Source organism: Calothrix sp. NIES-2100 (genome assembly GCF_963875285.1).
GTDB lineage: Bacteria > Cyanobacteriota > Cyanobacteriia > Cyanobacteriales > Nostocaceae > Aulosira.
In genome coordinates this window covers 6,212,645-6,327,987 of the sequence record NZ_CAWNLA010000001.1, presented here as the reverse complement: position 1 = coordinate 6,327,987, position 115,343 = coordinate 6,212,645, and the positions used below count along the sequence as shown (strand labels likewise).

Here is a 115,343-nt window from a genome sequence, read left to right as displayed (position 1 = left end):
AATTTGGGTAAGCAAAAGGCGATAGTTGTACATGGTCGAGAAAAACTTGATGAAGCGGGGTTAGGAGATGTAACCGATTTAGCCGTGCTATCTGATGGCGAAGTGCAGTTAACTACTGTTAATCCTGAAGAGGTGGGTTTAACGCCTGCAACAATAGGCACGCTCAGAGGTGGAAATGTCCAAGAAAATGCGGAGATTCTGAAAGCCGTACTACAAGGCAAAGGAACTAAGGCGCAACAGGATGCTGTGGCGTTAAATGCTTCATTGGCGCTACAAGTAGCAGGTGCGATCCCGTTGTTAGACCATGCCCAAGGTATTAAGCTGGCTAAGGATATCCTAGATAGTGGCGCTCCTTGGGTAAAGTTGGAGGAGTTAGTCCAGTTTCTACAGAATTGATTTCCGCGTGCGATTGCGGGCGAAATTCCACGACATTGCGTTTGATGGTGACATCGTAATTGCCGAAAAAGTCGTGGCCAAGCAGTCCTGTTTCTAGGTCTGATCCGGCGATCGCTACTGGTAGTTTATTCACCATTACCCCAGCTGCTGCCATTGAATCAACATAGCCAATGGTAAATTCTACAGATCTAGAACTGGCTGTGTTGGCTTTAGTTTTACCTACAGGTACTATACCCAAAGCATCGGCCATGTTTTGGGTAATTACAGTTCCACTAGCTCCTGTATCCACAATCATCTCAAATTTGCGATCGCCGTTGAAGGTAACATCAATAATCGGTGTTCCCCCAATCCGGCGTTTGATTGGGGCGATAAAGACATCTTCTTGCTCTTGGGCGACTGCTTCTGTGGGAGGTAATATGGATTTTGCTAATGGCTGTGGTTTTGGTAAAACTACAGCTAGAGGTTGGCTGGAAGTGGGTGTGGTTTTTTGCGCCGGAACAACCACTACTACCTTTTGGGGTTTAGCCGCTACTGGTGGTAGTGGTTTGGGGCTAGCTTTGTTTAAGGCATACTTAATCTGGCGCTCGTATTCGGAAATTTTGATTTGAGCGACCGTGAAATTGGGACTTTCTTGCTGCACATTTTTCATCAGCGCGATCGCATCCTGGAACTGACTCGCCACCAACTTCCAATCATCGGGTGATTGGGCAGATTGGCTGATTGTCATTGCACCTGCGGCTTTGTCTAGCGCTAATTCAAAAGAATTCAGTTCAATTACCGACGAGGACTGTGGCTGTGGTTCTGGGCTGGATAATGGGGAAGCTTCGATAACAGGCGATCCTGCTAAATTGTCCACGGGCGTTGGCTGCTCATGGACGCGAGTCGCAGTAGTCTGTTTCTCTTCACTACAGGCAACACCCAAAACCGCAAGCGCACTTGTTAGAGCAACCAGGGTTGCACGAGATAAAAAAGACTGGAGCATAATTAACTTTGATTTTACCTGCCCTTTAGGGTGGAAATCTACCTCTTTGGCTGGAAAGTTAGGAAATGGGCAAAGGGGCTGCCGACAGAGGAAGCTCCAGGAGAAATAACTGTTGACTGTTGACTGTTCCCTCTGACTATTGACCATTATTTAGTTTTTTATTTTTAATTAACGTAGCTTCAGAACCTTAATTCTCTAAACTCATGGGATAATTGACATTCGCAGCTTATAGCGAGACTAGAAACTAAGGAATAGGGCTTGAGACTACAATAAATTTTCCTAGCCCTGGTTCCCCTAGCCCCTAAACCCTAATCATGATTGCCTATGTCCCTGTCTGACACAATCCCTGCTCTACTTGTCCTAGCGGATGGAACTGCTTATCGTGGTTGGTCTTTTGGTGCCACAGGAACCACAATTGGGGAAGTGGTGTTTAACACTGGCATGACTGGGTATCAGGAAGTGTTAACAGATCCCAGCTACTGCGGTCAAATAGTTGTTTTTACCTATCCTGAACTGGGTAACACTGGGGTCAATCCTGAAGATGAAGAATCGGCTAGACCACAGGTGCGAGGTGCGATCGCCCGCAATATTTGTCAGCGACCAAGTAACTGGCGCTCAACACAATCCTTACCTGACTACCTGAAACAGCACCAAGTCCCAGGTATTTACGGCATTGATACCCGCGCCCTCACCCGCAAAATTCGGATGTTTGGAGCCATGAATGGCGCTATTTCCACATCTATTTTGGATGAGGCTGATCTGCTAGAGCAGGTACAGTCAGCTCCGAGTATGCAGGGGCTAAATCTTGTGCGTGAAGTCACTACCCCAACGGTTTATCAATGGTCAGATCCCACAATCCCCGCTTGGGAATTTAACCTGGATACAGCGAGCAATACGGGGGAATCCTTCACCGTTGTTGCCTTAGACTTTGGAGTGAAACGTAATATCTTGCGTCGCCTAGCCAGTTACGGTTGCCAAGTAATTGTTGTTCCTGCCAATACACCACCAGAGGAAATTCTCAAATATAATCCTGATGGCATCTTTCTTTCCAACGGGCCTGGTGACCCAGCCGCAGTTACTGAAGGTATTGAAACTGCCAAAGCACTGCTAGGCGCTGAAAAACCCATCTTTGGCATTTGTATGGGGCATCAAATTTTGGGTCATGCCTTGGGAGCAGAAACCTTTAAGCTCAAGTTTGGTCATCGGGGATTGAATCAGCCTGCGGGTTTACAACAACGGATAGAAATTACTAGCCAAAACCACAGTTTTGCTATTGACCCAGATTCTTTACCTGAAGCAGTTGTGGAAATTAGCCACCTAAACTTGAACGATCGCACTGTTGCTGGGGTACGTCACAAATCTCTGCCTGTATTTTCAGTACAATATCACCCAGAAGCTAGTCCTGGCCCTCACGATGCTGATTACTTGTTTGCGGAATTTGTCAAAGCAATGCGACAAGCACGTCAATTGGCCGCAACTGGGGTTAAATAAAATAGGGACTAGGGACTAGGGTCTAGGGTCTAGGGTCTAGGGTCTAGGGTCTAGGGAACAAGGATAAAGGCAAATAACCAATGCCCCATGCCCAATGCCTGGTGGCTGAGCGAAGCCGAAGCCCCATACCCAATGCCCCATGCCCCATTTCCTAAACCAGCAGGTTCTAGACAACTTGCACCAAAACCATTTATACTGGAGCGTTCACTTTCACCATGAGGAGGGAGTTATTGCTGAGCCACTGAATCTAACTGTGAGCCTGAGGGGTACTCGAGAAGCCCGGGATAACTATCAGCTATTCCGCCTCACAGGTTTATTAGATGCTTTTTCTGAGCCGACATTTCGCAAGGTACTCGATAGCAAGATTGATGAGGGTCCAAAGAACATTATTTTGGATCTATCGCAAATTGACTTTGTTGATAGCTCTGGCTTAGGTGCTTTGGTACAGGTAGCCAAGCACGCTCAAAGCGCCAACGGCACCTTGCAAATTGTCACCAATGCCCGTGTAACTCAAACGGTCAAGCTTGTTCGCTTAGAGAAGTTTCTCTCGCTGCAACCAAATGTTGAAGCGGCTCTAGAAAACATCAAGTCATCTTAATTGCTTGACCAAAAAGCAATCTAGCTATCCGATGCTTTATCTGGATAGCTTAATTTTTAGCCAAGCTGGCGCGTCTAAATTCTACATTTCGTGGTGCAGACCCTGGGGATTCTTAGTTCCTTGCCATCAAAGAAACCGCCAAAAGGACTGCTCACTGTTGTTTGTCTTGTGTGATTTGTCAACACAAAAGACAAAGCGCAAAGTCTGAGCGTTGCAAGTCGGCGCTCAGACGGCAGTTCCTTTAAATGAGGGAACCCCGCCAACGGACTACCTCAACTTTGTCACAGATAACAAATAACAAACCTGACAAGTTAATCTGCAACTGAAAATTTCAATTTTTTCCAAAAAGATCAGATTTATTCAGTAATTTCTGTTAGTGTAGATTATGCTAAGTATCTAAACACAAGAGCAATAATGCCTGCCAAATATAGCACAATAAGGAATAATTAACTTGTGAAGCCCAAGGAGGAAGAGCAATTAGATGAACAAGATGAAGCTGCTAAACAGAATTCATTTTGGACTGAATCACTCTTGGCCAGCACATTTCAATTACCCGAACAAATCTCTGTTTCACAAGTGCAACAAATTTCTCCTGCTGCATTAGCATATGTAGGGGATGCAATTTATGAGCTATATGTTAGAATGTTTTATCTAATGCCATTGCAGCGACCAGACACTTACCATCGTCTGGTAGTGGCACAGGTAAGAGCAGAAAAACAGGCGCTACATTTGCGATCGCTAAGACCTCATCTGAGGGATAGTGAATTAGATATTGTCCGACGGGGTCGTAATGCTGCCGCCGGACGCTCTAAACGGGTTGATCCAGAAATTTACCAGCAAGCAACGAGTCTAGAAACTTTAATTGGCTACCTTTATCTCACAGACTTCCCCCGCTTAACCGAACTCTTGCAAAAACTCCATCTAGAAAAATAGTGGGCAATAAATCTCACGAAAGCAAAATCAACTGGAGTGAGCTTCGGTAAGCTCAGTAAACAGTATGCCCACCTAATAAGTAATAGCAAATACTCCTATGTCATCTGATAAACCCAGAAAAATCAAGACTGCTGGCGAACCAAATCGCGGCCTACCTGTGAAAGTCAAGGGTAAGCGTGTTCTTGCTAATCCTATTCGTAATCCCAGACCCGCAGAAGGTAAGCCTACTCGCAATCCCAGACCCGTAGAAGTTAAGCCTGTTCGCAACTCCAGAACTGTAGATGCTAGACCCGGAACAGTTGGGACAAGCCAGCATCATCACTTTCCCTCTCCAGCCTCAGAGATCCACCAAGCATCAGAAGAAAGTGATGTTATCTATGGACGTCATCCAGTCTTAAGTGCTTTAGAAAATCAGCGTGGTCTCAACCGCATTTGGATTACTACTCGTTTACGTTACGATCCCCGCTTTCATCATTTGATCCTACAAGCAAAGGATAATGGTGCAGTCATTGATGAAGTAGAACCAAAGCGCTTAGACCAAATCACTCATGGGGCTAATCATCAAGGTATAGCCGCGCAAATCGCTCCCTACTCTTATATTGAATTACCAGATTTAATTGCACAGGCAAAATCTGTCAGCGATCCAGTCATTATCGTTGCTGATGGAATTACTGATCCCCATAACTTAGGTGCAATTATTCGCACAGCAGAAGCTATCGGCGCACAAGGTTTAGTGATCCCGCAAAGAAGGGCTTCCGGGATCACTTCGACTGTGGTAAAAGTAGCAGCAGGTGCTTTAGAAAACTTCTCCGTTGCTCGTGTAGTTAATCTGGGCCGTTCTTTAGAAGAACTCAAGGAAGCTGGCTTTTGGATTTATGGCACAGCAGCAACCGGCAGTGAACCCTTGCATACGGTGAGTTTTAGCGGTCCGATTGTTTTAGTGATTGGCTCTGAAGGTGAAGGACTCAGCATGTTAACACAACGCTCTTGCGATGTCTTAGTATCTATCCCTCTACAGGGTAAAACCCCTAGTCTCAATGCTTCAGTCGCAGCAGGTATGGGGCTTTATGAAATTTACCGCCAGCGCTTGGTAAACACACATTATCTCGATAGATTGCACAAAACCTCTTTGAAAAATCAAAATAACAGAGTATAAAGAAATGTAAAGCAAAAACACAAAGCAAAATATCGTTTAATATCCAGTACTTCATTCATCAATTGGCAACTACCATGACAACCATTTGGGATGATCTCAAGGAAAAGTTGATTAACACAGCCAACAATCTAGGCCTGGCTTGGTGGGTAGAGATTGTGACGCAGAATCCCCGTTGTACATACTACTTTGGCCCATTTCTGAACTCTGTGGATGCTAATCTAGCAATTAAAGGTTACATAGAAGATTTGGAGACTGAAGGCGCACAAGGAATCATCGTGAATGTGAAGCGTTGCAAACCAGATTCTTTAACAATTGCCGAAGACTTGGGGGAAAGGATTGACCGTAAAGTAACGCCTGCCTTTAGCGGTCAAATGTAAATTAGGCAATAGTTCAGTACTAAGTGCTGATTCCAGGTAGAACCAATAGGAAAAATTCATTTATCCTTTTTGTGTCCTTTGTCCCTTTTTGATGCATAGTGATGAAAATTTTTTAATAAATTTCTGGAGAATGTTCTTCTAACCAGTGGTCAATATCTCTCAATACTTGCTCAGGAATTTCCCAAGGGAAAAGATGGGCAGTATTGGGGTAAGATTGCCACTGACAGTTATTCAGGTGACGAGCCGTTTCTAAACTAGCATCAACTGTGATGTGGCGGTCTTGGGCACCAGCAAGTACCAGACTGGGAGATTCGATTTGCCATAAATCTGTCAGTCTGTTGTAGCCTGCTTGTATAGCAGTATAAAGGGCACGAGTAGCAGCAGGGGACGTTTGTAAATAAGCTGGCACAGCGTCCTTAGCAAGATAACCGTAAGCTGTAGGTGTATGTTGTTGGATCAGGTAACGAAACAGCGATCGCTTCCCAAAAGTTTCAATATTCCACTGCCAACTTGGTTTGATACAGTTCAATATTCCCGCCACACCAGTGTACACATTATCCTGCCAACTAATTGGGGGATGGTTACCACGAGGTCTGGCGGCTGTAGCCACCAAAATCAGCCCTGTAACCCGTTGTGGTAAGCGTAATGCCAGTTCCATCGCCAAAATGCCACCCAATGACCACCCCAATACTAGACATTTTTCAATTTCAAAGCGGTCTAGAAGAGCTTCTAAGTCATTTAAATGGTCTTGCATAGCAAAATTTCCCTGAAAGCGACTTTTGCCATATCCACGCAAATCTGGGGCGAAAGTTTGGTAGCGCTTTGATAGGTGATTTGTAAACACAGAAAGACTCCGACCGGAACCAGGATGGCCATGTAAAGCCAAGATGGGGAATCCTTGACCTTGAACATAGACATTTAACTTTACAGCATCAGCCGTATGGCGATCGCCCATCACTCCCCGTTCTCCTAATGTCATAGCAATTATTGATATCTCGCTTCTAATTGTGACATAGTGCTAGGAGCAAGGATTTCAGGGCATTATCTGAACCATCAAACAGATTTTTCTTGATAACCACCAGCGTAGGTAATCACGCACATGTGTTTATATGTAGGGTGGCTACCGAAAGCAACCCCCGTGACTTTAAAAGCAGAGTTAAAGATATTTGTGCGATGACCGCGATCGCGCACGCCATCATCAATAATTAATTGCATAATGATGTCTGGGGCTAGATTAACACCATAGCTAATGTTTTCCGCTGCGGTAATTTGCCATTTACCATAACGGTTGATGCGAGTAAAGGGATCGCTACCATCGCTACCATAGTGACCCATCGCGCCTGTAATTCCTTGGTCTTGCGCATGATCTTTAGCCGCCAAAGACATACCTGAGGATGTACTCAAAGCTGCTACAGGACTAGCCGAAGACAGAAATGAAATTGCTTCATCAACAGCTTTGACTCCTTCTTGAGTTTGTAAATAAACCCGATCAGAGATTTTGACTTGCGTACCTTGGAAGCGCTGTTTCCAGTTAGCTAAAACTGGGAGATATGCGGTTGGATTTGTGCGCACCTTGTTCATTTCTGCGATTACTTGGCTTTCTAAACTAGATAGCATTTTTTAATTTATTCCCAAAATATTGTGGAAAAATCTCTGACAAATGACAAAATCATGATTTTTCTTGATAACCACCAGCGTAATCAATTACGCAGATTGTTCTATATTTTTTGTGAGTTCCATAAGCTACACCAGCAACTTTGAAAGAAGCATTAAAAATGTTGGTGCGATGTCCGCGATTGGGTACACCATCATCAATAATTAACTGCATGACGATATCTTGGGCGGTGTTTGGGCCATAGCTAATATTTTCACCTGCGGTAGTTTGCCATTGACCATAGCGATTAATCCGAGTAACTGGGCTGCTACCATCACTACCATCATGACCTGTTGCACCTTTGGGGCCTTGGTCTTTGACATGATCTCTAGCACCTAAAGACATTCCTTTAGATGTAGTCAATGCTCCCACAGGACGAGCTGACTTGAGAAATGCGATCGCCTCATCAACCGCTTTCACCCCTTCTTGAGTCACCAAATAAGTATTCTCAGCAATTTTGACTTTGTTGCCTTGAAAGCGCTTTCTATAGTTTTGTAAGATAGTCAGGTAACCTTTAGGATTTGTCCGCACCTTGTTAGTTTCATCAATTACTTGTTGTTCTAATGGAGAAAGATAACTGGCCTTAGCTAACAGAGTTGGACTAGCTTTTTGAACTATAGATTGGGGCGATTTTGCTACAGACTGCTTATTCGGTAGCAGTTGTTGATAACAGCTAGCTATCAGAGTAAGAGGTAAAAATAGCCAAATTCCAGCGCGACTCATAAATTATCTCACTAGGTTATTTATACGGTGAAAATTTATAAATTTTAAATACAACACCAGATAGTAAAATTTCGGGAATTTTACTTTAAATTCTCTGAAAGAAAAGCGCAGAGTTACGCCCAAGAGTACAGACAACTCTCCAATACTCGGCGTTAAGCCTCTGCGTTATACAATTCTCACTCAACATAATGTTGTAACCTTTCTTACAATAAACGTAAAGAGTGAGTAGAGCTTCTCAGGGACACGGGGACACGGAGACACGGGGAAAATTAATTCAAAATATCCCCTAGCCCCTAGTCCCTAACCCCTACGGTCTGCCATCATCTACTTAGCATCCGCTAATATCTTTTCGATATTTGATAACTGCACTACACCAGAGAAATTTTTACTATTCATCACAAAAAAAGGTGTGCCATCAATGCCCAATTTTTCTGCTAGTCGAATATCGTTTTCTATTGCTTTTTCGGCAAGATTATTCACACCAAAAGCATCGCTTTTAAATTTTTCTAAATCCAGATTCAAAGATTTGGCAGTATCTAAATATAACGCTTCGCCAAGTTGTTTTTGGTTAGCAAACAAAGCATCATGATATTCCCAAAATTTACCCTGTTGATTTGCAGCCCAAGCTGCTTTAGCCGCCGGTAATGCTTGGTCATGAATTGCAATTAAAGGCAAATGTTTGTAAACTAATGTAACTTCATTTGGGTGCTTTGCTAATAACTGCTTCAGGGTTTTATGAGCTTCAGCACAGTAAGGACATTGAAAGTCAGAAAATTCTATCAGCACAATCTTTGATTGAGCCACTGCCGTAGAGGGAGATTCACCAATTACTGACGGAAGATTTATATTTAAATCCTGTAAAAATGCTTGGCGTACTTGTTTTAGCTGTTGTTGTTGTTGCAGTTGGTATGTTTGGACAGATTCGATAATTACCTCCGGGTGTTCGCGGAGGACTTGTAATATTTGCTGTTCTAGTTTGGGACTGACGGAACTAGCAGCTTGTGCAGGGAGTGACCAGCCTAAAACCAAACATAGTAAGCTGATGAATACCCAAGTACGCATATACCGAAAGAATTGACGCATATCAAAACACTCACTCAATAAACATCCTCATAGTATTCCCTCAGATGAGTGGGTGCGATCGCATTTTTGGGCAAAATCAAATTTAATCACTCATGAGGGCGCGTCAAGAGGGCGCAAAGACCGCAATCAAGAGGGCGCGGAGACCGCGCCCCTACGGGGGTTTTCTGGATCTTTGTCCCAACGAATGGGGTTGGCGATAATGTATCGTTGGATCAGGTGTAATGTATTTTGATGGCGAATTATGCGATCGTAATAATTACGTTGCCACACGCGATTTTTCGGTGTGCAATCAATTTGATTGATAATTTTAGTTGTTTGGTATTTGTAATAGGCGACAATTTGTCCCAACGTCGTTTTTCGCCGCCGTAGGGGCGGGGTCTCCCCGCCCTTTATATCGGCACCCAAATCTTCATACAATCCATCTGTAAAATTATCAGTAATCACAATAATTCCGTGAAGATGATTGGGCATGATGATAAATTCATCTAATTCAACATTGGGAAAATGATCGGGAATTTCCAACCACAACCGAAAGGCGATCGCACCTCTAATTGTAAGTTTCATCTCCCCATTGATGATTTCGCCTAAACAACATTCATGGTGTTGGGTGCAAATGGTGATAAAGTATGCGCCTGGTTGTGAATAGTCGTATCCCCCCAAGCGAATTGATTGGCGATGGTGAATCTTGGGGTTATATTTCACGGTGCATTGGGTGTATGTTATGGGGATGTGGATGATGAATGGGTAGGGAGAGGGCGCACAAACCGTGGGCGAAAAGAGGGCGGGGAGACCCCGCCCCTACGGGAATCAATAATTTGTAATAATTTCAGCCACCCCAATTTTCAGGACACGTTGGAACTTCATTAGAACGATCGGGATCTATTTGTCTAGAATTACATGATGATTTGGTTGGTGGCATTCCATAATTACCCCATATATCACATACTCCACAAGCAGTATTACCATCTACAAAACCGTCTTTAGTCATAACAGGACTTTTAATTACACATATATAGTCATCTAGTCTTATACCTCTAACAACTCTTTTATCTTTAAAGAACTCCTTAGGAACTTTACAATTTTTAGCTGGTAAAGTGTTTGATAAAGATAGTTGGGTTTGAGGAGTTTGATTTGCAGTGGATGAACAATCTGTCTTTTTATCATACTTACCAGAGTCAAAGTTTAATAAAGCAGTAAGATTTACTCTTGCCATTTCTAAAGAGCGTTGAGCAACAACTGCGTAATCAGAGTTTGTTGGTTCACCTAAGTAATTTTTTAAGCTATGAGAATCAAAGGCTTGACCAAGCTTGACATTTAATCCGTTAGTACCAGTAAATGATGGATGATTTTGATAACTTATCAAAGTTGGTAATGAGGGTAAATTAGGAGTACCAGCAGGAGTATTTACCAAATTTAATACACCATTACTCAATGCCGGAAAATCATCTGGACGTAGTAACGGGTAAAAAGTTCTTATTCGTTCGGATATCCTACCAAAATGGGTAAATGATGCAAAACTTAATAAAACAGTTCTATCTGCAAACTCTTGTGGTAATTTTTGAGCTATATCTTGCAGAAAAAAATTACCTTGAGAATGACCAATTATTACAAATTTTGCATGTTTTTTATCTTCACAAGATTTTTTTGCTTCGTCACTTTTCTCTTTATCCCTTTTTTTTATGGCTTCAATAATTTTATTTGTAATAACTTCACTATCAGGACGTGGGGCATCTAGAATTTGTCTAAGAGATTCAAAGAAGTCACCAAATCCACTTTTCCAAATTCTGGTAATCAGACTATCTGTCAGTAAAATTGTACCAGTTGGATTATGTGTAGGTACATCAATTCGAGGTGGATCTACAATTTCATTAAGTAAGCGAGATGATATTAGATTAACATCGTCTGCATAGCCTGTATTATCTGTTCTGATACCATTAACATAATAAACATATATAGGTGATTTATATTCATTACGAATGGATTGAACTGATGGATTCAATGATGGTAAAGTTTGATTTCGTTGATTATTATCGGTTTCAGGAGATTTTATAGGCTGAGGATTACTAAAAATATCATTTTGCGTCGGTACCGAATTCCCCCCACCATCATTACTAAAAATATCAACACCTTGCGCCACCAACGTTGTCCCGTAGGGGCGGGGTCTCCCCGCCCAAGGTTCCCCCGCAGCAACCCGACCATCACTCACCAAATAACAAGCCGGAGAATTAGCACCTAAAACACCGCATAAAGAAACAGCGATCGCTCTTTTCCAAAACGTACTACTAATAACCGCAAAAAAAGTAACTAACCCAATGAAAAATAATCTCATCTGACGCATGATGCACCTCACGAAAAATCATGAAAAATTGCGCGATCGCTCATCCCAAAAACAAGCGATCGCATCCCTAAAAAATCTAGAACCCAAACAACCCACGAACGCCGTTAATCACGTTTGTCGCTTTACCAACTGTATTTAAAACATCATTAATGTTGTCAATGGTGTCGCGTTTATCTGGTTGGGCGCTGGCTACATAAGGCGCACCTAATTCACCAGCAGGGGAATTTTCGACTTGCAAACCTAAATAAATCCCCGCTTGTGGTGCAGTACTTAAAAAGGTATTGATGGGGATAGCATAGTTAAATCCAGGCTTAATTAATCCTGCGATACTATTAGCCGCTTCCTCACTTAATCCCTCTTGTTGTAATCTTGCGGGATCTTCTGTATCACCCAAGCCATGAATCCCAATCACCCGTCCACCCGCATCTAAAACAGGCCCCCCACTCATCCCCGCCAGGGTGGTATTGGTATAAATCATTTTGTAGCCTTGTAACGATTGAGGCAAAAATCCTGATACCCGCCCATCAGTAAATTGACGGATAAGTTGCCCACCAGCTTCTTTTCCGACCGTTGCTAAACGCGGCCATCCAGAAACGAATACGGCTTTACCTTCACTCACTGTTTCCGAATTGGCTAGTTTCGCAGTTCTGTAATCTTTGTCGCTGCTAAACTCCACAACTGCCAAATCTACTCCTGGTAAAGGTTTCACCTTACTGTAATCAAGTTGGTAGCCTTGTTTGTCATGGGTGACAATGTTGTAATTAGCCTGATTTTTAACTACATGGTATGCAGTCAATACATAGTAAGTCTTGCTATCTTTAGCGACAATGACCCCAGAACCATGCCCATTATCGCTTTTAATTAAAACCGTAACTTCACGGGCAATATTGTTAACTTCTTCACCAGTAAGCGCCTTAGCAGCTAAAGGTTGAGTAATAACAATCGCACTGGCGATCGCAGTCCCCGCAAGTAAACCGGGTAATCCTTCGTAAAATCTCATAATTCCACCTCTAAATAATAATTTCCCCTTTGTAGGGGCGGGGTCTCCCCCATTGATGTCAACTTAAGCTCAAACACTTATCCCACAGACGTTTACCCCACCCCTCAATCCCCTCCCCTTGCCAAGGGGAGGGGAGGTTTTGCGTCAGCAAAGCCGGGGTGGGGTAACGTGGATCGTGATGGTACTTGAGAGATCTCTCAATAGCTTGGGTTTCACGTTAAGTTGACACGTATGGGTCTCCCCGCCCTCCCGAACCCTCCCGAACCCTCCCGAAGCCTCCCGAACCCTCCCGAACCCAACCCGTTTCCCTACCAAAGCCAATTTGCAGGTGACGGAGCAGGCGGTAGCTGAGGCTGAAAAATCACAGGCTCAGTTGTCGGCTGGTTGCGTCTACAATCTGCTGTAATCTGCTTGCTAATCAACCCTTTGGTGTGCTGTACAAAAATCTCCACAGGAACAGCCCAACTCAGTTGGATCATTTGCTGGTATTGCACCTCATTAGGTACAGAACCATCCTCAAAGACATAAGGATTTCCCCACAGAGGATAGGCGTGTTGTCCATTAATACCGACTAATTGGCCTTGAGAATTGAGGACTGGCCCGCCACTCATACCCTTGCGAATATCGTTGGTGTAGCCAATTTGATAGCCTCCCGCGAAGGCTTGGGGGAGGATGAGAGAAACTTGTCCCGTTGTGAAGACAAATCCCGGTGAACCAAAGGGAAACCCACTCGCAAAGGCTGCATCTCCTGGACATAACTGTGAGGAACTATTGAAAGAGGCGATCGCATAAATTTCCCCGCGACTAGTGAACTGCAACAAGCCCAAATCATTGCTGTCAAACTCACCTACTCTTGACAAAGCCGCTGGATAAATTTGACCATCAGGAGTTTGAATTCGATATTGCTTACCGTCACCTGGTGTAAGTACGTGTTCGTTAGTGAGAACGGTGTAAACTCGCCCTTGGCGATGAATCAAAATTCCTGAACCAGATGTTTCGCCAGCAAAGACTTTGACTGTAATTGATTTGGCAATTTCGTTAAGTTGTGTTGTTGATAATTCCGGTATTTGGGGAATTGATGCAAAAAGATTCACACCCAGCGCCTCTACAGGCCGATCAATTAACCAACAGCTAATACAGACAATCACAAACAGCGATCGCCAATTTATCCCCACACTTACCAAGCCAAACCACCACTACTAGCCGGGGAATTTGGCTGACTTGCAGGTGTATCCGTTGGTACAGCCCCATTATTGACAACTTGAGCTTCTTGCAAGAACTTATTTATATCAACTACAGAGTCGGCTTCGGATGCATTTGTGCTTTCGTAAAGTGGCCCAGCTGCACCAGAACGAAGGTTAAATAGTTGTTGAATAGTACGGGCTGCATTCTGTCCGGGTTTGAGGGTGAATAGCAATTTTTCTGAAGTGCAAGGAGCACCTCCATTTCCAGCGCAAATTGCAGGTTGATTATTTAAATAAGCAGCGGTAATGAAGTTGAGATTACCTTGTTCATAATGCTTTTGAAATCTTGCAGAAACTTCCTCACAGCGTTTTTGCGGATTATATCCCGCACCTGAGAAGTGCTTAGAAACCCAGCGAACTATCACCACCGTACCCCGTGGAGTATTGGCTAAGGTTGATGGAACACCTTCGCTAGCACCACAGTAAAAACTTGTGCTTTGAGCTTGACTTGGTTGATCGAGGGTGATGATTGCACCACAAGCGAGAAAACTTACAAGAACACACTTGGTTAACTCGGATTTACTCAGAATAGTTGTTAGTAATTGCAATTTCATGGTGATGCTCAAATCCTAATAATTGGAAACAGATACATCGGTTGATTATCCTAATCAGATTCTTCCCTTATGCCAGCTAGCTATAACGTTTCCAATCAAGCTATCGGGAATCTTCATCTTAAATTTAAATGTTGTATAATAAGTAATTATTTACGCTAGTTTTGTAAAATTCTTCAGTATATCCACTAAAAAAGCGATCGCACTGGTAGGCGATCGCTAATTAAGCGTAATTATGCATGTTTTAGCTGGAACTTTAATTCAAAGAAATGTCCGCATTCATCTATAAATTGGCAATCAATAGTCAACCGTAAAAATACAGCATTTACAAACATAACTAAAGCTGATTGTATGCTTCAATAGTCAATTGTCAAAAATTCTCAACTATAGACTCTTGACAACCCTAGCCTTGAGTTAGTAAGCAAGTTGTGTAAGTGCTAAAAAATATTGTTGACTTGCATAGCAATTTTTTATGAGAGTAAACCAGAAAAAATTATAAAAAAATAACTTATGAGTCTCATAAATTATTGCAAATTTCTGCATATAGCATAAAAATGCTAGAACTTAGTTACTTATTGTAGAGCATCTTTGCAATACTTAACTATCGTTCTAATGAATAAAAGTTAACATAGATTAAAAATAATAAATAGCATCTTATTTTAGTAAATATATCAGGCTAAATTGAGAGTAAGCTTAATAATTGGAGCCTAGTTAAGAACTTACGTAACTGAAGCGCAAACAAACATCACAATCCCAAGTGTAAAGTCCATATTCGCATTCCAGAGGAATAATAGTGTGGATGATTGGCTGTGATCTGATGAGTGCGGAAAACTTACTAGGTTATTCAGCAAGCTGCTAAAAAGCCTAGCTGAGCCAAATCACCAAGAGCAGAAACCAAAGCAATCTTAACAACAAGACGTATGATGATAGAGAAAATTTTGCTGGCTGTATCTGGATTGGGACATGCGGAAGAGATGCTCAAAGCATTGAAAGAAGTGCCATCAATTCAAAGTGCAAAAGTTACAGTATTGCATGTAGTTAATGCTAAATCTAGCGCTTCTGCTATGACTGACAAGTGGGAAGAAGGTGGTAAGATTCTGGCTAATGCAATTCAGATTTTGAACTTAGATCCTAGCCAAGTATCTTCAATCTTGCGCCAAGGCGATCCCAAAGATGTGGTTTGTCAGGTAGCTGATGAAATTGATGCTGACTTGATTATCATGGGTTCACGGGGACTCAAGCGACTGCAATCGATTTTATCGAACTCAGTTAGCCAGTATGTATTTCAACTGTCATCTCGTCCGATGTTGCTGGTAAAAGATGACATTTATGTGAAAAGAATTAACCGCGTTATGGTGGCGATGGATAATTCTGATTCGGCAAAACATTGCTTGCGTTTGGCTTTGTTCTTGCTACGAGATATCCCTGGCGGTCAATTGATTTTAACTAATGTTAATACAGATTTGCGTGGCAAATCATCGGAAGTAAACGAAATTACCCCAGAGAAAAATTCAGTTTTAGCAGCAGCAGTTGCAGAAGCCGAAAGACAAGGGGTGAAAGCGCGTTGTTTCACCAGCACTGGTAAACCAGGGGAAGAAATCTGTCGTTTAGCAGACGAGTTAAGCGTAGATTTATTGTTGCTAGGTTCTCCAGATCGCCGTCCATCGGTAGCTAAGAGTTTTGTCGATATAGATCGGTTGATTGGCGCTTCTTTGTCTGACTATGTTCGAGTCAATGCTACTTGTCCTGTGCTGTTGGCACGAACTACTAGTTAAGGTCACAATAAATTTAGCGGTTGATAAACAAAAACCCCTGCACCACAGGTGTAGGGGTTCTTTATTCGATAAAAAACGTATTAACTATCTTTTTTACCTTCGCGGCTGGCAGTTTGGATGTACAGAACTATCAAAAATACAGAGGGAACAAGTACGAACAGAATGCTCGCTACGAACCCCAGGTCATTAACTTGCATGGCAAGAAAGCCTCTCTTAAATTTCCAGTCAACAACATTTAGAATAGCATCTTGAGGTACTCACCCAGATGAATGAGGGGGATTCTTAAAGGATGTTCCTGCGGGGACTAAAACCCCCTTCGTCACCCTTTTTCCTGTCTCTTAGGCTCTTTTCTAGACGTTTAACCCATGTCTTACGTCCCCGCCAGATCGCCTCCACAGGCAATTTATTTACCCTCCAGGAAGCGTCCCTCCCCAGAGCCTTTCGCAAGGCGAACCTGACAGGCTACGTTTCTGCCCTTGGAGTCCAGTTATGGATATCCTGCATGGGTCGTCACCCCTACCTTGCGCTCAGTTAAATTGTACCGCAGAACAGTAATCAACAATACTTATCAAACATCCTCTAAGGCTTAGTGACAACGCTGACAGGCCCATTCACTAGGGTTTGACAAGCAAGGCGGTAGTTTTCCGGTTTTTTCTTCAATTTTCGGTTTTCTACATCTGTGCGGGGGGAAAGATTCTCTATGCCTTCCACAATCTCGACTATGCAAGTACCACACTGGCCATAGCCGCCGCAATTTGTCATTTTACCAATCAATGTATATATATCAATGCCATTTTGCATTGCCTTGAGCCGGAGATTAGCATTATCTGCCGCGATTACTTCTTTATTTTCTTTAACGAATTTGATATTACCCATAGCTGATACCTTAGGAACTAAAAGCTTGGCTTTTGTACTGTTGTTAACCAGGCTTGATATACTAATTTAAGTCTATATGAAAAAATTACATATTATTAATAATTGTCAATTTTTGTAAAGTAAATATGGCAAAAAATAGGACAGGTACTTGAACCTGTCCCAGAAATTTAAATTCAATTAACTTACCTAAATCCAACTGCTGCTTGCCAAACAAAAGCAAGTAACAAGAAGAAAACGGGAATTACTGGCAGAACATCTACCAAAGGATCAAAAATTTGGTAAGCTTCCGGCAATTTTGCTAATAACAGTGCTGCTTCCATACTCGTTTAAATCCACCTATCCAACACAGCGTTTCATAATTGATAGGTATCTTAACATGGTTTGGGCATTGGTCATTTGTCATTTGTCATTGGTCATTTGTCATTGGTCATTGGTCATTTGTCATTTGTCATTCTCTTTCTCCCCACACTCCCCACACTCCCTCATCCCCTCATCTCAATCCAGCCAGTGAGCAAATTCTGTGGCGAAGCGATCGCTTAATATGGCTTCGCGGATACTTTGGGTAAAGCGAATCAGTTCTGTGATGTTGTGAATGCTCAATAAGGTGTAAGCTAAAATCTCTTGCGATCGCACTAAATGCGATATATATGCACGAGTAAAATTTTGGCAGGCATAGCAAGCACAAGTTTCATCTAAAGGCGCAAAATCTTCACGAAATTTAGCATTCTTTAAATTCCAGCGATCGCCTTGTACGATTGCTGTACCATGTCTAGCCCAACGGGTGGGAATGACGCAATCAAATAAATCGATACCAGAAGCGATCGCGATCGCCATCTCTTTATAAGTACCTACACCCATCAAATAACGCGGCTTTTCGGGTGGTAACAATGGTGCGGTTGTTTGCACAATCTGCGCCATCAGTTCTGGTGGTTCTCCTACACTCACGCCACCAATTGCATATCCAGGTAAATCTAACTCAGCTAAAGCCAAAGCAGCCTGCGATCGCATATCTAAATACACTCCCCCTTGCACAATCCCAAATAGTGCCTGATCGCCGCGTTTATGAGCCACAATACAGCGTTCTAGCCAGCGGTAGGTACGCCCAGTTGCAGCTTCTACTTCTTGGCGAGTCGCTGGGTAGGGTGGACATTCATCAAACGCCATAATTACATCCGCCCCTAGAGTATTTTGAATCTCTATCGAGCGTTCTGGCGTTAATTTAATAATTTGCCCATCATGGGGAGAGCGGAAAGTTACTCCTTCTTCAGTAATTTTTCGCATCTCACTCAAACTAAATACCTGAAACCCACCGGAATCTGTGAGCATCGGGCCATTCCAACCCATAAATTTGTGCAATCCCCCACCTCCAGCCACAATTGCTTCCCCTGGTTGGAGGTGGAGATGGTAAGTATTAGACAATACCATCTGTGCCCCAGTATCCTTAAGTTGGGCTGGAGTCACAGTTTTGACATTTGCTAGTGTCCCCACTGGCATAAATCTTGGGGTTTCCACAGGGCCATGAGGGGTGAAAAATACCCCAGCCCTAGCTTTTGTCTTACTACAGCAAGCAAGACATTGAAAAGAAAAATTGGCGCTCAAGGCAAAAGTAATTTTATTTGGCTAATTTATCGATTGTATGTCTTTGTGTCTTTATGGTAAAAAGGTGATCCTGAATCACAAAGCGACATAGACGCTCATCGTCTTCCCGTACTGCGTTGGGCGTAGCCCTTACAGCAGGGTAGACACAAAGAAAAATTCATCTATAACACTGTTATTTAAAATGAGTCGGAAGAGTCATCATCAATTTCCGCATCCCATCTAGCTGAAAGTACTTGCTCCATCATGGCTTCGATGGCGCTGATATTCAAATTCCGCTCTTTTCGCTCTTGTAGGGGAGTTGTCAGGGGAATCAGCCGCAAACACATACCTTCTTGCATCAAATCAAAGTAGGTTTCCTGTTGCGCGGACTGTTTGAGTTCTAAGTAATCAAAACTATGAACATTCAGGTAAAGCGCATGGTTAGCAACTAAAGTAGACCGTTGCGGGTTAGAAAATACTTCCATCACATCCCCATCACCCTCACTTTGTAACTGACCTTCTTGGGTGTAGATGTAGTGGACTCGACCTAAGTCAGCCAGCAATCGCCGGATGTCGAGCTTATTCACAATAATGCCCGTGTTAATAATGCACGGAGCTGGTATCTTGGTGTCGGGTAGATAGTGACTCATAAGGAAATGGGGTATGAGCTAAAGTGAGGTGCAACAGCACAAAATATTGAAGTCAACACTGTGTACTCCCTACATTTCAAAAATATCAATTTAAGAGCGCGATCGTCCAACGACCTGATTTAGTCAATAGTCAATAGTCATTGGTCATTGGTCATTTGTCATTGGTCAATAGTCATTGGTCATTGGTCATTTGTCATTGGTCATTTGTCATTGGTCATTTGTCATTGGTCATTTGTCATTTGTCATTTGTCATTTGTCATTTGTCATTTGTGATTCTCCCCACACCCCCCACACTCCCTTGTCCCCTCATCCCCTAGCCCCTAATATGACTAAACTGCCTTCTTTGGGAAAAAAGCTGTTGCTTAATTTAGCAGCAAGCGTAATATTTTATACTGTAATTCCTTTGCCGAAACTGAACGGATTGGAATTTGGGGGAGTGGCGCGGTTAGCTCCACTAGTAGGGTTGTTGATTGGGGGAATTTTAGGGTTATTTGATATCGGCATGAGTTATTTGGGTATACCAATATTAACTCGTAGCGCGTTAGTAGTCAGCCTGGGGATTGGCATTACTGGAGGGCTGCATTTGGATGGAGCAATGGATACTGCTGACGGTTTGGCGGTAGGTGACCCTGAGCGCAGGCTAGAGGTGATGGCAGATAGTGCTACAGGTGCATTTGGCGCAATGGCGGCGATCGCTCTAGTATTGCTCAAAACAACAGCCTTGACGGAAATAGAAGCAAACCGTTGGCTGATCTTGATAGCGGCTTGTGGCTGGGGACGCTGGGGACAACAGCTAGCGATCGCTTGTTATCCTTACCTCAAACCTACAGGAAAAGGAGCGTTTCATAAACAAGCCATACAGTCTTATAAAGATTTGTTACCGGGATTGTTATTGCTCCTAGGTGTCAGTGGGTTACTATTTTTGCTACATCGCCAACAGATAATTTTGGCACTAGCAATGGTAATCGCTGGGAGTGCGATCGCCACTGTGACTGGTGCATGGTTTAACTATAAATTAGGCGGACACACAGGTGATACTTACGGCGCTGTCGTTGAGTGGACAGAAGCCTTGTTTCTTTGTGTGTTGACTGCTTTTTGAAAGGGAATAGGGATGAGGGACTGGGGTTGGGGGGACTGTTGACTGTTGACTGTTGACCCTTAACAAATGTTACTTAATAGCTTGCAACTTTGTCACCTTCAGTTTAAAGTTGCCAACGCCAGTTTCCCCAAAAGAACGGACGCGAATTATATAAGTGCCTGTTTCTGCAATGCGGGTAAACAATAGGGAATTACTGCTACCATCGGGGCCGTCATCATTTTCTGCTAAAGTTGCGCCATTGGGTGCAAGCAGTGTAATAATGCTGTCAAAATTTTCCGAAGTCAAATCAACTGCTAAATTATCGCCTTTATTTAATTTCACCGTATAATCACGGGCAAATCCACCTTGACCTGTCGGAATATCTTTCTCTGAGAGGGTATCTGAAAACTCAGCACTACTAGTAGTTAAAGGAATTGGACTATATAACTTATTTTGAGCAAAAGCTGCACTTGTACTTAAACTAATTGCCAGTAATGTGGCAGGAAAGATAATTACCCGTTTCAAACCTGTTGCAATACCTTTACCGATCATTTCAATCAATGTTCCCACAAAAACAGGGTTATCTGGTCAATTATAGAGTTCTCGGAAATAGCTGCCTATGAATTATTTGGCTATCAGTTTTTGACAGTAGTAGCCAGTGCTACTAACCCTGAAACAGCAATTCCCCTATTATTAAGTGTTTTTACCGCCGAAACGGCAGTAGCACCTGTAGTATATATATCATCCACTAACAAAACTGGGAATTCCGGATGGCGATCGCGAAATTCTGACCCGACCACAAAAGCTGTGTCCAAGTTTTTTTCTCGCTCTGATACTGATAACCCAAACTGAGGCTTGGTTTCTCTAACTCTTTCTAGACCATTTAGTTTGAATTTTAACCCAGTTGTTTGGCAAAAGCTTCGGGCTAAAAGTGCAGCTTGGTTATAGCCACGTTGTTTTTGCTTACTGGCGTGAAGTGGTATGGGAACGACAATTAGGTTTTGATTGCGTTTTGGCGAATTTAATAACCAAGCCTCTCCTATCCATTCGCCCAAAGGACGAGCGATTTGCGGTTGATTTTCGTATTTTAGTGCCGCGATCGCTCTTTTTAGGGAACCACCATAAACTCCCCAGCTAAACACTGGTAACGGCTCTTTCCATAAAATATTTGGGTCTTGGAGGTGACATTTTTGTAACTGTCTTTCACAGTATTCACACAGTTCACGAGATGTACTTCGTTGACACAGAGGACAATGGGATTGGAGAAAAAGATTAAGTAAGCCTTTTAGGGCGCTTTTTGCAAAAATCACGGTATTTGTCAATGGTCAGTTGTCAGTTGTCATTTGTCATTTGTCTCCTCAGCCCCCCTTCCTTTTCCTCCTTGTCCCCCTTGTTCCCCTCATCCCCTCATCCCCTCATCCCCTTTCCCTACACCTCAGAGCCGGTTGAGGTATTTGACATAAACGCGATCGCACCTTGGGGTTTCTACTCCCGTTGCTGATTTATAGCCGTTACTCTCATAAAGTTTGACTGCTTCTACTAAAACACTGGCGGTTTCAATCCAAATTTCTTGAAAACCACGGGCGGCGATCGCTGCTTCTAGCTGAAGTAACAAATATTTCCCTAGTCCTATACCTCTAATGCTGGGCAATAAATACATTTTCCTTATTTCTACGGCTTTTTCACCGCGATTTACTGGGTAGTATGCCCCAGTTCCTACTAACTGCCCTTGGTGTTCAATTACCCAAAACTCACCGCCTGTGGCTAAGTAGCATTCTTCGACTTGTACCACATCTCGGTCAGCACCGTTTGGTTCCCAGCCCAAACCGTATTCTGATAATACATAACTGATAACTGCGGCAGCGCTAGTGCGATCGCTCTGCTCCCAGTTACGAATCAAAAAGTCTCGATAATAATCTCTCATCGGAAAATTTTCAATAATTTTTAATTTTGAACGGGAGCAAAAAGAGAGTCAAGTTTGCACAGAAAATTTTTCTGGATCTATATCCCAATTTACCCAACGAATCGCAACTCTGGCAGAGTTGATCGAAGGCGGTACTCTTAATGTATGAATTTTTGCCGTGCTAGGGCAAGTCATTTTTAAAAGATGTATTGGCTCAACATCAACATCAGCATCAATCCGAAGTAGGGTGTATTCTTGCCAAGAATCGATGACTTGCGCTTTTAATTGCTGACAAATGCGATCGTAGCCTATACCTTGGATTAAAACGCGTCTGAGTTCAGCATTGTCTTCTTCTAAAAGCCATTGTGCTTCCCATTGCTGGGGGTGCAGTTTGCCGTATTTCTCAGGTAGTTTGACACCATGATAGTAGTATCCGGTATGCCAGCGATCGCTAAACACAATTGCTGGTTCTGCGATTATTACCTTACAACATTGACCTCATACAGGTAGATACTGAAAAGCTATAGTAGAAATCAAAACTAAGTTTCTATGTGATAATGAGTCTACCTCAGCCAATTGGACGTCAAAAAGAGGTGCTATATCTGCCGACGCGCGGGCACTTTGCTATATTAGGAACTGCGGGAAGTGGTAAGACTACACTTGCTATTTTGCGATCAGCTTTTCTGAGCAACACAAAGACTGAACATTGTGGTAAGACATTGTTAGTTACATTTAATAAGGCGCTTGTAACTTACTTAAAACACCTTCAGGATAGCAAATTAGTCAACGTAACTATCGAGAACTACCATACATTCGCCAGGGGATATCTCGCTTATCGAAATAAAATGTCTCGGAACACGATTCTTGATCCAGATCGTCGCGAAGCTTTAGTGAAGCAAGCAATTGAAAATGTTTTACAGCATTATAGTTTGCACCCTTTTTGTAACTATCCTGTAGAGCTTTTATCAGAGGAACTCCGCTGGATTGCACAGTATGGCATTACCACTTACAATGAATATCAAGATTTTGACGTATTTCGTAGTGCAGAAATGCGTTTTGACAGTAAAGAACGGAAGTTAGTCTTTGAAATTTATCAGACTTATCTGAATCTACGTCAGCAAAGTGGTAAGAAATACGACTGGGACGACATAGCGACTAGTGTTTGTGAAGAATTAGATGCTGATAAATCAGAACGTCTATATCAACACATCGTCATTGATGAAGGTCAGGACTTTTCGCCACAAATGATTCGGTCTCTTGCAAAAGCTATTCCTTCGTATGGTTCGCTGACATTCTTTGGAGATGTTGCACAGCAAATATATGGACATCGGATATCTTGGCGAGATGCAGGACTTGACATTAAACAAGTTTGGGAATTTAAAGAAAATTACCGTAATACTAAGCAAATCGCCAAACTTGGACTGGCTATTTCCAAGATGCGGTATTTTAAAAGTATCTCCGATTTAGTAGAACCAGTTTCACCACCGGCTGATGGTCCGTTACCAACAATAGTTGAATTTTCTTCTCCTGATGAGGAAAAACTGTTTGTTGTTAACCAAGCTATAACATTAGCTAGGACGCAGAGTGTGGCTATTCTTTTTCGCGATCGCCAAGATGAACAGATTATCCAACGGCTTTTACAAAAAGAGTCAAGATTAACAACTATTCGTCTACATAGAGATATGACAACTTGGCAAGCTGGCGCAGGTATTAGATATGGAACTTATTATTCAGCAAAAGGTCTTGAATTCGACGCAGTTATCTTGCCATTTTGTAATAATAAGAAACTACCAGACCCCGCAGCGGCGGAAGCTTTCGGTGAAGAGGATGCAAGTGCCCAAGATGGAAGAGTATTATATGTTGGTGTCACACGGGCAAAAATACGCCTTATCATAACTTATTGCGGTGAAATTACAAATCTTTTACCAAGCGATACAAGCCTTTACGAGAAGATAATAAGATGATTGATTCGATTAAGCGTGAGGCTGAAAGTCGTGGAATAAAGAGGCTTTGTCACTTTACTCCATCGCGTAACCTGGTTCATATTTTGACAGGGGGAGTAGGAATACTGGCAACAAAAAATTTACAAGAAACCGAGCGCGGTGTTTTTACACAAACTGATTTAGAGCGACTAGATAGGCATGAAGGATACATATGTTGTTCAATTCAATATCCTAATGCTTGGTATTTTGATAAGGCTAAATCAAAGGATATTTTATTCCAAGATTGGGTTGTACTGTTGATTAACCCTAAGTATCTTTGGATGTCTGGTACTCTTTTCTGTCCACGTAACGCTGCATCGGGTTATGGTAGAGGCATTATTGAGGGTGAGCAGGGATTTAAAGCTATTTTTGCCGATGCTATTACTGGAGCCTATGGGAAAACCAGACAGCGATCAATGAATCACTTACCCTGCTCCCCAACAGATGATCAAGCAGAAGTACTAATACCTGACACAATTGGAATATCTGACATTTTAGCGATTGCAGTACTAAGTGAAACACAGGCAAGAAATGAAGCAGTACGTCTCAATTATGTGGGTATTCCAGAAGATAAATATAAATTTGTATTAGCACCAGATTTATTCGATAAGCATAAATTAAGCAACTTGATTCGCTCAGGTAAGCAGCCAGATGAAATACCTTGGACAGTAAGGGAGGAATAATGAACAGCAATGAACAGCACATACATAAAATCTCCCTGATCACAAAAGGACAAGGTGCATTTCTTGGCGCAGCTGTTGGGGATGCATTGGGATGGCCTCAAGAACCAGAGGCTAAGAGAATTGATAAAAAGACTGTTTCTCCAACAGAATTTCTAGATAATGGATTCCAACAATGGGTGCGAAAGACAGGGGGGCAATATTTCCCTCATCAGGAAGTCATTCTTGCTGGGGAGTATAGTGACGATACGCAGCTGATTCTCTGTACTGCCAGAAGCTTATTTTATGGCGCACGGTGGTGGCATCATTTAACTAAGCGAGAATTACCAACTTGGACTTCTTATGAACGAGGAGGAGGAGGAGCAACAAAACGAGCAGCGCAACAGTGGCTTGCCGGAATAGAGCCTTGGTCTTCTCAAGAGAAGGATAAAAAGCGATATTTTAACGCAGGTGGAAATGGTGTGGCGATGCGAATACTGCCTCACTGTTTGCTAAAGGCGACAGAAACTAATTTTGAAAAAATTGCGAAAAATATTGTTGCTAATGGTGTCACCACTCACGGTCATCCCAGAGCTTTGGTGGGTGCGCTTGCTTATGGTTTTGCTATCTGGGTAGCATTACGAGAGCAGAATACCCTACAATACGGTGCAATTATTGAGAAAGTTTTATCTAAAGTTAATTGTTGGTCTGCTCTACCAGATTTAAACGATATATGTCCGACTTGGAAAAATTCAGCTTTAGAAATTAGTAATGGGCAATATGATAAGTCGTGGCATGATAGTACTGATGAAATGTTGCGACTTCTTGAGCTATGTCAAGAAGGAATGAAGCAAGGAGCGCTTTCGATTGAGCGAGAAGTTATAACTAAACTTGGATGCTTTGATAAAAATATTAAAGGAGCAGGAACAGTAAGCGCTGCCGCTGCTATATTTATAGCATCACGTTTTGCTGCGAATCCTTTTCATGGTCTTTTAGAAGCAGGATTCGCCTATGGTGCTGATACTGATACGCTTGCTTCAATGACTGGCGGAATTTTAGGCGCTATAGCAGGAATTGAATGGCTAGGAAATTATGCAGCAATAGTTCAAGATGCAAAGTATATCCAAGATACTGCTGAACGTTTAGCCAGAAATCAAGATGAAGATTCACAAACTAAACCAATAGATAATCCCAGAACTAAAAAAACTCAGATTGATTCTTTAATTAAACAACTCGAATTATCAAAATCAGCTAATACAATACTGATTCCAGACGGCAGAAAAGCCAAAATTTCAGATACCGTAAATCATCCATCTTTATCTAATTCAACAGTAGTAATATCATGGAAGCTGATTACGACTGGTGGTCAGTCTCTATACATTAAAAAGATTTCACGTACCAAAAATAAAACTGAGATTCATACTGGTTCCAAATATTTAAATATATCTGACTCTAATGTTGATTTAGAACCAGTTAAAGTGCAAAATTTAGGTATTAGAATTCCAGTTAAAAATATGGATAAATCTCGGTTTTTTTATGAAAAAGTATTAGGAATTAAAGTTGAATCAGAATCTAGTTTTTTAGTAAAATGCGGAAGCATTATATTAACTGATTTAGAAGAGTATAAAAAAATATACGGTTTCTCTTCTGAGATGAATAAACCGTCCATTATTAACACTATTGACCTGGTAGTTGAGTCATTTGATGAAGCTTATAATAATGTGAGCAAGGTAGGAGCAAAAATCATGAAAGATGATTCAAAAAGCCATCAAAGGCGCTTCTTTTACTGTCTTGATCCTGATGGCAATCTGATCAGAATTTATGAAGTAAAGTTCTAATTAAAAAATATTGGCTTGCATGAAGTTTTGTTGAGTTCCACTAGATAATGGACTGATATTGGAAATGTGATTGTTACCGAGTTCTAAGTAAGCCAGATTGATTAATGTAGAAAGTGGACTTAAGTCGCAAATCTCCTGATAATTAAGGTTAAGTCCGGTCAAGCTTGTAAGTCTTTGCTCTGCTTTATAGCAATTACAAGTTTCAGCTTCCGTTAATAGCACCTCAACTGTATGTTTGGGTTCAGTTGAGAGGCTATCTTTATGCAAACACCAGTCAGCAAAGCGGTGAAAGTTCGGAGTCTGGTTTGGCTGTACTTCAGACATTGGGTATTAGCTGGTGGGGAAATTCTAATTTAGAATACCCAAGTTGGTGTATATCTCAATTAAATTACCATCGGGATCGCGAAAATGAGCCGTGCGGATTCCCCAGTCTGGACGGTCTGTGGGTGGAGTCATCAAGATGCCATTATGGTCTTTAAGCCGTTGATAAACTTCATCCACGTTATCGACAGCAAAAATCAAGGATGTTTTATCCTGGCTGGCGAAGGACGAATACTGATTGATGCTGGGAACGACTTGAACCATGAACTCTTTCTTTAACAAAGCTAGTGGAAGAGATCCGGTACTAAACTCAGCGTATCCAGTTTCCTCATCACCCCAATCTACATTCAAACCCAATAAATCACGGTAGAACAAAAAAGTTTCTTTGTAATTGGAAACGAGCAGTCTGAGGTGTGTTAACTGAAGTTTCATAATTAATGTACGTTAGTTTACTAACTATGAATTCTAGGCTCTGAGTGTAATGTTTCTAGCAACTGACTTTCAACAAATGCTAGTTCATCAAGCCGTTGCATGACAATTTCTCGGTCAAAATAAGTATCAGCCAAAACCCAATAAGTACCGAAATGTCGCGCTTCTGATGCCATCAAACCGCGATAAAATTTGGCTAATTCTGGCTCAGGACAGTGTGTAGCTAATAATCCTAAGCGTTCATGACTGCGAGCTTCAATTAATCCGGTAACGAGTAATGAATCTAAAAATCTATCTGGTTCTTGGGGACGAACTTGAGCTTTTAAACCCGCACCGTAGGGAGGTGGTGGTAAAGGTGCAAGGGGGATGTGACGGCGTTCTAGCCACTGATTGACTAGTTCAAAGTGTTCTAGTTCTTCACGAGCGATCGCAGTTAATTCTCTGACCATTTTCGCATTAGAAGGGTAGCGAAACATAAAATTTAACGCCACACCCGCTGCTTTGCGTTCGCAGTGGGAATGGTCGAGCAAAATTATATCTAAGTTAGCGATCGCTTGTTCTATCCAAGCCGAACTGGTGGGTTGTTTAAGGGCGTTGATTGTGGGTAATGCTGTAAGCACAGGATGAAAAACTCCAGATATCTCAATTTCGCTGACATAGCCCAGCACATTGATTTTAATCTGGTCTGGGGCGATCGCAACTGAGCAGGCGATCGCACCTTGAATTTTAGATTACCAGTCTATTGGTTGGCGATCGCGGAAGAATCCACCAGTAGCATCGCTATCATCAAGAGTTGCTAACCAGACAATTGTATCTACTCCTTGTTCTAGAGTTCTGGGTGCATTTGCTCCACCCATATCGGTTTTTACCCAACCGGGACACACCGAATTAACTAAAATATTTGTCCCTTGTAATTCGCTAGCAAAAATTCGGGTGACAGCATTCAACGCAGTTTTAGAAATGCGATATGCTGGGGAACCTCCCCCCATGTCATGTAGTTGTCCCATCCCTGAAGAAACATTGACGATTCTGCCGTAATTCTGTTTTTTCATCAGCGGAACTAAGGCTTGCGTCACTCGCATAACACCGTAAACATTGGTTTCTAGTGTTTGTTTTAAGGTGTCGATTTTGGCATCGAAAATACTATTGCCACCGACTTGAGCATCAATGTATATGCCAGCGTTATTTACTAATACATCAAGTTTACCAAACTCTTTGTTAATAAATTCGGCTAATTTCTGGCTACTTTCATCACTGGTTACATCAAGCGGCTGAGAAATTACATCTAATCCTTCATTTTGTAACTTAATCGCCGCCGAATTACCTTTAGTTTCATCTCGACTGGTGAGAATTAATTGATATCCTTGTTTAGCCAATTGGCGGGATGCTTCCAGTCCTAAACCGCGATTTCCACCTGTGACTACTGCCACTTTTTTATTTGTACTCATGGTTTTTTCTCAGGTTATTAGAGATTCATTCAGATCCCCGACTTCTTCAAGAAGTCGGGGAGCTAGACAGCAAGCTTGATGCTAATTACGCAAGAGCATAATCAGGGTTATATTCTACTAATTCGATTTCGTTGCCATCTGGATCATTGACATAAATTCTATGCTTGGTTTCTGCGGCTGTCATTGTATAATAATCAATGCCTTTCGCTGACAGCAATTCTTTCATAGCTTCGCCATCATTAATCACGAAGCCAACATGATTAATCCCAATGCTTTCGTAAGGCTTATGTACTCGTTCTTGTTTTGAATCGTCATTCAAAGCTAGATAAAATTGGTTGTTACCAAAATGCATCCAGCGATCGCCATTAAATACCCCTTCGGCTCGGACATACCAATCTGGGAATAGAGTTTGGTAAAAGTTTTTCGTCGCGTCGATATCTTTACAAGAAAGGTTGATGTGTTCAAAGCGAATCATGTTCATACTTTGCTCCTGTGAATTGGAAAGTAATATTTTTATTTATTAGTTATGAGAATCTTTGAATTTTACAGAAATGTATCTGTAACATCGAAAAATCAGGAATTATCCTCAAGCTTTATCTAAGAACATCATGATGACAAAGCCCAACATCACACCGATGGTTCCTTGTTTTTTTAAGCTGGCGTAGACGCCTAGCGTCTTGTCGTTAGACATCACACCAATGACTAGGCTTTCCATAGCTGGGGTTATTGATTTCGTCTAAATAAATCATAGTCGAAATGACTATGAGTTGCAACAACTGAAGATAAAAAAATCGCAGATGTTTTTGATCTGCGATCGCGTAATAGTCATTTGTCATTTGTCAGTTGTCAGTTGTCATTTCTCCCCACACTCCCCACACTCCCCCACACTCCCCCCTCACCTGCTTCCTCATGTGCGCCGATTAACCAGGGTGGCGCTAGCTTGATCGACCGGCATCAGGACTACTTCATTGATATTGACATGAGGCGATCGCGTCACGCAGAAAAATATCACATCTGCTACATCATCAGGAGTCAGGGGAGTAACTCCTTGGTAAACTTTTTTGGCACGTTCAGTATCGCCATGAAAGCGCACCTCGCTAAATTCCGTTTCTACCATCCCCGGATCGACAGAAGTCACCCGGATGGGAGTGCCTAACAAATCTTGTTTTAAGCCTTCAGAAATGGCTCTAACAGCGGCTTTCGTACCACAATAGACATTGCCATTAGGGTAAGTTTGATGTCCAGCGATCGAACCAATATTTACCACATGACCGCGATCGCGTTTTACCATCCCCGGAACCACATAGCGGGTAAGGTAAAGTAAACCCTTAATATTGGTATCAATCATTTCTTCCCAATCCTCAAAGCTGCCTTCATGCAACTTGTCTAAACCGCGACTCAGTCCAGCATTGTTGATCAGAATGTCTATATCAGACCAGGAGGGGGGTAGGCTAGAAATAGCAGCTTCCACAGCAGCGCGATCGCGCACATCTAGCTGTAATAAATGAATTTCAGTATGAATATCTTTACTAAGTAAATCAGCTAACTGCTGTAAGCGTTCCCACCGTCGCGCCGCTAAAATCAATTTTGCACCCGCAGCAGCAAAAACTCTGGCACAAGCAGTGCCGATACCACTACTTGCGCCAGTGATGAGAACGATTTGATTTTGCAGGGAAATCATTTTTAGTCAAGAGTCAAGAGTCCATTGTCCATTGTCCAATAATTCGGAACTAATGACTCATTGAAGAGGGCAGGGGGGATGAGGGAGATGAGGGAGATGAGGGAGACAATCTGCATTGTGAATTGATGATGCCTTTTGAGGCTTTTAGCTTGGTTAACGAGGCTTTTATCTTGGTTAACGAGGTTTTTAGCTCGGTTAATCAGGCTTTTAGCTCGGTTAATCAGGCTTTTAACTCCGTCAACGAGGCTTTTAGCTCGGTTAATCAGGCTTTTAACTCCGTCAATCAGGCTTTTAACTCCGTCAACGAGGCTTTTAGCTCGGTTAATCAGGCTTTTAACTCCGTCAATCAGGCTTTTAACTCCGTCAACGAGGCTTTTAGCTCGGTTAATCAGGCTTTTATCTCCGTCAACGAGGTTTTTAGCTCGGTTAATCAGGCTTTTATCTCCGCTAACTAGCCTTAATGCCCCATGCCCCATGCCCAATGCCCTGGTGGCTGAGCGAAGCCGAAGCCAATGCCCAATTTATTTTTTCACCACTTGTAGACGCTGCGTCACCATTGTCATACCATCTCCCCGCAGGATTACCGCCGAAAGCCATTGGCTACCGGGGGTAGATGGTGCGCGGCCAATTTTAAACAGCCCGCCGGAATTGAGTAATTCCAAATCCACAGATGAGGGGCTGAGATATTTATCTGCTTGTACAGGTTCTTCTATTGCTGTTCCTAAAATAAACTCATCGCCTAACGGTTCTTGAACGATCGCATCAAAATTATATTGCTGTCCAACTTTGACTTGTTGTGGTAACTTAACATCAACTTGTGGTGGTTTACTACCAGAAGTGAGTAGGGTACGTTCCGATAAAATATCTTGACGAACGATTTTTCCAGCTGTAATCTGCTGACGTGACTTAATTGTGGCATTGAGAGCCAGATTATTACTGTTGGCAGAAGGTAAGCCAGTTATATTAGTTACCGTTTCCGCGACAATACCATTGCCTTCAGATTGCCAAGATTGCAACTGAGTGGTGTATCTTAATTTGGGGTATCGCTTCCAGAGGTCAATTAAGGCTTTTTCTAGGGTTTGGCGGTTTAAACCATCACCATGAACAAAATTAGGGCTGTAAAATTCGATTACCTTTTTCACATCGCCTTGGCTAGCAGCTGCATCAATTTGTGCTAACAAATTGGTCAATTCAGGTGGTGCGTTTTGGGCGATTTTGCCAGCCGCTAGACTCTCAGATGGGGTTTTTCCGAAGTTTAGTAATTGTCTTGGTGTACTAGCTTGAGAGCATTGCCAAGTACTTGCTATACCAAATGTCAGTATCGATAAAATTAGCCAGATGCTGGCTCTTAATTTGCGGTGGCGTTTCAGTAATAAAGTAATAATGTTAGTCATTGGCAAGAGTTTACTGATTTCACTAGATAAGGTAGGAAATTGTTTTATCTTAGTTAAGCTAAGCGCTAAATGGTAGAGGTTTAATGGTAGAAGAAGCACCGATTAGGTTATTGATAGCCGCCAGTGGTACTGGTGGACACTTGTTTCCGGCGATCGCACTGGCACAAAAACTGCCAGAATATGACATTGAATGGTTGGGTGTTCCCAATCGTTTAGAAACTCAGCTCCTTCCCAAGCAGTATCAATTGCATACTATTGCAGTTGAGGGGTTTCAGCAAGGTTTTGGAATTTCTTCTGTTCCCATTTTGGGTAAGCTGATCAGTTCGATTTTAAAGGTAAGACGAATTCTCAAACAGGGAAAATTTCAAGGCGTATTTACTACCGGCGGTTATATTGCTGGCCCGGCGGTGATTGCGGCGCGGTCTTTAGGAATACCCGTAGTTTTTCACGAATCCAACGCTTTACCTGGTAAAGTCACGCGCTTTTTTGGCCCTTGGTGTAGTGCTGTAGGCTTAGGATTTGAAGTTGCTGCCCAGTATTTACCCCGTGCTAAAAATATCTATGTGGGTACTCCTGTGCGATCGCAATTCTTAGATGAAGGTAATAATCCAGCGCTAGATTTACCTGTTCCTGATGGAGTTCCCTTAATTATTGTCTTTGGTGGTAGCCAAGGCGCAGTCGGTATTAATAAATTAGTTCGCTCATCTGCACAAGCTTGGTTTGATGCTGGAGCTTATGTAGTGCATTTAACTGGAGATAACGATTCAGAGGCTGATAGTCTCAAGCACCCGCAGTATATAGCTTTATCATTTTATAACAATATGGCGGCATTATTGCGCCGTGCAAATTTAGTGATTAGTCGTTCTGGTGCGGGTAGCTTAACAGAATTAGCGGTGTGTGGTACACCAGCGATTTTGATTCCTTACCCCTACGCAGCGGAAGACCATCAAACCTATAATGCCAAAGTATTTACAAAAGTAGGTGCAGCCTTAGCTTTTCAACAATCAGAGTTAACGCCTGAGATATTGCAAACTCAGGTTTTGAACTTGTTGAACTCACCCACAGAATTAGCCAAAATGGGAGAGAAAGCAAAAGCGATCGCTATTCCCGACAGTGCTGATAAATTGGCACAATTAGTGCGTGAAGTCGTCGAGAGATAAAAAGAAGTTGCTCAACGAAGGTATATTTTCCATTAACAGAGGTTTATGCGTTTACCTCAGCCAAAATATCATCATTCATAGATACTTCTTTTGACTTTTTGTATAGCGACAATTTGCTTTGTTTAACCTGGTTGAATTTTTCCAGCTACCCAAGTTGAATTTCTCTCCTCTGGTTCATCAATGTAGAAATTAAATTCAGACTTGAAATCCTGTAAAAAAACAATCAGTTCTGTCGCTTCTAAATGAGTTTTAGCTGGATAAAATTCGTAACTTAAACCATTCTCATCAGTGACATAAATAGATTTTTCTGGATTGCGATCGCCATTTATCCAAGATATCCGGCTTAATATCGAACTTGGCAAATCGACCAGCTTCTCTAGAAAAGACCAATGGTACTTTTCTCGATATTTTGGAGATATAGAAGTAATTAGAGTGTATTTATTACTTTCTGTATGATAATAGGTAATCCAAAATATTAGCTCATTAATCTGACCGTACCATCTTTCACATGGCCCCGGTTCACTCATATCAGTAGGATTAGAAACCGGAGTAACCGGAATAATTTTTTGGAGTTCAGCTAGGCTAATATCGACAGTAAACTCTTGCTCAAAAAAGTGAATTTGATTTGCACGCTTATCAACAGCATAATAATCATCGTAGTACGCACACCATTCTTCGGCTTGTATCCAGTTGATCATACCTATCTCACAATCTTCTTTTGATAAATATAGGTAAGTAAAGGACTCACTCCTTTGCAATCTGCTGTAAAATCTTTATTCGCCTTGATCTCAACTTGAGCAATAATCAGAGAATTATGCCAAATGAAGATGACATTTTGATTCGTCTGCCGATATGCTGAATTTATAACGAGTTCTCATTTAGAGCGAATCAGAATGTTGACAGATAGGGTTATGCAGCAATTGTCCTATAGTCCTTTAATTATTACATTGTTCCTAGCACTAGCAGGGCAGTCAGCTATGGCTAAGAGTTCGATAAATCATGCTCAAATGGGGATTAACTATGTACAAATATCTCCGGATTTTGCTGATAACAATGCTATAAAAGTTACTCAAAATCCTAGTGTAATTGATGAAAAAGCAGCTTTAAACTTAGTTGAGAAACTACCACAAGTAAAACGCAAAGACAAGGAAATTGAACGTCTTTCTCGGGGAACTATCCGTGTAGCGACGATTGTTGATAGTTCACCAACGCCAGAGACACCTTACTACACAATTCGAGTTGTAGAGAATCATGTAGACCATGTTGACACAATTTATATATTTCGGGTTTTGAATCCTAGTGGTGAGATCCAAGTTTACGATATTCTCAAAGATGAATATATACCACTACGAGATTGGAAACCTAACTAGTTGGAAAATGGGGCATTGGGGAGGCAGTGCGTTGGACGGGTTTCCCGGCTTGAAGCAACTGCCGTCATTGGGCTAGAGAAGAGGGATTTTCATCCTTGATTTTGGGTGCGATCGCTCTGTTATTGGAATCAGCAATGCCCACCCAAACTATGATATAGTCGGCAATGCCCAACCTACAACTAATTGTGCCAGGATAATTCTCAGTTTTACGCAATCAAAACAATGACTGAAAACAAGCCTTTAAGTCCTTGGAATTACAAGCCTTGGTGGTGTCAGCCTTGGTCTATACTCCTCACAGGTGTAACCATAATTAGTGGTAGCTGGTTACTATTTAAAACTATTTGGTTAACAGTTCTGATTTCTATTCCTATATTGACTTGGATGGGCTTTTTTGTGTTAATTTGGCCGCAGCTAATTATGCGCAGTGGGATTTTAGATTCCTATCAAAATAACAATCTAGAAAATTGAGGAAACAGTCCCTCAAGCAAACGTGAATTATTAAGAACTCACCCACCCTCAATTCCTGTCCTTTAGAGGTTGTTTGAAAAGTTGCAAAGTTTACTCAAAACCTCACTTCCATTCCTCTCTCCTTGCAGGAGAGATACTTTGAAACCCCCCTTCCCTTGTAGGGAAAGGGGGTTGGGGGGTTAGGTTGATAAGCTAATTCTGACTATTTTACTTCTTGCATATTTTTCACAATTTTTGTCACCAGATTTCTCGGTGTAAATCTGACAATTTCAGCAAGTAATCTATTTTTTAACCCAGGAATTGCCACAGTTTTACCTGACATTAAAGCCCGATAACCGATTTTGGCGACTGTTTGTGCATCCATCATATTATTACTTTCTGCTTGTCTAGCACCTGCAATTCCAGTTCTTTCATGAAAAGCTGATTCTGTTGGCCCTGGACAGAGGGCTGTGACAGTTACACCTGTACCTTCTAATTCACTCGCTAGTGCTTGTGAAAATGATAAGATATAGGCTTTAGTCGCAAAATAAACAGCCATTAAAGGGCCTGGTTGAAAAGCAGCGGCAGAGGAAAGATTTAATACTTTACCTTCGCCTTTCTTTACCATGTCTTTCAGGAATAACTTAGTTAAATGGGTGAGACATACTAAATTTACTTGTAACATCTCTAATTCAGTTGTTAAGTTTGTCTCATGAAATAACCCATGAATACCAAATCCTGCATTATTTACCAGGACATCAATCTGAATTACTTCTTGTTGTAATTCAGTAAAAATCTCTTCAGGTGATGTTTGTAGAGATAAATCTTTGACAATAGGTTTAACAAAAATTCCAAATTGTTTTCGGATTTTTTCAGCTACTTCAGCTAATTTTTGCGCCATTCTATCTACTAATACCAAATTGTAGCCATTCTCAGCAAAAATACATGCTAATTCGTAGCCTATACCATTAGCTGCTCCAGTAATCAAAGCAGTTTGTTTACGCTTAATTTGGTGTGTTCTGTTCATCTGGGAAAATATATGAATTTTACTAGATAGAGCTTTTGTGAATTTTGAGAGATTCAACCTCGGAACAAACCAGATAGGTTTGAGGTCGTTACTCTTTTAAATAACTTGTTTGACATTTTCCGGATAAATTACTGTAGTCAAATTTCTACCTTGTAGATAAGAGTATCTACGGAAGTACTAAAAAATTTATTTTTAGATTGTTAATCAGACCAGCCAGTAATTAAGCCAGTCTATTTTGAATATACTTCGCTGAATCTAAAGCAATTGTAGTTATGAGAACAAACTGGAAAAGTTATAAAGTTATGATTTGCCAACAAAAATTTTATCTAATACCAAAGTCGGATTCTCAAAATCCGTAGGATGATTTTTTCTATTCTAGATTTTAACAGCAATGAAATGCGCTAGAATAGTATAATTACTAAGATTTTGAGGTTTTTAGACTGGGTTTTTATATCTACATATTTTTGAAAAAAGTCAGACAACATTATTGTTGTATTATTAATAAGTATATATCAGGATATCTAAGCAATATCAAAACAAGGTAGTAATTTAAATTACAATAATTTACCCGGACACAGGTGATATTTTTTTGATATTTATTGCTTGCGTAGGAGGGTCAAATATACAAATTTTCAGGTGAAAGCTTCCATAGCGATCCTAAATCATTCTCTTCAACAAGATCCCCGACTTCTGGAAGAAGTCGGGGATCTGAGCATATCGATTTTCACAAATCAAATAGGACTGCTATATAAATAATTGCGGTGCTAATTGACCACCTGGGAACCGTGACTACGAGGGTCATCTTGACTAGCTGTGGGTGCTACTGGGGCTGAAAATTTGGAAACCTTGCCGCTAGTTTGGGCATAAGGTAGGGGAGAATCAGTTAGTAAAGCGTCTAAGTTGCTAGCCATGACGGTACGTGGTTGATCGCCGATCGCCTGGGCGATCGCTTCCCCAGCCTTACCCAAAAATACAAAATGGGGAATTCCATCCACCCGATATTTCAACATTTCTGGTAGCCATTTGGTATTATCCACATTCAGCATGACAAAATTTAGTTTGTCAGCATATTGCTGTTCTAACTCAGCCATATCTGGTGCCATTTTTTGACAGACAGTACACCAATCAGCGTAAAACTCCACCAGTGAGGGCTTACCGTTGCTCATCGCGACTTCTAGAGGTGTAGAAGACTCACCTAACTTCGCGAGAGATGCAGAAGTCGTCTCGGTTCGCAGTCCTAAAACTAAGGCGACGCTGAGGGCGATCGCTACTATGGCTATTAAGAAATTTCTCACACGCCCCCCTACAATGGATTCAGGCTTGGCTGGAGAATTAACAGGTGAATCTGGTGTCATAACAGAATTATTAAAACTTATTAAGCAGGATCATTTTCAGTGTAACGGAAGGGGATAGGGACTAGAGGCTAGGGATGAGGGAGATGAGGGGGACAAGGGAGATAATTAATAACTGTTGACTGTTGACTGTTGACTGTTGACTGTTGACTGTTGACTGTTGACTGTTGACCAATGACAAATGACAACTGACAACTGACAACTGACAAATTTGTGAAAAAACGAGTTACTCTGACATTTCCTAAACGCGCTGTGCAAATGCCGGTTACCTATAGACTGGCAAAAGAGTTCAACGTTGCTGCTAATATTATCCGTGCCCAAGTGGCGCCTAATCAAATAGGCAAACTGGTGGTGGAACTATCGGGAGATATCGATCAGTTAGATGCGGCGATTGAATGGATGCGATCGCAAAATATCAATGTTGCTCATACCTTGGGCGAAATTATCATTGATGAAGATACTTGTGTCCACTGTGGTTTGTGTACTGGGGTGTGTCCCACTGAAGCCCTTACCCTCAATCCACCAGACTACAAGCTGACATTCACGCGATCGCGCTGCATTGTCTGTGAACAGTGTATTCCTACCTGTCCTGTACAAGCAATCTCTACTAATCTTTGAAAAGTCAATATTGGGCATGGGGCATGGGGCATAGGGCATGGGAAGATATAGGGGAGAGGGAAGAAAACTCCCCACACTCCCTTATCCCCCTAGCCCTTCCCTAATCCCAAGGCGAACACATCTGCTATAACTGTGCTATCTCCTAAGAGTCTATTCTTGGCTGGAGAGTCATAAACTACCAACAACGAAGGTTTGCCGGCTACATCATTAAATATTGTCATCCCCTCTGCATGATCTTCTCTATTCCCATAGGGAATGTCTTGCACAAGTTCTGGGTAACTCAGAGTATTTTCTGCTAAATTCACACCAGCTTGCCAACGATATACTTCCACTGGGCCGTCTAAATCCATCGTCGGCCCAGCTAAAATCAACAAGTCTTCTCCATTCAAACACAAATCCCGAATTCCTAAACCATTCAACCACAGAAAATGCTTTTTATATCCCTTGTTTTCTTCACCAATTGGCTTTAGTGTCATCAGTCCCAGGTGAGAACTTTCTAATTCTATTTCCAAAATTACAGCCCAACCTCGCAATACTGGCCCTCTTAAACCCAGGAAAATGCGGTTTTGATCAATGCTGATTCCTTCGATATCAAACCCATTATCTTTTCCGGGGATTGCTGCTTGAATATAGAATCCTAAATGAGGATCATTTGCTAAGGCTGTCATCAGCAAATTACCCTGGTTAGTCAACTCTAGTTTAGCGGCACTCAATTGCTCATTGGGATTTTGTGGGTGTGGGCAAGATGAGCATAATTTTCCATCTACAAGGGGAATTCTACCTAAGATGTATCGGTTGGATTCTGATCTAACTGTCGCTAATCTTTGAATATTTTTTATATCACTATATTTGCTTTTAGGTTTTTGCCGCTTGTAGCTGTGAGAACCAACAAACCATAAGTAATAATCTGCATAAGCCAGCCCTTCAATATCAATTTCTTCGCCTTCTGGTGCTGGTAAATCAATAAATTCTGCTACTCGGAATTGTTGGTGGTCTGCAAACTTGTTATTCTCAATCAATGAGAGTCTTTCAATAGATGAGCTTTCATCTGAGCCTAACCATATATGCTGATGTGGGGTTAGGATGATCGCCGACAGGTCTTTTCTGTGTTTGGCAAAACTCTCGACAAAAGTTAAATATACTTGATTTAACAAAATGCTGTTATTCATTTTACATGACTCTCGGCAGGTTTGATTGAAGATTATTTTATTTTGGTTTTAAATCATACTAGGTCTACCTCTGGAGATAGAAATTGTATTGCTCCTATTTATGTCATATATAGTGAATCTATAATTAGCGATCGCCACAAAAATCAATGTGAACTTTGCAGGCGATCGCAGATAATAACTGATGCATTATCTCAAAGAAAAATTAGCTGAAGATTTGAATTTAAAAATTATCAAAAGTTATATATGAAAATCTTTTAAGAATGTTATGATAAATAATTCAGATTGCGTATGAGATTGGTGTCAATATGAAAATAACTACAAATACTCCGGTACAAACGCTTGGAGACTACGCATACCAGGCAGTGCAAAAACATTATAAGAAAATTCTCAAGTACGAAAAGTCAGTTAAGAAAGATGAAGATCCAGAAGCGTTGCACCAAATGCGAGTAGGGATGCGTCGCCTACGTACCTCTGTCAGTAGATTTGCAGTCGCCTTAGATTTATCGAAGCCGATAAGTGATAAAAATATCGGTAAAATTGCTCGCCGTCTTGGTAACCTCCGAGATTTAGACGTACTCAAAGAACACTTAGAAAAAGGTTATAAACCGCGTTTATCTCATAAAGAACAGACATATTTGCATACAGCATTTGATGCGATCGCCAAACAACGTGAACAGGCATTATCTATAGTAGAGACAACATTAAAAGACGAAGCTTACAAGTCTTTTAAACAAGCAATGGAAGAGTGGTTAGAAAAACCAAAATATAAAGATTTAGCTGATATTACAATTTGGCAAGTATTACCAGATTTACTTTTACCAGAAGTGAGCCAATTCTTCTTGCATCCTGGTTGGTTGGTGGGAACTGAATTTGTGAAATCGGAATTAAAAATCCATCACGGCTGGGAAGCAGAAAAGGTAGAACAACAATTAACTAGTCAAGGTGAAATACTGCATAGTTTGCGCAAACAAGCCAAACGTGTACGCTACCAAATGGAGTTGTTTTCTGATTTATATAGCGAGTCTTACGCCGCTTATATTGGAGATGTGAAAAACATCCAAGACATTTTGGGAGAGATGCAAGATAGTGTAGTTTTAACTGAGTGGCTGGAGGATGTATTTAAGTCAGACATGCACAGTCATTTGCATGGGCTGACTAAATTATTAGCAGAAAATCGTTATCAATTATGGCAGCAATGGCAACCATTGCAAGAGCGGTATCTGAAAACCAAAAATAGACATGGCTTTCATTTAACAATACTACATCCTAAGGAATCTGGTTTTGATCGTGAAAATCAGACTCATAAGGCTGAAGTATGAAGGCTGAAGTATGAAATGAAGAAAACCCTATAGTCAGCCTACTAGCGAGTAGATAATTGGATAGGAGCTTCTAGTGACAAAACATAAACACTACTTTGGGGAATCTGCACAATCCGGGTATTTTCTGCGGAACGCAAGCCAGAGACTAATCCAATAGCACTTCCCAGCATTGCACCTCTGTCAAACTGTTCAGGATCGCCATTGCTTAAAAAGCCCAAGGTACTTCCTGTCAGTCTACCCCAAACAGAACCGTTTTCTACAGCTTTGTCATTAGCTCGCTTTTGGGTAATAGTAGTACCAGGAATCATTTGACTCGATGCTTTAATCGAGACAATTCGACCATTAATTACTAACGACTGTGCCACAATTTTAGCGCCGCCATCAGTCGGTTTCAGAACAATAGTTACCGGAGTATTTTCTGGTGCTACAATATTACCTTGAGCATCTTTAATTGCACTAGCTAAAGGCAGCGTTAAAGGATAATCTTTCTTTTGCCCGACATCGACGGTAACAGGTGCGGGAAATGAGACAATAATTGCTGTATCTTGAGGAATAGTAAGTTCTTGACTAATTGCTGGCGGTTGAGATGGTACGCTAGTAGCTGGTTGAGCATTAGCTGGAACTGCGTAGGCGTAGCCCGTCGAAGACATCGCACCCAACAAAGACACAGAACAAGCAAGACTTAACAGCATTGGAGTTTTCATAATCGTTTTCCCGTTGATATGAGTAGTGTTTGCAAGGTTTCAACCCCTTCACTCCATCAATAGGTTGGCGATCGCAACTTTATGCAGTCTTATTTAACTGTATCAGCTATTAAGTTTTGTAAATCTTCAATTGTGTCAGATGCGATCGCACTGCGGAAAATCGCTGTTAAGCTGTCTAAATCGGCAATTTGGGCGATTTGTCCCATCAATTGTAATCCCTCATTGCCAAACTTCGTCTCTAGCGTCATTTGAATATTCGCTAGTGTTTGTTCTCTTCTTCCACGTTGTTCGCCTTCACGCAAAATTTCTTGATACCAAGGTGACTCGCGCAATACTGTCATATCCCACCTCATGATTTGTTGAACAAGTGCGCTATCTATTACAAAAGTAGCAAAAAATGCTAAGACCGTTTCTAATTGGTTTAATTGTTCGTCAGCTTGCAATAAACGCAATGCTTCTCGAATTGTAGACTCGTTTTCACCACCTCTAAGAATTGGTACAAAGGGAAGTAACGATGGTACAGGTTGTTCAAAGACGATGTTAACATCTACTTCCCACAAGTTAATCACGCGGTAATCTTGGTAGGCTTCTATCCCCGCAATATTAGATTGGTAGCGTGTAGGAATTTCTGCATTACTCGTTTTCAGGATATTAATTAATACAGGATAGGTTGGTAAATTATATTTTTCTTCTGCTAATCCAGCATAAGCACGCATTCTTCTTGGCATTTCTGGTTTGTAGCGCAATTGTAATTCATTGAGAACCAGAAATTCTCCATGTTGGGGACTTTCGACGCGGATGAGTACATCGCTTTCTCGACTGATCCATTGAAATTCCGAATTGAGGATTTCGCCTGCGATCGCATCGGGTATTTGGGTTACCCATTTTACCCAATTGTCTGGAGCAAGACTAATTAAGCGTTTAGTGCTGACATCGGCAGGTTTAGACATAAGAGAATATAGATGTACTCAAGGCACAAAATTTATCATACTTGATTTGCTCTGAGATATGTTTTTGATAAACAAGCATTATTAAGTTTTATTTCCGTTATCTGGTTGCACAATAGATTGACAGAAATTATAAAATTCTGTTTGCGTTTTATGATAAGTAGGAAGATAAGATTGATTCAACCAAGTACATCCATCACGCATTAGTTCGTCTAAATCTTTAACATTCCAAACTATTGCCGTTTTATCATCCCCTGCTGTAACGAGATGTTTGCCATCCTTGCTAAAATTTACACTTCTGACAATATCAGAATGTCCTTTAAAGTCTGCCAATAATTGTCCAGACAGAGTCCATAGTTTCACCGTCCCATTGCGCCCAACTGTGGCAACAATTTTATTTTTATCATCTTTAGGGTCGCTAAAACTGATATTTTTTACGCTGCCCTGATAAGTTTTAATTTCTTGTAAGCATTTTCCTGATAAATCCCACCGTCGAATTGTACCATCGTCTCCAGCTGTAACCAATTCTTGATCGTGATTAATAAAACTGACTCCGTAAACAGTTCCTTTATGTCCTTTTAATTCTCTTGGTTTTCGTTCTTTAATTTGCCATTCTTTTAGTTCTTCAATATTCCATATTTTTGCCTTGCCTTGTTCTCCAACTGCTGCTAAAAACTTACCATTTTGACTGAATCTGACAGCTTCAACTTTTGCTTCTAGAGGAAATGTACCATCCGGAAACTGCTTACCAAATTTCCACAATTTGACTATACCATCGCTTCCACCTGTCGCAAGGCGAGGAGAATTTGCTGGAGCAGTTGGATCGAAGTTCACGCTCCAAATAGTCTCGCCCTTATTGGTTGAAAAAGATTTTTCGTTTTCCCACTTATCACCTTTACGATGCCAAAGTCTGATCACTCCATCACTTCCAGATGTAGCGATTCGTTGTCCGTCAGGGCTAAAGCGAACACTTTTAATTTTAATATCAGCGTTAGGATGAGTTTCTATTACTGTTGATTGGATAACTAAAGGTTTTGGATAAATTTTCCATAATCTAACTGTGCCATCATCAGAAGCTGTAGCAATTTCTGTATCATCTTTTGGGTTAAAACGAACACTGTATATTGCTTGTTTATGAGCGTCTAATTTTATTGGCTCTTCCTTGACGAGTTTATCAACTTTCCAAATTCTCACAACACCATCATTTTTTCCTGCTGTAGCCAGTTGTTCGCCATCTTTGGTAAAACGAAAACTCACAATACTGCCTTGATGACCTTTAAATTCTGCAAATGTTTTAGCCGTCAAATTTTCTTGTAGATCCCATAGTTTAATTATGCCGTCTTTACTGGCAGTTGCTAGAATATTCGCATCTTTAGTGCTAAAACGCACTACTTCAACACCTTCTTGATGGGCTAAAAACTCTGTTAATTGGTTGTATGGTGGCAAAGAGTTCCAAATTTTTACTGTCCCATCGGCTGAAGCTGTAGCAATTTTACATTTAGAGTTGGTTGGATCTTTACATTCCAGGCTAAAATTAACGCTATTAATTCTGGCTTTGTGTCCTGCAAATATTGCTATCTCTTTTTCTTGAATACCATTTACATTTATTTTCCATAGCTTTGCCAATCCATCATCACCACCAGAAACAAATCGTTCTTGATCGCCGCTAGTATTCAAACTTTTGATGCTTGGCTGATGCTCGTCACAATCAATGTGATTTACCTTATTATTACAATTTTTGTGAGCTGTAATTATTTGCGGTTCTAATAATTTATTTACTGATAAATTCCAAAGTTTAATAGTGCCATCTTGCCCAGATGTAACTATTTGGTTATTGTTAATAAATCGTACATGGTTGATTCCGCCTTGTTTAGTGTTAACAGACAATAATGGTTGCGGCTCTTCCACATTAATAGATTTTTTATCCCATATCTTTAATTTACCATCCTTACCACCTGTTGCAAACTTAGCTTGATTTTGTGCCGGTGCAAAATCAATAACTCTAATCTTATTTTGATGAGCAGTAAATTTTATATTTTTATTATTTGGTTGGGGGTTAATAGGAGTCAGCTGGACTGTTCCATCTTCACCAGCAGTAGCGATTTGGGTATCTTGTTCAAACCAAGATAAGCTATTGATTCCTTCCTGACCAGGATTAAATTCGTTGATTTGACGGAGACGGGTATCATCGAGAATTGTCTGTAATGCTAATAATGGAGTAACAGTTGGATATTTTTCTAAATCACTGTTTTCCCCTACCAAATTTTTGAGATCTTTTCCTGCTTGCATTGCCAAAAATAAAGATTCAATTTGTGCGCCCTCAAATTCTCTCAATGCAGTAAGACCAGCTTGCTCTAATTTTGTAGTTTGTTGAAAATCTCTCAATTTGTTGCTTACACAATAGACTGAAACCGTAGCTAACAATAAGAATATAAGCGTTATTATAATGCCTGTAATAATCAATTTTTTGGCTCTTCGTCTTGCTACATCTATAGTACGTTTTGCCTCTATTTGAGCTTTTTCTTGCTCTAATTTTTGACTAGCAGCCAAAAATTGATAGTCCTCAACGCTTAAACTTTTATCTGCTGACCATTCCAGAGCTGCTTGCAATTGTTTTCCAAGTAATAACTTGGATTCGTCTTGACGAGAAGACCTTAACCAAGCTGATAGCTTATCTGCATATGAACGTAGTTTATTTTGTTCCTTTTTAACCCAATTTAGATTAAAAATTTGCTCGTAAATTGGATTGTATACCCTTAATTTACCTTGCTTTTTAGCTACTAAACCAGATAATCGCAATTCAATTTTTTCTGGGTGACCATCAGCAATAATTTCGTTACCCTGCAAAACTTCTTTGTATAATTCCAGCAGTTTTAGTGTACGCGGGTTATTTTTTAAGATGCGATCGCGTATGCTTCTCAAATGTTCTGGTTCATCTTGTGCTTGCCAGTTGTCTATAATGTGCGATTGGACAAAATCTTTAACTCCCACAACATCAATACCATCAGGAAGGTGTTTACAAACTTTCTGGGTAAGAAAGGGTTGTCCACCCGTCCATTTTAAAATTTCCTCCATCACTGCTTGCGGATTGCTGACTCTGTCAATTAATCCCTGAATTAAAGGTTGTGCATTATCTAACTGAATGCCATTAAGTTCAATAGCTCGACCAATATTAAAAGGTGTAATATTTTCATAAGAAATTAAATTTGATGGAGTTGCTACTCCTAAAAGTGTAAAAGTTAGACGTTGATATTCAATTTTATCGGCACGTTGATTATAGCAAGAACGAATCCACGCAAAAAAATCGTCGGTTTCAAAACTAAGTTTGCGAACGTAATCTATCTCATCAATAAAAATGACAAAATTTCCAGTAATCTCTTTGAAGAGAACCTCTTCAATAAACTTACTTAACCGTCGCAAAGCAGGTAATGACTCATGACTTAACCACCAATCTTCACAATCAATAGTTTCGTATAAATCTAAACTGCTAATAAGACTATCAAAAATTCCTGCATACCATTTTTCTGGTGTAACATCAATAGCACCAATTTGACTGATATCAATTTCTGCACAAGCAATTCCCTCTGTTTGCAACCGTCGCATAGTTTGTACCCGCAAGCTGGATTTACCCATCTGTCGGGAATTGAACACATAACATACATCCCCTAATTTCAATGCTTGGTATAAATCTTCATCTGCTTGTCGTAGAACATAAGTAGGAGAATCAGCACGTAAACTTCCTCCTGCCTGATATTGATATTTTGGATTGGGATTTAGGTTCATCCATTAACCCCCAGATGTTTCCGAAAATACAGTCTATACATATCAGATACTGGCAAGACACAATTGTCTGTAAATTTCACTAATCCCATACTGCGTAACTGATCGGCGATATCAGCACCTATCATTACTGAATTATTAGCATTTACCACATTTCTCATCGCTGTATGTAATTCGGGATTTTGTCTCAGCTTCGATAAATGCTTACGTAGATGATTTCCATATAAACCTTCGTCTGTAGGTGCTTTCTCTAACAGTTCTTGTAATGTCAGTTCTTGGCGTGCAATTCTATGCAGTCCCAAGCGCAACAAATAAGGATGGCCACCAACCATTGCCATTAGTGACTCAATTTCTTTCTCAGTCCAATTAAGTCTGTGACGTTGTACCAAATCCCTTATTTGTGGCTTAGTAAAATCTTTTAATTCAATTATTAATCCGGCATTAGATAAAGGTGACTGATGCAAAGAACTATCAACTCTATGAGAATGTGAAATTACCAACCTGAGTTTTTCCCATATTGGTTTTGTTCTAGATTTATCATACCAGCTACGTAGCAAACCAAAAAATTCGCTAGCAATCTCTGGATATTCAAAAATTAAGTCCACGTTATCTAAAGCCAGAAGTAGAGGATTATTAATTTCTGCCAAAAGATATCTTTGAAAGTAATTCGTACAATTAATTTTTGCAGGGTTTGAAGCCCGCCAATAATCAGACAGCTTATCCTCTAGATCTAAGCCATTAGTAATACTCAAACAGAACCACTGCAAGAATTTATCTAAATTTGTAAATGAGTTATTTTCTGTCTCAAAAAAGTTGATGTAAGTAGTTTGATAACTTTGCTGTTCAGCTAAATAAATAATTCTTAATATTAAGGAAGTTTTTCCCCATTGTTGGGGAGCTTTGACTCTAATTAATGCTCCAGGGTATAAGATTTCGTTGGCACAATCAGATTCAATAGCAGGAGTTTTGATATAAAAAGCGGAGTTCAGTGGTACAGAACCTTCTGGTTTTTCTAAGAACGGGCGATCGCCTTCTTTTGATGTTGAATTAACGCCAGTACCATTTCTGCTTTTTAATACAGGAGTTGAAAACTCAGGAATCCCTTCTAAATCAATTGCATTACAGCCAAATTTGTAGGCTTCCTCATAGCTGCGGTTGGCACCCAAGGCATCATAAAACCCAACAGCAAACTCTATTGCTGCCTCTTCACCTATTTTTTGATTCATGCCGATCACGCAATCAACATGTTCGTAAATCGCTTGCGCTTGCACTTCGCTGTAGCAAGCATTTAACAAAACACACTCTATCTTGTCGTTAAATAATCCAAATAGTCCTGCCAGAGAGTTTGTACTAACCAGCTGCATTTGTCCTGTATCATTTTCTAAGACTAAACCATCTTCGCCGGAACCATTCCCAGAAAAGTGAACTATTTGGGGTTCATTGTCTAACAGGGCACGACGAATATCCTTTGAACGCACTGCCCATTCCGTGATGATTTCAAACTTATCTCTATTTTTAGAGCGTTCTAAACCTGCCTTGATTTTTCGCACTTGCTCAGCAAGGCGAAGTCTTGACTTATTTATCGGATTGGCTGACAAAATCAGGATTTTCTTCACATTCTAGCCAACTTTCTTAATATAAATTTTTATAGAGTAAATATCAAATACACTGACTTCTAAGTAAATTCCGAATAATAATCAGAAAAATTAGTGAGGAATTAATAACAATTGCTTAATATATATGTATATTTACTGGAATTTTAAATTGATTATACTACAGCACAGTTGAGTTCAGGCTGAAAGTGTTATGTCATGCCCAGTGAATCACCGATCAAACGTAATTACGAGCGCAAAGAAGTGAAGCGTTTAGGGAAAGAGGCTTAAGGCAGGGAAGCGAAGCTATGCCCATAGGTGTCAACTTAACGTGAAATCCCTGCCAACACTTAATTTTATTGTATTTCTTCCTTCTGCCTTCTGCCTCCTGCCCTCTGCCTTTCTTCGAGCAGCCAGATTCAAGAATTTTGTGATACTCTTCAACCTGCGATGGGACATCTCAAGATTTTAAGAACTAATACTCTAGCTAGTAATTTTTCACAAATAGTTTAAGTTTGCTGTATCGTTTATTGTCTCAATGACTTTCGGATTAATCCCATAATATTTAGCAGCTTCCGACATCTTTAAATGTAATAAATTTTCATCACCAAGTTCTTTGATTCCCTCAGGTTTAGATGGGAATTTATCCAGCGCCTTCATAACTTCTAATGCTATTGACTTAGCTAAAAGCGGAGGTACAGAATTACCAACTTGGCGAAATCCATGCCATTTAGTCACATGAAATCTAAACCAATCGGGATAGGAATGCAGCCGCGCTGCTTCTCTCACTGTGATACATCTAGGTGTAAAAGGATGAATTGGTCGAGGCGAAGTAAAAGAACCCCGATACATATCTGTACCTGCTCTTAATGTGTTACAAACACCCGATGGATGCAATTTATGAAACCGACTAATTGGTTCTCTTTCTCCTTGAACTGTAGCTGCAAAGCGTTCCCTAGTTGCATCTGAGTGTTTGGTGCGGAGGCTAGAAGAAAGAATTGGAAAATCAAATTTACGTGGGTATGAATAATCATTTTTTAAAGTCTTGATACCGCGTAGTGTCAGAGCATAATTGCTAGGCTTACCGAACTCTGCTACTACCCAATCTTGTGTCAGTAACTCAGAATAATTTTCGACTTCCGGTATATCGCCAATTGCATCCCAAACTGTAGGACTTTTTCCCAATACCGATGACTTTTTCTTTGGCGATTGATTTGGCTTGGCTATTTGAGTCAGGCGCTGGGGATATTTTGGTAATACTACATCTTCTCTTGCTCCTAGGAGAAATAATCTTTCCCTTGCTTGTGGAACTCCGTAATGAGCAGCATTAAGAACTTGGTAATTTTCTTCTACTTGATAACCTTTACTTTGAAACTCGCTAATCAAATTTTTGAGGATTTGTTTATGTTCGCCGATGGTGATACCTCGGACATTTTCCATCACAAAAAATTTTGGTTTTAATTCCAAAACTAGGCGATGAAAATGAAATACTAAAGAATTACGTGGGTCGTCAACAACCCGTTTACCAATAATAGAAAATCCTTGACAGGGGGAACCACAAAGTACCACATCAATTTCCCGATCGCCAATTTGCGATCGCTTTCTAATTTCTGAGCCTGTAGTATCCACTACACTTTGGCATAACACCGTCCAAAAGGGAAAATTAAATTCGTGGATTGCACAATGAATCGGGTCAATTTCCACCGCCGCAAGTACATCAAAGCCAGCTTGTTCAAACCCAAGAGTCATCCCACCTGCGCCGGCGAACAAGTCAACTGCGATTGGTCGTTGTTTTCTCAACTCATCAGCCATGACCCAAAAAGTTTAAAGATGCTATTTTATACTTCATCCTTCATACTTCATACTTCATCCTTCATCCTTTATCTAGCATTTGCAAAATTTCTTGAGCTGCGCGATCGCATACTCCCACTTCCCCTAAGCACTGCTGCATTTCTTGATAATCTGTTAAAGTTTGCTGTTTTTTAGCATTATTGAGCAATAATTCCATTGCAGCAGAGATAATGTTCTCTGCTGTCGCTTGCTCTTGTAAAAACTCTGGGACAATCTCCCGCATCACTAGCAAATTGGCTGGCGATGCAAAGGGGATAGAACCTTTAAGTATTTTACGCGCAATCCAAGCTGTAATCGGATTCAGGCGATAGACAACCACTTGGGGTACATTTAACAATGCTAGTTCTAGGTTGACAGTGCCTGATTTGGTAATGGCAAAATCAGCCGCCGCAAAAACTTCTTTTTGTTGACCAGATAAAATAGTAGCCCGCAAACCGTAACGCTCAATAGCTGTTGCAATTGGCTGTCTGAATTCTTCTAAAGATAAAGGAATCCAGAAATGTACTTCTGGTAATTTGGCTTGAATAGTTTGGGCGGCGGAAAAAATTATCGGTAAAAGATATTTTAATTCTTGATGACGAGAAGCAGGTAAAAGAGCAACTGCGATCGCATCTGGGGAAATTCCCAATTTAGCCCGGGCTGCTTGGCGGCTGGGAGCGGTTTGCATCCGATCAACTAGGGGATGCCCTACCCAAGTCACATCGGCTCCTTGCTGGCTAAAATAACGGGCTTCTTCGGGGAAGATAGCTAAGAGTTTCTTCGTAAAGCCGACAATGCGGTGAGTATTCCGCAAACTCACAGACCATACCCACTCTTGGGGAGCTATGTAATAAACTACTGGCACTTTTGGCAAATTTAGTTGCATATAAGTGCCAATACCGAGATTAGGCCCCATGTAGTCAATTAGCAGCACCAAGTCTGGGGGATTTTGCTTGAGGTAGGCGATCGCTTTTCGTTGTACTAGGAGCGTTGGTACAACATAAGGCAGGGATTCCAAAAGCCCCATTGAGCCAATATGACTAGTATCGCCCAGGATGGTGGCTCCGGCTGCTGCCATTTTTTCACCACCCAGCGCGACAATCTCCAGTTCTAAGCCAGCCGCCACAGCTTGACGCTTTAGCGCCGCAATTAGTAGAGAACCTTGCAAATCGCCAGACACTTCGCCAGTGCTGATAAATATCCGCATTTGGTAATTGGGGAAAATAAGGAAATATATTTTTATCTCACGCAAAGGCGCAAAGGCGCAAAGAAGAACGCACAATATCTCTTCCTTCGCGTCCTTGGCGTTCTTGGCGGTTCGTTTTTCTTAGTTTGAGTTGAGTTCTCAATCCCCAACTCAAACTTCTAACTAACTTACGACTCATCACTGCTGCTTGGTTTACCCTTGCCAGGAATTAAACCACGTCTTCCTGGCATTTTAGAAAGTAGTAAGAAGCGCCGCAGGTGTTGTAGCTGTTCAGTTTCACCTAGGAGTTCTAGCTGTTCTAAAGCTTCTTTAAAAGTTAACTTAGAGCGATAGAGAATCCGAAAGGCTTTTTTGAGAGTTTGTAACTCATTTGCATCCATCCCAGAACGTTTTAACCCTACTAAGTTGAGGGTGCGCACTCTGGCTGGATTTCCTTCCACAAGCATATATGGCGGCACATCGCGGTCAATACGTGCCATACCTCCCACCATTGAGTGTCTACCAATATGCACAAATTGATGAACTCCCAAAACCCCGCCCAATCTAGCCTTTGATTCGATGTGGACATGACCCGCCAGCGCCACTGAGTTGGGGATAATCACATGGTCTTCGATCACGCAGTTATGAGCCACATGGACATAAGCCATCAGTAGGTTACCGTTGCCAATAACTGTCGCTTCCCCAGCACCAGTGGCGCGGTTGATGGTAACATATTCACGAATTTGGTTATTGTCACCAATTTTGACCCAGGTAGGTTCTCCCACATATTTGAGATCCTGGGGTTCCATGCCGATAGCTGCACCAGGGAAAATTTGATTTCGCGCCCCAATTTCACAAGGCCCTTCTAGCACTACATGAGCGCCAATAACAGTTTCCGGGCCGACTTTAACATGCGCTCCAATCACAGCATAGGCACCGACTTGCACTGATGGGTGGAGTTCCGAGTTAGGATGAATTACAGCAGTTGGGTGAATTAGCGTCTTCAAGGGTGAATCTCCAGAACTGTCTTGATAGCCTGCGCCTTCAGGGAATTTGACAGGCAGCGCGATGCAGGGGTTGACCCCGTTGTCGTTACTGCCGTCTCCATTACGGCGACTGGCGTTGCGGAACGTTTAAGTAATCAGGTACTGAAAAATTAAGTCTTCAGTGACCGAAGTGTCGGGCGAAGCAAGTTAGGTGTGAGGGCGCAGAAATTTAAGAAATTATAAATTGCTATTGTGGCATGTTGGTTTTACTGGTATCCTTTTTCAGGATTCAGTAAAGGCACTTCACGGCTGTGCCCTTACCACAAGAGTAGGTTTTTAGTTTACTAAAGAAAACATCAATTCGCCTTCAGCAGCTATCTGACCGTCCACTTCAGCACGACCTTGCATTTTACCGAAACGACGCTGTTTTACCCACAACAGTTCCACGGTCATGATCAGCTGATCTCCGGGGACTACTTGGCGACGAAAGCGGACTTTATCGATACCAGCAAAGACAAACAGTCCACCTGCTTCGTAATCTGGGAGTTGGGTCAAGACTATGCCGCCTACTTGTGCCATTGCTTCCACAATTAGCACACCGGGCATCAGGGGTCTACCTGGGAAATGACCTTGAAATTGGGGTTCGTTGATGGTGACGTTTTTCACGCCTACTGCTGATTTGCCGGGAACATAGTCAATAATTTTGTCTACCAGTAAAAACGGATAGCGGTGAGGTAAGAGGTTTTGAATTTCTTCAGTAGTGAAGGTTTTTTTCACCTCTGGTGTGCTTTCGGCTTCAATGGTAGAAGCAGTGGCGATCGCATCGGTGGTATTGGCTTCGGTGAGGGTTGTCATTGGCTGTGTGCTTGTTTTTCAATCTGGAATCAAGTCAGCGAAGGAATTTTAGATTTTAGATTTTAGATTTTGGATTGATTGAGCAATCTAAAGTCCCAAATCCAAAATTCTCTGTGCCAGTTGAATATGTAAATTGTGGCTGGCCTTATACGCTAAGAAGTGAGCCGAGGGGATATTTCCCACTAAACTCAAATCTCCTACTAAATCCAAGATTTTATGACGTACTGGCTCATTTGCAAATCTTAATGGTGGATTTAACCAGCCATCAGGGCCACAGACAAGGGCATTTTCTAAGCTACCGCCCTTAATCAAGCCAGTCTTTTGCAAATGTTCGATTTGATGCAGCAAACCAAAAGTACGTGCGGGAGCGATTTCTGAAGCAAAGCTAGCAGAGGCTTTTTCCACATCGGCAGGCAGTGACCAACTGTGCCATTGGTTACCAATAGCAGACAGATCAAAGTCAATTCCGTAGGTAAAACGGGTTTCTGGTGCGGGGATAGCAGCAACAAAAGTATCGCCTTCGTAAATCCAAATTGGCTCTTTAATCACCGGGGATAATTCGCCATCATTCACTCTTTGCGATCGCCAGCCAACTTCAGCGATACTTTCAGCCCATACCCGCGCCGAACCGTCTAGAAGGGGTAATTCCGGGCCATCAATTTCAATCCGGGCATTATCCACACCCATACCCACCAGAGCTGCCAACAAATGCTCTACAGTACGAATGCTAGCCTCACCTTTACCCAACTGGGTAGAGAGAACAGTTTGACTAACTGCTGCAACTTGCGCGGGAATAATTGGCGAATTGAGTAAATCTACTCGCACAAAGTAGCGTCCGCTACCCACCTCAGCTGGTAGTATCCGCACCTGGGTACTCACACCGCTATGCAGCCCCACTCCGGTTTGAGTGATTGACGCAGCTATTGTGTGTTGTTGCATAAGCAAAAAGTCAATTTTTTGCGGTTGGTAATGTTCATGTTCAGATTTGTGAACCTGCGAACTGCACCTGAAAATATTCATCTTTCCTGGTTAGGGGGCAAGAGTCAAGAGTCAATGGTCAATGATCATTGGTCATTGGTTTTTCACAACTAACAACTGACAACTGACAACTTACCAACTTAAAACCTTTCCCCAATCCCAAAGTTAATTCGGCTATCACCATCGTCGTTTATACCATAGTCAATCCGTATTGGACCTAATGGTGATTGCACGCGCACGCCCAGACCATAGCCGTAGCCTGTACCATTTTTATTTAGCAATTCTGCTGATCTGGTACTAGTGCCTAAATCAGTACCAAAATCGAAAAATAATGCGCCACTAACTACGGAAAATACGGGGAAGCGATATTCAACAGAGGCTTGTACGTAACTGCGGGCGCTGGTTAATGTGCCTTCTTCATAACCACGTACGGAGTTACTTCCACCTAAGGTAAAGGCTTCATAGGGGGGTAGGTCACCGAAAATAGTACCTCCTTGCAAGTTAAAAGCCAGAGTTTGTGGCCCTTTACTGATGCTAATTAAGCTGACGGGAAGATATTGGCTGTAGCTACCCCGTAAGCGTGTCAGGAAGATATTACCTTGTCCTATGGGAATTGACTGATCTACCCCGAAACGGAGATAGGAACCACTAGTGGGTTGCAAGGGGTTATTGCGGCGATCGCGTTGTGCGCCTAATTGGAATAGCAGCAAATCGTCGTCACCTGAGCCTGATTCAGTTAGGGGAATTAGTTCTGTCGGCTGTCCATCCCGGTAGATTGTACCTTGGGTTCTGCTATTACCATCGGCATCTTTGGTGGAAACCCGTTGATATTGCAAGCCAGCAGAAGCCGTCCATTCCGGAATAGCGTAGGGATTCCCAGAAAGTGGACGGGTAAAGGTGATACCACCACCTAAGCGGACAACACGGGGGCGATCGCCTTCGGTGTCACCTGGTGCAAAGGTCTCAATATTGTTATCTTTGCCATCAAAAATTAAGGAAATTGAGCGGCGACGGAAAATATTCGCTGTGTAGGATGTCCGGCTTGGATCGCCTGCAATCCAAGGATCTGTGAAGCGCAGGTCAAACAGCAGTTCTCGTTCACCTACTTGTAATTCTGCTCCCAGCCTTTGGTTTCTGCCATTGAGGTTTTGCTGCTGGTAACTAATAGTACCAAATAGTCCACTGGCAGAACTTATCCCCGCACCAGCTGCGATCGAACCGCTATTGCGTTCCGCCACATTCACCACTACATCTACCTTGCTGGGGTCACTACCAGGGTCAAGGGAGACGTTGACATCTTCAAAGATTCCCAGCCCATATACCCGTTGTAAATCTTTTTGTACGGTGTTGCGGTTGAATACCTGTCCTGGCTTTAATTCCAATTCTCGTGTGACGATATATGGCTGTGTCCGACCCCGGATTGGTTCTCCTTTCTCGTCTACATCCTGTCCTTCTTTATTGCGGAACCGGACTTTAATGTCTTCTACTACCCCTTCTGCTATTTGCAAGTTGACAACTCCATTTTCCGAGACTTGGGGCGCTCCAATGACATTGGCTAGGACGTAACCTTGGTCTTGATACCGCTTGGTTAACTGCTTGATACCTTCCTGCAAGTCGCGTAAATTGAGGATTTTGCCATACTGTGCGCGAAATACTTCATCAGCAGTATTTTGCGGTAGTACAGATGTAACATTTGTACCTGGATTTGCTTGAATTTGTACCTTGGTGAGGACTGGGTTTGGCTGAACTACAAAACTTACCCGCACACCCAATGGTGTATCTTCTGGCACAGCTTGGACATTGGAGAAGAATCCTGTCCCAAAGATGGCATTAATATCTTCTTGGAGTTGGGAACGGGTGGTTGTCCTTCCAGGTTGGGTACGAATTACTGAGTAGACTTGATTTTCCAGTTCCGGTGCTAATTGCCCAGTTTGCGATCTCACCGATACTTCCCCTACTAACACCCTAGGTTCACTCGATTCTGGAGTTGATTCTTGGTTGTTGGGAAATACAGGTGTACCTAAAGGTGGGTTGTTATTTTGCGGGGATGGGGTGTTATTGGGAACCGCCGAAGGTGTTGGTTGTGGCGTATTTGGCGGTGGAATGTTAGGAACTGGTGCTGGTTGAGGAGTAGGCTGTGGAGTTGTTTGCTGTAGGGTGGGTTGCGGAATTTGGGCAACTCTTGAGGAATTGGGCGATACTGCGATCGCCCGAGATTGAAGTCCCTCTAGTGCCTTTACCCCTGCACTAGCAGATGTTTGCGGAATTTGGATAATTGTTGGTGTTGTAGTTTTAGCTGGCTGCTTGGGGAATGCAGCTGCGATCGTCCGAGGCTGGAGTCCCTTTAGTGCCCTCACCCCTGCACTAGGAGATGTTTGCGGAATTTGTGTAGTTTTTGGCTCTGTTGTGGTTGGGACTATGATTTCTGGTGTTGCAGTCCCCGCTGAAGAATGGGGAAATGCTGCGACGACAGTAGGAGAATTTATACCTTCCGCCGAAACCGTTGGGAATTGGGGGTAAGATTTGCTATTCTCACTAGAATGTTTTTGTTCTTGATTGATCTGATCTTCAGACAGCAGATTTGTCGTCGGTGTCAACAAATCTGCTGTCTGTTTAACATTGTCAGTGGTTTGTGCATTTGCACTGAGCGAAGTACCTAAAGGGGCTGCAATTGCTACTGCCGCCACCAATACGGGAGATAAACGCATTTTATTTTAATTCCTCTTCTCGTCCACACACCATCACAAGGCAATCATGCTCGCATGTAAAAGGTAAAAAACAAAAATAATATTTTTACCGTTTTGATTTAATTTTGGCTTTCTACTGCTTGTAAAACTCTTTGTAAAACCTCCTGGTAGGCATTTTCTATATTTCCTAAGTCTTTACGAAAGCGGTCTTTGTCCATAACCCGAAGGTTAGTGTCCTCTTGGGCTGCGTCCCACAAACGGCAAGTATCAGGGCTAATTTCATCTGCCAAGAGTACTTGATTTTGTGAGTCCAAGCCAAACTCTAGTTTGAAGTCTACTAGAGTAATGCCACAACGCTGCCAAAAGCTCCGGAGGAACTCATTGATTTGCAATGCTAGATGGGTAATTGTCTCAACTTGTTCCGGAGTAGCTAGTTCTAGCAGGTAGAGGCGATCGCTTGTTAATAACGGATCGCCTAATTGATCATTTTTGTAATAAAACTCTACTAAAGGCTGTTTGAGTATTGTGCCCAATGCTAGCCCTGTTTGCACACACAGACTACCCGCTGCAATATTTCGCACAACTACTTCTAAGGGCACAATCTTTACTGCCTTCACCCGCATTTGATGTGGGGCAGGGTTGTCAATAAAATGAGTTTTTATGCCTTGTGCTTCTAACTGCCCAAACAGCTTACTAGATATAATACAGTTAATGCTTCCCTTACCTTGGATACTACCGCGTTTTTGGGCATTAAAGGCAGTGGCATCGTCTTTAAAATCAGCCAACAAGACTTCAGGATCGTCCGTGGTATAGAGAATTTTTGCTTTGCCTTCGTATAACTTGGAATGAACAGACATGGTGAGCAGTAAATTTACAGGATATGGGCAGATCTTGGCGCTTAAAGCTAAACCATTTTATCTTTAGTTATTAGTAATTAGCCATTGCTGATCGTTGAGCAGTCAATCACAACTAGCAAATAGCACTCTGAATTTGTTGTGGGAACTAACTGACAAAGTAGATGCAGGTGGTTCTCAGCAATAGTAAACAAGGGAGATAAAGAGAGAACGAAGTTTGGGGAGCAGGGGGGACAAGGAGGACAAGGGGGACAAGGGGGACAAGGGGGACAAATAACTATTGCCTATTGCAAGAGACTTTGTTCACCAATGCCCCAGTCCCCATGCCCCATGCCCAATGACAACTGACTCTTGAGAGTCACAATCATTTTGAAAATTGCTATAATTTTTTGATAAACTGCATTTTTTGACGATCTAGTTAAATTTTCGTCCTCAAGGAAAAATATTAAAATTGGAATATATAGTATATATTAATACATTGGTAATAAGGCTTTGCTCATATCTAATAGCCTTCCTGATTTTGAGCAATCATGCACTCAGATGTAATGCTTTGGTAAAGAGCAAGAGTAATTTATCTGACGTTTGGTATCTTAATTAAAAATCTACTTAGTAAATATTACTATTGAAGGATACTTAGCTTTGACAATCTCTGTTTAAGATTAGAATTGACAAATTTTCCTAAAACGTATAAACAAAAGGAGTTTAATTTATTAATGACTCCCGACTGGACAAAACAGAGATGTAGAACGGCTAATGATTCAGCTTCAGATATAACTACAGGGGGGAGTTGAACAAGTGGAGAAAAAAACAGTGAATAAAGATGATTTTCTCTATCCTCGTGGTCGTTACTACGGTCATGTGAAGCCAGAAAATTTGGTTTTCAATGCAAATCTACAGGAATTTGCCCAGCGAATAAGTTACATTTGTAACTTAGAAACTGGGGGTAAATTACCACCTGAGGAAGCTTACAAACAAATCAAAGAGCTTTGGAAACAGTTAAAACGGACAAAAAAACAACTAAAAATTGGTGAAAGTCCTTTTGAGGATGACCAGGGTAACCAGGATGAACCGGAAGGCTAAAGTTGTTAAAAATCAAGAGTCAAGAGTCCATAGTCAAGAATTTTTTTGACCATTGACCATTGACCATTGACCAATTACTTAGCAACCATTGTCCAGACACCATCCCAAGACTCTGGGGGTGGTGTTTGCTGGTAATTGTGAGCGCGTTCTAGGTGGATATTAACGGCCTGGTCTTGCGGTCGAATGTTCTTAGCAGCTTCAAAACAGGCGATCGCACGTTGAAAGTTACGTGCTAAATAAGCCATTCTTCCTGACTGATAATAGAATAAAAAATCTTGGGTGGCATCATCAAGAGGAGTAGTGCGATCGCTAATTAACTCATAGATATTCACCGCTTGATACTTCCCTTTGACGCGAATTTTATCTAACTGACGCGTCCAAATGCGATCGCTGCACAAATTGTAAGTAAATTCACTTAATACTATATCACATCCATATTCTTTTGTTACACCTTCCAAGCGGGAACTTAAATTCACGCCATCGCCAATGACGGTGTAATCCATACGTTTGTGGGAACCAATGTTACCAGAAACCACTTCTCCGGAGCTAATCCCAATGCCAATATGGATTTGTGGCTGTGCTTGAATAATCCGCCGCTGATTAAATTCTGCTAACCGTTGGCGCATATCTAATGCTGCTTGTACGGCTCTCCAAGCATGATTTTCTGTCAGGGGTAAAGGCGCACCAAACACCGCCATTAAAGCATCGCCAATAAACTTATCTAAAGTGCCTTCATGGTTAAAAACTGCCTCTACCATTGTTTCAAAATACTGGTTGAGCAATGATACTACCTCAGCCGCACCGAGATTTTCTGTCAGGGTAGTATATCCACGGATATCAGAAAATAAAATTGTTACATCTTTCCGTTCTCCCACCATTAAAGCATCGTCCCCCAAAGCCATAACTTGTTCAGCAACATGGGGTGTAAGGTAGCGGTACATGGTAGTTTTTAGGCGTTTTTCCTGGCTGATGTCTTCTAGAACCACCAAACCACCCCGCACTCCACCTTCAGGATTAGTTAAAGGATTCACAGTTAGATTGGTGCTGCGTTCAACTTTTTGTACCTCACTCGCACTCAAAAACTTAGATTGGGGAGTCAGGGGTAGATTCCAGGGAATAAAAACATCTGGATTTTGGCGATCGCACAATGCCAAAATTAAGGAACCAGGAGTGTAAAGAGGTTCTCCTGAGGGAGAAGTGTTATTTTGGTTCTGAAGTTGCTGATTGCTTGGTGTCGCCCCATCACTCTTTACTTGGCTCTCAGCAATAGGGACATGGTACAATCCCACCGTCAAATTTTGTTCTGGAACATAATGTTTGGCTCCAGTTTTTAAACTATCTTCCAGCCGCATTTGTAAATTTTCAATGGGGACAACTTCCCAAACAAAGCGACCAAGTAAATTTTTTTCCCACAAATGTTTATGATTTTTGTGAGGATTATCTCTGATTGGACAACCTAGTAATTCTAAAGCCGCATCATTAATTGTGACAATCCGACCTACCATATCTGTAGAAATTACCGCATCAGATAAACTTTGTAAAATATCTTTCTGATATTGTTTTTCTAACAGCACATTTTCAAAAAGTCGAGCATTTTCCAAAGCAATTCCAGCTTGGATATTAAAAGCTCGCATAAATTCTTCATCAGATGCAGTAAAACTACCTTGTTGCTTATTAATTAATTGAGTTACGCCGATTAATTCATTGGCGGAATTAAATACTGGTAAACATAAAATATTGCGAGTTAGATATCCCGTTTTTCTATCTGTAGATGGATCAAAGCGGGGATCTCGATAAGCATCTGGAATATTCACAGCTTGCCCAGTAGCAGCCACATAGCCAACAATTCCCCGGTTGCAAGGCATCCGGATTTCGATGGCGTTTGTGCCATCTGCCGCCGCCGCTACCTTTGTCCAGAGTTCCCCCATTTCTTTACGATATAAAAATAAGGTGCTGCGGTCTGCTTGCATTAAAATCCGAGCTTGCTCCATCACTATTTGCAAAGTTGCTTCTAAATCTAAACTTTGCCCTAGGGTTTGAGTTGCTCGTAAAAGTGCTGTGGCTCCTCGTTGATTGCGAGCTGCTACATAGAAAGTTTGGCAACTTTCCAAAATAATCCCAATCGAAGCTGCAAAATCTCGAAATCTTTCCTCATCATCATGATCAAAGGGAATATTTCCAGCTTTATTAGCCAGTTGAACCACTGCAACAGTTTGGTTTTTACTACTCAAAACTGGCATACATAAAAGATTGTGAATTTTGTAGCCCATTTGTTTTTCTAATTCTGGGCTAAATAGAGGATGAGTAGCAGTTTCAGCTATATTTAAATATTTGCCAGTGCTGGCAACTTGACCGGGAATACCAACTGAAATAGGAGTGCGAATTTCTAAAAATTTTTGACTATTATCTTGGGGAACTTTTGACCACAACTGGCCTTTATCATAATCTACTAAAAAAATGGCAGTGTGTTCTGCTTGGAGGATTTGACCAATTTTCAGTGTGATGGCTTCTAGCACTTTCTCCAGCATAGTTTCTAGAGCTTCATTATTGATTAGCTCAATCGCTCTGAGAAATTGCTGAAACTCAGCAGTAATAAAATCTAGTAAACAAACAAATTCGTTAACAGAAAGATCTTTAACACGACGCAGCAAGGCGTGGGTACGATTAACCTGAGTGAGTTCAGTTAATGTAGCCAAGACGCTACCAGGATTAGGGAGTGTCATGGGGATTAGGGATTAGGGACTAGGGACTAGGGGGGGAGGGGGAGACAAGGGAAGGGGGACAAGGGGGACAAGGAGGACAAGGACGACAAATGACAAATGCCCCATACCCCATGCCCTTTTTTATACTTCCTGCTGTACGCAGTTTATGATGGCTACTTAGAGTACTTTTGTCAACTTTTGCGAAAAAATTATTTTTTGATAATAATCTTGTAGCTGACGTGTAGCATTTGCCCATCCCCACCTTTCGGCTTCTCTACGGGCATTTTGACGGATCAAGTCACATTCTTGTTTCTCCTGTAACAAGCGAACAGTAGCGGTAATTGCACCTTGAATATCTGCTGTTGGCTCAAAAAGATAGCCATTGACCCCGTCTGTAACAATATCAGGAATTCCACCTGAACGAGCTGCGACTACAGGACAACCTGCGGCCATTGCTTCTAGTAGGACTAATCCTAGTGTCTCTGTCCGGGAAGGAAAAATAAAGGCATCAGCACTCGCAAAAGCCGAACCTAATTCCCGTCCCATGAGATAACCGACAAAGTTGGTATTAGTCCCAGCAAAATGTTTTTCCAGTGCTTGGCGGTGGGGGCCATCTCCTACCAATGCTAACCGCGCTTGGGGAATTGCCTCTAAAATTGGTTTGATCCGCTCAATTTCTTTCTCGGCAGATAGACGACCAACGTAGAGTAATAGAGGATTTTGGGGATGATTTTGTGATAGACGCGATCGCATCTCGATACTAGCTAAATCAGGATGGAATAATTCTGTATCCACGCCTCTTTGCCACAAATCTACCCGTTCAATCCCATGTGCTGTTAATTCCTCCATCATCGCCGTGGAAGTACAAAGATTTAACTCAGCTTGATTGTGTGCGCCTTTGAGTAATTCCCAAAGTAAGCCTTCCAACATTCCTAAACCGTAATGCTGAAGATATTGAGGTAAATGGGTATGGTAAGACGCTACTAAAGGAATTTTCAGGACTTTACTATAAAATATCCCAGATAATCCCAAAACTGCTGGATTGACGACATGAATAATATCTGGTTTAAAGTCTTCTAAAGCGTAACCAATTGCTGGTCGGGGTAGCGCCATTTTTAACTCTGGATATAATGGCAGGGGAAAGCCACTAACGCCGTAAACTTTAGCTCCTTTATGTTCGGTGATCCCGCCTTCTGGGGCAATCACTAAGACTTGATTTCCATGACGCTGTAGATGGTCAACGGTGTGACGCAAGCGCGTTACAATACCGTCCACCTTGGGCAAAAAGGTTTCGGTGAATAGGGCTATTTTCATAAAAAACTATTCAATCCAGGCAGATAATCCCAGCTTGTTTTGCGTTTGTTGATCAATCACAGGGTAAACCGTCTCGCGTGGTGTAATCAATTCTGCACAGTCAGAATTAATGTTTTGCCGCTGTTGTTGAACAAAATCGGAAATGTCTTCAATCTGCAAAATCCAATCTTTGGCATAATTAGCCAGCACTTTTCCCCGTAACCCTAACTGAATAGCCCGTCGTTGCAATTTGGCCCCTGATGGATCATGATCCGGGTCCCATTGCAACCGCACCTGTGACTCTTTTAGCTCTAAGTGCCAAGCATTTTTACTGAGATAGACTTCGGGATTAAATGTGGAATGTACTGCTTGTGCCAACATTTCTTCAAAAGCCCAACGTTGAATCCAAATAGCTAATATTACTTCTTGCCCAGTTTTTATACCCCATCCGGAACGATACATCATCCACAAAAAATTCGGCTTGATCCAACTCATCCGATCAAGACTAAATTCGCCGCCAAAATACCCGTGGGTGGCAGCGAAGTGACCAATAGCTGGACGATATGCTTGATACACAACAATTGACTGGTCGTCATATTGGGCTAGGATATGACGACCAGTTTCAGGCCAGCGACTTACTTGACTTAAATAGGGTTCTGTTATCAACCGCACACAGAATTTACCTTACTTTCTATGCCAAGAGACTTTAGGCAGGATTTGCTTGTTGTCAACTCGTTTTTGATACTTGATAGCAAAATTTAGCAGAGAATCAAGCAGAGAATCAGAGAGATAGTGAGGTTCTAAACCTAAATCGAGTAGTTTTGTATTTTTAGCGTTGAAATAATGTTCTTCTTTCTCGACTCTGGGGTTATCCAGGTGATCGACTTCCACATTCAATCCCATTGCGTTCCCGGCTTTTTTCACCATAATTGCCAAATCACCAACACTGAATTGTTCGGTAAATTGGTTAAAGACACGGAATTCACCAGGTTGGGCTGGATTAGCGATCGCTATTTCAATACACCGCACTGTATCCCGAATATCTAAAAAGCCCCGCGTTTGTCCGCCTTTACCGTAAACAGTCAAGGGATGGCCAATAGCGGCTTGAATACAAAAGCGGTTAAGTGCTGTACCAAATACCCCATCGTAATCGAGGCGATTGATCAACAATTCGTCCATTCCCGTTTCTTCGGTTAAAACCCCATAAACTACACCTTGATTTAAGTCTGTAGCCCGCAATCCCCAAATCCGACAAGCAAAATGGATGTTATGACTGTCGTGGACTTTGCTGAGGTGATACATTGAACCTGGTTGTTTAGGATAAGGCAATGTATCCTTGCGCCCGTTGTGTTCAATGGTGATATAGCCTTCTTCGATGTCGATATTGGGTGTACCGTATTCACCCATTGTCCCCAGCTTGACTAAATGACAATCGGGGAAATCTTCTCGCATCGCATACAGCAAATTCAGAGTCCCGACTACATTGTTTGTCTGAGTCAGAACTGCGTGTTCACGGTCAATCATCGAAAATGGCGCCGATCGCTGTTCCCCAAAATGCACGATCGCACCAGGTTGGAATTGGTGCAGTGCTTTATGGAGGAACTCGTAATTAGTGATATCGCCAACAAAAAGGTCTATGGATTTACCGGTTAAGTCGTACCAGCGCTGAATACGTTGCTGAATTGGCGCGATCGGAGTGAGAGTTTCGACACCTAACTCGTTATCCCAGTGCCGCCGCACTAAACTATCTAATATCCCAACCTCATAACCTTGATTTGAAAGGTAAAGAGCAGTTGCCCATCCACAATAGCCATCGCCACCAATAACCAGGACTTTCATTTTTACCTGTTTCACTCGCTGTAAGCTAAATCTATCAGGTTTGTGTCACCTCTCAACCACCCAAAGGGAGAAAATCGAGATTGGGGGGGACATATCAAGTCAAAAGTCAAAAGTCAAAAGTCAAAAGTGCGAAGAGGGGGACAAGAAGGACAAGAGACCTCTTGCAAAAGTCCTTTTAGCAAGAGGGGGGAAAAGGGTAAAGGTTAAAGGGAAAGGGGATAATACAAAACCTTTTCCCCTTCCCCCCGCCCCTTATCCCCAAAGGGGGCCCCACCTTCCCTTTTTCCCGACTTATGCAAGAAGTCTAAGGGAGATAAATAAGAAATGAATGCCCAATGCCCAATGCCCCATGCCCCATTCATTGCGGAACTTTATATTGCTGGGCTATGTAGTAGAAGAAACGGTAGTAATCAGTAAAATCTTGGCTTTGGCTACGCCCTTGCCAGTAGTATTTAACTTGACCCTGAGTGATGGTGAGGGTCATGGAACTTACTTGTTGACCCACTTCTACAACCATTACCCCAGGTATTCCTTGGGCAGTCTTAAAATTAGGATTCACAGTAATTTTAGCATCAGGGCTGGCTGATTCTGGTAGCCGATTCCCAGCCCAAGCCCGAATTACTACTGAGCTTTTTTGCGGTGAAACAAAGGCAATGCCGTCGTCATTGTCTGGAGGTGGCAAAGCATTCCAGTTACTTGGATAGGGAAACTCAAAGCCGTAGCGGTTATTAATATAAGTCTTCCAAGCTACATTAGAGGCGTTGAATCCAGGTGCTGTACACCCCCACAGCATGATTACGAAAGCGATCGCTCTGCTAAATCTGTGAGCATTGAGATAAATTTTTCGCCCCAAACTACAGGCTTTAACCGTAGCAGTAGACATTATTGCACCCAGTTACCAATTCTCGAAAGTTGGTTTTAGTTTATACTCAAAATTGATTTTTAGCACGTTGAATTTTTATTTTTGTTTCAGAGGAATAGTAATCACAAATTCAGTACCTTCTCCTGGTGATGAAATGCATTCCAAAAAACCACCATGTTGTTTGGTGATAATTTGGTAGCTAATGGCAAGTCCCATACCTGTACCTTTGCCAACTGCCTTGGTAGTGAAAAAAGGATCAAATATACGCTGTTTAATATTTTCTGCGATTCCTGGGCCGTTATCAGCAATCCGAATTTTTACTAGATTTGATTCTATTAGTTGGGTGTAAATGTTAATCTGCGGTTTTTCTCTGTGCAATAATTTTTCTCTTGAGCATTGTTTAATCATCAGTGAATCTTCTAAGGCATCAATCGCATTTGCCAAAATATTGATCAATACTTGGTTTAGCTGTCCAGAGTAACATTCGACTAGGGGTAAGTTGCCATATTCTTTGATCACTTCAATTTCGGGAAGTTTATTTTTACCCTTGATCCGGCTATGTAAAATCATCAGGGCGCTATCGATTCCCTCATGGATATTAACCGCTTTCATTTCAGCTTCGTCCAAACGTGAGAAATTTCGCAGTGAAAGCACTATTTCCCGAATGCGAATTGCCCCAAATTGCATAGATTTCACTATTTTTGGCAAATCTGACCGCAAGAAATCTAGTTCTATCATTTCTGTAAAATCCTCAATTTCTGGCACTGGTTGGGGATAGTGTTTTTGGTAGAGTTCTAATAGTTGGAGCAAATCTTGGGTATATGTATTGGCGTAGTTGAGATTGCCATAAATAAAATTCACAGGGTTGTTAATTTCATGGGCTACGCCAGCGACTAATTGTCCCAAACTTGACATTTTTTCACTTTGAATTAGCTGAGTTTGGGTGTGTTGAAGTTCCTGTAATGTGGCTTGAAGTTTGTGTGTTTGTTGGCGTAATTGTGCTTCCGAGTTCAGCAGGGCGGCTTCGGCTTGTTTCCGGGCGGTAATATCACGAAAATACCAAATTCTGCCGTAAAATTCACCTGCGGGTGATCGCACTGGTGCTGAATAACGGTCAAAAGTCTGTCCAGATTTGAGTAAAATTTCATCACGGCTTTCTTCTTGGGGATGTTGATACAAATACTCAACTTTAGCCAAAAATTCTTGAGGATTCTCTAGTTGATCTAATACCCATCCCAAGAGTTGGCGATCATCATTAGTTGCCAGTATTGTTGCCGGAATTTGCCATAATTCAGCAAAATTTCGATTATAAGATGCTACTAATCGATTTTCATCAATAATCAGAATTCCATCGATAGAAGCTTCTTGTTGCGCTTGCAATATAGCATTACCACGTAACAGGGCTGTTTCTGCTTGTTTGAGTTGAGTAATATTAGTCGCTGTACCAGTTGTTCCCAAAATATTCCCAGTTTCATCTTGTAATAAGCAGGCATTACATAACAAATGCAAGCTCTTACCATCTTTGGATAGAACAACAGCTTCATAATGATAGACTGACTCGGCTGTTAGTTTTTGTGGCAAAATATTTAAGCTTTTTTGCAGTTTTTCTGAAGGCTCAAACTCGCTACAGTGACGACCAATCATTTCTTCGGGTTCATAGCCATAGATATTTTTCACTGCTTGATTTACAAAGATAAAATATCCTTGGGTATCTAATGACCAAATCATATCTTGGCAGGTTTCAACTAATTGACGATACTTGCTTTCACTCTCCTGCAAAGCTTCTTCAGCTTGTAAGCGCTTGATACCTAAAGCAATCTCATTAGCAGCTAATCTCAACGCATCTAAGGTTAATTCTGTGAGGGGATGACGGGCAAACATTGCAATCACACCAACCAGATTTCCATCTAAAATTAAAGGATATCCAGCGAAAGCAACCATACCTTCACGCTTAGCCCACTCTTTATCCCCCACACGCGGATCTTCTAAGACTGAATTAGTTAAGTGAGGTTGACGTTCTTGGGCGATTAATCCAATTTTGAACATCCCTACAGGAACGCGCCTGTGAGGCCCGTCAATGTGGGTATACATTCCCGAACTAGCTTGTAGTTCCAATACATTTTCCTGGGAATTTAATGTCCAGATGCGAGCAAAGGCAGCATTTAAGTGCTTGACTATAGCATCTGTACAATGTTTAAGACTAGCTTTTAATGTAGAACTTTGAGTAATAGCAGTATTAATTTCTACGTGCAATGCTGCTAAAGCTACTTTTTCTGCAAGTGCTAATTCTGCTTGTTTGCGAGCAGTAATATCTTGACAAGTTACCAAAATTCCCAAAAAATTTTTTTGATTATCTTTTAAAGGAATTTTATGAGTTTCTAACCACAGTTGTTTACCATCTGCTTGGATATATCGGTTGATAATACCATACTCTGGTTTTTGAGATTGTATGACTTGTAAATCTGACTCCCAAAACCAGTCAGGCTGGTTTTGATTTTTAATTAAATCATAATCAGTTTTACCAATAATCTTATTTGGCTCATCTAGTCCTATGATTTCAGCAAATTTTTGATTGCTTCCCGAATACACAGAATTAAAGTCTTTCCAATAAGTTGCTAGAGGTATATTATTGATTACCTGTTCCAGTACTTGTTGTGAAGTTTTGAGTTTCGCCTCCTGCAACTTTTCTTGTGTAATATCACGAATAATACCAATTAAAAACTGGTTACCTAAACCATCTGCAAAACAAGATTTTTTAATTAATAGCCAGGATTTGACACCATCTAGATTAGTCCAAGATTCTTCTGTTTGATGAGCAATGCCGGTATTAAATACAAATTCATCTTGCTCGCGCAGTTTATCTGCTTGATTTTTAGAAAAAATATCATATTCTGATTTCCCAATTAATTCTGTTTGCTCAAAGCCGATAAAACGACAATAAGCCGCATTCAGAAATACCCAATTATGTTGGCGGTCTTTGACAAAAACTGGGTCAGGTATACTATGGAGTATCTGAAGCAGAAACTCTGGATAATATTGTATATATTGCATATTGTAAATTTATTAAAAAATGTTTAATAATGTTAATTTATTATTCACATTGTCATCTCAAGCAAAACTATTGTTTAACAATACATAGAAATTCTATTTTATTTGATTAGCTATTTCTTGCTTTTAGTATTTTTTATTGATGATTTTTTGAATAAAATTACAGATGATATAGCTCCTGGCTTCGTGCTGTCTAAGTAGTTTTTTATACAAGATTGTATTTATTATAAATAGTAATTCTAAGGAAAATATGAAGAATTGCCTAGGAGAAAAATTTATTTCTCTAGTTGGAGGTATTGATTAAATTGATTAACTTCTAAATTGTTACTAGTGGCACGAGTTTTGTTAATTTTGAAAGTAAAGTTCATATGCACACAATTAATAAAAAGTCAATAAAAAAAGCCTGGAGTCAGGCGATCGCACAACCTGGGGTAGAATTTCCCCGTAGCGAATTACCGATTCTGTTTGGCAAGATACCTGAAGGTTTACGCGGCACACTGTACCGCAATGGCCCTGCAAGGCTAGAACGAGGTAACACCCATGTAGGACACTGGTTTGATGGCGATGGGGCGATTCTAGCTGTGAATTTTACCGATGCAGGGGCTAGCGGAGTTTACCGCTATGTGCAAACGCCTGGTTATCAAGAAGAAGCAAAAGCAGGTAAACTGCTTTACGGTAACTATGGCATGACTGCACCAGGGCCAATTTGGAATCAATGGCGTAAACCAATTAAAAATGTCGCCAATACCTCAGTGTTGGCATTACCTGATAAACTTTTAGCATTGTGGGAAGGCGATCGCCCTTATGCCCTTGACCTTGAAAATATTGAAACTCTAGGCTTAGATGATTTAGGTGGTTTGGATCGGGGTTTAGCCTATTCTGCCCATCCCAAAGTTGATTACCAAACGAGAGAGATTTTTAACTTTGGTTTGAGTCCAGGACTAAACGCCACACTCAACATTTATAAAAGCGATTTTACTGGCAAAATTCGCCAAAAAGCCCAGGTTTCCCTAGAGGGTGTACCCTTAATTCATGATTTTGTCTTGGCGGGACAGTACCTGGTATTTTTTGCGCCAGCAGTGCGCTTAAATATTTTACCTGTGCTGTTTGGGGCTAGCACATACGGTGATTCGCTAAAATGGCATCCTGAAGTAGGAACACAGATTTTAGTATTTGATCGGGAAAACTTATCTTTGGTAAGTCGGGGACAAACCGAACCTTGGTTTCAATGGCATTTTGCCAACGGTTATGTTGATGCTAGCGGTACAGTAATTGTTGATATCGCCCGTTATCAAGATTTCCAGACAAACCAATATCTGAGGGAAGTGGCCACAGGAGAAACTCATACTGCGGCTAAAAGCACCCTCACACGAGTTCATCTGCGTCCCGACACAGGTAAAGTTACAGCAATTCAAGAACTAGTAGACAGACATTGTGAATTTCCGGGTGTACCTCAGCAAAATGTGGGAAAAGCTTCACGTTACACCTATATGTCCACATTCCGCCCAGAATCAGATATATCCCAAGAAATATTAAATGCGATCGCGCGTTTCGATCACCAAACAGAAACCTTTACGTCCGCAGATTTAGGCGCAAACCGCTATTGTTCCGAACCTATCCACATTCAAGATGGGCAAAATCAAGCACAAAGCTGGCTAGTAACCGTTGTTTATGATGGTAATTCTGATAGTAGCGAAGTTTGGGTATTTGATAGCGATCGCTTAGATGACACACCCGTTTGTAAACTCGGATTACCTAGCGTCATTCCCCCAGGTTTTCACGGTACATGGAAACCTGATTAATTCTCCTAAATTCGTAGTCAGGACTTCAGTCTTTATAATCATCAACTAACTTTTGGGATGCTTGATTTAACTGCTCAAGCATCCTTTGCTGTTCAGTATATTCTAAAGCACTGAAAATACTTGCGTACTCTTCTTGGAAACTTTCTAATACATCGCTAATTAATAATTCCACCAATTGCTGACGCTGATTTCGATTATTCTCAGAAAACCTCCCGACTTTAGAAATAACATTGTTCAAGCGATTAGGTGTTACCAAAGTCAGCATTTCCTGGGTTAACTCTTCTTCTAGAGTTAACTCTTGAGTGATTATTGGTTGTGGTTTCACAGCCCATTTTTGTGCTTGGTGAAATCGGCTATTCTCAGCAAAATCCGGAATTTTCTGCTTAATAATGGGACGGATTTTCTCTTTACCCTTCTCTATATAAATAGAATGCAGCGGTTTAATTACAACTCCTTCAGCCTTATTCATGAAAGGCAACTTCGGCAAACCTAAAATTGCCCCAATTGTAGATTCAAACTCAATATTATATGCCAAAGCATCATTATATTTGCCGATGAATAACGGCGCTGCTGCCATGATGCCCACTTGCAGTAATAGTTTGAGCGCTATTTCATAATCCAAATAATATCTTTGTGCTGCATTATCACTTTTCAGCACAACAATATCAAAAGCACAATATTCTATTTTTGGTGAATAATAAACACCAGTTTGCACAGCCTGAACATAACTAACAGCAGGTACATCAGGATGGGGATATTCTCCGCCAAACAATTCTCCGTAAATATATATTTTTTGCAAATTAGTTTCCGATTGCAAAATTCGGAAAATCTCTGTTACTTGGTGCGCTAATTTAGTTTTTAAAGATTGATAATCAAAAAAATCTTCTCCTGGCTGTAAAAATTCCTTTCTTTTGGCAAAGCGGACATCTACACCATCGGTAGTTACGCCAAAATTAGCGCCATGAATTTTTTCTGTTACCACCCAATCTGTTTTATTAAACAAGCGATAATCAGACTCTGTTAAACCCCATTTATTAAAATTTTCCGGGATTTTTTCATAGCTAATATACGTCCAGTCTGTGACGTTGCTATCTATTGTGTCCATAAACAGTCAGAAATACAGTGATCGTATTTTTGTAGTATATAAGTAACATAAAAGTAATCATGGCTGCAACCCTGATTTTGAGGAATACAGTAGGAAACTGAGTAAAATTACTCTATACACTGAAAGACTTGAGGTAACGTGCGCCTGGTTTTTAACCAGGAGTTCTTATCCTTCCGTATTGTTTTTGATAGATTAGAAAGAAAGCTTATATAACAACTTACGCTGATTAAGCATAATCCCCAATGACCACTTCTAAACGCCGCTATCACATCACTACTTTTGGTTGCCAAATGAATAAAGCCGACTCAGAGCGCATGGCTGGCATATTAGAAGACATGGGCTTAGAGTTTGCTGAAGATCCCAATCATGCAGATGTGATTCTCTACAATACCTGTACGATTCGGGATAATGCCGAGCAAAAAGTATATTCTTACCTGGGTAGACAAGCGAAGCGCAAACACGAGCAGCCTGATTTAACATTAATTGTTGCTGGATGCGTTGCCCAACAGGAAGGGGAAAGTTTATTACGCCGTGTCCCCGAATTAGATTTGGTGATGGGGCCACAACACGCCAACCGTCTGAAAGATTTGCTGGAATCGGTATTTGCAGGTAATCAAGTTGTGGCTACCGAGCCAGTTCACATTATGGAAGATATCACCCAGCCGCGACGGGATAGCAAAGTGACGGCTTGGGTGAATGTAATTTATGGCTGTAACGAACGCTGTACCTATTGCGTAGTTCCTAATGTGCGTGGTGTAGAACAATCCCGCACACCAGAAGCTATACGCGCCGAAATGCTAGAATTAGGCAAGCAAGGTTACAAGGAAATTACCCTACTCGGTCAAAATATTGACGCTTATGGACGGGATTTACCAGGGGTGACACCAGAAGGGCGACACCTGCACACCTTCACAGATTTACTGTATTACGTTCATGATGTGCCAGGGGTGGAAAGACTACGTTTTGCTACTAGTCATCCCCGTTATTTTACTGAGCGATTAATTAAAGCCTGTGCAGAATTACCCAAGATTTGCAAACACTTCCATATTCCCTTTCAGTCTGGGGATAACGAACTGTTGAAAGCAATGGCAAGGGGTTATACCCATGAGAAATACCGCCGGATAATTGATACAATTCGCCGTTATATGCCAGATGCGTCGATTAGTGCCGATGCAATCGTCGGTTTTCCAGGAGAGACAGAAGCACAGTTTGAGAATACCTTGAAATTGGTAGAAGATATTGGCTTTGACCTGTTGAATACAGCTGCCTATTCTCCGCGTCCAGGAACACCCGCCGCTTTATGGGAAAATCAGCTAAGCGAAGAAGTAAAAAGCGATCGCCTACAAAGATTAAATCATCTAGTGGGCATCAAAGCAGCCGAGCGATCGCAACGTTATTTTGGACGCATTGAGGAAGTTTTAGTAGAAGAGCAAAATTCCAAAGATCCCACCCAGGTAATGGGGCGCATAGGCGGTAATCGTCTGACTTTCTTCACTGGCGATATCAAGGAACTTAAAGGGCAATTGGTGAAAGTTAAAATTACCGAAGTCCGCGCTTTTAGCTTGACTGGGGAACCAATAGAGGTGCGCCAAGCTATGACGGTTTAATCAAAGATTAGATAGTATTTGGGCATGGAGTTCGAGTGGAATGAGTCCAAAGCAACTACAAACTTAAACAAACACGGAGTCAGTTTTGAAGAAGCTAAAACTGTGTTTGCTAATCCGTTAGCAGTTATCTTTAATGATCAAACGCACTCTTCTATGAATGAGCAGCGAGAAATCATTATTGGTCACTCCAGACAAAATAGGTTGCTGTTGGTTTCATTCACCGAACATCCTAATACTATTCGGATCATTAGCGCCCGTTTAGCGACTCGAAGGGAACGTGAAGATTATGAGCGAAACACCTTTTGAAGATACAAAAAATTCTGATGACGAACTTTTGGCTGAGTATCAATTCGATTACCAGAAAGCGAAACCGAACCGCTTTGCTAAGCATAGTGGAACACAAGATCTAACAGTTGTGGTTTTGGATGAAGATGTGGCAAAAGTTTTCAAAACTCCCGAATCAGTTAATAAAGTGCTAAGAGCATTAATTGAGTCTATGCCCCAAACACCAAACAGCGAGACAGCTTAACAATTGGTTGTCGCAGAATGCGCGTTGAAGCGATCGCCTGTAAACATTAAATCATCTCGTAGGTATGAAAGCAGGCGATCGCTTACCAAATACTCTCGAATGCTACGATTAAAAAATATTATTTGATATTTTTTATGACACTGGTGATTATCGCTGAACCTGCACCACTAGAAATGAATCCTGATGGTGTGGTTCGGGTTGGTAAAACTCGCGTCACACTTGACACCATAGTTGCTGTGTTTAAACAAGGGACAACAGCAGAAGAGATTGTTCATCGCTTTCCATCTCTTCAGCTAGCTGATGTATATGCCACGATAGCCTTTTACCTCAAACATCAGCAAGAAGTTGAAGCATACCTACAGCAACGACAACAACAAGCGCAAGAAATTCGCCAGATGAATCAGTCCAGATTTGATCCGCAAGGTTTGCGCGATCGCCTACTGGCTCGCAAGGCTGAACAGGAACAATGTTAAAATTGCTGGCGGATGAAAACTTTGATAATAACATCGTCAGAGGTTTGCTGCGACGTAACCCAAATATTGATATTGTCCGAGTCCAAGAAGTTGGTTTATCGGGTAAGGATGACCCAACAATATTGTCATGGGCAGCACAGGAAAATCGAGTGTTACTCACCCACGATGTTGCTACAATTACACGCTACGCCTATGAACGGTTAGCCCAAGGTCAGCCAATGCCAGGGGTGATTGAAGTTGGCCTTGATATGCCAATTGGAAGAGTTATAGAAGATATGATGATAATCTTAGAATGCAGCCTAGATGGAGAATTGGAGGGGCAAATTCAGTATCTTCCACTGTAAGTAAAAGCGGAGATGTTATGAAAGCGATCGCCTACATAGATTAAATCATTTATGACAAAAACAAAAAACGGCAGGTTCCGGTTTAAGCAGGTAATCGCCTTCTACATTCCTAAGTATTTCTGCGAAAAATTAACACCTGTAACTTTTCTAACTATAGTAATTACAAAACAGCATAAAGCTATCACTCCACAAGAATTAATCAATAATTGTGCTATCCAAAAATTTTGAAAGCCAAACTTGTTAGTTATTCTACTCATCAAATCAAGTACTGGCATATGAAATAAGTAGATACCAAAAGAAAATTCACCAATAATAATTAAAACTCTAGGCCAATTATTAATTTTTTCTCGTACTGCTAAGAATAGTAGTATTAATAAAAACGAAGATAAAAAGGATGATGCCTTAACTTGGGAATTGGCAAAACTAGTTAGATTGAAAATTTTCCAAAGTAAAAGCGCTTCAATTATAGCTAAAACTATAGAACCTATATACAGTAAAATAATCTTTCTAATATTTCTATTTTTAATATTTAAATTACTTTTATTTGCTAGAAGTCCCAAATAGTAAAAACCAACCCACACAGTAAAAGGGAGTGCGTACCAAGGAAAGTGAATATCATAATTAAGGTGCAAGCTAGAAAAGTACAAACCAAGCAACGACAAAGGAGACAGTGATAACCATAAAAAGTTTTTAACTGTGCTTTTTGTTGACGCAGCCATTAAAGGTGTCAACAAAATTAACTGAACAAGAAGGATGATGAAGTAATAAGGTCCTGAAATCTTCCCTGTTATCATATCTATAACAATTTTGCTCCAATGCCATTGATAATTATGCTTGTAAAACAAAATTATTAAAGCGCACCATACTACATAAGGGATAAGTATCCTGCTAAGTCTTTTCTGATAAAAATCTAAATAATCTGATAGTTTCGTAAACTCATAAATGGGTGTAAAATAACCAGAAATAAAGATAAACACGGGAACTACAAAGTTAACAAATTGCCTGAAAATCATGGAGAATCCGTAATTCCATTCAGTCTCATCATTAATACCAGATGCGTGAATTGCAACTACTGCTATAATCGCTAGTCCACGGAAAGCTTGAAATGATAAATCTTTATTCTTCATTTCTAATTAAATCTGAATAGGTTAAGTGGGCAGAGGGGATCAGGAATCAAGGGGATGACGAGATGGGAAGACACGGTGACGCACATAAATAATAAATGATAAATGCCCCATGCCCAATACTTCTCTTCTCCCAAGGTGAGACGCGCAAGGGACGAGACACTGCGCGAACGACTTCGCGGTAGTTGAGCGAAGTCGAAACTCAGTACAAGTGCCCAATGCCCCATGCCCAATTTAAGTTGGCAAATGCAAGACGTTTAAAGCTAGAGAAATTAGGGAGAGGAAAGTTAAAAACCCAATTGTATCTAGCATTGTTGTGACTAATGGCCCGCTAACTAAGGCAGGATCTAGTTTCAACTGCTTCAAACCCATTGGTAGTAAAGTCCCAAGTGTGACTGCCACAATAGTATTTGTTGCCATTACTAACCCAGCAATAAAAGCTACCCATCGTTCTTGAGGGTGTGCCCAAATCAAGGACAGCATAATCATTGTCAGGGCTAAAGCTAAGGCTGTGCCTAAACCAGCCAGAAGTTCTTTGCGGAGAATTTTCAGCGTATCTTTGGCGGTGACTTCACCTACACCCAAGCCTCGGATTGTGACTGTCAATGCTTGAATGCCGACAGTACCACCTGTATTAGAAAAAATTGGCATGATTACAGCGAGGACTGGGACGGCGGAAATTACAGATTGAAAGGGTGCGATCGCACTCGCTGCACCAATATAAAGCGCCATAATTCCTAATAGCCAAGGTAGCCGGTTGCGAATGGTAAGCAGAGGTGAAGACAAAGCTGCTTCATCACCACTTACACCCGCCAGTTTTTGTATATCTTCTGTAGCTTCTTCTTCTAAAATATCTACTACATCATCAATCGTGATAATCCCGACTAATCGGTCTTCCCGATCGACAACTGGAATAGCGATTAAGTCATAGCGCTTCATGATTTGGGCAACTTCTTCTTGGGGAGTTTCTGTTCTCACCTTGATGACGCGATCGCTGGCAATATCTCGAATTAAAACCTCAGGAAAAGTAAATAATAGCTGACGCAGTGAAACTACCCTTACCAAAGTGCGGTTATCATCTGTGACATAGGCATAGTAAATTGTTTCTTTATCTTGATCCTGACGGCGGATTTTACTAAGAGCTTCACCTACAGTTAATCCTTCCCGCAACCGCACGTATTCTGTGGTCATCACACGCCCAGCTGTTCCTTCGGGATAGCCAAGAATTGTGGCTGTTGCTTGTCTTTGTTCGGGACTTAATTCTTGTAATAACCGTTTGATTACTCCTGCTGGTAATTCATCAAACAATTCTGCCCTTTCATCAGGACTCATTGCCTCTACAATTTGTACTACTTGCACATCATGAAGAGAATTGATCAGTTCTTCCTGTACTTCTGTGGGTAGATATTCAAAAACATCAATTGCTTGGGCTTTATTGAGTAACCTAAATGCGATCGCTCGCTCATTTATTGGCAATTTTGTAATGTATTCACCAACATCAACGGGTTGGAGATGATTCAAATCCCATTTAAGTTGGTTTAAGTCAGCAACCCCAACAATAGAATTGTGCACATCTTGCATGAGCATAATACCTCCCTCCTAATGGTCTCCCCCGCGCCGGGAGACTTTCTCGCCAGCTCAGAGGAGGTTGATACTACCGTCTTGTGGACTGTGGTCCATAACATTCAAAAATTCAATATCGATATCCAATCAGGCATCGTTAAGTCATAATACTATCCCGGAAAGGTGTTATCCGAATAGATGCAAAATCTCAGTGTGCAGAATTTGTGGTATTCCACACAAGTAGCCAACTCATCGCCCTGATTTTTCGTTTATTTAGAGTAGATTTTACTACTGTCAGTAGCTATGTCAAGCTAATAATTCAATTTACCAGTAAACTTCACATAGTCAAAATATTTACCTCTATGGTAGTAGTCTTGTGGTTAGAGACAAAATCAAGTATTGTGCTGTTATACATAAAATCAAGAGGCTAATTTTGGCGTTAATGGTATTGTCAGTTCCACCATAAAGCACTTATCAGGCTATTAATCTAATTAAAGCTTAGCTAGGAGAATCAATCTGCTAATTTTATAGCAGACGATCGATACACTAGGCTTGAGTATAGTTGTGGTAAAATTCAGGCTATTTACTAAATTTTTTAAGCAAAAAATATTCAGTCATGATAGTACTAAGTAATTGCACAGAATTATCTCTCAAATTTAGACGAAAATCCGCAACAATTTTCTCTATCTTGAGTGTATATATTGAGGTTTTGTCAATAGTCAATAGTCATTTGTCAATAGTCATTCTTACAAAGTTCTGATCGGAGGAAACCTCCGCTCAGACTTTGCGCTTTGTCATTGGGCTTGTGGCGAAGGGCATTGGTAAGAAAACTCCCCACATTCCCCTGCGCCCTCATCCCCCTCAATTTGCTTCCCCAATCAAGGTAAATGCAGCCCAATTAACTGGATGAGAGTGTTTTTTCATGGTGTTCAACATGGCGTTGCGCAATGCAACAGCTTTATCAGGATTTTGCTGCCATTGTTGATAAAATTCAGTCATTAATTCTGATGTGGGTGAATCAGGAACAGACCACAAGGAGACAATTACACTGGTAGCACCAGCGGTAATTAAAGAACGGGATAAACCAATTACGCCATCACCAGTAATTGCGCCTCTACCAGTGTCGCAAGCACTCAAAACTACCAGTTCAGCATTGATGGGTAAATTAACGATTTCCGCCGGGGTAAGCAGACCGTCATCATTCGCAGCAGGTGCAAGTGCGATCGCAGTTTTGATACCTTTACTAGGATCGTCGAGTAATCCATGCGTTGCTAAATGAATAATTCTCGCAGAGGATAACTTTTGTTTGAAAGCCGTTTTTGTCGCTTCTTCACCAGTAATCGCTTTAGTTTTCAGCAAATTGGCAATTGTTACAGCTTCTGTTTCTGCACCCGATAATTGTTGTAATTGCACAGGTGGAGAACCGACTTTTGGCATGGTAGGATTACCAATCACTAACACATCTTTACCTTTGACTTTTTGTCTTTGTTGACGTGTCAGTTCTAAAACTTGAATTGCTGGCGCAGTTAGAATAGTATGTTTTTCAATTAAATATTTATCATTTTTGGCTTGCAAGGCGGGAAAAGGTACTAAAAAAAGCGATTGGTGCGGAATGAAAATCACGCGCTCATTGGGGTTATTTGGCAGCAATGAAGCAATCGGATTAATGAGTATTTGATATAGTTCTTGTAAGTATTGTTGTTGCAGAGGTTCATCAGTAGGTTCTACTATAATTCCCCTTCCGCCTGCACCAAGAGAAACACGGCTTTTGTTAATGATATCTGCTAAAGGTTTATTTAGAGATTTGAGGCTGACTTGCTTAAAAGTGATTTCACCCTGAGGCTTGATTACCCAAATATATATTTCTGAGATTTCCCTCTGATTGGGAGAATTAATCAGAGAATATTCTACAATTGTAGCATTTTGCTCAAGAGCAATTTTTTTAATTTTCTCAATTCTGGGTAAATCAGCAGTTAATTGACGACTCTTTTGTTCTGAGAGGCGTGAAGTTAATAAATTCACAAATGCTCTAGCGCGACTGCGTTCAGCAATTTCTAAAGCTTCGTTATATTTGTTTTGTGCAATGAGAATTTTCTGTAATAAACTATAGGTTTGAGATTGGGTTTCAAAAATTGAAATTTGACTTTTATCTGTGAGGTCTATGCGGAGACTTTCATAAACTTTAATCGCCTCATATAAAGCCTCAGTTGCTTCTGGTAGCTTACCTGCTGTATAGCTAGTAATTCCCAGCTGATTAAACATCAGGGCTTCATCAAATTTTTGCTGAGATTTCCTGGCAGATAATGCAGCTTTTTTGTAAAAATCGATGGCTAAATCATATTTTTGCTGCTTTTCGTAAAATCCCCCTACTTTAAAATATATATATTGCTGAAATTGGGGATATTCTTGAGCTAATTCAATAGCTTTTTGATAGTATTCCCAAGCGCGATCGCTTTCTTGTAAATTAGCATAAGCATCAGCAATCTCAGCGTAAGCATAGGCTATCATTTCCGGTTTACCTAATGATTGCGCCTCTTTTAATTTCTGGAAAGCTGCTTGTAATTCTGGAGAACTTTTACTAGGACGAGAAGATTTATTTGCAGAAGTGAGACTTTTAAGATTGTAGGTGCTTTCCTGTGCCTTCTGTCTTTTTATAGCTTTAGGAGTAGTTTGCGCACAAGCCTGTTTTGCTTCTTCCGATTGACCCAAGGCTTTATAAGCAACACACATTCTGACATAACTAATTTTAATTGCCTGGTTTAGTTGTGGCTTGGCTAAATCAACCAAAAACTTGTTACCAGAATCATTAATTTGTTCAGCTAGTTTGAGGGTTGATTGTAAAATTACTAAGGCATCTTGATAAAATTGTATTGCTTTTTCATATTTACCTGTATCAGAATAAATGTTAGCAATATTTACTATTAGTAATGCTTGCTCTTTATCTTTTTCCAGATTATCCATAAGAGAGCTAGCCTTGATTGTTTTGGCAATGCTGAGAGCTTGTTGATAATATGTCAATGCTTGCTCTGGTTGACGCAAACTTTTATAAACTTCACCCAACACAGATAAAGTGTTGCGAAGTTTAATCGGTGATTTTTTATCGGTTTGGAAAATCTGCAAAGCTTGCTGGAGGTTTTCCACAGCTTCGGTGTACTTACTTTTGACATTGTACATATTACCAAGTCCCAAGAGTGCTTCTGCAAGTTGAGGGCGTTCGCCTGTTTGTTTCGCAATAGTTACTGCTTGTTGATAAATCCCAATGGCTTTATCGAAAGCTCCACCGGGTACTTGACTCTCAACTACACCTTTGTAAACACCTAGGAGATAATAATCCCTAGCTAAGGCGATGAGAATGTCGGTTTCCTGTTTGCGTAAACGTAGCTGAATATCTGGAGAACCACCAGACTGTTTGCGTAGCACTACCAAAGCTTGTTCTAAAAAATCAATCGCCTGGGGAAGGTCAACAGTAAAGTAGACATAACCGAGATTTTCCAGGGTGTTGGCTTCTCTTTCAAGATTCTGGATTTGGCGCGCGAGCGCTAATGCTTGTTTATAATATGCGATCGCTTGCGGAAAATTACCTAAAGCTCTATGATTACTACCGAGATTATTCAACGCTCTGGCTGCTAAATCGCGATCGTTGATAGCTTGCGCAATGTCTAAAGCTTGTTGTTGGTAGGTAATTGCTTTTTTGTAATCACCCAAATCATAGTAAACATTCCCAATACCCTTGAGCGTTCTTCCTTCTCCCAGTCGATTTTTGATTTGACGATAAATTGTCAATGCTTGCTCGAAAGCTTGTAACGCTGCTTGCGATTGATTGCGATCGAGTAAGTCTTCACCCTGTTTGAGTAGCGTATCTGCTTCGGCTTGGCGATCGCTTGAACTTTGCGCCAATACCTGCGATATTCTCAATGGTGCGATGAATGTTCCCAAGGGAAATGTCAGGTAAAGTGCCAAAGAAGCAACAGTCAGGCTTTGGAGACTAGAGGCGATTGGGCGATGACGACGACGCATAGCTACAGTGCAGATTGTCTGCTTTAGGTTTACTGAGATATATATCTCATGATTGAGAGCTTATGCAAAATGTCGCGATTTGCGCCGTTGGGAATAATTCTGCTGTTAAATATCAAAATCATCAGGGACAGAAAATTCTCCTGCACATAAACCAAATGGTCGCTGTTGCTTGTTACGATTTTGAATAGGTTTTAGTTCCGCAATTGCTTTACCTTCTTGCATAATGATAAAGCTTTTACCAGCCTCAACTTGATTGAGGTACTTGAATAGGTCTTGCTGGATTTCATCAACTGTGACTTTTTGCATTGAAATTTTTCGCTGTATTAATAGATAGATACAGTCTCTAATGCAATTAAGACCTAATTAGCAAAAAAAAATGCTGTAAGGGCAGTGATTAAAGAAACACTAGCCCCTAGCCCCTGTTTTCAAGCTAGATTAGACTGTAACCATCTTTCCAAATCCGCTACAGTGGAAAAATCCAACAAATCCTCACCCAAAGCCTCAATTTGTGATAAAGACAACTCTTGAATCTGTGACAAATACTGCTCAGGAATTCCACCCAAACGTCGATTTAACAGTCTAATAACTAGGGATATACCTTCTTGTTTTCGACCTTCCTCTCTCCCTTCTTCTCTCCCTTCTTCTTTCGCTTCTCGCAAAGCCCTTGGTTCTTCCAAATCCAGTCCCAGCATAGCTATAATCTCCTCTCGACTTAGGTTGGTAAATTTGTAAACAATAATAGTTGTGATTAAATCTATTATCGCTATTTCTGATTGTTCCTGTGCTTGTTCCAGTAGAAACCTAGCTGTGTCTATGGCTTCTGTTCCTTCTTTAATCGTCAGCAACATCAACCCTAATCCTAATGGTTGCTGCTGTACATCCCCCAATTCATCTAGATAAACTCGACGAATTTGATCACCCGCTAATAAAGACCGATGAATCCTTAAATTTGACGGTTCTAGGTTGCGAGAGCCAAAAATTATCACTCCCAACCAGTCATCATAACGGATGGGGTGGCGGTGCAGAAATAAGGATAATTCTGAAAAGAAGCGAAAATATAAATCTTCGTCTTTTTGAAACTGCACTTCGGCAAAAAATACTACTTGAGAAGCTGCATTAGCTGGAGGTAAAAACACTCCATCAATTCGGAATGCTGTTTCTTTTACTTCCACAGATTCAAACTGATAACTGTCTGCTTCTAGCGGTGGTTGCTCTACTAATTCAAACAACAAGCCAGGAAATTGCTTAAATAATTTGTAAAAAATAGTATCTCGTCGCATGATGAGTTTATGTAATTCTTCATGTTCCTGGTTAAGCCAAGAGAAGATGAATATCTTCAGCCTTTCGTAATCCAGGTGGATGTCTCAATATTTTTCAAAAGCGATTGAGAGTATTATCCCTTTTTTTATGCATGATGCGATCGCAGTTGGCTGGAAATTAAAACTCTAAGATTTCTTTGATAATACTCTTCAAGTCTTTTTCCGCTGGACGTTTCGCAAACTGCTCATGATTATAAATCCATACTAGTTTGATTACACAATCAATCGTATTCACCAAGTACATCAATCTGACTTGTCCAGAAGCACCTTTACCAGCTTTTAACTCTAGTTTGTTAAATGTCCATCCTTCAGGTAACTGAATCTTTGCTGGTAAAGGTTCATTCCGGGAATTTATCGGATATGGATCATCAATTAAACTTTCTAAAACTTCCGCCAGAAGCTCAACAAAATCGCTTCCCAAAGCTTTTGCAAGTTTCTTAAAAGAACGCCTAAAATTATCAGATTCCTCAATCGAGAAGGGATTTGAGCCAGTCACGCACTTCTCCTTTACAAACACGAGTTGAGGATTCCGAATTAATAGCTTCCTCTACAGCTTTAGACATTACAGATTCATAAGCTGGGTTTTCTCTCTCGATGATGTCAAGCTTTTGATAACCCAAAGCTTTCATATCCTCAAGGCGAATTGGCTCAGTTGAACTGGCTTGAGGTGCTAAACCCTTGCGAGCCTTTTTCCAGGGAAATTCTCCATGAGTCATATCGCTCAATCGATATGCATGATAGCCTCCAAAATATTCCCAAATCTCTTCTAAAAGTTTTTTCTGTTCATCAGAAATTTGTAATAAAAAATCTTTACTAGGAACAGGTAACTGATTGGCTTCAAATTCACTATAAAATCTGTACGCAGGTGGACAAACCGGGCCATATCGCCAAGCTTGGATTTCTTCATCAAATAATGGCTCATCATACAGTGCCAAATGCAAGCTTTGTGAATAATATAGTAGCTTTTGCACCTTCATATTGGTCATTTCAGCTTCTATACCATCCTCATAAGCTTTGACGATAAAGTAGCGAGCTACATTGAGGCAATCAATCATAACTCATCTGTGCAATTAGCAAGCTTTTATGGGAACTTATATATATTATTATAACTGAAGTTGAGTTTTTTAGTACATAAATACTATGAAGATAGTGATCGCGCTTCGCAAACATCACAAAACTGAATGTGAATTTAAAATAAAATATATACAGCTTGCATATTTACATTTGCAAAGCCAAACGAATCGCACATTGAGTAAGGAGGCGATGTTAAACCAATTGGTAGCAATGGCTAGCAAACTCAGACAATACCGCAGCTAGTCTAAGGGACTTGGTAATTCTTGAAGAATTTCTGATAAGTCAGCATTTTTAAGGAAAAAATAAAAAGTAGAATCTACTATTTCCAAGTACTTTGTATTCCGATCATAATCAATAATTGGTGGTGATATATTTTTACTATTTTGTAGTTTTGCAAGGCTATAAAGTAAATTACTCATATCAGAAGCTCGAACATCATTTGGTCTATGATGTATATCTTGAATTTTAGTTTGTAAAACGGATCTTTTCATTCCATTAGCCAAACCATCATATCCTGACTCTAAAATCACTTTAATTAGGTAATAAGGAAGAAAAAGAGGAAGTAATCCTCCTTGAGATACTGTAGAAGAATTAGAATTACCTGATGCAATTGCCTCAAGTGCTCTCTGATGTCGCACTAGGTAATCTTCTGCTTTTTTACTGACAGCATTTTGAAGATGAGGATTACGAGATACATGAGTTAAAGATTTTTGTTTTTCTAAAATTTTTGCACTAATACAGATTTATTTTAAAATCTCTTGAAGTACTCCTATACTTTTAAATGAAAGCTCATGACATTCATTTAATATTTTTTTAGAAAAACTAATTTCGAGTTTATCTGCTCCTTTTTTAGCTACCCTGATAAAGTCTTCTTCAAGCCAAGGCTCAACCGGAATTTCTTCAATTCTATCTAGTAAATCTCCATTAAATTGAACCATCTTATTTTTTTCTCTCCATACACCTAAGATTATAAAGCGAATACCCATTTCTTGAAAGGATCTCAGATCATACGCAAATTCTTTTTGAATATCATCGTCAAGATAATGAAAATTTTCAAGAATAATAAGCTGATTAAATCTTATTTTTTTCAAAATCTCAGAGATATCTTGAGGAAGAGAAAGATTGAAAGGGATTTCTTCATATTCATAATCTTTGTTTACATTAGATTTTAACTCGTTTTTTCCTTCCAATTCACTACTTCCAAAAACAGGGAAGATAGCTTTAACCTTTCCGACTAATCCTAAAGTTGCTTCTCTAGTTGTAGATTCACTATAGTTATTTTGTATAGCTACACCTGCTTGCCTCAGAATACTTGAGTAAATATCTAATATTTTAGTTTTAGGACTAAGGCTAACAACTAAATTCTTGTCATAACTAACATATTTAGAAACTAATGCTGTCTTGCCTTGCTTTGAAGATCCATAAACAATAATTTGTTTTTGAGACTTCAGTGCTTCAACGAACCTATTATCAACTTCATCTCTCTCTACATAAGAAAGAACAAGTTTACTGCTTACTCCAAAAACCTCTTCTAATTTATTTGTCATTTAATTAGTTAACTCTCTTTTGTATATCTAGATTTATTTATCCCACATTCCGCACTTCAATCAGTAGTATAAATGAACTACATTAACTAAAATCCCGAATTAGTTAATCCATAACTCTTGCATCCCTTTCCGGATGGTGCGTCTATTCCATCCCAACTCCCTTTCTACTAAAGTTTGTCCACCTATTCCCAAACCTTTGATCACTTCTGCCATGAATTGTCTTCGATCGCTTCCCTTGAGTTTTTTCACTGTTTTGATGTAAAGAGATTTTAGGTTCTCAGTAAGTTCAATGATAGATTTTGGAGATATGAGGTAGGCTGCACACTGAAATTATCTTTCTTTTATCATAGGATCAATTATTCTGTGGAGTTCTCTTAGCAATTTATAGTAGGGCAGACAAGATGCCTGCCCCACAACAAGATACAATTAACCCAACGCGGATTTTAAATCACTCAGCGCCTGTTCTAAAGCTTCTGGTAACTTACTCGCATCGCGTCCGCCGGCTTGGGCTAAATTCGGTCTTCCACCACCGCCACCGCCGCAAATTTTGGCAACAGCACCGACAAATTTACCTGCTTGCAAACCTTTCTTGTTCACCTCTGCACTAAAGGCTGCTACTAAGCTGACTTTATCAGCTTCGGGAACTGAACCCAGCACCACCGCACCGTTACCGATTTTTTGTAATAAGCGTTCGGCTGCGGTTTTCAAGGATTCGGGATCGACATCATCTAATTGGGCGACGATGATTTTATAATCACCTACAGATTCCGCTGTTTGCAGCAAGCTGTCAGATTTAGCGATCGCTAATTGTCCTTTCAATACATCCAGTTGTTTTTGGCTGGTTCTCAGTTCATTTTGCAGAGTTGTGATTCTCTCTGGTAGTTCTTCTGGTTTGACTTTAAAGCGATCGCTCAAATCTTTGACTACTTTATCCCGGACATTGAGATAATCTAGTATTGCTGGGCCGGAAACAGCTTCAATCCGCCGCACCCCAGAAGCCACGCCAGCCTCGGAAATAATCTTAAATACGCCAATCTCCGCAGTATTACTGACATGAGTCCCACCGCAAAGTTCCATTGATACGCTAGGAAAGTCAATCACGCGGACTTCTTCACCATATTTTTCGCCAAACATGGCAACAGCACCTCTGGCTTTGGCTTCTGCTAAAGGTAATATTTCGACTTTGGCTGAGTGTGCCTCTGCAATCCAAGTATTTACCTGTTCCTCAATTTGCTGGACTTCTTCTGCTGTTAAAGCACGGGGACAGTTGAAGTCAAAGCGCAATCTGTCAAAGGAAACTAAAGAACCTGCTTGGGATATGCCTTCATCGACAATTTTCTTTAACGCCGCTTGTAACAGGTGGGTTGCGGTATGGTTAGCTTGCAGACGACGACGACAAGCGCTGTCGATTTGTGCAGTTACAGTATCTCCTACTCGGATTGTACCGCGTTCGATGCGTCCGAAGTGAATAAAGAAATCAGATTCTTTTTTCACGTCATCAACGCGAATGACAACGCCATCGCCAGAGATATAACCGCGATCGCCTATTTGCCCCCCAGATTCGGCATAGAATGGCGTTTTGTCGAGGACGATTTGTACATCTGTGCCGGCTTCTGCTTCTTCTTGAGCCACACCAGCTACTAGCAAGACTTCAATTTTTCCTGTCGCTGCTGGTTGGGTATAGCCTAAGAATTCGGTGGCGTGGATATGTTCTGCAAGTTTATCCAGGGAACCCTGCACAGTTAAATCGATGGTTTCATGGGCAGCTTTGGCACGTTCCACCTGTTTTTGCATTTCGACATTGAATCCCGCTTCATCAACTGTGAGGTTGTTTTCCTCTGCGACTTCTTGCGTCAGTTCTAGGGGGAATCCGTAGGTATCGTACAGCGTAAACGCACTTTCACCACTAATTGAGGTTTTCCCTTGCTGTTTCACCTGTTGGATAATTTCCTCCAGCAGTTTTTCGCCTCTGTCAAGAGTGCGCAGGAAATTGGTTTCTTCCCGTTGCAGTTCCGCTTTAATTGCTGCTTCTCGTTGCCGCACATTGGGGTATGCTGATTCTGAAAGAGCGATCGCAGTTTCGGCAACTTGGGTAGTAAATTCCCCAGCAATACCAATTAATCGCCCGTGACGCACTACCCGCCGAATTAATCGCCGCAACACATAACCCCTTCCCACGTTGGAGGCGCGAATTTCATCAGCAATCATGTGGACGACAGAACGAACGTGATCGCCAATGACTTTCAGCGAGATTTTGGTTTTCTCGTCGCTGCTGTGGTAATCAATTCCCGCAATTTGGGCTGCTGTTTGGATAATGGGGAAAATTAAATCAGTTTCGTAATTATTCGGGACTTTTTGCAGGATTTGCGCCATTCTTTCCAAACCCATGCCCGTATCGATGTTCTTATTTTGCAGTGGTGTTAAATTCCCTTCTGCATCCCGATTGTATTGCATGAAGACGAGATTGTAGAACTCGATAAATCGGGAATCGTCTTCTAAATCAATGTTCTCATCGCCCCGTTCGGGGTGAAAGTCATAGTATATCTCAGAACAAGGGCCACAGGGGCCAGTCGGGCCAGATACCCAAAAGTTATCATCTGCACCCATGCGCTTGATTCTGGCTGCGGGAACACCAATTTGATCGCGCCAAATTGCAAAAGCTTCGTCGTCTTCCTCAAATACGCTGACGACAAGGTTGTTGGCAGAAAAACCAAAGACTTGGGTAGAAATTTCCCATCCCCAGGCGATCGCTTGTTCTTTAAAATAATCACCAAAGCTGAAGTTACCCAACATCTCAAAAAACGTGTGATGGCGTTTGGTGCGTCCAACGTTTTCAATGTCGTTAGTACGGATGCACTTTTGGGATGTGGTAGCGCGGTTAAATTCCGGTGTGCGTTGCCCTAAGAATATCGGTTTAAATGGTAGCATCCCCGCGATCGTCAGCAGCACCGTTGGGTCTTCAGGTACAAGAGAAGCGCTAGGGAGAATCTGGTGTCCTCGTTCGGCAAAGAAGTTCAGGAATAAGCTGCGAATTTCGTTACCGCTGATGTTTTGGGGATTAGAAGACATGGGTTTTACAAAATTAATCTCAATAAACTTGGGAAGGCCGACAGAGGATCGTTACTTCTTTACACACAAAGTATGCCGCATTAACATTCCCCACGCCTAGAAAGCGGGGGATGTGTACTACTGGTTTTTTTGCTTCCGAGTTCGCCTTTAGTACACCAGGCGTAGAAATCAATTCCTATTTTATTATTGAAAATTGGGCATGGGGTATTGGGCATTGGGCATGGGGTATTGATCTCCCTTATCTCCCTTGTCTCCCTTGTCCCCCCTGTCTCCCTTGTCCCCCCCTGCTCCCCTGCTCCCCTGCTCCCTCATCCCCCTCATCCCTAGCCCCTAGCCCCTAGACCTATTACCTCACCTAACCTCGGTAAGATGATCAATGCGATCGCTAACGATAAGATTAATCATTAAGAATAAATTAAATTTTTTTTCTTGAGGTCTATAATGGCACTAAAACTGAATGTACCAAACATTGCTAGTGAAGATGCAGCAAAAATTACCAGCTCCATTCATGTAATGGAACCCGATGCAAAGGTGAATGTGGATGTCGAAGCTAAAACTGTCAGCGTAGAATCCGCAGCCTCCGAGGAATCCATTAAACAGATAATTGTTGCTGCTGGTTACAAAATTGCCGGGTATTGATAATTGCCTAACCTGGCTCAAAAGTTAGATTGAGAATTAGTTAAATTCACATAAGTTTTTTTCATTGTCTCCCCCCCAACGGGGGGGAGACAATCACGTATTTAGATAAAAGAATTTTGTCTTTAGCCAAGGCTTTTGGTGATAATTTATGTATAATTACTGAAGTCTTATTGAATATTTTATGAATAGCTAGCGAATAAAAGAGAACCACAATACTTATGTTTGCCAAGGCTCGATCCGATAGCTTATTACTTGCTGTACATCTCTGAGAATATGTTGATAAGCGAGCAAAAGATATTCTTCTTAGTTCCGTATTTTAAGGGAGATAGAATTATATATCTTTAGTAAAGGCATCGGTTTTTACGGTGAAATATAAACTTTAGAAAGTTTTAAATATTCAAGTTAAGTAAAAATTGTTCTCTAATATATGCTGGTTATTAGAAACTAATTAATGTCATAGTTATTCCCGATGTCCTATACCAGGAAAATACATAAATAATTTTGTATCCAGGAGGAATATTCAGTATTTTTACTGTTTTAAAAAAAATACAGAAAAGCAGAAAGTAGGTTCAGAAGTTGGTTAACGAGTGACGATAGCTGAGGTAAATCCTTAAAAGGAGATAAAAATTGCAAATAAATTTTAGATTTAGAAGTAAAACAATTAACTATAGGGTAAGATTCCCTAACCAAAAGTACTGATATTTCAGTATTAATTAAGTAAGAACAGCAGTTTGACAAGGTCGTATTTTTAAAGTTGTAATAGGGCAGCAAACAAAGCAATGAACATTTCTATTCTGGTCTTTGGAAGTCATAAATTTATCTCCACGCTTCCAGATCAGATCCGTTATGCAACAACTTTTAGTGTAGAAGTTATTGGCGATCTGGAGCAGGCAATTTCTTATATTCAAAAATCACCACCAGACATTATGGTGGTGCAGGCTAGCCGTGAGGGCAGTATGGAACTGTGCAGTTGGTTGAAAGACCAAGCAAAGTTATCTTGGATATACTGCATTCTTTTGGAAGATCGTTCTCAGCAGATAACTGATAGAGATAAATATGGCTGGGAGTGGGAATTAGAGATGACTTCCTCAGCTTTAAAACAAGGAGCAGACGCTTATATTTGGCAACTGCCTGAAGGAAAAAGAGACTATACATTGGCAGAGTTAACTGCTAATCATCGCCTGATCCTGGCACAATTAACAGTTGGTTTGCGGAAAGCGAAAAAATATCGCGATTTAATGCGAACAAATGATTTACTGTCAGCGATCGCTTTAGCTGATTCCTTGACAGAACTCAATAATCGCCGTGCATTGGAATGGGACTTACCTAGACAAATTCAAAAAGCCCGCGAACAGACGTTGCCTTTTAGTTTAATTATTTTAGATGTAGATTACTTTAAAAAAGTTAATGATACCTACGGGCATTTAGTAGGCGATCGCCTTTTACAGTTGCTGTGTATTCGTTTAAAACATAATTTACGCTTTCAAGATACACCTTTCCGCTATGGTGGCGAAGAATTTGTCATTCTTCTCAGCAATACTACTGGTGAAGAAGCATTGATTGTCGCCCGCCGTTTGAATCGCATAGTTAGCGAACAACCATTTGCGATCAACAACCATCAGACTATTAACGTCACCATTAGTTTAGGTACAGCTTCCCTGCAAAACGATGATGATGAGCAAGGTATCAGCCTATTGCATCGTGCCGATCAATGTCTACTAGAAGCTAAAGCTACTGGCAGAAATAAAGTCATTGGTTCTTATGACTTCTCTGATGTCCCCTATCTCAAAGCTGCTTCTTCCTGACAGGGGATTGGGGGAGATGAGGAGGATGAGGAGGATGAGGGAGTGTGGGGAGATGAGGGAACTATTGACCAATGACCAATGACCAATGACCAATGACTATTGACTATTGACTATTGACTATTGACCCTTGGTTCTCAATCGCATTTTTACACTCTACCACTGAGGCACGTTGCTGCATGGCTTCTACTAAAGCTTGGTAACTTGACCAATTTTCTTGTAGCAGGGTTTTGGCTTGTAGAGCATGTAAACGCTGTTTTTGTTGAAAACTAACATTATAAAAACCTAATTTTGTCAATACCTCTGCTAGCTTGCGGCGATCATCAGATCCGCCTTCAGCATTTTGGAACACCAAATTTTCGGCAGCAATCCCAGCCATCCAAACAGTACAGTAGCGATCTAAAAGTTGTACGCTAATTTTGCCTACTTCCAACCCAGATGCTAATTCGCCATCATCAAAGCTCACACCACCTTGCCCTGGTTGCCCCTGTTTCCAAGCTTCCCACGCACTGAGAGTGTAGCCGGTTACAGGAATACCTAAAAGATGGGCAACCAGAAAATGACCTGCTTCATGGTGGATAATGCGATCGCGGTGTTCGCTCTTGAAGCCCGCAATCCAATCTAAAATCAGAGAACCTCCCTTTCCTTGAAAGCTGAAACTGTCCAGGGTAGCTATTCCCAAAATAGTGAAGGTAGCAATTGCGGGTATTGTCGGTGAAATGTTCACTAATGGCCCCAACAACACCGATAGAGTCATCAGAAAGATAGATATTGCAATCAAATTCAGGGCAGTCTGGCTCATGGCAAGTTTGCTCAATGCAACTTAATCTTTCTTCATTATTAGCCAATCTGCCAGTGATCTGAAGGATAAATTATGAAAAACTCCGATCCGTGGGTGGAGTTTTTGGGTATTGGGCACTTGTACTGAGCGTAAAGCCCCTGGCATAGTTTCTCCTGTTGGAGAGGCTGCGCCAAGACTTAGCGCGTAGCGGACACACCAGACGTGGAAGTATTGGGCATTGGGCACACTCCCCACATCTCCCTCATCTCCTAGTCTCTAATCTCTAGTACAGCACGGCGTAAATAAACGTACCATTTTACATGGCGGAAAAATTCCGAAAACAATCCTTTTGAAGGCGTGACTTTTGAATGTGTGACTTTCGCCCTGCGGTACTAGTCCTTATTCCCCACTTAATCCTCCGAATCAGATGAATTCGCCTTTTTGTTAGCAGCCTGAATAATTCTGACTACGGTATTGTAAGCTAATCCACTAATACGACTTATACCTCTGAAACTCATTCCTTCTGCATAAGATTGCAGAACAATTTGTATATCTTCCTTATTTACTTGCCGACGGTAATAAAGCGTATTTAACGTTTCACTAAAAGTTTGCCGACAACCTGGGCAGAAAAAGCGTTGACTACCTTTACTGGTCTTGCCATGTTTACGAATGCGCTCATAACCACATAGAGGACAATTGTTTGTCTGCTTAGAAAAATTGCTGTGATTTTGGTTTAGTAAACTCATGCTCTGATAGCGCATCATTAAGCTATTATCGACTTTCTTGGTTCCCAACTGAACTGCTGTCATAAATTTGTTTACCTTGTAAAAGAATTGATACGTTATCTATCTTTTTGTTGAACTAATTGCTATTCTGCTTTTCTAAGACAAAAGTGAGAGTAGCTAAGTAATAGCAATAGTAAAAGCTCAGAGGTTCATGCCAGCCGAGCATCTCACTCTAACAGCAAAGACTAAAGCATAATTATGAGGAAAATCTGAAGAAGCAGTAATTTTGGCAAAATATTTGACTTGGAATTTCAGCCTCTTGTATACAGGAAGGAATGAATCAGATGGATATTCCTGAACTACCTCTGGTGAATCAAAAAGGTCAAACCCTTGTCCTAGTAGTCAAAAAAAATATGCCAGTGCTTGATGTTATCCATCAAATGAATCAAGCCGGGACAAGCTGTGCGTTGATTTTAGAATCAGAAAAATTAGTGGGTATTTTCACTGAAAAAAACTTATTTCAGGTGATGTTTACGAAGCAGGAAGAACTAGATGTTTTAGCCAATCGAACGGCACTGACACAGGTAACGGTTGGCGAATTCATGACTCAACCTGTAATTACTTTGAGCCAGACGGATGCAGAGGATCTGCCTCCTGTTGTGCAAATATTTAGCCAGCATGATATTAGCCATTTACCCATACTTGATAGTCGCGGGAAAGTTATCAGTGTTGTCACTTGCCTGGAAGTGATGGAGAGACTAACAGCAGCCTTGGCACAAGAAGTGGCGCAAAGGCAGCATATGAGTGATTTACTGGTACAAAAGGAAGCTAGTTATCAAGCATCACAAGCGAGAATCAATGATATTGTTGATAGCGCGATCGCTACTGCAATTGTGAGTTTTCGCGTATTCCCCAATCGTGATTGGGAGTATGATTATCACTCTGTAGGCTGTGAAGCGGTTTTTGGTTATACACCACAGGAAATTTCGAGAGATAAATACTTGTGGATGTCGCGGGTGCATCCAGAAGATAGAGAAACGGTGATTATGCCGCTGTTTGATGATATTTTTGCTGAACGCACGGTAACAGTAGAATACCGATTTCAGCACACAGATGGTTCCCTTCGCTGGATATCAGGTACTTACACCTCCCGGTATGACGCAGCAGCAAACTGCTGGATTGTCACAGCTACTAGTACTGATATTACGGATCGCAAACAAATTGAAGAAGCACTCCGTGAGAGTGAAGAACGCTGGCATTTAGCGATCGCAGGTACTAATGAAGCTATTTGGGATTGGAATATCATTACCAATCAAACTTTTCGCTCTGCTCGTTGGTTTGAGATGTTGGGTTATGAACGGGAACAATTGAGCAATACAGATGATGAGTGGCACATTCGCATACATCCTGATGATTACGAAGCGGTAATTGCCGCTCAACAAGCGTACCTACAACGGCAAGTCCCAGATTATCATGTTGAGTATCGTCTTCGCCGTCAAGATGGAAGCTACGGGTGGTTTCGCTCTCGCGCCAAGGCTGTCTGGGATGAGCAGGGAAATCCCGTGCGCTTGGTTGGTTCCCTGGGAGATGTTAGCGATGTCTACGACGAACTGCACTTACGCAAACAAGCAGAACTCGCCTTGCAAGAACGTGAAGCTATGTTACGCCGGATTGGGGATAACTTACCCAATGGCGCAATTTATAAAGTAACCCGCGAACTTGATGGTAGCAATTGCTTTTCTTATCTGAGTGCTGGATTTGAAAGGCTGATGGAAATTAAGGTAGAAGATGCACTGAGAGATTCAAGTCTATTGTATAGCCAGTTGCTCCCAGAGGATATACCCCGGTTCCAAGCTGCTGCCGATGAGTCTAGGGCGAATCTATCCGTATTTGACATTCAACTACGCTTCCGCACCCCTAGCGGTCAATTTAAATGGTTGCATTTTCGTTCTACGCCACGCTATTTAGAAGATGGTCGCGTCGCTTGGGATGGATTGGTAGTCGATGTCACCAACTTCAAACATACTGAGGAAACTCTACGCCAGAATGAAGAACAACTGCGGCTAACTTTAGAATTTAACCATATCGGTGCCTGGGACTGGAATTTGCAAACAGGAGAAGTCATCTGGAACGACAACACTTTTCGCTTAATGGGGTTAGAGCCAAGAAAATCAGAAATGGATTATCAACTATGGCGCAATTGTGTCCATCCAGAAGATATTGACAGAGTAGAACAGGCTGTATTCAAAGCACTGAGAGAACATACCAATTTTGAGGCTGAATACCGGATAGTTTATCCTGATGGCAGGGTTCGCTGGATAACTGGTAAAGGACGCGCGATTTACAACGAAGCAGGCGAACCTGTCAGAATGCTGGGTGTGATGATTGATATTAGCGATGTCTACGAAGAGCTTCGCTTACGCAAACTAGCAGAACAAGCACTGCAAGAAAAAGAAACCTTTTTACGCAGTATCTATAACGGAGTCGGACAAGCAATTTTTGTGGTAGATGTTGTAGATAATGATTTTCGCCTTGTTAATTTGAACCCTACTGGCGAAAGAATCTCAGGCTTAAGTTCCCAGGAATTGCCAGGTAAAACCTTGGAGCAGATATTTCCTCCTACAGTAGTAGCAGCTATCCGACAGCATTATCAAGATTGCATTACCGCCAGAGAAAGTATTACCTATGAGGAATGCTTACCTTTTAACGGCAAAGAAACCTGGTGGGTTACCAGCCTCACCCCTTTAATAGACGAAAATTCACGTATTTACCGCATTGTGGGTAATAGTGTGAATATTAGCGATCGCAAACACGCTGAACATATATTAGAACTTCAAGCAGTCATCACTCGCAACATGGCAGAGGGAATTTGCTTAGTGCGAGCTAGCGATGGAATTATGGTTTATGCCAACCCAAAATTCGAGCAGATGTTTGGTTATGAAACTGGTGAATTAATCGGTCAGCATGTATCGATTGTCAACTATGCAAATGAACATATCACAGCTGAAGAAGTCAATCAAGCTATTAGATCTGCCATCTTGCAAGATGGTGAAGCTACCTATGAAGTTCATAATGTGAAAAAAGATGGTACTCCCTTCTGGAGTCGCGCCACTGCATCTGTTTTTGAACATCCAGAATATGGAACCGTGCTTGTAGCTGTGCAACAAGATATCACCGAACACAAACAAGCCGAAGAAAAAATCAAAGCCTCTCTCACAGAAAAGGAAGTATTACTCAAAGAAATTCACCATCGTGTCAAGAACAACTTAGGGATTGTTAGCAGTTTGCTACAGATGCAGTGCAGACGGACACAAGATTCTCAAGCAATCGCAATTCTGCGTGATAGTCAAAACCGCATCGCCTCGATTGCTCTGGTGCATGAAAAACTCTACCGCTCTGAAGATTTAGCAAATATTGATTTTGCCGAGTATCTGCCAGATTTAACAACTCATTTATTTGATTCCTATAATATTAGATCTGACTCTGTACAACTGAATATTCAAGTTGAGAATGTGAGCTTGGATATTGAAACCGCAATTCCTTGTGGCTTAATTATTAATGAACTAGTTTCTAATGCTTTAAAATACGCCTTCCCTGATAATCGTCCTGGAAAAATCCAATTACATTTATATCAAGAAGTTAAATTTTCTTTAGACAAGCAACATAATTTGATACTCATTGTTCGAGATAATGGAGTTGGTCTACCAACAGACTTTGAACGCAACCAAACTAAAACATTGGGAATCACCCTTGTTTACGGTTTAGTGAAACAATTAAAGGGATGCATCGAAATCCACTCGCAACAGGGAACAGAATTTAAAATTACTTTTAGCAAAAACCGGGCATAAATTATGGTCAGCATCTCCTCAAAAAAAGATAACTCGAAAAAAATTCAAGTCCTAATTGTCGAAGATGAATTTATTCTGGCTATCAACTTACAAGAAAGTTTAGAATCTTTGGGATACACAGTCGTAGATATTGCAGATTCTGCAACAGCAGCAATTGATAAAGCAAATCAACTACGCCCCAACTTGATTTTAATGGATATCAGACTCCAGGGAGAAATGGATGGTATTCAAGCAGCAGAGCAAATTTGGAATAGTTTACAAATTCCGATAATTTATGTTACAGGGCATTCAGATAAAAGTACTGTAGAACGAGCAACACTCACATCACCGTTTGGTTATATTCTCAAACCAATTCGAGAGCAAGAATTGTATGTTGCCATTCAAACAGCACTCAATCGCTATGAACGGGAGCAATTTTTAAGTACTGTTTTGCGGGAAATGGGGGACGGAGTAATTGTCGTCGATACACAGTTACAGGTCAAATATCTCAATCAAGTAGCTGAAGCATTAACAGAGTGGCGATTAGATGAAGCCAAAAACAGGATGTTTAGCGAAATCTGCCAACTCATCGATCAACAAACCCAACTTCCTATAGAAAACCCGATCGTTTTAGCACTACAAAGCCAAACCCCGATCTATTTGAACGATCGCATCCTACTTGTGACCAAAAACGGCACAAAAATTCCCATAGCTGATAGTGTGACTGCTATTAAAGATCGTAACGGTGCGATCGCCGGAGCCGTTATGGTTTTTCGAGATAACACCCAACGCCTGCTAATCGAAGAACGTCGTCTCACTGCTTTTCGTGCGCAACAGCTAGAAATTCAAATGAAAGAACTCCAACAGCTAAACAAGTTAAAAGAAGATTTTTTGGCAACCACTTCGCATGAGATGCGCACACCGTTATCAAACATCAAAATGGCAATCTCAATGTTAGAAAATATTCTAGATAAACAGGGGATTTTGAATTCAGAAACACTTTCTAAATCTGGCTCTGTAACCCAATATCTAAACATCTTACGTGACCAGTGTGAACAAGAGTTAAATCTCATTGATGATTTGCTAGAAATGCGCATTATTGATGCAGATATTTATCCCTTACAATTAACTGTCATTAATCTGCAAAACTGGCTACCTCACGTTATCGAGGGTTTTGAAGAATTAATACAAGCCCAACAACAGATTCTAGAAGTTAACATTGCCCCGGACTTACCACCGATAGTTTCTGACTTAAATCTCCTCACTCGAATTGTATCGGAATTGCTCAACAACGCTGGCAAATACACTCCTGCACTTGAGCGAATTACCGTAAATGTCCAACTCATAGATAATACAAAAAGCCTGAGTAATGATGCTCCAGAGAAACTTGTACAAATCATCATTAGCAATTCGGGAATCGAGCTATCTCCAACCGAACAATCGCTAATATTTGATCCATTTTACCGCACTCTTAAAAGTCAGACAAAAGACAAATCTACTATTTTTGACCTAGATTATCAGATACCCCAAAGCCAACTTCTGCAACATAGTGGTACAGGATTAGGGTTAGCATTAGTAAAAAAACTAGTGAGATATCTTCAAGGCACAATTGAAGTTACCAGCACCGAAGGCTGGACAAGATTTATAGTCGAATTACCAATAAAATTAAATTGAAAATAAGGCAGGGGGGCTGGGGGGCTGGGGGGATAAGAGAGTGTGGGGAGTGTGGGGAGTGTGGCGAGATGAGGGAGACAAACGGCATTGTAAATTGATGATGCTTTTTGAGGCTTTGAGCTTCGTTAACCAGGCTTTGAGCTTCGTTAACCAGGCTTTGAGCTTCATTAACCAGGCTTTGAGCTTCATTAACCAGGCTTTGAGCTTCATTAACCAGGCTTTGAGCTTCATTAACCAGGCTTTTAGCTCCATTAACCAGGCTTTTAGCTCCGTTAAGCAGGCTTTTAGCTCCATTAACCAGGCTTTTAGCTCCATTAACCAGGCTTTGAGCTTCATTAACCAGGCTTTGAGCTTCATTAACCAGGCTTTGAGCTTCATTAACCAGGCTTTGATCTCCGCTAACCAGGCTTTTAGCTGCATTAACCAGGCTTTGAGCTTCATTAACCAGGCTTAATGCCCCATGCCCAATGCCCATTGACAAATGACAATTGACAAATGACAAACACCTTACCCAACTATATCAACGGCCAGTGGAGTGCATCTACTAGCGCTCAAGAATACTTAGATGTCATCAACCCAGCAACCGCAGAAATACTGGCGCAAGTACCTCTATCACCTGCGTCTGAAGTGAATCAAGCAGTCGCGGCGGCAGCGGTTGCTTTTGCTACATGGCGACGCACCCCACCGACGGAAAGAGTACAGTATTTATTTAAACTCAAAAATTTGTTGGAAGAACATTTTGAGGATTTAGCGCAGACGATTACTAAAGAATGCGGTAAGACTTTAGCTGAGTCTAAGGGTGAAATGCGGCGGGCGATTGAAAACGTAGAAGTTGCTTGCGGAATTCCCATGATGATGCAAGGGACAAATCTCGAAGATATCGCCACAGGTATTGATGAGATGATGATTCGCCAACCCTTGGGAGTAGCGGCGGTGATATGTCCGTTTAATTTTCCGGGGATGATTCCATTTTGGTTTTTACCTTATGCGATCGCCACTGGCAATACCTATATTGTCAAGCCTTCGGAAAAAGTACCACTGACAATGCAAAAAATCTTCCACCTACTAGATAAAACAGGTTTACCCAAAGGGGTAATTAATCTAGTCAACGGTGGCAAGGAAGCTGTCGATGCTATTTTAGATCATCCCCAAATCCGCGCAATTAGTTTTGTTGGTTCCACACCAGTTGCCAAATATATCTATAGCCGAGGCGCAGCCAATGGTAAACGTGTCCAATGCCAAGGTGGGGCGAAAAATCCCCTGATTGTTTTACCAGATGCAGATATGGAAATGACTACACGTATTGCAGCTGATAGCGCCTTTGGTTGTGCGGGACAACGCTGTTTAGCTGCATCGATTGCCATCACCGTCGCCGATGCACGTTCCTCTTTTACCGAAGCGATCGCCGCAACTGCGAAAAATCGTGTAGTCGGTAACGGTTTAGACAAAGGTGTAGAAATGGGGCCTGTGATTGATATCCGCAGTAAAACCAGAATTGAGGGATTAATTCAGCAGGGGGTAGAGGAAGGGGCAAATTTGTTAGTTGATGGACGAAAACCGAAGATATCTGGTTATGAACAAGGTAATTTTATTCGCCCGACAATTTTACAAAACATCAATCCCGCAGGAGAAATCGCCCGTACCGAGATTTTTGGCCCAGTACTGAGTTTAATCCATTTGGATACTATCGAAGATGCGATCGCCTTAGTTAATAGCGGTCAATATGGGAATATGGCTTGTTTATTTACCAGCAGCGGTGCAGCAGCGCGTAAATTCCGCTACGAAGCCGAAGCTGGTAATATCGGCATCAACATTGGCGTTGCTGCGCCAATGGCATTTTTTCCCTTCAGTGGTTGGAAAGAAAGCTTTTTTGGCGATTTACATGGGCAAAGCAATCACGCAGTTGAATTTTTTACCCAAACTAAAGTAGTAGTCGAACGCTGGCCTACCAACTGGTCACGCCAATTTTGAATCGGCTGAGAATTGGGAATTAGAGAGTAAAGCACCATATAGTTTTTCCTCATTAAATGAGCGAAGAATATGAGATAACGTTGGAAGCCTCTTTTGAGTAAAGCACCATATAGCTTTTCCTCATTAAATGAAATACATCATAGCCCCCTCCTCGCTTGCGGGGAGGGGGTTGGGGGTGGGGTTCTTTTACCTCACAAGGGCTGAGAACCGCTATAGAAGATTATGGAGGAAAACCCTACCACTTAACCACCAACTGTGACTTTTGTAAATTTGCTAGAGTGAACACACTAGGAATTTTCGGTCAAATCTCGGAACACGCCAGCAGACGAGGCTATTCATGCTTACAAGTACCCTACTTCTCTCGAACCAGCTCCCCAATCTACAATACTCTTCCACATCGGAACGATTCGATGACACATGGGAAGCCCCCCTGGCTACCCTTTTGGGACTAGGACGCGCCGCTGGTGCTGACTTTGTTGAATTTTATCTAGAGCGTCGCAACTATATTAGTTGCCTTGCTGAAGATGACGCTATCACCAGTATTTCCCCAAGTCTCGCCACAGGTGCGGGCGTGAGAGTATTTCGTGGTAAAGCTGATTGCTACGTCAGCACCAATAACCTTTCCTTCTCCGGTTTGAAAGCCGCCTTAGAAAAAGGTCTTTCTATCCTGGGATTGCAATTACCCGCACCCAACGCTTTTATCCCAGAAATCAACCTAGAACTACTGAGGGACTACGCCACAAAACGCGGTAAAGATGGCTGGTTACCTTTGTGTAGCTCCATCCGCGAAATGGGAGAAGTTCTACTTGATGGTACTGCCCAATTGCAGAAAAAAGCTAGCCATGTGCAATCCCGCCGTGCTACCTATTTCCGCGATTGGCAAGAAGTCTTAGTCGCCGCCAGTGACGGTACTTTTGCCCGTGACATTCGCCTCACCCAATCCGTAGGCTTTAACCTACTGTGTGCAGATGGTGCTAATCGCGCCTCCATTGGTGAACGCGCAGGTAATACCAGTGATGCCAACTTCCTGAGAACTTGGGATTACCAACAAGCCGCCGAGCAAATATCCGAATCTGCTGGTAAAATGCTTTATGCAGATTACGTAGAATCTGGTACTTATCCAATTATCATGGCCAATCACTTTGGCGGGGTAATCTTCCACGAAGCTTGCGGACACTTATTAGAAACTACTCAAATAGAAAAAAATACCACACCCTTTGCTGATAAAAAAGGCGAGAAAATTGCTCACGAAAGCCTGACAGCTTGGGATGAAGGACGATCTGAAAATGCCTTTGGAACCATAGACATGGATGATGAAGGTATGCCCGCGCAAAGAACCCTATTAATAGAAAAAGGCGTTCTTAAGAACTTCCTAGCAGACAGAACAGGTTCTTCACGCACCGGACACCCCAGAACCGGAAGCGGACGCCGCCAAAATTATACCTATGCTGCTGCTAGCCGGATGCGTAACACTTATATCGCTACTGGTGAATACAGCGTTGATGATTTATTTGCCTCCATTGATAAAGGCATTTACTGCAAAAAAATGGGTGGTGGTAGCGTTGGTGCTACAGGTCAATTTAACTTTGGTGTTGATGAAGCTTATTTGATTGAAAATGGCAAAATCACCAAACCATTAAAAGGCGCAATTTTGATTGGTGAAGCTAAGGAAATTATGAATAAAATTTCCATGTGTTCCCAAGATTTAGAACTTGCACCTGGTTTTTGTGGTTCTGTTAGTGGCAGTATCTACACCACAGTAGGACAACCTCATATTAAGGTTGATTCTATCACCGTAGGCGGACGCTAATAATTACCCCATACTCTCCAAAACATTTCTTTTTCATCTCTTCCTTTGCGTCCTCCGCGTCCTTCTCTGCGAGACGCTGCGCGTTGGCGGAAGCCTCTCGAAGAGAAGGCGGTTCATTAAAAAAACCTCAATTCGATGCACAGGATTTTGACCTCACCCCCAACCCCTCTCCTAACAGGAGAGGGGAGTAAATCTCTAGCGAATAGCTTTGGAACCTCTTTACTCTGTGTCACGCCAGTTGCTACAACGCGGGAAACCCGAGCAACGCACTGGCTCCTCTGCGTTCTCTGCGGTTAAAAATCCAAAATCCAAAATCCAAAATTGACTATGCCAACTATCAAAGATATTGCCAATTCTGCCCGAGAAAATGCCCAAAAACTTGGCATTCAAAAATTCGATATTTATGGCTCCACTGTCGATGAAACAAGCGTCCAAGTAGACCAAGGTGAGCCAAAACAAGTTAAAGCCTCCAATCGTTCAGGTGTTACCGTTCGAGTCTGGAATGAACAGAATACAATGGGAGTCACCAGCACCACAGATGTAGACCCCAAAGGCTTAGAATTAGCCTTAAAAACCGCCTACGAAGCTAGTTTCTTCGGTGTTAAAGAAAATGTCCCTGATTTTAGCCCAGAGGCTACTATTCCGATTGAAAACACGCCTCACGATAAAGCACCCCAAGCACCTGTTGCTGAACTCATTGAAAAACTACTGGTAGCTGAAAAAGAATTACTATCAGCCCATCCAGCAATTAAAGGAGTGCCTTATAATGGCTTGGCACAAAGAGATATTGACCGATTCTATCTCAATAGTGAAGGCGCAGCCAGAATTGAATCCCACTCTATAGCATCGGTATATCTTTACAGCAAAACCGAAGAAGAAGGGAAAAAACCACGCAGTGCTGGCGCTTTTAGAATCAACCGTGGTGTAGAGAATTTAGACATCAATGGTTGTATTCAAGAAACAGCTGAAAAAACTATCAGCCATTTGAACTATGAAAAAATTAAAACTGGTAAATATTTAGTTGTTTTCTCGCCAGAAGCTTTTTTAAGTTTGTTGGGTGCTTTTTCTAATTTGTACAATGCCCAAAGTATTCTGGATCATCAAAGCCTATCAACTCCTGATGATATAGGTAAGCAAATTGCTTCTCCTCTAATTTCAGTCGTCGATGATGCACTACACCCAGCTAATATTGGCGCAGAAAGTTTTGATGGCGAAGGAACGCCTACCCGTCAGGTTTCTCTCATTGAAAAGGGCATTTTAACAGGATTTCTCCACAGTGCTGGAACTGCTAAAAGAATGAATGCTCAGCCAACAGGTAACGCAAGTATTGGCGCAAAAGTCAGCGTTAGCCCTAACTTTTTTCATGTATTTAGAGCCGCTGAGCCTGAGAAAGAATTAAGCTTAGATACTGCGGAGAATGTAATTTTGATTGATGATTTACAAGCTCTCCATGCGGGAGTGAAATCTTTACAAGGTTCGTTTTCTCTACCTTTTGATGGTTGGTTAATTAATAAAGGTGAGAAAACGAGTATTGAGTCAGCAACAGTCGCTGGCGATTTCTTGGAACTTCTGAAATCAATTATTTGTGTAGAAAAAGAAGTTGAGTTAACACCAGGGGGAGTTTGTCCCCGCATTTGGGTTAATGAACTCTCAATTACTGGAGATTAATAGTTAATAGTTAGGAGTTAGAGATTAGAGTTACTTCTAGTTTCTAACTCTTGACTATCATAGTTCACCGCCGATACCGAGATTAATATCAAATCCATCCGCACCCGTGAGATTAGTCCCAATCATAATAGCGCCATCTACTTGCGCGTTATGTAAATGAGAGCCACTTAAATCAGCATTAGTCAGGTTAGCTTTATTAAAGGTTGTACCACTGGCGAATACTTTTGTTAAATTCGCAGCTTCTAAATTAGCACCTGCTAAATCAGCACCTTCTATATTAGCGCCTTTTAAATTTGCACCTTTTAAATTAGCGTTTCTCAAATCTGCACCAATTAAGTGAGCGCCGCTAAGGTTGACACCTGTTAAATTACATCCAGAACAAGCTCCCGTTTCCAGCAAGCGTTTTACCTGGGCTTGGTTTTCGCCTGCTTGAGCAGAAATTGGCGCAGCTAAAGATAGGGTGCTGAATAAAGCTACTGCTGTCAACAATGTCTGTCTCATAATTTTTCCTCCCATCACTCTTACTAGCTAATCAATCATTAAGACAGTCCTACCAATTCAAAATTACGAATATCAGATGTCAAAATAGTTTCTGAATTTCGGAGAATTGGTTTGGCTGATGTAATTCAGCAACGAACTGTGTTTTTTGATTGGTAGTATGTTTCACTCTTACTACTTCATTTTCCCAAATTACAGAATTATGTCCTCATGCATTTGGAGTAATTTATTACTGAGTTTAATTCTCAGTATTCATACCTGAGTTAGAGTGAGTAACCCTAAAAATCTCTATTTTCTGGGTGTTGAGCTTTGACATGGGAGGAGGGTATGAATGTCATTTTAGATTTTAAATGTTAAATTTTGGATTGAGAATTAAAAATTAAACATCTAAAAAGGTCTCAATTCCCCAACTTTATTTATGGAACAAATCGATAATCCAAAATTTTTAATTGCAGCCCCTGTATTAATGCATGGGGTCAATCTAAAATCCAAAATTGATTGACTGTGATTTTTCGGATTTGAGAAAAAAATATACAGTTATGTTGGGAGTAGTGAATAGATCTGCTATGTAGTTAGAGTAGATTGCGAGCTAATATTCTCTGCGTCTAGCGCGTGAGGCTGATCTTGCTTCCATTTAATGTATAGTCCTTCTCGTTCACAACTAGTAGAAAATCTTCTAAACTTTTCCGACGCATCTTGCACAAGCACTCACGCCAGACTGAGCTGAACTTCCACCCAAATACCAAAAACCGTCATTACCAATATAAGTGTGTACTACTTCGCCTGCACCCTCAAACTTACCCCTTACTGATGTGATAAAGCAAAAACATTCGTTGCTATGATACATTTTTACAGGAACTTGTCCCTGCGTCCAAGAAAATTCTTGGCTGTATTTTATTTTTCCAAATATTTCTCCGTCACCTCTTATATAAAATGCCGCTGCTCGTCCTGATCCAACGTCTCTGCCTTTCAGAAAATAACTATTCCTTAAATTTGTGTCATTCCCAAAAGTACCTACATCCACGGTTATAGCGCTAAATGAAGTGTCTCCACCACTTGTGTGTACTATCAATGATTTATTTAAATTTCCCAAATCAAGGCGAATATTTTCTCCTTGATTTTGGAGCAGTAAAGGACTTAAATAATCCTTAAATGCGTGAAGTTCTGCTTTTGTTTCTTCAAGCTCTTTTTGAGTTTTTTTAAGTTCTTCTCTTAAGGTATGAATTATCTCTATTGCAGTTTCAAGCTCTTGACTCTTAATTGTCAATATATTGAGAGCTTCATTATAACAATCAATTGCTGTCTTATTGGAATTCATTTTCTATATCCTTCACTGTTTATAATAATTTTGCTACTTTAGCTCGCTTGCCAAAATTGATACCATAATCTAAAAAGCATACCATACTTTAGGTAGTCTTCCGTATACAATTTATTTGACACAGTTCCTCTGCGTATACGTGCCATTTCTAAAGCATTGTACTCAAGCTGACCATAAGTTCTTAAGATCTCATTTAAAGGACTTTTGCCATTTAGTCTTCTTAAGAGATTCCTTTCTCTTTGCTTATAGATATCGTCTAGCTCATGTCTTCCTCTCAAGAGCGAAGAAATACTCAGTTTTCTAAAATCGTATTCAATCTTTCCTAACATTCCTTGTAGATCATTGATAACTGTATCTACAATGCGTTCGATTTTGTCAATCATCAGATTAATTTCCTTGATAAAATTACGTTCTAATAGTTCTAGTCTGTCAAAAATTGGTTGAAATAAAACTTTAAAAGTTATTTCGACTAATCCTCTAGTCTTATCAAAAATGTCATCAATGAGTTGGGAAATATCGTTAATTGCTTGTTGAACTACAACTTTAGCAGACTGCTCTATCTTTCCAATCCATTCTAGAGCTATAAAATCTATAGTTTGAGCAAAAATATTTAATTTATCAAATAAATCATTTATAACTGCCATAAAATCTTTTTTTATACCGGCTGCAAAACTTTTTCCTAGTTCCATTGCTGCTAACTTTCCAGTGCAAACTATACCAACTGCACTAATTATGGGTAATATCATTTATATTAATTTCTCCTTGAAAAATTCAATTAGTGATTGTGACATACATATTGTCGCCAAGGCAAATGGCGGGAAACCCTAGAGGGCGGGGAAACCCCTACCCTACAAATGAAATGGGTCTGGCTGATAATTTATCACCTCAAACCTTGCTCTTTCAACAAAGCATCCACCCAAATACCATCAGCTGACGATAACGGTGGTACAGGCTCATGAGTATAATCTATAGCCAAATCAAATCCTGCCCGGTCATATACCCCATGTATCAATGCTTGCAAATCTAATAAAGGCTCTGTATCTCCCTGACGCAGAGGTAACAGAAACGATGGAATTGCTTCTGGCAAATTAAACGGGTATAACTCAGCTTTGGGGCGATAATTGCAGCGACTCACCAAAATCCGATAACTTGCTGGAATCTCTGTCCCCAAAATCGGCATAGGTTTTCCGCCTCGTAGTAAATCAATTTCCACGAGATGAGACAAACTACCTAATACTTGTTGACGCTTGCTTTCATAAGCATTTCGCCCTGCTCCCGGACGCTTATTTTTCGGTGAGAGAACCTCAATAACTGTGACGACTTCCCCTGTTCCTACTTCCCTGACCTCTAGGTATCCTTCCCGCACCTCCTCCGGTATGGGAACATTGACTGTAATCGGCTTCACTGGCGACGATGCAACCGCAACGCTAGATAATTCTGCTTCAGTTTTTGTCAGCGATCGCCCCACACTCACATCCGGAATACCAACTAGAACAGAATTTTCATCGGTTACCTGATATACCCGTTTTTCAACTGCTACCCGATATTTTGGGCGTAGCTGAGGAACCAACGACTCTGCAATGGCTGTGATTATCCAGTGATGAACTTCTGGCCAAAGTTCAGGATATTCGAGGTAGGGATTCATTCCCGGAAATGGCGATCGCATAGGGGTAGGATGTGATTCTCATTGTTCATATCCTACCAAATTCAGGTTTTTGGCATGGCAGGCAACATACCTGCCAATTCAATACACTCAAATGTTTTTCTTGTTGATAGTCAACAGCGCCGCACTGAAGCTCACTCGAAGTGTCAACAGTCAACAGTCAACAGTCAACGGTTATAATTTTCCTGTAAAAACTCGCTCTGCTGGGCCAGTCATGTATACTCGTTGGTCAATTTCTGACCATTCAATTTGCAAGGGGCCGCCAGGTAGTTCTACAGTGGCTGTGCGATCGCATTTTCCGGTCAACACACCAGCTACCAAAGAAGCACAAGCACCAGTACCACAAGCTAAGGTAATACCCGCACCTCGTTCCCATACCCGCATTTTCAAGCGATCGCGGCTGACAACTTCAATAAATTCGGTATTTGTCCGTTGGGGAAAAACTGGGTGATGCTCAAACTGGGGCCCAATACTTTCTAGGGGAATGGCGGCGACATCTTCCACAAAGGTAATACAGTGGGGATTGCCCATACTGACACAGGTAACTTCCCAAGTTTTCCCTGCTACCTCTAGCGGCTGATTAATTACCTTTGTATCCGCAGCGCTTAAGGTAGTGGGAATTTCTCCAGCTAGTAATTTGGGTAAACCCATATCCACTTTCACTTGGCCGTCAGCCATCAGTTGAGGTGACATCACACCAGCCAAAGTATGAATGCGATATAAGTCTTTAGTTCTAGATTCTCCTTCCAAATCAGCTAAAAACACACCTAAACAGCGAATACCATTCCCGCACATTTCCGGTTCTGAACCATCAGAATTAAAAATCCGCATGGTATAGTCAGTACCGTTTTCTCCCGGCAAAGCAAAAATCACACCATCTGCACCGATACCAAAGTGGCGATCGCACAACTTGATTGCTTGCTCTGGAGTTATTACTGGCACTGATGAAGAGCGATTGTCAATCAGAATAAAGTCATTACCCAAACCGTGATACTTAGTAAATTCGATTGCCATTTATCTCAGGATGAATTATCAAAGATTAGTTACTGTTGATTATGAATTAGAACGTGGGCATTGGGCATGGGGCATTGGGCATGGGGCATTGGGCAGTCAATAGTCAATAGTTATTTCTCCTCTGCTTCCTTGTCTCCCCGAAGTTCTGTTCGTCGAAGACGTTGGCGAAGCCATCGCCGGACGCCGGCGCTCAGACTTCTCTCCTTGTCCCTAGCCCCTAGCCTCTACCCTCTATTAAAACATTCTCCCCTATGCATACATCTCCAGCAAAAACCCCTACAGATTTCGATACTTCACTACCCAGTATTCGGCAAGTACAAAATCTCATAAAAAATACAGCAACAGTAGGTTTAAAACTTATGACGGGCGATTTGCTCACAGGTAGAATAATCTGGCAAGACTCACATTGTGTGTGTCTTGTGGATGAAAACAAGCAGCAAACTACCATTTGGAAGCACGCGATCGCCTACATCCAGCCGAAGAGTTAGTATTTTTCAAGCCTGCAAAAGCAGGCTTTGTTCCTATAGCCGCACCTTTTAAGGTGTCGGCTTATCTACAGGCAGAAATTCTTTGACGACTTCTGCCTCATCAGCTTTGATGATTGGTAGAGATAGCGGCACTGCATCGAGTGCAGTAAACAACGGTTGTAGTTCATTCAAAGAAGCCAAGCCACCACATAACAATACTTGATCGCCGTCTCGCAAGTCCATGTGAGCTTCAGGTGAGCGAATAAATTTACCATCGCGCCGGATGGCTTCTACTTTTACCCCATGTTTGTCGCTAATATCCAAATCTTTCAGAGTTTTCCCTAAGACTGGAGTATCAGCGTTAATTGTCGTCCACTGACAAGCGCTATTTTCTCCGGGAACTGCTGTTCTACCTAAAGCAAATTCAGCTAAAGCTGCTAGTTCTTCATCGGCTCCAACTACAAGTAAGCGATCGCCTTGTTCTAATTTAGTTTGGTTATTGGGATAGTCTATTTCTTCGCCGTTAGCGCGGCGAATTGCCATTAAACTCACCCCAATTAAGTAGCGCATATCCGCTTCTTCTAAACTCATGCCAATTAAAGGTGAACCAGAAGGTAGGGGATACCAGCGCCGATTTAAATCGCGAGTTGCTTGCTGTAAGTCGCGGGAAACTTCCGATGCAGTCCGTTCTGGGCGCAAGTCTAAATAATGATCTTGGCGAATTTGCTGCATTTGGCGTTGTACTTCATTTGCTGACAAGCCTAAATCTGTTAATAAATAGGTTGCCATTTCTAAACTAGCTTCAAACTCTGGTTGTACAACTTCCCTAGCACCCAGTTGGTAAAGCACTTCAATATTTTTATCTTGGGTAGCGCGGACAACTAAATTGAGTTCTGGGCACAATTCTAAAGCGCGTTTGAGACAAAGACGTGTACTGATAGGATCGGGAAGTGCGATCGCCATTCCTTTAGCATGGTTCACCCCAGCCGTTTCTAAAACGTGTAAACTCACGCAATTACCATATACATAAGGCACTCCCGCATCACGTAATTTCTGAATTCTGCTTTCCGATTGGTCGATTACCACTACAGGAAGCTGGTGCTGCTGCAATAACTTAACTAAATTTTTGCCCACTCGCCCGTAACCACAAACTACCACATGGTCTTTTAAGGGCAAGTCTTCAGCCACATCTCGCGGCTGAACTTCTTCTAAATAAGGTTTCAGCCAAGGCATAGATTCTGCCAAAGTAAATAAAAATGGCACCAAACGTAACACAAATGGTGTGAGTACAAGTGTTACTGCTGTGGTTCCTAAAATCAGTAAATATATTGACCGAGAAACTAAACCTAGCGCCTGTCCTTCGCTGGCAAGTACAAAGGAAAATTCCCCTATTTGAGCTAATCCTAGCCCAGCAATTAAAGCTGTTTTTAACGGATAGCGGAACACTTTCACCAAAGGTGTGATGATTAAAAATTTACCGATAAAAACTATTGCCACTAACCCCAGAATTAATTCCAGATTTTTCCACAGAAATACTGGGTCAATTAACATCCCAATAGCTGCAAAAAATAAACTGGCAAAGATATCTCGTAATGGCTCTACATAGGTCAAAGTTTGGTCGGCGTATTCCACCTCAGAAATCATCAACCCGGCGACAAACGCCCCCATTTCAATGGACAGCCCTAAATACTCTGTCAGCAGGGCAATTCCTAAGCATAGCGCAACTACACCTAATAAAAATAGCTCTTTGCTTTCCGTGCGGGCTAGGAGTCGCAACAGCGGCGGAATCAACCAAATTCCTGCGACAACTGCACCTGCGGCAAATAAGCCAATTCTGACGAGCGCTGTTACCACCGCAATACCAATCGCTTCACCTGGTTGGTGCAGGGCTGGTAAGACTGCTAGCATTAATCCTAATGCCAAGTCTTGCACTACCAAAATACCCAGCATCACCTGTCCGTGGGGTGTTTCTGTTTCGTTGCTTTCCATCAAGCATTTGAGGACAACTGCGGTGGAAGATAAAGACAGAATTGACCCCAAAAACACGCCCTTAGCGGGTAAGGCTCCCCAAGCTCCGGTGACACCACAGATCACAACGGTGATCAAAATCGTTAGCGCAATCTGGAGTCCACCACCGCCAAGAGCGATCGCTTTTACCTTCTTGAGTTCTGCAAAGGAAAACTCTACACCCAAGGCGAATAGTAAAAAGGCGACCCCAAACTGAGCCAGAGTCTCTACCTGAATAACTTCTTTGATCAATCCCAGCCCCGCAGGCCCCACGACCATACCGCCAATGAGATACCCTAGCAGCACTGGTTGTCGTAAAAGCGCCGCCAACAGTCCGCCACAAGCTGCGACGCCCAGAACTAAAACTAAATCAACAATTAACCTAAAATCTTCTTGCACCAGTTTTAAAAAGAACTATTAAGACCTATAAACCTCAGCATACAAATTTTTATATATCTATGCTCAAGTTATTGGTGCAAGGAAGACAAAATTTGCATATTTATTGCTAAATATTCATATAGCTAGGTAAAAGAGGAAAAAGAAGCAGAGGAAGCATGAGTAAAAATCAGGCGATCGCCACTTCATACACATCCAACTTGCATTGCTCTCGTAGCAGCCGCCGTGCGGTTTGTTACCCCTAACTTATTTAGTACTTGAGTGACATGATGTCTAATAGTAGAAGGACTGAGTTTCATTCGTTGAGCGATCGCTTGGATTAAATCTTTGGATAAGCGTAGACTCATAATTACTACGAATGACAGAAATCCAAACTCAGCCACGTATACAAATTGGCTCTTCCCCAAATCCACTAAGCGATCGTGTTGAACAGTTGCTATTAAAATTGTCAAACTTAGTCCCAGAGTGAGTGCTGCTTGCTTCTCGCCGCGCCGATATTGAAGGTAACAGGCAAAAAAAAAGAAAAGAGTATTACCGATCAAAGCTAATAATTGGAAACTGAATAGGGGATTGAGTGTACCTTCTAGGTGAGTAATCGATTCGCCCCAAGGCAAAAAAATACTTGATAGATTGCTGATATGAGAGTAGAGAATCCCTGTGGGAGAAATTTCGTTGATTAACAGGCTGATGAAGTACAGGCTATTGAGTACTAAAATTAAACGCACTGGTCTGAAATTTGTATACAGAGACACAAACCAAGCAGTAGTAATGCCGTAAATATAGCCCAAAGAAGTTAGTAGTTTTCTGGCATTTATGTAATCGTCTACATTCATGGCTTTATATTGAGCTATCAGAGCCAAAATATAACAAAAAGCCACCCAGCAGCTTAACCCAAAGCATAAGTTTAGTGCAGGTTTTAATCGCCCAGAGGCAATTAGCAAGTGTAAAAAACCAATATATAAGGTAATGCCAGCAACTATACTTAGAACAGTTAGAATCAAAGTCATTACTTATTCTCTTCAAGATTTATATCTGGCGACGAATAACTAATATCACTTCAATAGTCTAGTAGAGTGGGTTACGCCTGAGGGTACGGCACCACCTGAAGGTTATGGTGCCTTAGGCTACGCCATAACACACCCTACATATACAAAATGCTTTGATTTACACCTTTGTTGCATCGAGTTGTAACTTTGATGCTTTAATTTACACCTTTGTTGCATCAAGTTGCAACTTTGATGCTTTAATTTGCACCTTTATTGCATCGACTTGCAACTTTGTTGCTTTAATTTGCACCTTTGTTGCATCGACTTGCAACTTTGTTGCACTGACCTGCACTTTTGTTGTATTACAGGAATTTTCATTTATTTGAACTACATCTGTAATCAATTTACGGTGCGTTAGGACTGCCGTCCATAACGTACCCTACCAAACTTAAATCTTTCACCTTACTGATAGCTTTTAAAGTGGCAGTGGGTACATTAAATACATAACTGACAACAGTATGGTAATATGACTACCCAAAATACAACACGCCGTTTGCGCCCGCAATTCATTAGTGAAGATGTGACTTCATGGCACGGTTTACAAACTATCAGTACCTATGAAACTAACCGTGCTGATGCTTCTGCTGCCAAATTACAGCAAGCTTATCAAGCTATGTTAGCCCAGCAACAAGCCGAAACCGAAAAACAAGCTTTATACCGTGCTGCCGCTGATGCTGCACGATTAGCAGAATGGGAATTTCACAATACGGTATTAGCAATGAAAGAAGTTGTGCGCGGACAATATGGATTAAATAGCGATCAAGCCCAAGCAGTAGGATTGAAGAAAAAATCGGAGTACAAGCGTCCTAGCCGCAAAAAGTCAGTCACATCATGAGCTAAGTAAAATTAACGTATTTTACAGCATCTTCCTGTAAATAGACCACATTTGCCGTAGGGGCACAGCACTGCTGTGTCCTGAGAGAGTGGTTCAACTACGTGAAAACTGCTGTAAGCGTAAAAGGCGATCGCTACATCATCGATTTTGCCACAGCAAAAGTTTAACACTGCTAACAAGTATCAGCATCAATTATATAAGACAAAGATCCTAGTTTTGACTAGGATCTTTGTTCAATGCGATCGTTGAGGCGTAGACGCGCTGCTTCGGCTTGTCGTAAGCGATCGCTATATAATCCACTTCATTACAGAAAAATTGTCACAACTCCTTAGCCTGTGACATTGGCTTGCACTTTTGATGCATTGACTTGCACCTTGGATGCATTACCACATTTTACATGTGCGATCGCTACCACAAGTAATGTAAAGTGCGATCGCTATCTTCCATAGATAAAAAAGCGAGTTATGAATCATCAAGGTCTAATTCTCTGGCTAACAGGGTTAAGTGGCGCGGGTAAAACAACAATTGCCTCATCTGTTGCTCAAGAACTGCGATCGCGGAGTTACCGAGTAGAATTACTTGATGGTGATGTCGTTCGCACCCATTTATCTTAAGGATTGGGATTTAGTAAACAAGACAGAGATATCAATGTCCGGCGGATTGGTTTTGTTGCTGACTTACTCAGTCGCAATGGGGTAGTAGCAATCTTAGCTGCAATCAGTCCCTATCGGGAAATTCGAGAGGAATTGAGACAAACAACCACCAACTTTGTAGAAGTTTACGTTCAAGCACCATTAGCAGTTTGTGAATCCCGTGATGTTAAGGGACTTTACGCCAAAGCCAAAACAGGACAAATCAAAAATTTTACTGGCATATCTGACCCTTACGAAGAACCTTTAAATCCAGAGATTATTTGTTTAACCGATCAATTCACTGTCAAGCAATGTGTGTGCCAAGTAGTTACCTACTTAGAGTGCCATAGCTATATTAGATATGACAAATCATGACTCGACTCTTGACCACACCCATAAAAAGCATAAGCGTGCCATTAAAGCACGCTTAAAGATGTATACTTAACAAATTTAGAACTTCTCGCTATCAACCGCCTGCAACAGCAGGGACAATACTGACTTCATCACCATCTTTGAGGGGTGTAGCTGTCCCATCCAAAAAGCGAATATCTTCGCTATTGACATACAAATTCAAAAATCGCCGTGGCTTTCCTTCTTCATCGCATAAGCGGGCTTTAATACCAGGACAAACACCCTCTAAGGAATCGAACAATTCCGCGATCGTACTACCGCTACATTCTAGGGTAGCTTGGTTATTAGTAAATTTCTGAAGAGCCGTGGGAACTAAAACTGTTACAGACATAGTTGAAGTATGAAGTGTGAAATATGAAGTATAAAGTATGTAAGGCAGAGTATGAAGTGTTTAGTTTAATTTTTCAGCTTTCATCCTTTGCCCTTCATCTTTTAAACAAGTACTTGCTGCCATTCCAAACGCTCGAGAGTGCGTGAACGTTCTAGCGCGCGTTCAAAACTATCGAGTTTGGCATCAATTGTCAAAGGTTCGCCAACATAGCCATGAAGTGCTTCTTGGGTTTTCAAACCATTGCCAGTGATGTATACCACAGTAGTTTCATCTGGATCAATTTTGCCAGCTTCTACTAATTTTTTCAGCACTGCAACAGTTGTACCACCAGCCGTTTCCGTGAATATACCTTCAGTTTCTGCTAGCAGCTTGATGCCTTCAATAATTTCTGCATCATTAACTGATTCGATACTACCGTTCGTTTTGTTAGCTATTTCCACAGCATAAACACCATCTGCTGGGTTACCGATCGCAATCGATTTAGCAATAGTATTCGGTTTAACTGGTTTAATGAAATCACGTCCTTCTTTATATGCTTGCGCTATTGGAGAACAACCCTCAGCTTGCGCACCGCTAAAACGGACATCTTTGGCTTCTACTAAACCAACTTCTACGAATTCTTGAAAACCTTTATAAATTTTTGTAAATAGTGAACCAGATGCTAGAGGCGCGACGATATGGTCGGGTAATTCCCAACCTAATTGTTCAGCAACTTCAAAGCCTAGAGTCTTAGAACCTTCAGAGTAGTATGGGCGGAGATTAATATTGACAAAACCCCAGCCATGTGTATTGGCAACTTCTGAACAGAGGCGATTTACCTGATCGTAATTACCTTTCACAGCCATTAATGTTGGACTGTAGATCAGGCTACCCATAATTTTCCCGGCTTCCAAATCTGCGGGGATGAACACACAGCAATCTAACCCAGCATGAGCTGCGATCGCCGCTGTAGAATTAGCCAAGTTACCAGTACTAGCACAAGAAACAGTAGTAAAACCTAATTCTCTAGCTCTTGTTAAAGCAACGGAAACCACCCGGTCTTTAAAGCTGAGGGTGGGCATATTCACAGCATCGTTTTTAATATAAAGCTTGTTTAAACCCAGACGACGAGCCAGACGTTGAGAACGCACCAGGGGAGTCATCCCAGTTCCCACATCTATAACATTGTCAGTTGTGACGGGCAAAAAGGGACGGTAGCGCCAAATAGAATTAGGGCCAGCTTGAATTTTTTCCCGCGTGACAGTACTACGCAGAACATTGTAGTCATACTTGACTTCCAAAGGCCCAAAGCATAACTCACAAACATGGTTGGCTTTCAGTTCATACTCCTCACCACATTCCTTACACTTCAAGGCTTGAAAAGCGATCGCGGCTGCTTCGGTGAGTGCGGATTTTGTCTGAGTCATAAACCTAGCTTTCCCTGTTTGTCTGTCAACTGTCGCCTGATACTAACACGAGTAGAAATACGAGTCAAACATACCCGACTATTTATGTCGGGTATGTTTGACTGATCATCAAATCTACTGGGATAGCAAAGTACACTAGCAATAGTTTTGCCAATTTCCAGGTTCAGACAATATTTTTACAACACAGTCCGTCGCAACTCAGGGAAAACCTTAGACACCTTACTCAAAACATAATCACCATAAGTCCCGCGAAATTCGTGAACGCTAGCGCCATCCCAACGTTCTTCTCGATCATCATCGATCACTACCCCATTTAATGGAATTGGCTGAACCTCTACATCAAAATTGGGGTCGAAAAAGAAAGGGAATGAAAGGCGATCGCGTCCCGACACATTTTGAACGCGATGCGGTGTGGAACGATATAAACCGCCAGTCATGCGATCGAGCATATCCCCGATATTGCACACAAAAGAACCTGGAATAGGAGGCGCAGCAATCCATCCTGATTTAGACTTAACCTCTAATCCGCCTGAATCATCCTGTTTAAGAATAGTCAAAACACCGTAGTCAGTATGTTCTCCCACACCCCATCTGTTTTCCCCTTCAGTAGGTGACAAATCTGGGGGATAGTTAAAAATCCGAAATAATGTTAAGGGATTTGATGTATAACGCTCAACAAAATATGATTCTTCCAATCCTAAGCTTAAAGCAATCCCAGCCATAAGCGTATGTCCCAGTTGCGTCATCGCCTCCATATATTCCACCACAGTCTCCTGGAATGAGGGAATATTGCTAGGGAACAGGTTGGAACCATGCATAGGTGTCTGTGCTTTTACCAGTGGATGATCAGCTGGTAGTTCTGCACCAAAATAGATACCTTCTTTGAGATCCGGTTTACCAGATGTCAATTCATCCCCAACGGGAAAGTACCCCCGCCATGCTTTCCCACCCAAAGCCATGCGTATTTCTAGTTTTGTTTCTAAATCTTGAGCAAAAAACTGGCGGCTGAGTTGTTCTAGCCTTTGC

Annotated in this window: 106 protein-coding genes and 3 pseudogenes (2 of these 109 running past the window's edge); 34 read left to right on the top strand and 75 right to left on the bottom strand. The window is 41.4% G+C overall.

Annotated features, from left to right (window positions below):
* Positions 1–396 carry the 3' end of an anthranilate phosphoribosyltransferase gene (gene trpD, locus AACU32_RS25740; protein ID WP_096604018.1) on the top strand. It extends 672 nt beyond the left edge of the window, so only the last 396 of its 1,068 coding nucleotides appear in the window; the start codon falls outside the window, past its left edge; it ends in the stop codon at positions 394–396.
* On the opposite strand, the gene AACU32_RS25735 is transcribed toward trpD, so the two are convergent.
* On the bottom strand, positions 326–1,378 hold the full coding sequence (locus tag AACU32_RS25735) for a retroviral-like aspartic protease family protein (protein ID WP_096604017.1): 1,053 nt from the start codon (positions 1,376–1,378) through the stop codon (positions 326–328). The genes trpD and AACU32_RS25735 overlap by 71 nt on opposite strands.
* 324 nt (positions 1,379–1,702) lie before the next feature.
* On the opposite strand from AACU32_RS25735, the gene carA reads away from it, so the two are divergent.
* From carA to AACU32_RS25705, 6 genes are all read left to right on the top strand, one after another.
* Positions 1,703–2,869 (top strand): glutamine-hydrolyzing carbamoyl-phosphate synthase small subunit, encoded by a 1,167-nt coding sequence (gene carA / locus AACU32_RS25730; RefSeq protein ID WP_096604016.1) that lies wholly within the window; start codon positions 1,703–1,705, stop codon positions 2,867–2,869.
* A gap of 87 nt (positions 2,870–2,956) precedes the next feature.
* Entirely contained in the window at positions 2,957–3,088 is a 132-nt protein-coding gene (locus tag AACU32_RS25725; protein ID WP_339378274.1) for a hypothetical protein, read from the top strand.
* A gap of 34 nt (positions 3,089–3,122) precedes the next feature.
* Positions 3,123–3,467: an anti-sigma factor antagonist gene (locus AACU32_RS25720; protein WP_096608175.1), complete on the top strand. Its 345-nt coding sequence runs from the start codon at positions 3,123–3,125 to the stop codon at positions 3,465–3,467.
* A gap of 453 nt (positions 3,468–3,920) precedes the next feature.
* Positions 3,921–4,400 carry a Mini-ribonuclease 3 gene (locus tag AACU32_RS25715; RefSeq protein WP_096604015.1) on the top strand — a complete coding sequence of 160 codons (480 nt, stop codon included), beginning with the start codon at positions 3,921–3,923 and terminating at the stop codon, positions 4,398–4,400.
* A gap of 97 nt (positions 4,401–4,497) precedes the next feature.
* Entirely contained in the window at positions 4,498–5,556 is a 1,059-nt protein-coding gene (rlmB, locus tag AACU32_RS25710) for a 23S rRNA (guanosine(2251)-2'-O)-methyltransferase RlmB (RefSeq protein ID WP_096604014.1), read from the top strand.
* Between the two features lie 74 nt (positions 5,557–5,630).
* Entirely contained in the window at positions 5,631–5,933 is a 303-nt protein-coding gene (locus tag AACU32_RS25705; RefSeq protein ID WP_096604013.1) for a DUF1816 domain-containing protein, read from the top strand.
* A gap of 112 nt (positions 5,934–6,045) precedes the next feature.
* Here AACU32_RS25705 and AACU32_RS25700 read toward each other — a convergent pair whose 3' ends face one another.
* The 9 genes from AACU32_RS25700 to AACU32_RS25660 all read right to left on the bottom strand — a co-directional run bounded on the left by AACU32_RS25700 (position 6,046) and on the right by AACU32_RS25660 (position 14,529).
* A complete protein-coding gene (locus tag AACU32_RS25700; RefSeq protein ID WP_096608174.1) occupies positions 6,046–6,888 on the bottom strand; it encodes an alpha/beta fold hydrolase in 843 nt (280 codons plus the stop codon).
* Between the two features lie 98 nt (positions 6,889–6,986).
* Positions 6,987–7,550: a CAP domain-containing protein gene (locus AACU32_RS25695; RefSeq protein WP_096604012.1), complete on the bottom strand. Its 564-nt coding sequence runs from the start codon at positions 7,548–7,550 to the stop codon at positions 6,987–6,989.
* A 52-nt stretch (positions 7,551–7,602) separates the two neighbouring features.
* On the bottom strand, positions 7,603–8,310 hold the full coding sequence (locus AACU32_RS25690; protein WP_096604011.1) for a CAP domain-containing protein: 708 nt from the start codon (positions 8,308–8,310) through the stop codon (positions 7,603–7,605).
* Between the two features lie 324 nt (positions 8,311–8,634).
* Positions 8,635–9,393 (bottom strand): DsbA family protein, encoded by a 759-nt coding sequence (locus AACU32_RS25685; protein WP_096604010.1) that lies wholly within the window; start codon positions 9,391–9,393, stop codon positions 8,635–8,637.
* Positions 9,394–9,519: 126 nt separating this feature from the next.
* Positions 9,520–10,095: a transposase gene (locus AACU32_RS25680; protein WP_096604009.1), complete on the bottom strand. Its 576-nt coding sequence runs from the start codon at positions 10,093–10,095 to the stop codon at positions 9,520–9,522.
* 124 nt (positions 10,096–10,219) lie between these two features.
* Positions 10,220–11,731 (bottom strand): hypothetical protein, encoded by a 1,512-nt coding sequence (locus tag AACU32_RS25675; RefSeq protein ID WP_096604008.1) that lies wholly within the window; start codon positions 11,729–11,731, stop codon positions 10,220–10,222.
* Between the two features lie 76 nt (positions 11,732–11,807).
* A complete protein-coding gene (locus AACU32_RS25670) occupies positions 11,808–12,731 on the bottom strand; it encodes a S1 family peptidase (RefSeq protein ID WP_096604007.1) in 924 nt (307 codons plus the stop codon).
* Positions 12,732–13,039: 308 nt separating this feature from the next.
* Complete coding sequence (locus AACU32_RS25665; protein ID WP_339378273.1) at positions 13,040–13,906, bottom strand: S1 family peptidase; 867 nt, start codon at positions 13,904–13,906, stop codon at positions 13,040–13,042.
* A gap of 2 nt (positions 13,907–13,908) precedes the next feature.
* Positions 13,909–14,529, bottom strand: a complete 621-nt coding sequence (locus AACU32_RS25660; RefSeq protein WP_096604005.1) for a COP23 domain-containing protein — start codon at positions 14,527–14,529, stop codon at positions 13,909–13,911.
* Between the two features lie 920 nt (positions 14,530–15,449).
* Here AACU32_RS25660 and AACU32_RS25655 point away from each other — a divergent pair.
* Positions 15,450–16,301: a universal stress protein gene (locus AACU32_RS25655; protein WP_096608173.1), complete on the top strand. Its 852-nt coding sequence runs from the start codon at positions 15,450–15,452 to the stop codon at positions 16,299–16,301.
* Between the two features lie 80 nt (positions 16,302–16,381).
* On the opposite strand, the gene psbM is transcribed toward AACU32_RS25655, so the two are convergent.
* The 5 genes from psbM to AACU32_RS25630 form a co-directional block, all read right to left on the bottom strand.
* The gene (gene psbM, locus AACU32_RS25650) at positions 16,382–16,498 is read right to left on the bottom strand and encodes a photosystem II reaction center protein PsbM (RefSeq protein ID WP_096604004.1); all 117 of its coding nucleotides are present in this window, start codon (positions 16,496–16,498) and stop codon (positions 16,382–16,384) included.
* A 382-nt stretch (positions 16,499–16,880) separates the two neighbouring features.
* Positions 16,881–17,177, bottom strand: coding sequence for a 2Fe-2S iron-sulfur cluster-binding protein (locus AACU32_RS25645; protein WP_096604003.1), 297 nt, complete (start codon positions 17,175–17,177; stop codon positions 16,881–16,883).
* 182 nt (positions 17,178–17,359) lie between these two features.
* Entirely contained in the window at positions 17,360–17,497 is a 138-nt protein-coding gene (locus AACU32_RS25640) for a photosystem II reaction center protein K (protein ID WP_006195022.1), read from the bottom strand.
* A gap of 175 nt (positions 17,498–17,672) precedes the next feature.
* Entirely contained in the window at positions 17,673–18,776 is a 1,104-nt protein-coding gene (gene tgt / locus AACU32_RS25635; RefSeq protein ID WP_096604001.1) for a tRNA guanosine(34) transglycosylase Tgt, read from the bottom strand.
* Between the two features lie 176 nt (positions 18,777–18,952).
* Positions 18,953–19,405: a hypothetical protein gene (locus AACU32_RS25630; RefSeq protein WP_096604000.1), complete on the bottom strand. Its 453-nt coding sequence runs from the start codon at positions 19,403–19,405 to the stop codon at positions 18,953–18,955.
* Between the two features lie 343 nt (positions 19,406–19,748).
* Between AACU32_RS25630 and cobS the strand changes: the two genes are divergently transcribed.
* Positions 19,749–20,504 (top strand): adenosylcobinamide-GDP ribazoletransferase, encoded by a 756-nt coding sequence (gene cobS, locus AACU32_RS25625; RefSeq protein WP_096608172.1) that lies wholly within the window; start codon positions 19,749–19,751, stop codon positions 20,502–20,504.
* Positions 20,505–20,573: 69 nt separating this feature from the next.
* Here cobS and AACU32_RS25620 read toward each other — a convergent pair whose 3' ends face one another.
* The 4 genes and pseudogenes from AACU32_RS25620 to AACU32_RS25605 form a co-directional block, all read right to left on the bottom strand.
* Positions 20,574–21,035, bottom strand: coding sequence for a PPC domain-containing protein (locus AACU32_RS25620; RefSeq protein WP_096608171.1), 462 nt, complete (start codon positions 21,033–21,035; stop codon positions 20,574–20,576).
* A gap of 83 nt (positions 21,036–21,118) precedes the next feature.
* Entirely contained in the window at positions 21,119–21,805 is a 687-nt protein-coding gene (locus AACU32_RS25615; RefSeq protein WP_339378272.1) for a ComF family protein, read from the bottom strand.
* 113 nt (positions 21,806–21,918) lie between these two features.
* Entirely contained in the window at positions 21,919–22,407 is a 489-nt protein-coding gene (locus AACU32_RS25610; protein ID WP_096603998.1) for a GNAT family N-acetyltransferase, read from the bottom strand.
* A 48-nt stretch (positions 22,408–22,455) separates the two neighbouring features.
* Positions 22,456–22,857, bottom strand: a pseudogene (locus AACU32_RS25605) (DUF6745 domain-containing protein); the annotation flags it as partial.
* An 86-nt stretch (positions 22,858–22,943) separates the two neighbouring features.
* Between AACU32_RS25605 and AACU32_RS25600 the strand changes: the two are divergent.
* The 3 genes from AACU32_RS25600 to AACU32_RS25590 are packed head-to-tail and all read left to right on the top strand — an operon-like array spanning position 22,944 to position 26,865.
* Entirely contained in the window at positions 22,944–24,350 is a 1,407-nt protein-coding gene (locus AACU32_RS25600; protein WP_096603997.1) for a 3'-5' exonuclease, read from the top strand.
* Complete coding sequence (locus tag AACU32_RS25595) at positions 24,347–25,051, top strand: DarT ssDNA thymidine ADP-ribosyltransferase family protein (protein ID WP_096603996.1); 705 nt, start codon at positions 24,347–24,349, stop codon at positions 25,049–25,051. The genes AACU32_RS25600 and AACU32_RS25595 overlap by 4 nt, the downstream gene beginning before the upstream one ends.
* Positions 25,051–26,865, top strand: a complete 1,815-nt coding sequence (locus AACU32_RS25590) for an ADP-ribosylglycohydrolase family protein (RefSeq protein WP_096603995.1) — start codon at positions 25,051–25,053, stop codon at positions 26,863–26,865. The genes AACU32_RS25595 and AACU32_RS25590 overlap by 1 nt, the downstream gene beginning before the upstream one ends.
* Here AACU32_RS25590 and AACU32_RS25585 read toward each other — a convergent pair whose 3' ends face one another.
* The 9 genes from AACU32_RS25585 to AACU32_RS25545 form a co-directional block, all read right to left on the bottom strand.
* On the bottom strand, positions 26,866–27,189 hold the full coding sequence (locus tag AACU32_RS25585) for a leucine-rich repeat domain-containing protein (RefSeq protein ID WP_096603994.1): 324 nt from the start codon (positions 27,187–27,189) through the stop codon (positions 26,866–26,868).
* Positions 27,190–27,213: 24 nt separating this feature from the next.
* The gene (locus AACU32_RS25580) at positions 27,214–27,618 is read right to left on the bottom strand and encodes a VOC family protein (RefSeq protein WP_096603993.1); all 405 of its coding nucleotides are present in this window, start codon (positions 27,616–27,618) and stop codon (positions 27,214–27,216) included.
* A gap of 20 nt (positions 27,619–27,638) precedes the next feature.
* Complete coding sequence (locus tag AACU32_RS25575) at positions 27,639–28,235, bottom strand: tRNA isopentenyl-2-thiomethyl-A-37 hydroxylase MiaE (RefSeq protein ID WP_096608170.1); 597 nt, start codon at positions 28,233–28,235, stop codon at positions 27,639–27,641.
* A 111-nt stretch (positions 28,236–28,346) separates the two neighbouring features.
* Entirely contained in the window at positions 28,347–29,063 is a 717-nt protein-coding gene (locus AACU32_RS25570; RefSeq protein WP_096603992.1) for an SDR family oxidoreductase, read from the bottom strand.
* 85 nt (positions 29,064–29,148) lie between these two features.
* Positions 29,149–29,544 carry a VOC family protein gene (locus AACU32_RS25565; RefSeq protein ID WP_096603991.1) on the bottom strand — a complete coding sequence of 132 codons (396 nt, stop codon included), beginning with the start codon at positions 29,542–29,544 and terminating at the stop codon, positions 29,149–29,151.
* A gap of 202 nt (positions 29,545–29,746) precedes the next feature.
* Positions 29,747–29,899 carry a hypothetical protein gene (locus AACU32_RS25560; protein ID WP_339378271.1) on the bottom strand — a complete coding sequence of 51 codons (153 nt, stop codon included), beginning with the start codon at positions 29,897–29,899 and terminating at the stop codon, positions 29,747–29,749.
* Positions 29,900–29,970: 71 nt separating this feature from the next.
* Positions 29,971–30,744: an SDR family oxidoreductase gene (locus AACU32_RS25555; protein ID WP_096603990.1), complete on the bottom strand. Its 774-nt coding sequence runs from the start codon at positions 30,742–30,744 to the stop codon at positions 29,971–29,973.
* A gap of 2 nt (positions 30,745–30,746) precedes the next feature.
* Complete coding sequence (locus AACU32_RS25550) at positions 30,747–31,220, bottom strand: hypothetical protein (RefSeq protein WP_096603989.1); 474 nt, start codon at positions 31,218–31,220, stop codon at positions 30,747–30,749.
* A 45-nt stretch (positions 31,221–31,265) separates the two neighbouring features.
* Entirely contained in the window at positions 31,266–32,138 is an 873-nt protein-coding gene (locus tag AACU32_RS25545; protein ID WP_096603988.1) for a hypothetical protein, read from the bottom strand.
* An 83-nt stretch (positions 32,139–32,221) separates the two neighbouring features.
* Here AACU32_RS25545 and murG point away from each other — a divergent pair, with 83 nt between their 5' ends.
* A complete protein-coding gene (gene murG / locus AACU32_RS25540; RefSeq protein ID WP_096603987.1) occupies positions 32,222–33,298 on the top strand; it encodes an undecaprenyldiphospho-muramoylpentapeptide beta-N-acetylglucosaminyltransferase in 1,077 nt (358 codons plus the stop codon).
* Between the two features lie 122 nt (positions 33,299–33,420).
* Here the strand turns inward: murG and AACU32_RS25535 are convergent, their stop codons facing one another.
* Positions 33,421–33,996, bottom strand: a complete 576-nt coding sequence (locus tag AACU32_RS25535) for a hypothetical protein (RefSeq protein ID WP_096603986.1) — start codon at positions 33,994–33,996, stop codon at positions 33,421–33,423.
* A 195-nt stretch (positions 33,997–34,191) separates the two neighbouring features.
* Here AACU32_RS25535 and AACU32_RS25530 point away from each other — a divergent pair, with 195 nt between their 5' ends.
* Positions 34,192–34,668, top strand: coding sequence for a hypothetical protein (locus AACU32_RS25530; RefSeq protein ID WP_445223191.1), 477 nt, complete (start codon positions 34,192–34,194; stop codon positions 34,666–34,668).
* A 222-nt stretch (positions 34,669–34,890) separates the two neighbouring features.
* Positions 34,891–35,136, top strand: a complete 246-nt coding sequence (locus AACU32_RS25525) for a DUF6737 family protein (protein WP_096603984.1) — start codon at positions 34,891–34,893, stop codon at positions 35,134–35,136.
* A 202-nt stretch (positions 35,137–35,338) separates the two neighbouring features.
* Here AACU32_RS25525 and AACU32_RS25520 read toward each other — a convergent pair whose 3' ends face one another.
* Both AACU32_RS25520 and AACU32_RS25515 read right to left on the bottom strand, forming a co-directional pair.
* On the bottom strand, positions 35,339–36,142 hold the full coding sequence (locus AACU32_RS25520; RefSeq protein WP_096603983.1) for an SDR family NAD(P)-dependent oxidoreductase: 804 nt from the start codon (positions 36,140–36,142) through the stop codon (positions 35,339–35,341).
* Between the two features lie 764 nt (positions 36,143–36,906).
* Positions 36,907–37,497, bottom strand: coding sequence for a thioredoxin family protein (locus AACU32_RS25515; RefSeq protein WP_096603982.1), 591 nt, complete (start codon positions 37,495–37,497; stop codon positions 36,907–36,909).
* Between the two features lie 210 nt (positions 37,498–37,707).
* Here AACU32_RS25515 and AACU32_RS25510 point away from each other — a divergent pair, with 210 nt between their 5' ends.
* The gene (locus AACU32_RS25510; RefSeq protein WP_096603981.1) at positions 37,708–38,112 is read left to right on the top strand and encodes an NIL domain-containing protein; all 405 of its coding nucleotides are present in this window, start codon (positions 37,708–37,710) and stop codon (positions 38,110–38,112) included.
* Between the two features lie 89 nt (positions 38,113–38,201).
* Here the strand turns inward: AACU32_RS25510 and AACU32_RS25505 are convergent, their stop codons facing one another.
* Entirely contained in the window at positions 38,202–39,281 is a 1,080-nt protein-coding gene (locus AACU32_RS25505; RefSeq protein WP_096603980.1) for a DUF3616 domain-containing protein, read from the bottom strand.
* 305 nt (positions 39,282–39,586) lie between these two features.
* Here AACU32_RS25505 and AACU32_RS25500 point away from each other — a divergent pair, with 305 nt between their 5' ends.
* Entirely contained in the window at positions 39,587–40,600 is a 1,014-nt protein-coding gene (locus tag AACU32_RS25500; protein ID WP_096603979.1) for a CHAD domain-containing protein, read from the top strand.
* Positions 40,601–40,641: 41 nt separating this feature from the next.
* Here the strand turns inward: AACU32_RS25500 and AACU32_RS25495 are convergent, their stop codons facing one another.
* From AACU32_RS25495 to purC, 12 genes are all read right to left on the bottom strand, one after another.
* Positions 40,642–41,304, bottom strand: a complete 663-nt coding sequence (locus AACU32_RS25495) for a hypothetical protein (RefSeq protein ID WP_096603978.1) — start codon at positions 41,302–41,304, stop codon at positions 40,642–40,644.
* An 89-nt stretch (positions 41,305–41,393) separates the two neighbouring features.
* Entirely contained in the window at positions 41,394–42,254 is an 861-nt protein-coding gene (locus tag AACU32_RS25490; protein WP_096603977.1) for a transposase, read from the bottom strand.
* An 81-nt stretch (positions 42,255–42,335) separates the two neighbouring features.
* The gene (locus AACU32_RS25485) at positions 42,336–46,034 is read right to left on the bottom strand and encodes an AAA-like domain-containing protein (RefSeq protein ID WP_096603976.1); all 3,699 of its coding nucleotides are present in this window, start codon (positions 46,032–46,034) and stop codon (positions 42,336–42,338) included.
* Entirely contained in the window at positions 46,031–47,647 is a 1,617-nt protein-coding gene (locus AACU32_RS25480) for an AAA-like domain-containing protein (RefSeq protein WP_096603975.1), read from the bottom strand. Before AACU32_RS25480 ends, AACU32_RS25485 begins: the two co-directional genes overlap by 4 nt.
* Before the next feature lie 474 nt (positions 47,648–48,121).
* Complete coding sequence (locus tag AACU32_RS25475) at positions 48,122–49,435, bottom strand: DNA cytosine methyltransferase (RefSeq protein WP_096603974.1); 1,314 nt, start codon at positions 49,433–49,435, stop codon at positions 48,122–48,124.
* 61 nt (positions 49,436–49,496) lie between these two features.
* Positions 49,497–50,660, bottom strand: coding sequence for a lipid-A-disaccharide synthase (lpxB, locus tag AACU32_RS25470; protein WP_096603973.1), 1,164 nt, complete (start codon positions 50,658–50,660; stop codon positions 49,497–49,499).
* 37 nt (positions 50,661–50,697) lie between these two features.
* A complete protein-coding gene (locus AACU32_RS25465) occupies positions 50,698–50,838 on the bottom strand; it encodes a hypothetical protein (RefSeq protein WP_339378270.1) in 141 nt (46 codons plus the stop codon).
* A complete protein-coding gene (gene lpxA, locus AACU32_RS25460; RefSeq protein WP_096603972.1) occupies positions 50,828–51,646 on the bottom strand; it encodes an acyl-ACP--UDP-N-acetylglucosamine O-acyltransferase in 819 nt (272 codons plus the stop codon). Before lpxA ends, AACU32_RS25465 begins: the two co-directional genes overlap by 11 nt.
* 315 nt (positions 51,647–51,961) lie before the next feature.
* Positions 51,962–52,480 (bottom strand): 3-hydroxyacyl-ACP dehydratase FabZ, encoded by a 519-nt coding sequence (gene fabZ / locus AACU32_RS25455; protein WP_096603971.1) that lies wholly within the window; start codon positions 52,478–52,480, stop codon positions 51,962–51,964.
* Between the two features lie 87 nt (positions 52,481–52,567).
* Entirely contained in the window at positions 52,568–53,419 is an 852-nt protein-coding gene (gene lpxC, locus AACU32_RS25450; protein ID WP_096608169.1) for a UDP-3-O-acyl-N-acetylglucosamine deacetylase, read from the bottom strand.
* A gap of 179 nt (positions 53,420–53,598) precedes the next feature.
* Entirely contained in the window at positions 53,599–56,166 is a 2,568-nt protein-coding gene (locus tag AACU32_RS25445; RefSeq protein WP_096603970.1) for a BamA/TamA family outer membrane protein, read from the bottom strand.
* A 98-nt stretch (positions 56,167–56,264) separates the two neighbouring features.
* The gene (gene purC, locus AACU32_RS25440; RefSeq protein ID WP_096603969.1) at positions 56,265–57,002 is read right to left on the bottom strand and encodes a phosphoribosylaminoimidazolesuccinocarboxamide synthase; all 738 of its coding nucleotides are present in this window, start codon (positions 57,000–57,002) and stop codon (positions 56,265–56,267) included.
* A 792-nt stretch (positions 57,003–57,794) separates the two neighbouring features.
* Here purC and AACU32_RS25435 point away from each other — a divergent pair.
* Positions 57,795–58,079: a DUF7219 family protein gene (locus AACU32_RS25435; RefSeq protein WP_339378269.1), complete on the top strand. Its 285-nt coding sequence runs from the start codon at positions 57,795–57,797 to the stop codon at positions 58,077–58,079.
* A 74-nt stretch (positions 58,080–58,153) separates the two neighbouring features.
* On the opposite strand, the gene AACU32_RS25430 is transcribed toward AACU32_RS25435, so the two are convergent.
* The 6 genes from AACU32_RS25430 to AACU32_RS25405 form a co-directional block, all read right to left on the bottom strand.
* A complete protein-coding gene (locus AACU32_RS25430; RefSeq protein ID WP_096603967.1) occupies positions 58,154–60,802 on the bottom strand; it encodes a GAF domain-containing protein in 2,649 nt (882 codons plus the stop codon).
* Between the two features lie 156 nt (positions 60,803–60,958).
* Positions 60,959–62,095: a glycosyltransferase family 4 protein gene (locus tag AACU32_RS25425; RefSeq protein WP_096603966.1), complete on the bottom strand. Its 1,137-nt coding sequence runs from the start codon at positions 62,093–62,095 to the stop codon at positions 60,959–60,961.
* Between the two features lie 6 nt (positions 62,096–62,101).
* Positions 62,102–62,746 (bottom strand): DUF4291 domain-containing protein, encoded by a 645-nt coding sequence (locus AACU32_RS25420; RefSeq protein WP_096603965.1) that lies wholly within the window; start codon positions 62,744–62,746, stop codon positions 62,102–62,104.
* A gap of 12 nt (positions 62,747–62,758) precedes the next feature.
* A complete protein-coding gene (locus AACU32_RS25415) occupies positions 62,759–63,913 on the bottom strand; it encodes an NAD-dependent epimerase/dehydratase family protein (protein ID WP_096603964.1) in 1,155 nt (384 codons plus the stop codon).
* Between the two features lie 358 nt (positions 63,914–64,271).
* Positions 64,272–64,796, bottom strand: coding sequence for a hypothetical protein (locus tag AACU32_RS25410; RefSeq protein WP_096603962.1), 525 nt, complete (start codon positions 64,794–64,796; stop codon positions 64,272–64,274).
* Positions 64,797–64,871: 75 nt separating this feature from the next.
* A complete protein-coding gene (locus AACU32_RS25405) occupies positions 64,872–67,826 on the bottom strand; it encodes a PAS domain S-box protein (protein WP_096603961.1) in 2,955 nt (984 codons plus the stop codon).
* 365 nt (positions 67,827–68,191) lie between these two features.
* On the opposite strand from AACU32_RS25405, the gene AACU32_RS25400 reads away from it, so the two are divergent.
* Positions 68,192–69,625, top strand: a complete 1,434-nt coding sequence (locus AACU32_RS25400; RefSeq protein WP_096603960.1) for a carotenoid oxygenase family protein — start codon at positions 68,192–68,194, stop codon at positions 69,623–69,625.
* Positions 69,626–69,650: 25 nt separating this feature from the next.
* Here AACU32_RS25400 and AACU32_RS25395 read toward each other — a convergent pair whose 3' ends face one another.
* Positions 69,651–70,730, bottom strand: a complete 1,080-nt coding sequence (locus tag AACU32_RS25395) for an RNA ligase family protein (protein WP_096603959.1) — start codon at positions 70,728–70,730, stop codon at positions 69,651–69,653.
* A 242-nt stretch (positions 70,731–70,972) separates the two neighbouring features.
* On the opposite strand from AACU32_RS25395, the gene miaB reads away from it, so the two are divergent.
* The 5 genes from miaB (at position 70,973) to AACU32_RS25370 (ending at position 73,683) form a co-directional block, all read left to right on the top strand.
* Positions 70,973–72,337: a tRNA (N6-isopentenyl adenosine(37)-C2)-methylthiotransferase MiaB gene (gene miaB, locus AACU32_RS25390; protein WP_096603958.1), complete on the top strand. Its 1,365-nt coding sequence runs from the start codon at positions 70,973–70,975 to the stop codon at positions 72,335–72,337.
* A gap of 24 nt (positions 72,338–72,361) precedes the next feature.
* Positions 72,362–72,643 (top strand): BrnT family toxin, encoded by a 282-nt coding sequence (locus AACU32_RS25385; protein WP_339378268.1) that lies wholly within the window; start codon positions 72,362–72,364, stop codon positions 72,641–72,643.
* Positions 72,624–72,866 (top strand): hypothetical protein, encoded by a 243-nt coding sequence (locus AACU32_RS25380; protein WP_096603956.1) that lies wholly within the window; start codon positions 72,624–72,626, stop codon positions 72,864–72,866. Before AACU32_RS25385 ends, AACU32_RS25380 begins: the two co-directional genes overlap by 20 nt.
* 134 nt (positions 72,867–73,000) lie before the next feature.
* Positions 73,001–73,339, top strand: a complete 339-nt coding sequence (locus AACU32_RS25375; RefSeq protein ID WP_096603955.1) for a DUF433 domain-containing protein — start codon at positions 73,001–73,003, stop codon at positions 73,337–73,339.
* Entirely contained in the window at positions 73,333–73,683 is a 351-nt protein-coding gene (locus AACU32_RS25370) for a DUF5615 family PIN-like protein (protein WP_096603954.1), read from the top strand. Before AACU32_RS25375 ends, AACU32_RS25370 begins: the two co-directional genes overlap by 7 nt.
* A gap of 101 nt (positions 73,684–73,784) precedes the next feature.
* Here the strand turns inward: AACU32_RS25370 and AACU32_RS25365 are convergent, their stop codons facing one another.
* The 11 genes and pseudogenes from AACU32_RS25365 to alaS all read right to left on the bottom strand — a co-directional run bounded on the left by AACU32_RS25365 (position 73,785) and on the right by alaS (position 87,396).
* Positions 73,785–74,810, bottom strand: a complete 1,026-nt coding sequence (locus AACU32_RS25365; protein ID WP_096603953.1) for an acyltransferase — start codon at positions 74,808–74,810, stop codon at positions 73,785–73,787.
* Positions 74,811–75,041: 231 nt separating this feature from the next.
* Positions 75,042–76,394, bottom strand: a complete 1,353-nt coding sequence (gene mgtE, locus AACU32_RS25360) for a magnesium transporter (protein ID WP_096603952.1) — start codon at positions 76,392–76,394, stop codon at positions 75,042–75,044.
* 837 nt (positions 76,395–77,231) lie between these two features.
* The gene (locus AACU32_RS25355) at positions 77,232–80,387 is read right to left on the bottom strand and encodes a CHAT domain-containing protein (RefSeq protein ID WP_096603951.1); all 3,156 of its coding nucleotides are present in this window, start codon (positions 80,385–80,387) and stop codon (positions 77,232–77,234) included.
* Between the two features lie 105 nt (positions 80,388–80,492).
* Positions 80,493–80,693 carry a type II toxin-antitoxin system Phd/YefM family antitoxin gene (locus AACU32_RS25350; RefSeq protein ID WP_096603950.1) on the bottom strand — a complete coding sequence of 67 codons (201 nt, stop codon included), beginning with the start codon at positions 80,691–80,693 and terminating at the stop codon, positions 80,493–80,495.
* 119 nt (positions 80,694–80,812) lie between these two features.
* On the bottom strand, positions 80,813–81,667 hold the full coding sequence (locus tag AACU32_RS25345) for an Rpn family recombination-promoting nuclease/putative transposase (protein WP_096603949.1): 855 nt from the start codon (positions 81,665–81,667) through the stop codon (positions 80,813–80,815).
* Between the two features lie 157 nt (positions 81,668–81,824).
* Positions 81,825–82,202, bottom strand: a complete 378-nt coding sequence (locus AACU32_RS25340; protein WP_096603948.1) for a hypothetical protein — start codon at positions 82,200–82,202, stop codon at positions 81,825–81,827.
* Positions 82,174–82,761 carry a Panacea domain-containing protein gene (locus tag AACU32_RS25335; protein WP_096603947.1) on the bottom strand — a complete coding sequence of 196 codons (588 nt, stop codon included), beginning with the start codon at positions 82,759–82,761 and terminating at the stop codon, positions 82,174–82,176. The genes AACU32_RS25340 and AACU32_RS25335 overlap by 29 nt, the downstream gene beginning before the upstream one ends.
* Positions 82,762–83,019: 258 nt before the next feature.
* Positions 83,020–83,418 (bottom strand): hypothetical protein, encoded by a 399-nt coding sequence (locus tag AACU32_RS25330; RefSeq protein WP_096603946.1) that lies wholly within the window; start codon positions 83,416–83,418, stop codon positions 83,020–83,022.
* A gap of 105 nt (positions 83,419–83,523) precedes the next feature.
* Positions 83,524–84,327 carry a hypothetical protein gene (locus AACU32_RS25325; protein ID WP_096603945.1) on the bottom strand — a complete coding sequence of 268 codons (804 nt, stop codon included), beginning with the start codon at positions 84,325–84,327 and terminating at the stop codon, positions 83,524–83,526.
* A gap of 111 nt (positions 84,328–84,438) precedes the next feature.
* Positions 84,439–84,636, bottom strand: a pseudogene (locus tag AACU32_RS25320) (ISAzo13 family transposase); the annotation flags it as partial.
* A gap of 117 nt (positions 84,637–84,753) precedes the next feature.
* Positions 84,754–87,396 (bottom strand): alanine--tRNA ligase, encoded by a 2,643-nt coding sequence (gene alaS, locus AACU32_RS25315; protein WP_096603944.1) that lies wholly within the window; start codon positions 87,394–87,396, stop codon positions 84,754–84,756.
* Between the two features lie 441 nt (positions 87,397–87,837).
* Here alaS and AACU32_RS25310 point away from each other — a divergent pair, with 441 nt between their 5' ends.
* Together AACU32_RS25310 and AACU32_RS25305 are read left to right on the top strand one after the other, a co-directional pair.
* Positions 87,838–88,035, top strand: coding sequence for a cation transporter (locus AACU32_RS25310; RefSeq protein ID WP_096603943.1), 198 nt, complete (start codon positions 87,838–87,840; stop codon positions 88,033–88,035).
* 779 nt (positions 88,036–88,814) lie between these two features.
* Positions 88,815–89,840: a GGDEF domain-containing protein gene (locus AACU32_RS25305; RefSeq protein ID WP_096603942.1), complete on the top strand. Its 1,026-nt coding sequence runs from the start codon at positions 88,815–88,817 to the stop codon at positions 89,838–89,840.
* Between the two features lie 103 nt (positions 89,841–89,943).
* On the opposite strand, the gene AACU32_RS25300 is transcribed toward AACU32_RS25305, so the two are convergent.
* Together AACU32_RS25300 and AACU32_RS25295 are read right to left on the bottom strand one after the other, a co-directional pair.
* A complete protein-coding gene (locus AACU32_RS25300) occupies positions 89,944–90,639 on the bottom strand; it encodes an ATP-dependent Zn protease (protein ID WP_096603941.1) in 696 nt (231 codons plus the stop codon).
* Positions 90,640–91,028: 389 nt separating this feature from the next.
* Positions 91,029–91,427, bottom strand: a complete 399-nt coding sequence (locus AACU32_RS25295; protein ID WP_096603940.1) for an IS1/IS1595 family N-terminal zinc-binding domain-containing protein — start codon at positions 91,425–91,427, stop codon at positions 91,029–91,031.
* Positions 91,428–91,687: 260 nt separating this feature from the next.
* Between AACU32_RS25295 and AACU32_RS25290 the strand changes: the two genes are divergently transcribed.
* Together AACU32_RS25290 and AACU32_RS25285 are read left to right on the top strand one after the other, a co-directional pair.
* On the top strand, positions 91,688–95,191 hold the full coding sequence (locus tag AACU32_RS25290) for a PAS domain-containing protein (RefSeq protein WP_096603939.1): 3,504 nt from the start codon (positions 91,688–91,690) through the stop codon (positions 95,189–95,191).
* 3 nt (positions 95,192–95,194) lie between these two features.
* On the top strand, positions 95,195–96,844 hold the full coding sequence (locus tag AACU32_RS25285; RefSeq protein WP_096603938.1) for a hybrid sensor histidine kinase/response regulator: 1,650 nt from the start codon (positions 95,195–95,197) through the stop codon (positions 96,842–96,844).
* On the opposite strand, the gene AACU32_RS25280 is transcribed toward AACU32_RS25285, so the two are convergent.
* A complete protein-coding gene (locus AACU32_RS25280) occupies positions 96,813–97,346 on the bottom strand; it encodes a hypothetical protein (RefSeq protein WP_339378266.1) in 534 nt (177 codons plus the stop codon). The genes AACU32_RS25285 and AACU32_RS25280 overlap by 32 nt on opposite strands.
* On the opposite strand from AACU32_RS25280, the gene AACU32_RS25275 reads away from it, so the two are divergent.
* The 3 genes from AACU32_RS25275 to AACU32_RS25265 all read left to right on the top strand — a co-directional run bounded on the left by AACU32_RS25275 (position 97,340) and on the right by AACU32_RS25265 (position 102,293).
* Positions 97,340–98,815 (top strand): CoA-acylating methylmalonate-semialdehyde dehydrogenase, encoded by a 1,476-nt coding sequence (locus AACU32_RS25275; protein ID WP_096603936.1) that lies wholly within the window; start codon positions 97,340–97,342, stop codon positions 98,813–98,815. The two genes, AACU32_RS25280 and AACU32_RS25275, sit on opposite strands and share 7 nt — an antisense overlap.
* Before the next feature lie 337 nt (positions 98,816–99,152).
* Positions 99,153–100,625 carry a TldD/PmbA family protein gene (locus AACU32_RS25270; RefSeq protein WP_096603935.1) on the top strand — a complete coding sequence of 491 codons (1,473 nt, stop codon included), beginning with the start codon at positions 99,153–99,155 and terminating at the stop codon, positions 100,623–100,625.
* Positions 100,626–100,952: 327 nt separating this feature from the next.
* Complete coding sequence (locus tag AACU32_RS25265) at positions 100,953–102,293, top strand: TldD/PmbA family protein (protein ID WP_096603934.1); 1,341 nt, start codon at positions 100,953–100,955, stop codon at positions 102,291–102,293.
* A 57-nt stretch (positions 102,294–102,350) separates the two neighbouring features.
* On the opposite strand, the gene AACU32_RS25260 is transcribed toward AACU32_RS25265, so the two are convergent.
* From AACU32_RS25260 to dapF, 5 genes are all read right to left on the bottom strand, one after another.
* A complete protein-coding gene (locus tag AACU32_RS25260; RefSeq protein WP_096603933.1) occupies positions 102,351–102,794 on the bottom strand; it encodes a pentapeptide repeat-containing protein in 444 nt (147 codons plus the stop codon).
* Positions 102,795–103,467: 673 nt separating this feature from the next.
* Positions 103,468–104,109, bottom strand: coding sequence for a hypothetical protein (locus tag AACU32_RS25255; protein WP_096603932.1), 642 nt, complete (start codon positions 104,107–104,109; stop codon positions 103,468–103,470).
* A gap of 38 nt (positions 104,110–104,147) precedes the next feature.
* Positions 104,148–104,855: a hypothetical protein gene (locus AACU32_RS25250; protein WP_096603931.1), complete on the bottom strand. Its 708-nt coding sequence runs from the start codon at positions 104,853–104,855 to the stop codon at positions 104,148–104,150.
* A gap of 134 nt (positions 104,856–104,989) precedes the next feature.
* Positions 104,990–105,775 carry a DUF4058 family protein gene (locus AACU32_RS25245; protein WP_096603930.1) on the bottom strand — a complete coding sequence of 262 codons (786 nt, stop codon included), beginning with the start codon at positions 105,773–105,775 and terminating at the stop codon, positions 104,990–104,992.
* A 171-nt stretch (positions 105,776–105,946) separates the two neighbouring features.
* Positions 105,947–106,786, bottom strand: a complete 840-nt coding sequence (gene dapF, locus AACU32_RS25240) for a diaminopimelate epimerase (RefSeq protein ID WP_096603929.1) — start codon at positions 106,784–106,786, stop codon at positions 105,947–105,949.
* Between the two features lie 251 nt (positions 106,787–107,037).
* On the opposite strand from dapF, the gene AACU32_RS25235 reads away from it, so the two are divergent.
* Positions 107,038–107,274 (top strand): Hfq-related RNA-binding protein, encoded by a 237-nt coding sequence (locus AACU32_RS25235; RefSeq protein ID WP_096603928.1) that lies wholly within the window; start codon positions 107,038–107,040, stop codon positions 107,272–107,274.
* 48 nt (positions 107,275–107,322) lie between these two features.
* On the opposite strand, the gene AACU32_RS25230 is transcribed toward AACU32_RS25235, so the two are convergent.
* Both AACU32_RS25230 and AACU32_RS25225 read right to left on the bottom strand, forming a co-directional pair.
* Positions 107,323–109,659, bottom strand: coding sequence for a cation:proton antiporter domain-containing protein (locus tag AACU32_RS25230; RefSeq protein ID WP_096603927.1), 2,337 nt, complete (start codon positions 109,657–109,659; stop codon positions 107,323–107,325).
* A gap of 182 nt (positions 109,660–109,841) precedes the next feature.
* Positions 109,842–110,663 (bottom strand): response regulator transcription factor, encoded by an 822-nt coding sequence (locus AACU32_RS25225; protein WP_096603926.1) that lies wholly within the window; start codon positions 110,661–110,663, stop codon positions 109,842–109,844.
* Between the two features lie 505 nt (positions 110,664–111,168).
* Here AACU32_RS25225 and AACU32_RS25220 point away from each other — a divergent pair.
* Both AACU32_RS25220 and cysC read left to right on the top strand, forming a co-directional pair.
* Positions 111,169–111,537: a hypothetical protein gene (locus AACU32_RS25220; protein ID WP_096603924.1), complete on the top strand. Its 369-nt coding sequence runs from the start codon at positions 111,169–111,171 to the stop codon at positions 111,535–111,537.
* A 464-nt stretch (positions 111,538–112,001) separates the two neighbouring features.
* Positions 112,002–112,544, top strand: a pseudogene (gene cysC, locus AACU32_RS25215) (adenylyl-sulfate kinase).
* A 91-nt stretch (positions 112,545–112,635) separates the two neighbouring features.
* Here cysC and AACU32_RS25210 read toward each other — a convergent pair.
* From AACU32_RS25210 to AACU32_RS25200, 3 genes are all read right to left on the bottom strand, one after another.
* Positions 112,636–112,911 (bottom strand): MoaD/ThiS family protein, encoded by a 276-nt coding sequence (locus tag AACU32_RS25210; RefSeq protein ID WP_096603923.1) that lies wholly within the window; start codon positions 112,909–112,911, stop codon positions 112,636–112,638.
* A gap of 101 nt (positions 112,912–113,012) precedes the next feature.
* On the bottom strand, positions 113,013–114,317 hold the full coding sequence (thrC, locus tag AACU32_RS25205; protein ID WP_096603922.1) for a threonine synthase: 1,305 nt from the start codon (positions 114,315–114,317) through the stop codon (positions 113,013–113,015).
* Positions 114,318–114,493: 176 nt separating this feature from the next.
* Positions 114,494–115,343: the 3' portion of an isopenicillin N synthase family dioxygenase gene (locus AACU32_RS25200; protein ID WP_096603921.1), read on the bottom strand. 173 nt of this gene lie beyond the right edge of the window; 850 of the gene's 1,023 nt are visible here — the last part of the coding sequence; its start codon lies beyond the right edge, outside the window; it ends in the stop codon at positions 114,494–114,496.

What these genes read in the sequence shown, in the direction of transcription:
- AACU32_RS25735 (WP_096604017.1), bottom strand. Translation starts at nt 1,378, where the DNA reads ATGCTCCAGTCTTTTTTATCTCGTGCAACCCTGGTTGCTCTAACAAGT.
- carA (WP_096604016.1), top strand. Translation starts at nt 1,703, where the DNA reads ATGTCCCTGTCTGACACAATCCCTGCTCTACTTGTCCTAGCGGATGGA.
- AACU32_RS25725 (WP_339378274.1), top strand. Translation starts at nt 2,957, where the DNA reads ATGCCCAATGCCTGGTGGCTGAGCGAAGCCGAAGCCCCATACCCAATG.
- rlmB (WP_096604014.1), top strand. Translation starts at nt 4,498, where the DNA reads ATGTCATCTGATAAACCCAGAAAAATCAAGACTGCTGGCGAACCAAAT.
- AACU32_RS25705 (WP_096604013.1), top strand. Translation starts at nt 5,631, where the DNA reads ATGACAACCATTTGGGATGATCTCAAGGAAAAGTTGATTAACACAGCC.
- AACU32_RS25700 (WP_096608174.1), bottom strand. Translation starts at nt 6,888, where the DNA reads ATGGGCGATCGCCATACGGCTGATGCTGTAAAGTTAAATGTCTATGTT.
- AACU32_RS25695 (WP_096604012.1), bottom strand. Translation starts at nt 7,550, where the DNA reads ATGCTATCTAGTTTAGAAAGCCAAGTAATCGCAGAAATGAACAAGGTG.
- AACU32_RS25690 (WP_096604011.1), bottom strand. Translation starts at nt 8,310, where the DNA reads ATGAGTCGCGCTGGAATTTGGCTATTTTTACCTCTTACTCTGATAGCT.
- AACU32_RS25685 (WP_096604010.1), bottom strand. Translation starts at nt 9,393, where the DNA reads ATGCGTCAATTCTTTCGGTATATGCGTACTTGGGTATTCATCAGCTTA.
- AACU32_RS25675 (WP_096604008.1), bottom strand. Translation starts at nt 11,731, where the DNA reads ATGCGTCAGATGAGATTATTTTTCATTGGGTTAGTTACTTTTTTTGCG.
- AACU32_RS25670 (WP_096604007.1), bottom strand. Translation starts at nt 12,731, where the DNA reads ATGAGATTTTACGAAGGATTACCCGGTTTACTTGCGGGGACTGCGATC.
- AACU32_RS25660 (WP_096604005.1), bottom strand. Translation starts at nt 14,529, where the DNA reads ATGAAATTGCAATTACTAACAACTATTCTGAGTAAATCCGAGTTAACC.
- AACU32_RS25655 (WP_096608173.1), top strand. Translation starts at nt 15,450, where the DNA reads ATGATAGAGAAAATTTTGCTGGCTGTATCTGGATTGGGACATGCGGAA.
- psbM (WP_096604004.1), bottom strand. Translation starts at nt 16,498, where the DNA reads ATGCAAGTTAATGACCTGGGGTTCGTAGCGAGCATTCTGTTCGTACTT.
- AACU32_RS25645 (WP_096604003.1), bottom strand. Translation starts at nt 17,177, where the DNA reads ATGGGTAATATCAAATTCGTTAAAGAAAATAAAGAAGTAATCGCGGCA.
- AACU32_RS25640 (WP_006195022.1), bottom strand. Translation starts at nt 17,497, where the DNA reads ATGGAAGCAGCACTGTTATTAGCAAAATTGCCGGAAGCTTACCAAATT.
- AACU32_RS25630 (WP_096604000.1), bottom strand. Translation starts at nt 19,405, where the DNA reads ATGAGTCACTATCTACCCGACACCAAGATACCAGCTCCGTGCATTATT.
- AACU32_RS25620 (WP_096608171.1), bottom strand. Translation starts at nt 21,035, where the DNA reads ATGATCGGTAAAGGTATTGCAACAGGTTTGAAACGGGTAATTATCTTT.
- AACU32_RS25610 (WP_096603998.1), bottom strand. Translation starts at nt 22,407, where the DNA reads ATGAGAGATTATTATCGAGACTTTTTGATTCGTAACTGGGAGCAGAGC.
- AACU32_RS25600 (WP_096603997.1), top strand. Translation starts at nt 22,944, where the DNA reads ATGAGTCTACCTCAGCCAATTGGACGTCAAAAAGAGGTGCTATATCTG.
- AACU32_RS25595 (WP_096603996.1), top strand. Translation starts at nt 24,347, where the DNA reads ATGATTGATTCGATTAAGCGTGAGGCTGAAAGTCGTGGAATAAAGAGG.
- AACU32_RS25590 (WP_096603995.1), top strand. Translation starts at nt 25,051, where the DNA reads ATGAACAGCAATGAACAGCACATACATAAAATCTCCCTGATCACAAAA.
- AACU32_RS25585 (WP_096603994.1), bottom strand. Translation starts at nt 27,189, where the DNA reads ATGTCTGAAGTACAGCCAAACCAGACTCCGAACTTTCACCGCTTTGCT.
- AACU32_RS25580 (WP_096603993.1), bottom strand. Translation starts at nt 27,618, where the DNA reads ATGAAACTTCAGTTAACACACCTCAGACTGCTCGTTTCCAATTACAAA.
- AACU32_RS25570 (WP_096603992.1), bottom strand. Translation starts at nt 29,063, where the DNA reads ATGAGTACAAATAAAAAAGTGGCAGTAGTCACAGGTGGAAATCGCGGT.
- AACU32_RS25565 (WP_096603991.1), bottom strand. Translation starts at nt 29,544, where the DNA reads ATGAACATGATTCGCTTTGAACACATCAACCTTTCTTGTAAAGATATC.
- AACU32_RS25560 (WP_339378271.1), bottom strand. Translation starts at nt 29,899, where the DNA reads ATGACAAATGACTATTACGCGATCGCAGATCAAAAACATCTGCGATTT.
- AACU32_RS25555 (WP_096603990.1), bottom strand. Translation starts at nt 30,744, where the DNA reads ATGATTTCCCTGCAAAATCAAATCGTTCTCATCACTGGCGCAAGTAGT.
- AACU32_RS25550 (WP_096603989.1), bottom strand. Translation starts at nt 31,220, where the DNA reads ATGGGGCATGGGGCATTAAGGCTAGTTAGCGGAGATAAAAGCCTGATT.
- AACU32_RS25545 (WP_096603988.1), bottom strand. Translation starts at nt 32,138, where the DNA reads ATGACTAACATTATTACTTTATTACTGAAACGCCACCGCAAATTAAGA.
- murG (WP_096603987.1), top strand. Translation starts at nt 32,222, where the DNA reads ATGGTAGAAGAAGCACCGATTAGGTTATTGATAGCCGCCAGTGGTACT.
- AACU32_RS25535 (WP_096603986.1), bottom strand. Translation starts at nt 33,996, where the DNA reads ATGATCAACTGGATACAAGCCGAAGAATGGTGTGCGTACTACGATGAT.
- AACU32_RS25530 (WP_445223191.1), top strand. Translation starts at nt 34,192, where the DNA reads ATGTTGACAGATAGGGTTATGCAGCAATTGTCCTATAGTCCTTTAATT.
- AACU32_RS25525 (WP_096603984.1), top strand. Translation starts at nt 34,891, where the DNA reads ATGACTGAAAACAAGCCTTTAAGTCCTTGGAATTACAAGCCTTGGTGG.
- AACU32_RS25520 (WP_096603983.1), bottom strand. Translation starts at nt 36,142, where the DNA reads ATGAACAGAACACACCAAATTAAGCGTAAACAAACTGCTTTGATTACT.
- AACU32_RS25515 (WP_096603982.1), bottom strand. Translation starts at nt 37,497, where the DNA reads ATGACACCAGATTCACCTGTTAATTCTCCAGCCAAGCCTGAATCCATT.
- AACU32_RS25505 (WP_096603980.1), bottom strand. Translation starts at nt 39,281, where the DNA reads ATGAATAACAGCATTTTGTTAAATCAAGTATATTTAACTTTTGTCGAG.
- AACU32_RS25500 (WP_096603979.1), top strand. Translation starts at nt 39,587, where the DNA reads ATGAAAATAACTACAAATACTCCGGTACAAACGCTTGGAGACTACGCA.
- AACU32_RS25495 (WP_096603978.1), bottom strand. Translation starts at nt 41,304, where the DNA reads ATGAAAACTCCAATGCTGTTAAGTCTTGCTTGTTCTGTGTCTTTGTTG.
- AACU32_RS25490 (WP_096603977.1), bottom strand. Translation starts at nt 42,254, where the DNA reads ATGTCTAAACCTGCCGATGTCAGCACTAAACGCTTAATTAGTCTTGCT.
- AACU32_RS25485 (WP_096603976.1), bottom strand. Translation starts at nt 46,034, where the DNA reads ATGAACCTAAATCCCAATCCAAAATATCAATATCAGGCAGGAGGAAGT.
- AACU32_RS25475 (WP_096603974.1), bottom strand. Translation starts at nt 49,435, where the DNA reads ATGGCTGATGAGTTGAGAAAACAACGACCAATCGCAGTTGACTTGTTC.
- lpxB (WP_096603973.1), bottom strand. Translation starts at nt 50,660, where the DNA reads ATGCGGATATTTATCAGCACTGGCGAAGTGTCTGGCGATTTGCAAGGT.
- AACU32_RS25465 (WP_339378270.1), bottom strand. Translation starts at nt 50,838, where the DNA reads ATGAGTCGTAAGTTAGTTAGAAGTTTGAGTTGGGGATTGAGAACTCAA.
- fabZ (WP_096603971.1), bottom strand. Translation starts at nt 52,480, where the DNA reads ATGACAACCCTCACCGAAGCCAATACCACCGATGCGATCGCCACTGCT.
- lpxC (WP_096608169.1), bottom strand. Translation starts at nt 53,419, where the DNA reads ATGCAACAACACACAATAGCTGCGTCAATCACTCAAACCGGAGTGGGG.
- AACU32_RS25445 (WP_096603970.1), bottom strand. Translation starts at nt 56,166, where the DNA reads ATGCGTTTATCTCCCGTATTGGTGGCGGCAGTAGCAATTGCAGCCCCT.
- purC (WP_096603969.1), bottom strand. Translation starts at nt 57,002, where the DNA reads ATGTCTGTTCATTCCAAGTTATACGAAGGCAAAGCAAAAATTCTCTAT.
- AACU32_RS25430 (WP_096603967.1), bottom strand. Translation starts at nt 60,802, where the DNA reads ATGACACTCCCTAATCCTGGTAGCGTCTTGGCTACATTAACTGAACTC.
- AACU32_RS25425 (WP_096603966.1), bottom strand. Translation starts at nt 62,095, where the DNA reads ATGAAAATAGCCCTATTCACCGAAACCTTTTTGCCCAAGGTGGACGGT.
- AACU32_RS25415 (WP_096603964.1), bottom strand. Translation starts at nt 63,913, where the DNA reads ATGAAAGTCCTGGTTATTGGTGGCGATGGCTATTGTGGATGGGCAACT.
- AACU32_RS25410 (WP_096603962.1), bottom strand. Translation starts at nt 64,796, where the DNA reads ATGTCTACTGCTACGGTTAAAGCCTGTAGTTTGGGGCGAAAAATTTAT.
- AACU32_RS25405 (WP_096603961.1), bottom strand. Translation starts at nt 67,826, where the DNA reads ATGCAATATATACAATATTATCCAGAGTTTCTGCTTCAGATACTCCAT.
- AACU32_RS25400 (WP_096603960.1), top strand. Translation starts at nt 68,192, where the DNA reads ATGCACACAATTAATAAAAAGTCAATAAAAAAAGCCTGGAGTCAGGCG.
- AACU32_RS25395 (WP_096603959.1), bottom strand. Translation starts at nt 70,730, where the DNA reads ATGGACACAATAGATAGCAACGTCACAGACTGGACGTATATTAGCTAT.
- miaB (WP_096603958.1), top strand. Translation starts at nt 70,973, where the DNA reads ATGACCACTTCTAAACGCCGCTATCACATCACTACTTTTGGTTGCCAA.
- AACU32_RS25385 (WP_339378268.1), top strand. Translation starts at nt 72,362, where the DNA reads ATGGAGTTCGAGTGGAATGAGTCCAAAGCAACTACAAACTTAAACAAA.
- AACU32_RS25380 (WP_096603956.1), top strand. Translation starts at nt 72,624, where the DNA reads ATGAGCGAAACACCTTTTGAAGATACAAAAAATTCTGATGACGAACTT.
- AACU32_RS25375 (WP_096603955.1), top strand. Translation starts at nt 73,001, where the DNA reads ATGACACTGGTGATTATCGCTGAACCTGCACCACTAGAAATGAATCCT.
- AACU32_RS25370 (WP_096603954.1), top strand. Translation starts at nt 73,333, where the DNA reads ATGTTAAAATTGCTGGCGGATGAAAACTTTGATAATAACATCGTCAGA.
- AACU32_RS25365 (WP_096603953.1), bottom strand. Translation starts at nt 74,810, where the DNA reads ATGAAGAATAAAGATTTATCATTTCAAGCTTTCCGTGGACTAGCGATT.
- mgtE (WP_096603952.1), bottom strand. Translation starts at nt 76,394, where the DNA reads ATGCTCATGCAAGATGTGCACAATTCTATTGTTGGGGTTGCTGACTTA.
- AACU32_RS25355 (WP_096603951.1), bottom strand. Translation starts at nt 80,387, where the DNA reads ATGCGTCGTCGTCATCGCCCAATCGCCTCTAGTCTCCAAAGCCTGACT.
- AACU32_RS25350 (WP_096603950.1), bottom strand. Translation starts at nt 80,693, where the DNA reads ATGCAAAAAGTCACAGTTGATGAAATCCAGCAAGACCTATTCAAGTAC.
- AACU32_RS25345 (WP_096603949.1), bottom strand. Translation starts at nt 81,667, where the DNA reads ATGCGACGAGATACTATTTTTTACAAATTATTTAAGCAATTTCCTGGC.
- AACU32_RS25335 (WP_096603947.1), bottom strand. Translation starts at nt 82,761, where the DNA reads ATGATTGATTGCCTCAATGTAGCTCGCTACTTTATCGTCAAAGCTTAT.
- AACU32_RS25325 (WP_096603945.1), bottom strand. Translation starts at nt 84,327, where the DNA reads ATGACAAATAAATTAGAAGAGGTTTTTGGAGTAAGCAGTAAACTTGTT.
- alaS (WP_096603944.1), bottom strand. Translation starts at nt 87,396, where the DNA reads ATGTCTTCTAATCCCCAAAACATCAGCGGTAACGAAATTCGCAGCTTA.
- AACU32_RS25310 (WP_096603943.1), top strand. Translation starts at nt 87,838, where the DNA reads ATGGCACTAAAACTGAATGTACCAAACATTGCTAGTGAAGATGCAGCA.
- AACU32_RS25305 (WP_096603942.1), top strand. Translation starts at nt 88,815, where the DNA reads ATGAACATTTCTATTCTGGTCTTTGGAAGTCATAAATTTATCTCCACG.
- AACU32_RS25300 (WP_096603941.1), bottom strand. Translation starts at nt 90,639, where the DNA reads ATGAGCCAGACTGCCCTGAATTTGATTGCAATATCTATCTTTCTGATG.
- AACU32_RS25295 (WP_096603940.1), bottom strand. Translation starts at nt 91,427, where the DNA reads ATGACAGCAGTTCAGTTGGGAACCAAGAAAGTCGATAATAGCTTAATG.
- AACU32_RS25290 (WP_096603939.1), top strand. Translation starts at nt 91,688, where the DNA reads ATGGATATTCCTGAACTACCTCTGGTGAATCAAAAAGGTCAAACCCTT.
- AACU32_RS25285 (WP_096603938.1), top strand. Translation starts at nt 95,195, where the DNA reads ATGGTCAGCATCTCCTCAAAAAAAGATAACTCGAAAAAAATTCAAGTC.
- AACU32_RS25275 (WP_096603936.1), top strand. Translation starts at nt 97,340, where the DNA reads ATGACAAACACCTTACCCAACTATATCAACGGCCAGTGGAGTGCATCT.
- AACU32_RS25270 (WP_096603935.1), top strand. Translation starts at nt 99,153, where the DNA reads ATGCTTACAAGTACCCTACTTCTCTCGAACCAGCTCCCCAATCTACAA.
- AACU32_RS25265 (WP_096603934.1), top strand. Translation starts at nt 100,953, where the DNA reads ATGCCAACTATCAAAGATATTGCCAATTCTGCCCGAGAAAATGCCCAA.
- AACU32_RS25260 (WP_096603933.1), bottom strand. Translation starts at nt 102,794, where the DNA reads ATGAGACAGACATTGTTGACAGCAGTAGCTTTATTCAGCACCCTATCT.
- AACU32_RS25255 (WP_096603932.1), bottom strand. Translation starts at nt 104,109, where the DNA reads ATGAATTCCAATAAGACAGCAATTGATTGTTATAATGAAGCTCTCAAT.
- AACU32_RS25250 (WP_096603931.1), bottom strand. Translation starts at nt 104,855, where the DNA reads ATGATATTACCCATAATTAGTGCAGTTGGTATAGTTTGCACTGGAAAG.
- AACU32_RS25245 (WP_096603930.1), bottom strand. Translation starts at nt 105,775, where the DNA reads ATGCGATCGCCATTTCCGGGAATGAATCCCTACCTCGAATATCCTGAA.
- dapF (WP_096603929.1), bottom strand. Translation starts at nt 106,786, where the DNA reads ATGGCAATCGAATTTACTAAGTATCACGGTTTGGGTAATGACTTTATT.
- AACU32_RS25235 (WP_096603928.1), top strand. Translation starts at nt 107,038, where the DNA reads ATGCATACATCTCCAGCAAAAACCCCTACAGATTTCGATACTTCACTA.
- AACU32_RS25225 (WP_096603926.1), bottom strand. Translation starts at nt 110,663, where the DNA reads ATGACTTTGATTCTAACTGTTCTAAGTATAGTTGCTGGCATTACCTTA.
- AACU32_RS25220 (WP_096603924.1), top strand. Translation starts at nt 111,169, where the DNA reads ATGACTACCCAAAATACAACACGCCGTTTGCGCCCGCAATTCATTAGT.
- AACU32_RS25210 (WP_096603923.1), bottom strand. Translation starts at nt 112,911, where the DNA reads ATGTCTGTAACAGTTTTAGTTCCCACGGCTCTTCAGAAATTTACTAAT.
- thrC (WP_096603922.1), bottom strand. Translation starts at nt 114,317, where the DNA reads ATGACTCAGACAAAATCCGCACTCACCGAAGCAGCCGCGATCGCTTTT.